Origin of the sequence: Flagellimonas amoyensis (genome assembly GCF_003058265.1) — a bacterium.
GTDB lineage: Bacteria > Bacteroidota > Bacteroidia > Flavobacteriales > Flavobacteriaceae > Flagellimonas > Flagellimonas amoyensis.
Map to the genome: position 1 here is coordinate 1 of NZ_QBUK01000015.1, position 90,025 is coordinate 90,025.

At 45.7% G+C, this 90,025-nt stretch carries 88 protein-coding genes, 2 tRNA genes and 1 pseudogene; 37 read left to right on the forward strand and 54 right to left on the reverse strand.

Going from position 1 to position 90,025, the window contains the following annotated elements:
* Positions 1-695: 695 nt before the first annotated feature.
* The 4 genes from thrS (at position 696) to rplT (ending at position 3,909) form a co-directional block, all read left to right on the forward strand.
* A complete protein-coding gene (gene thrS / locus DB398_RS17280) occupies positions 696-2,636 on the forward strand; it encodes a threonine--tRNA ligase (RefSeq protein ID WP_108425720.1) in 1,941 nt (646 codons plus the stop codon).
* 36 nt (positions 2,637-2,672) lie between these two features.
* Positions 2,673-3,224: a translation initiation factor IF-3 gene (gene infC, locus DB398_RS17285; RefSeq protein ID WP_072879914.1), complete on the forward strand. Its 552-nt coding sequence runs from the start codon at positions 2,673-2,675 to the stop codon at positions 3,222-3,224.
* A 51-nt stretch (positions 3,225-3,275) separates the two neighbouring features.
* Complete coding sequence (rpmI, locus tag DB398_RS17290; protein WP_108425721.1) at positions 3,276-3,473, forward strand: 50S ribosomal protein L35; 198 nt, start codon at positions 3,276-3,278, stop codon at positions 3,471-3,473.
* A 91-nt stretch (positions 3,474-3,564) separates the two neighbouring features.
* Positions 3,565-3,909 carry a 50S ribosomal protein L20 gene (gene rplT / locus DB398_RS17295; RefSeq protein ID WP_072879911.1) on the forward strand — a complete coding sequence of 115 codons (345 nt, stop codon included), beginning with the start codon at positions 3,565-3,567 and terminating at the stop codon, positions 3,907-3,909.
* A 90-nt stretch (positions 3,910-3,999) separates the two neighbouring features.
* Here rplT and DB398_RS17300 read toward each other — a convergent pair whose 3' ends face one another.
* Together DB398_RS17300 and DB398_RS17305 are read right to left on the reverse strand one after the other, a co-directional pair.
* Positions 4,000-5,580: a carboxypeptidase-like regulatory domain-containing protein gene (locus tag DB398_RS17300; RefSeq protein ID WP_108425722.1), complete on the reverse strand. Its 1,581-nt coding sequence runs from the start codon at positions 5,578-5,580 to the stop codon at positions 4,000-4,002.
* A gap of 115 nt (positions 5,581-5,695) precedes the next feature.
* The gene (locus DB398_RS17305) at positions 5,696-6,118 is read right to left on the reverse strand and encodes a secondary thiamine-phosphate synthase enzyme YjbQ (protein ID WP_108425793.1); all 423 of its coding nucleotides are present in this window, start codon (positions 6,116-6,118) and stop codon (positions 5,696-5,698) included.
* Between the two features lie 101 nt (positions 6,119-6,219).
* Between DB398_RS17305 and DB398_RS17310 the strand changes: the two genes are divergently transcribed.
* Both DB398_RS17310 and DB398_RS17315 read left to right on the forward strand, forming a co-directional pair.
* The gene (locus tag DB398_RS17310) at positions 6,220-7,011 is read left to right on the forward strand and encodes an HAD family hydrolase (RefSeq protein ID WP_108425723.1); all 792 of its coding nucleotides are present in this window, start codon (positions 6,220-6,222) and stop codon (positions 7,009-7,011) included.
* An 81-nt stretch (positions 7,012-7,092) separates the two neighbouring features.
* Positions 7,093-7,980, forward strand: a complete 888-nt coding sequence (locus DB398_RS17315) for a dienelactone hydrolase family protein (RefSeq protein WP_108425724.1) — start codon at positions 7,093-7,095, stop codon at positions 7,978-7,980.
* On the opposite strand, the gene DB398_RS17320 is transcribed toward DB398_RS17315, so the two are convergent.
* The 5 genes from DB398_RS17320 to tgt all read right to left on the reverse strand — a co-directional run bounded on the left by DB398_RS17320 (position 7,977) and on the right by tgt (position 14,257).
* A complete protein-coding gene (locus DB398_RS17320) occupies positions 7,977-9,281 on the reverse strand; it encodes an asparagine synthetase B (RefSeq protein ID WP_108425794.1) in 1,305 nt (434 codons plus the stop codon). The two genes, DB398_RS17315 and DB398_RS17320, sit on opposite strands and share 4 nt — an antisense overlap.
* Positions 9,265-10,812, reverse strand: coding sequence for a replicative DNA helicase (gene dnaB / locus DB398_RS17325; RefSeq protein ID WP_108425725.1), 1,548 nt, complete (start codon positions 10,810-10,812; stop codon positions 9,265-9,267). The genes DB398_RS17320 and dnaB overlap by 17 nt, the downstream gene beginning before the upstream one ends.
* A 167-nt stretch (positions 10,813-10,979) precedes the next feature.
* Entirely contained in the window at positions 10,980-11,933 is a 954-nt protein-coding gene (locus DB398_RS17330; RefSeq protein ID WP_108425726.1) for an acetyl-CoA carboxylase carboxyltransferase subunit alpha, read from the reverse strand.
* Positions 11,934-12,044: 111 nt separating this feature from the next.
* The gene (locus tag DB398_RS17335) at positions 12,045-13,127 is read right to left on the reverse strand and encodes an LptF/LptG family permease (RefSeq protein WP_108425795.1); all 1,083 of its coding nucleotides are present in this window, start codon (positions 13,125-13,127) and stop codon (positions 12,045-12,047) included.
* The gene (gene tgt / locus DB398_RS17340; protein WP_108425727.1) at positions 13,127-14,257 is read right to left on the reverse strand and encodes a tRNA guanosine(34) transglycosylase Tgt; all 1,131 of its coding nucleotides are present in this window, start codon (positions 14,255-14,257) and stop codon (positions 13,127-13,129) included. Before tgt ends, DB398_RS17335 begins: the two co-directional genes overlap by 1 nt.
* A gap of 157 nt (positions 14,258-14,414) precedes the next feature.
* Between tgt and DB398_RS17345 the strand changes: the two genes are divergently transcribed.
* From DB398_RS17345 to DB398_RS17355, 3 genes are read left to right on the forward strand one after another with little or no spacing between them, the layout of a single operon-like run.
* The gene (locus DB398_RS17345; protein WP_108425728.1) at positions 14,415-15,260 is read left to right on the forward strand and encodes a transketolase; all 846 of its coding nucleotides are present in this window, start codon (positions 14,415-14,417) and stop codon (positions 15,258-15,260) included.
* A 16-nt stretch (positions 15,261-15,276) separates the two neighbouring features.
* Positions 15,277-16,230 carry a transketolase family protein gene (locus tag DB398_RS17350; protein ID WP_108425729.1) on the forward strand — a complete coding sequence of 318 codons (954 nt, stop codon included), beginning with the start codon at positions 15,277-15,279 and terminating at the stop codon, positions 16,228-16,230.
* A gap of 48 nt (positions 16,231-16,278) precedes the next feature.
* Complete coding sequence (locus DB398_RS17355; protein WP_108425730.1) at positions 16,279-16,878, forward strand: outer membrane beta-barrel protein; 600 nt, start codon at positions 16,279-16,281, stop codon at positions 16,876-16,878.
* Positions 16,879-16,942: 64 nt separating this feature from the next.
* On the opposite strand, the gene DB398_RS17360 is transcribed toward DB398_RS17355, so the two are convergent.
* Positions 16,943-17,881: an FKBP-type peptidyl-prolyl cis-trans isomerase gene (locus DB398_RS17360; RefSeq protein WP_159076485.1), complete on the reverse strand. Its 939-nt coding sequence runs from the start codon at positions 17,879-17,881 to the stop codon at positions 16,943-16,945.
* A 78-nt stretch (positions 17,882-17,959) separates the two neighbouring features.
* Between DB398_RS17360 and DB398_RS17365 the strand changes: the two genes are divergently transcribed.
* Together DB398_RS17365 and DB398_RS17370 are read left to right on the forward strand one after the other, a co-directional pair.
* A complete protein-coding gene (locus DB398_RS17365; protein ID WP_108425732.1) occupies positions 17,960-18,331 on the forward strand; it encodes an RNA-binding S4 domain-containing protein in 372 nt (123 codons plus the stop codon).
* A gap of 34 nt (positions 18,332-18,365) precedes the next feature.
* Positions 18,366-18,863 carry a phosphoribosyltransferase family protein gene (locus tag DB398_RS17370; protein WP_108425733.1) on the forward strand — a complete coding sequence of 166 codons (498 nt, stop codon included), beginning with the start codon at positions 18,366-18,368 and terminating at the stop codon, positions 18,861-18,863.
* Here the strand turns inward: DB398_RS17370 and DB398_RS17375 are convergent.
* Positions 18,855-19,367 carry a shikimate kinase gene (locus DB398_RS17375; RefSeq protein ID WP_108425734.1) on the reverse strand — a complete coding sequence of 171 codons (513 nt, stop codon included), beginning with the start codon at positions 19,365-19,367 and terminating at the stop codon, positions 18,855-18,857. The two genes, DB398_RS17370 and DB398_RS17375, sit on opposite strands and share 9 nt — an antisense overlap.
* 120 nt (positions 19,368-19,487) lie before the next feature.
* Between DB398_RS17375 and DB398_RS17380 the strand changes: the two genes are divergently transcribed.
* From DB398_RS17380 to DB398_RS17390, 3 genes are all read left to right on the forward strand, one after another.
* Positions 19,488-19,560: transfer RNA gene (locus tag DB398_RS17380), tRNA-Lys, on the forward strand.
* Positions 19,561-19,944: 384 nt separating this feature from the next.
* Entirely contained in the window at positions 19,945-21,444 is a 1,500-nt protein-coding gene (locus tag DB398_RS17385; RefSeq protein WP_234416368.1) for a nucleoside hydrolase-like domain-containing protein, read from the forward strand.
* A 49-nt stretch (positions 21,445-21,493) separates the two neighbouring features.
* A complete protein-coding gene (locus tag DB398_RS17390; RefSeq protein ID WP_108425736.1) occupies positions 21,494-22,120 on the forward strand; it encodes a carbonic anhydrase in 627 nt (208 codons plus the stop codon).
* Between the two features lie 90 nt (positions 22,121-22,210).
* Here DB398_RS17390 and DB398_RS17395 read toward each other — a convergent pair whose 3' ends face one another.
* The 11 genes and pseudogenes from DB398_RS17395 to DB398_RS17445 all read right to left on the reverse strand — a co-directional run bounded on the left by DB398_RS17395 (position 22,211) and on the right by DB398_RS17445 (position 36,045).
* Positions 22,211-23,479 carry a mechanosensitive ion channel family protein gene (locus DB398_RS17395; RefSeq protein ID WP_234416369.1) on the reverse strand — a complete coding sequence of 423 codons (1,269 nt, stop codon included), beginning with the start codon at positions 23,477-23,479 and terminating at the stop codon, positions 22,211-22,213.
* A 188-nt stretch (positions 23,480-23,667) separates the two neighbouring features.
* The gene (locus tag DB398_RS17400) at positions 23,668-24,045 is read right to left on the reverse strand and encodes a hypothetical protein (RefSeq protein ID WP_108425737.1); all 378 of its coding nucleotides are present in this window, start codon (positions 24,043-24,045) and stop codon (positions 23,668-23,670) included.
* The gene (locus DB398_RS17405; protein WP_108425797.1) at positions 24,042-24,461 is read right to left on the reverse strand and encodes a GreA/GreB family elongation factor; all 420 of its coding nucleotides are present in this window, start codon (positions 24,459-24,461) and stop codon (positions 24,042-24,044) included. Before DB398_RS17405 ends, DB398_RS17400 begins: the two co-directional genes overlap by 4 nt.
* A gap of 9 nt (positions 24,462-24,470) precedes the next feature.
* A complete protein-coding gene (locus DB398_RS17410; protein WP_108425738.1) occupies positions 24,471-25,763 on the reverse strand; it encodes a Glu/Leu/Phe/Val family dehydrogenase in 1,293 nt (430 codons plus the stop codon).
* Positions 25,764-26,267: 504 nt separating this feature from the next.
* Positions 26,268-26,699: an alkaline phosphatase gene (locus DB398_RS18755; protein WP_417935559.1), complete on the reverse strand. Its 432-nt coding sequence runs from the start codon at positions 26,697-26,699 to the stop codon at positions 26,268-26,270.
* A gap of 186 nt (positions 26,700-26,885) precedes the next feature.
* Positions 26,886-28,043, reverse strand: a pseudogene (locus DB398_RS17420) (alkaline phosphatase); the annotation flags it as partial.
* 1 nt (position 28,044) lies between these two features.
* Positions 28,045-29,175, reverse strand: coding sequence for an alkaline phosphatase (locus tag DB398_RS17425; RefSeq protein ID WP_234416370.1), 1,131 nt, complete (start codon positions 29,173-29,175; stop codon positions 28,045-28,047).
* 77 nt (positions 29,176-29,252) lie between these two features.
* Complete coding sequence (locus DB398_RS17430; RefSeq protein WP_108425741.1) at positions 29,253-30,998, reverse strand: RagB/SusD family nutrient uptake outer membrane protein; 1,746 nt, start codon at positions 30,996-30,998, stop codon at positions 29,253-29,255.
* 19 nt (positions 30,999-31,017) lie between these two features.
* Positions 31,018-34,212, reverse strand: a complete 3,195-nt coding sequence (locus DB398_RS17435) for a SusC/RagA family TonB-linked outer membrane protein (RefSeq protein ID WP_234416371.1) — start codon at positions 34,210-34,212, stop codon at positions 31,018-31,020.
* 196 nt (positions 34,213-34,408) lie between these two features.
* Positions 34,409-35,359, reverse strand: coding sequence for a FecR family protein (locus DB398_RS17440; RefSeq protein ID WP_108425743.1), 951 nt, complete (start codon positions 35,357-35,359; stop codon positions 34,409-34,411).
* Between the two features lie 122 nt (positions 35,360-35,481).
* Positions 35,482-36,045, reverse strand: coding sequence for an RNA polymerase sigma-70 factor (locus tag DB398_RS17445; RefSeq protein ID WP_108425744.1), 564 nt, complete (start codon positions 36,043-36,045; stop codon positions 35,482-35,484).
* A 211-nt stretch (positions 36,046-36,256) separates the two neighbouring features.
* Between DB398_RS17445 and DB398_RS17450 the strand changes: the two genes are divergently transcribed.
* From DB398_RS17450 to DB398_RS17470, 5 genes are all read left to right on the forward strand, one after another.
* Positions 36,257-36,340: transfer RNA gene (locus DB398_RS17450), tRNA-Leu, on the forward strand.
* 174 nt (positions 36,341-36,514) lie between these two features.
* Positions 36,515-37,423, forward strand: a complete 909-nt coding sequence (locus DB398_RS17455) for a MerR family transcriptional regulator (protein ID WP_108425745.1) — start codon at positions 36,515-36,517, stop codon at positions 37,421-37,423.
* The gene (locus tag DB398_RS17460; protein WP_108425746.1) at positions 37,420-38,880 is read left to right on the forward strand and encodes a phytoene desaturase family protein; all 1,461 of its coding nucleotides are present in this window, start codon (positions 37,420-37,422) and stop codon (positions 38,878-38,880) included. Before DB398_RS17455 ends, DB398_RS17460 begins: the two co-directional genes overlap by 4 nt.
* On the forward strand, positions 38,877-39,719 hold the full coding sequence (locus tag DB398_RS17465; protein WP_108425747.1) for a phytoene/squalene synthase family protein: 843 nt from the start codon (positions 38,877-38,879) through the stop codon (positions 39,717-39,719). Before DB398_RS17460 ends, DB398_RS17465 begins: the two co-directional genes overlap by 4 nt.
* Positions 39,716-40,168, forward strand: coding sequence for a sterol desaturase family protein (locus tag DB398_RS17470; protein ID WP_108425748.1), 453 nt, complete (start codon positions 39,716-39,718; stop codon positions 40,166-40,168). Before DB398_RS17465 ends, DB398_RS17470 begins: the two co-directional genes overlap by 4 nt.
* 1 nt (position 40,169) lies before the next feature.
* On the opposite strand, the gene DB398_RS17475 is transcribed toward DB398_RS17470, so the two are convergent.
* The 6 genes from DB398_RS17475 to DB398_RS17500 all read right to left on the reverse strand — a co-directional run bounded on the left by DB398_RS17475 (position 40,170) and on the right by DB398_RS17500 (position 46,978).
* Positions 40,170-40,736 carry a TlpA family protein disulfide reductase gene (locus DB398_RS17475; RefSeq protein WP_108425749.1) on the reverse strand — a complete coding sequence of 189 codons (567 nt, stop codon included), beginning with the start codon at positions 40,734-40,736 and terminating at the stop codon, positions 40,170-40,172.
* Positions 40,737-40,742: 6 nt separating this feature from the next.
* Positions 40,743-41,303 carry a TlpA family protein disulfide reductase gene (locus tag DB398_RS17480; protein ID WP_108425750.1) on the reverse strand — a complete coding sequence of 187 codons (561 nt, stop codon included), beginning with the start codon at positions 41,301-41,303 and terminating at the stop codon, positions 40,743-40,745.
* Between the two features lie 75 nt (positions 41,304-41,378).
* The gene (locus DB398_RS17485; RefSeq protein ID WP_108425751.1) at positions 41,379-43,649 is read right to left on the reverse strand and encodes an aconitate hydratase; all 2,271 of its coding nucleotides are present in this window, start codon (positions 43,647-43,649) and stop codon (positions 41,379-41,381) included.
* A gap of 102 nt (positions 43,650-43,751) precedes the next feature.
* Positions 43,752-44,705 (reverse strand): AAA family ATPase, encoded by a 954-nt coding sequence (locus DB398_RS17490; RefSeq protein ID WP_108425752.1) that lies wholly within the window; start codon positions 44,703-44,705, stop codon positions 43,752-43,754.
* 4 nt (positions 44,706-44,709) lie between these two features.
* Positions 44,710-46,119 carry a peptidylprolyl isomerase gene (locus DB398_RS17495; protein ID WP_108425753.1) on the reverse strand — a complete coding sequence of 470 codons (1,410 nt, stop codon included), beginning with the start codon at positions 46,117-46,119 and terminating at the stop codon, positions 44,710-44,712.
* On the reverse strand, positions 46,106-46,978 hold the full coding sequence (locus DB398_RS17500) for a peptidyl-prolyl cis-trans isomerase (protein WP_234416372.1): 873 nt from the start codon (positions 46,976-46,978) through the stop codon (positions 46,106-46,108). The genes DB398_RS17495 and DB398_RS17500 overlap by 14 nt, the downstream gene beginning before the upstream one ends.
* 121 nt (positions 46,979-47,099) lie before the next feature.
* On the opposite strand from DB398_RS17500, the gene DB398_RS17505 reads away from it, so the two are divergent.
* Genes DB398_RS17505 through DB398_RS17515 form a run of 3 tightly spaced genes read left to right on the forward strand, consistent with a single transcriptional unit; the run spans position 47,100 to position 48,963 of the window.
* On the forward strand, positions 47,100-47,552 hold the full coding sequence (locus DB398_RS17505) for an SRPBCC family protein (protein WP_108425755.1): 453 nt from the start codon (positions 47,100-47,102) through the stop codon (positions 47,550-47,552).
* A gap of 8 nt (positions 47,553-47,560) precedes the next feature.
* The gene (locus DB398_RS17510) at positions 47,561-47,818 is read left to right on the forward strand and encodes a hypothetical protein (protein ID WP_072879938.1); all 258 of its coding nucleotides are present in this window, start codon (positions 47,561-47,563) and stop codon (positions 47,816-47,818) included.
* An 11-nt stretch (positions 47,819-47,829) separates the two neighbouring features.
* Complete coding sequence (locus DB398_RS17515) at positions 47,830-48,963, forward strand: serine hydrolase (RefSeq protein ID WP_108425756.1); 1,134 nt, start codon at positions 47,830-47,832, stop codon at positions 48,961-48,963.
* A gap of 4 nt (positions 48,964-48,967) precedes the next feature.
* Here the strand turns inward: DB398_RS17515 and rimO are convergent, their stop codons facing one another.
* Positions 48,968-50,278: a 30S ribosomal protein S12 methylthiotransferase RimO gene (gene rimO, locus DB398_RS17520; RefSeq protein ID WP_108425757.1), complete on the reverse strand. Its 1,311-nt coding sequence runs from the start codon at positions 50,276-50,278 to the stop codon at positions 48,968-48,970.
* A gap of 127 nt (positions 50,279-50,405) precedes the next feature.
* On the opposite strand from rimO, the gene DB398_RS17525 reads away from it, so the two are divergent.
* The 4 genes from DB398_RS17525 (at position 50,406) to DB398_RS17540 (ending at position 53,178) form a co-directional block, all read left to right on the forward strand.
* The gene (locus DB398_RS17525; RefSeq protein WP_108425758.1) at positions 50,406-51,509 is read left to right on the forward strand and encodes a serine hydrolase domain-containing protein; all 1,104 of its coding nucleotides are present in this window, start codon (positions 50,406-50,408) and stop codon (positions 51,507-51,509) included.
* Between the two features lie 120 nt (positions 51,510-51,629).
* Positions 51,630-52,445, forward strand: coding sequence for a hypothetical protein (locus DB398_RS17530; RefSeq protein WP_108425759.1), 816 nt, complete (start codon positions 51,630-51,632; stop codon positions 52,443-52,445).
* Positions 52,446-52,618: 173 nt separating this feature from the next.
* On the forward strand, positions 52,619-52,864 hold the full coding sequence (locus DB398_RS17535; protein WP_108425760.1) for an AbrB/MazE/SpoVT family DNA-binding domain-containing protein: 246 nt from the start codon (positions 52,619-52,621) through the stop codon (positions 52,862-52,864).
* Positions 52,855-53,178 carry a type II toxin-antitoxin system PemK/MazF family toxin gene (locus DB398_RS17540; protein WP_108425761.1) on the forward strand — a complete coding sequence of 108 codons (324 nt, stop codon included), beginning with the start codon at positions 52,855-52,857 and terminating at the stop codon, positions 53,176-53,178. Before DB398_RS17535 ends, DB398_RS17540 begins: the two co-directional genes overlap by 10 nt.
* A 28-nt stretch (positions 53,179-53,206) precedes the next feature.
* Here DB398_RS17540 and DB398_RS17545 read toward each other — a convergent pair whose 3' ends face one another.
* The 11 genes from DB398_RS17545 to recR all read right to left on the reverse strand — a co-directional run bounded on the left by DB398_RS17545 (position 53,207) and on the right by recR (position 61,845).
* Positions 53,207-54,868 carry an amidase family protein gene (locus DB398_RS17545; protein ID WP_108425762.1) on the reverse strand — a complete coding sequence of 554 codons (1,662 nt, stop codon included), beginning with the start codon at positions 54,866-54,868 and terminating at the stop codon, positions 53,207-53,209.
* A 5-nt stretch (positions 54,869-54,873) separates the two neighbouring features.
* On the reverse strand, positions 54,874-55,830 hold the full coding sequence (ftsY, locus tag DB398_RS17550; protein ID WP_108425763.1) for a signal recognition particle-docking protein FtsY: 957 nt from the start codon (positions 55,828-55,830) through the stop codon (positions 54,874-54,876).
* 157 nt (positions 55,831-55,987) lie between these two features.
* On the reverse strand, positions 55,988-56,140 hold the full coding sequence (locus DB398_RS17555) for a DUF4295 domain-containing protein (protein WP_072879696.1): 153 nt from the start codon (positions 56,138-56,140) through the stop codon (positions 55,988-55,990).
* A 37-nt stretch (positions 56,141-56,177) separates the two neighbouring features.
* A complete protein-coding gene (gene rpmG, locus DB398_RS17560; RefSeq protein ID WP_031444791.1) occupies positions 56,178-56,360 on the reverse strand; it encodes a 50S ribosomal protein L33 in 183 nt (60 codons plus the stop codon).
* A 28-nt stretch (positions 56,361-56,388) separates the two neighbouring features.
* A complete protein-coding gene (rpmB, locus tag DB398_RS17565; protein WP_072879694.1) occupies positions 56,389-56,616 on the reverse strand; it encodes a 50S ribosomal protein L28 in 228 nt (75 codons plus the stop codon).
* A gap of 73 nt (positions 56,617-56,689) precedes the next feature.
* A complete protein-coding gene (locus DB398_RS17570) occupies positions 56,690-57,937 on the reverse strand; it encodes a competence/damage-inducible protein A (protein WP_108425764.1) in 1,248 nt (415 codons plus the stop codon).
* Positions 57,938-58,276 (reverse strand): Hpt domain-containing protein, encoded by a 339-nt coding sequence (locus DB398_RS17575; RefSeq protein ID WP_108425765.1) that lies wholly within the window; start codon positions 58,274-58,276, stop codon positions 57,938-57,940.
* Positions 58,276-58,887, reverse strand: coding sequence for a fumarylacetoacetate hydrolase family protein (locus DB398_RS17580; protein ID WP_108425766.1), 612 nt, complete (start codon positions 58,885-58,887; stop codon positions 58,276-58,278). Before DB398_RS17580 ends, DB398_RS17575 begins: the two co-directional genes overlap by 1 nt.
* A 33-nt stretch (positions 58,888-58,920) precedes the next feature.
* The gene (locus DB398_RS17585) at positions 58,921-59,694 is read right to left on the reverse strand and encodes a 3'-5' exonuclease (RefSeq protein ID WP_108425767.1); all 774 of its coding nucleotides are present in this window, start codon (positions 59,692-59,694) and stop codon (positions 58,921-58,923) included.
* Positions 59,695-59,775: 81 nt separating this feature from the next.
* Positions 59,776-61,131: a dihydrolipoamide acetyltransferase family protein gene (locus DB398_RS17590; protein WP_108425768.1), complete on the reverse strand. Its 1,356-nt coding sequence runs from the start codon at positions 61,129-61,131 to the stop codon at positions 59,776-59,778.
* Positions 61,132-61,224: 93 nt separating this feature from the next.
* Positions 61,225-61,845, reverse strand: coding sequence for a recombination mediator RecR (gene recR, locus DB398_RS17595; RefSeq protein ID WP_108425769.1), 621 nt, complete (start codon positions 61,843-61,845; stop codon positions 61,225-61,227).
* Positions 61,846-61,921: 76 nt separating this feature from the next.
* On the opposite strand from recR, the gene DB398_RS17600 reads away from it, so the two are divergent.
* Positions 61,922-63,400, forward strand: a complete 1,479-nt coding sequence (locus DB398_RS17600) for a sodium:solute symporter (protein ID WP_108425770.1) — start codon at positions 61,922-61,924, stop codon at positions 63,398-63,400.
* On the opposite strand, the gene DB398_RS17605 is transcribed toward DB398_RS17600, so the two are convergent.
* Complete coding sequence (locus DB398_RS17605; RefSeq protein WP_108425771.1) at positions 63,384-63,743, reverse strand: CoA-binding protein; 360 nt, start codon at positions 63,741-63,743, stop codon at positions 63,384-63,386. The genes DB398_RS17600 and DB398_RS17605 overlap by 17 nt on opposite strands.
* 348 nt (positions 63,744-64,091) lie before the next feature.
* Between DB398_RS17605 and DB398_RS17610 the strand changes: the two genes are divergently transcribed.
* Positions 64,092-66,539, forward strand: coding sequence for a TonB-dependent receptor (locus tag DB398_RS17610; protein ID WP_108425772.1), 2,448 nt, complete (start codon positions 64,092-64,094; stop codon positions 66,537-66,539).
* Between the two features lie 289 nt (positions 66,540-66,828).
* Here the strand turns inward: DB398_RS17610 and DB398_RS17615 are convergent, their stop codons facing one another.
* Positions 66,829-67,836: a 3-oxoacyl-ACP synthase III family protein gene (locus DB398_RS17615; RefSeq protein WP_108425773.1), complete on the reverse strand. Its 1,008-nt coding sequence runs from the start codon at positions 67,834-67,836 to the stop codon at positions 66,829-66,831.
* A gap of 146 nt (positions 67,837-67,982) precedes the next feature.
* Between DB398_RS17615 and DB398_RS17620 the strand changes: the two genes are divergently transcribed.
* Positions 67,983-70,433, forward strand: coding sequence for an alpha/beta hydrolase family protein (locus tag DB398_RS17620; protein WP_108425774.1), 2,451 nt, complete (start codon positions 67,983-67,985; stop codon positions 70,431-70,433).
* Between the two features lie 69 nt (positions 70,434-70,502).
* Here DB398_RS17620 and DB398_RS17625 read toward each other — a convergent pair whose 3' ends face one another.
* Positions 70,503-71,813, reverse strand: coding sequence for an ABC1 kinase family protein (locus DB398_RS17625; protein ID WP_108425799.1), 1,311 nt, complete (start codon positions 71,811-71,813; stop codon positions 70,503-70,505).
* A gap of 6 nt (positions 71,814-71,819) precedes the next feature.
* Positions 71,820-72,476, reverse strand: coding sequence for a TetR family transcriptional regulator C-terminal domain-containing protein (locus DB398_RS17630; protein WP_108425800.1), 657 nt, complete (start codon positions 72,474-72,476; stop codon positions 71,820-71,822).
* A 315-nt stretch (positions 72,477-72,791) separates the two neighbouring features.
* On the opposite strand from DB398_RS17630, the gene htpG reads away from it, so the two are divergent.
* The 3 genes from htpG to DB398_RS17645 all read left to right on the forward strand — a co-directional run bounded on the left by htpG (position 72,792) and on the right by DB398_RS17645 (position 76,473).
* Positions 72,792-74,678: a molecular chaperone HtpG gene (gene htpG / locus DB398_RS17635; RefSeq protein ID WP_108425775.1), complete on the forward strand. Its 1,887-nt coding sequence runs from the start codon at positions 72,792-72,794 to the stop codon at positions 74,676-74,678.
* A 100-nt stretch (positions 74,679-74,778) separates the two neighbouring features.
* Entirely contained in the window at positions 74,779-76,116 is a 1,338-nt protein-coding gene (locus DB398_RS17640) for a hypothetical protein (protein WP_108425776.1), read from the forward strand.
* Positions 76,117-76,119: 3 nt separating this feature from the next.
* Positions 76,120-76,473, forward strand: coding sequence for a DoxX family protein (locus tag DB398_RS17645; protein ID WP_108425777.1), 354 nt, complete (start codon positions 76,120-76,122; stop codon positions 76,471-76,473).
* Here the strand turns inward: DB398_RS17645 and DB398_RS17650 are convergent.
* Both DB398_RS17650 and DB398_RS17655 read right to left on the reverse strand, forming a co-directional pair.
* Positions 76,465-76,881 (reverse strand): hypothetical protein, encoded by a 417-nt coding sequence (locus DB398_RS17650; protein WP_108425778.1) that lies wholly within the window; start codon positions 76,879-76,881, stop codon positions 76,465-76,467. The genes DB398_RS17645 and DB398_RS17650 overlap by 9 nt on opposite strands.
* Positions 76,874-77,452 (reverse strand): RNA polymerase sigma factor, encoded by a 579-nt coding sequence (locus tag DB398_RS17655; RefSeq protein ID WP_108425779.1) that lies wholly within the window; start codon positions 77,450-77,452, stop codon positions 76,874-76,876. Before DB398_RS17655 ends, DB398_RS17650 begins: the two co-directional genes overlap by 8 nt.
* A 248-nt stretch (positions 77,453-77,700) precedes the next feature.
* Between DB398_RS17655 and DB398_RS17660 the strand changes: the two genes are divergently transcribed.
* Both DB398_RS17660 and DB398_RS17665 read left to right on the forward strand, forming a co-directional pair.
* Entirely contained in the window at positions 77,701-78,051 is a 351-nt protein-coding gene (locus DB398_RS17660; RefSeq protein ID WP_108425780.1) for a DUF6249 domain-containing protein, read from the forward strand.
* A gap of 69 nt (positions 78,052-78,120) precedes the next feature.
* Complete coding sequence (locus tag DB398_RS17665; RefSeq protein ID WP_108425801.1) at positions 78,121-78,753, forward strand: MOSC domain-containing protein; 633 nt, start codon at positions 78,121-78,123, stop codon at positions 78,751-78,753.
* A gap of 50 nt (positions 78,754-78,803) precedes the next feature.
* Here the strand turns inward: DB398_RS17665 and DB398_RS17670 are convergent, their stop codons facing one another.
* Complete coding sequence (locus DB398_RS17670; protein WP_108425781.1) at positions 78,804-79,184, reverse strand: hypothetical protein; 381 nt, start codon at positions 79,182-79,184, stop codon at positions 78,804-78,806.
* Between the two features lie 211 nt (positions 79,185-79,395).
* Here DB398_RS17670 and DB398_RS17675 point away from each other — a divergent pair, with 211 nt between their 5' ends.
* The gene (locus DB398_RS17675; RefSeq protein ID WP_108425782.1) at positions 79,396-80,265 is read left to right on the forward strand and encodes an AraC family transcriptional regulator; all 870 of its coding nucleotides are present in this window, start codon (positions 79,396-79,398) and stop codon (positions 80,263-80,265) included.
* 9 nt (positions 80,266-80,274) lie between these two features.
* Here the strand turns inward: DB398_RS17675 and DB398_RS17680 are convergent, their stop codons facing one another.
* Together DB398_RS17680 and DB398_RS17685 are read right to left on the reverse strand one after the other, a co-directional pair.
* Positions 80,275-81,045, reverse strand: coding sequence for a S1/P1 nuclease (locus DB398_RS17680; protein ID WP_108425783.1), 771 nt, complete (start codon positions 81,043-81,045; stop codon positions 80,275-80,277).
* Positions 81,046-81,291: 246 nt separating this feature from the next.
* Entirely contained in the window at positions 81,292-81,459 is a 168-nt protein-coding gene (locus DB398_RS17685; RefSeq protein WP_108425784.1) for a lmo0937 family membrane protein, read from the reverse strand.
* A gap of 172 nt (positions 81,460-81,631) precedes the next feature.
* Here DB398_RS17685 and DB398_RS17690 point away from each other — a divergent pair, with 172 nt between their 5' ends.
* Positions 81,632-82,894 carry a DUF819 family protein gene (locus DB398_RS17690; RefSeq protein WP_108425785.1) on the forward strand — a complete coding sequence of 421 codons (1,263 nt, stop codon included), beginning with the start codon at positions 81,632-81,634 and terminating at the stop codon, positions 82,892-82,894.
* A gap of 45 nt (positions 82,895-82,939) precedes the next feature.
* The gene (locus DB398_RS17695; RefSeq protein ID WP_108425786.1) at positions 82,940-83,638 is read left to right on the forward strand and encodes a DUF4369 domain-containing protein; all 699 of its coding nucleotides are present in this window, start codon (positions 82,940-82,942) and stop codon (positions 83,636-83,638) included.
* Here the strand turns inward: DB398_RS17695 and DB398_RS17700 are convergent.
* The 7 genes from DB398_RS17700 to DB398_RS17730 all read right to left on the reverse strand — a co-directional run.
* Complete coding sequence (locus DB398_RS17700; protein WP_108425787.1) at positions 83,635-83,907, reverse strand: hypothetical protein; 273 nt, start codon at positions 83,905-83,907, stop codon at positions 83,635-83,637. The genes DB398_RS17695 and DB398_RS17700 overlap by 4 nt on opposite strands.
* 25 nt (positions 83,908-83,932) lie before the next feature.
* A complete protein-coding gene (locus DB398_RS17705) occupies positions 83,933-84,901 on the reverse strand; it encodes a type I phosphomannose isomerase catalytic subunit (protein ID WP_108425788.1) in 969 nt (322 codons plus the stop codon).
* A 1-nt stretch (position 84,902) separates the two neighbouring features.
* On the reverse strand, positions 84,903-85,310 hold the full coding sequence (locus DB398_RS17710; protein WP_108425789.1) for a 6-pyruvoyl trahydropterin synthase family protein: 408 nt from the start codon (positions 85,308-85,310) through the stop codon (positions 84,903-84,905).
* Positions 85,307-85,840, reverse strand: coding sequence for an isopentenyl-diphosphate Delta-isomerase (gene idi / locus DB398_RS17715; RefSeq protein ID WP_108425790.1), 534 nt, complete (start codon positions 85,838-85,840; stop codon positions 85,307-85,309). Before idi ends, DB398_RS17710 begins: the two co-directional genes overlap by 4 nt.
* A gap of 57 nt (positions 85,841-85,897) precedes the next feature.
* The gene (locus DB398_RS17720; protein WP_417935560.1) at positions 85,898-86,827 is read right to left on the reverse strand and encodes a PorP/SprF family type IX secretion system membrane protein; all 930 of its coding nucleotides are present in this window, start codon (positions 86,825-86,827) and stop codon (positions 85,898-85,900) included.
* A 32-nt stretch (positions 86,828-86,859) separates the two neighbouring features.
* Positions 86,860-88,824, reverse strand: coding sequence for a T9SS type B sorting domain-containing protein (locus DB398_RS17725; protein WP_108425802.1), 1,965 nt, complete (start codon positions 88,822-88,824; stop codon positions 86,860-86,862).
* Positions 88,825-88,900: 76 nt separating this feature from the next.
* A partial coding sequence (locus tag DB398_RS17730; protein WP_108425792.1) for a hypothetical protein occupies positions 88,901-90,025 on the reverse strand: 1,125 nt, incomplete at its 5' end.

Genomic DNA, 90,025 nt, shown 5'->3' on the forward strand with positions numbered 1-90,025 from the left:
CAATTCCCAGTCCTTGACATCAAAATGGTTCTATTCTTTTCTTACGCTGTCTATTGCAATATGTATATGAACTTCTTTGTTCTAAAACCGAGTTTCAATCTCATTAAATCAATCCTCACTCGGCTTTGACCGCACAACCTGTCGGTTAAGCGGCTGCAAATCTACAACTGTTTTTTAAACCGGCAAGCTTTTTTTGAAAAAAAATATCAAAGCTTTTTCTTGGTCTCAAAACAATCATTTTACAAGAACTTTCCCTTAGAACACCTCGGTGTTTTTCGGGCTGCAAATGTAAAATGCTTTTTTTGATTACACAATGCTTTTTTTGATATTTTTTTCTAGCCTTTCCGACTTATCAAAACAGTATGTCAATGAGCTGTTGAACTATCCTAAAAAACAAACCCTTTGTTGTTTTTCGGGCTGCAAATGTAACACCCTTTCGATAATATACAAGTGTTTTTTTTGACTTTACAGCATATTTACATTCAAATCGCTGAAAACAAAGCCTATAAAAATACAACTTTTTTTAAAACTTCAAAACAACCAAACCTTTCTTATTATATCAAGCCATAAAAACCAATTAAATCCACCTTGTTATATGTGGAATATTCATGTATATATAATATGTAGGTATTGTGGCATCTATACAAGATATTATCTTTGTCCTCTCGAAAGTAAAACTTAGAAGTTTAAACCACATGATAAAGATCACACTACCAGATGGTGCTGTAAAAGAAGTAGAGAAGGGAACTACGCCCATGGACGTTGCCAAAGGTATTAGTGAAGGCTTGGCACGGAATGTTATTTCTGCCAAATTCAATGATACGACTGTGGAGACCACAACCCCTCTAACGGAAAATGGCTCCCTTACTTTATATACATGGAATGATGATGAAGGAAAAAAAGCTTTCTGGCATTCCACATCGCATGTGGTGGCTCAAGCCTTGGAGGAAATGTACCCCGGTATTAAGCTGACCATTGGACCAGCTATTGACAACGGCTTTTATTATGATGTAGATTTTGGCGACCAATCCATCTCCGAAAAAGATTTACCCGAAATTGAAAAGAAAGCCTTGGAAATTGCCCGCGGGAAGTTTGATTATAAAATGAGGAGCGTTTCCAAAGCGGATGCCCTTAACTATTACAAGAACCAAGGCAATGAATATAAGGTAGAGCTTATTGAAAACTTGGAGGACGGGACCATTACCTTTTGTGACCATAGCACCTTTACCGACCTTTGTCGCGGTGGGCATATCCCAAACACTGGCATTATAAAAGCCATTAAGTTGTTGAGCGTTGCCGGGGCCTATTGGAGGGGGAACGAGAACAACAAGCAGTTGACCCGTGTTTATGGAATTTCCTTCCCAAAACAGAAGGACCTTACCGAATATCTGGAACTTTTGGAAGAGGCCAAGAAAAGGGACCACAGAAAATTGGGCAAGGAACTGGAACTGTTCACCTTTTCCCAAAAAGTGGGACAAGGTCTTCCTTTATGGTTGCCCAAAGGCGCCGCCCTTCGGGAACGCTTGGAACAGTTTTTAAAGAAGGCCCAAAAGAAAGCGGGCTATGAAATGGTGGTGACCCCACATATTGGCCAAAAGGAACTTTATGTGACTTCCGGGCATTATGCCAAATATGGAGAGGACAGTTTCCAACCGATCCGCACTCCCAAGGAGGACGAAGAGTTTCTACTGAAACCGATGAACTGTCCACACCACTGCGAGATATACAACAGCAGCCCTTTCAGTTATAAGGACCTGCCCAAGCGCTATGCGGAATTTGGCACAGTATATAGGTACGAACAAAGTGGGGAGTTGCATGGTTTGACTCGCGTTAGAGGATTTACTCAAGATGATGCCCACATCTTCTGTACTACGGAACAGTTGAACGATGAGTTCAAAAATGTGATCGACCTTACCTTATATGTATTGAACTCTTTGGGCTTCAATAATTTTACGGCCCAGGTATCCGTACGTGACCTGGACAACCCAGAGAAATATATAGGTAATACGGAAGATTGGGAAAAAGCGGAACAGGCCATCATCAATGCCGCAGAGGAAAAAGGCCTGAACTATGTGGTGGAAAGTGGCGAGGCCGCTTTTTATGGTCCGAAACTGGACTTTATGGTAAAGGATGCCCTCGGCAGGAACTGGCAGCTGGGCACTATCCAAGTGGACTACAACCTCCCCAAGCGATTTGATCTTACCTATAAAGGTAGCGACAATGAACTCCACCGTCCCGTGATGATACACAGGGCGCCCTTTGGAAGCATGGAACGTTTTGTGGCCCTGCTATTGGAACACACTGGGGGCAACTTCCCGTTATGGCTGATTCCGATACAGGCTATTATACTGCCCGTCAGTGAGAAACACGAAAAATATGCTGAAAAAGTTTTGAATTCATTGGAAAATCACGAAATTCGCGCGCTCATTGATAAGAGGAACGAGACCGTAGGAAAAAAAATCCGTGAGACCGAACTCAAGAAAATCCCCTTCATGCTCATCGTTGGTGAACAGGAAGAAGCATCCGGAACCCTTTCAGTAAGAAGGCACGGCGGCGAGGATTTGGGCAGTTTGAGCTTAGATGCATTTTCCGACTTGGTAACTACTGAAATAAATAGTACCTTAAAGTCGTTCTAAAAAATTAAGTTTAACTAAAAAGTACACGTCATAGCAATACGAAGAAGATTTAAGCCCCAACCCAGGAGGGAAAACAAGAACCCTCACAATATCAATGAAAAGATTACCGCTCCAGAAGTGAGGCTTGTTGGAGACAATGTGGAAATCGGGGTATATCCCATTTCCAAAGCAAGGGAAAAGGCCAGTGAACTGGAATTGGATCTGGTGGAGATTTCACCAAACGCCAATCCGCCCGTCTGCAAGATCATAGACTACAAAAAGTTCCTCTATGAGCAAAAGAAACGGGACAAGGTATTGAAGGCGAAGGCAACCAAGGTTGTCATCAAGGAAATACGGTTTGGACCGCAAACGGACGACCACGATTATGAGTTCAAGAAGCGACATGCCGAAAAATTCCTAAAAGACGGCGCCAAACTGAAAGCCTACGTCTTTTTCAAAGGCCGTTCCATCGTCTATAAGGACCAAGGCGAGATATTGTTGTTAAAATTGGCACAGGAGCTGGAAGAATTCGGAAAAGTGGAACAGATGCCAAAGTTGGAGGGTAAACGAATGACCATGTTCCTTGCCCCAAAAACATCGAAAAAATAGAACAAACTGAACTTTGTTCAGCAAAAATAAGCGGAGTTAAATACTAGGAAAATGCCTAAGATGAAAACAAAATCCAGTGCCAAGAAGCGTTTTAAGCTGACAGGTTCTGGTAAAATCAAGAGAAAGCACGCTTTCAAGAGTCACATCCTGACAAAAAAATCGAAGAAGCGTAAGCTAAAGCTGACTCATTCCACATTGGTTCACCCATCGGATGAGAACAGCGTAATGGAACAATTGCGATTAAAATAGTTGTTCCACCGGTACATTTATTTATTAACCCTGGAGTTGGGCCAATCAAGTTCCCGTATTCGGGACGCCTGCTACAAAAAAATGAAACATTATGCCAAGATCAGTAAACTCAGTTGCTTCACGCGCTAGAAGAAAAAAAGTGATGAAGCAAGCCAAAGGTTACTTCGGAAGACGTAAAAACGTTTGGACAGTAGCCAAAAACGCGGTAGAAAAAGCAATGCTTTATGCTTACCGTGACAGAAAGACCAAAAAACGCAATTTCCGTTCCCTATGGATCACCCGTATCAATGCAGGTGCCAGATTGCACGGAATGTCTTACTCTCAATTTATGGGGAAAGTAAAATCCAACGGAATAGAACTGAACAGGAAAGTTCTTGCGGATTTGGCCATGAACCATCCAGATGCCTTCAAGGCCATCGTTGAAAGAGTAAAGTAAAGGTTAAATATAAACTTACCCCGCTTATTGAGATCCCGCCTTGTGCGGGATCTTTTATTTTATATGATTCAAACCATATTAAAAAAGTATTCAATACGACCACCTCACTTCTTTAAGAGGTGTATTCATCCAATACCCCTGAATTGAATCCTTAATTTCAATAGGTGTTGAGCTTTGAAATAATGGTTTATTTTGATCCATATAAAAACCAACAGAATCATTATTTGAACCAAGGATTATTTTTTGGGTAAAGAACTCCCTGAATTGCTCGTATTCTTTTTTATCCGAATAACCCAATATATTGCCATGAACATCCTTTAGTCCTTTTATTTTGAAAACAACCTCTTTAAGATCTGACTTTTGAATTGCATCCTGAGCAGCACCATAAAACAGTTGCTCATCTCTTTCTGATTCAAACAAAGGCCGGAGCAAAACTTTGTTCGCCTCTCCATGGCCTGTCAACACCTTAAAAGGAATATCACGTTCCCTAAAAAACAGTTTATAATGATTGGAATCCTTGGCAGATGCCATATCCAAAGTGTTATTAAATTCCAACCATGCCACCTTGTTGTTTGGGTCAATACGAATATTATCCAACATAAAGACAGGAGGTAATCTTACCGTGAAACCATTGCCAAACGATAGGTAATTCAGATACATTTTACTCTTATATGGCCTATATTCCGAATGAATCTGAAAAATCATATCGGATTCGTTCAAATCAAAATTGCCCGCTTCAGTTTTCAAATCTGGCATCTGATATGCAATATAATCCAACCCGTAAATTGCAAAATCATGCTTTGAAATTACAATTTGACCCTGCACTTTCGTTTTATCCTCAATAGTTTCAAAGTTTATCCGGTACAACCATTCCCCATCTAGATAAGCATCTTTACCCATAGAAAATTGGTGGTTCCTGACAAAATCCCTTTTCATTTTATAAATGAACGAATATGAATCATAGTTGTAGTTCCTTATGGCATCATGTACTCTTAAGATAATCAACTCATTTCCATTGTAGGAAGGAAGATACCCGCTTTTTACAATCTTATTTTGATGCTCATAATCATAGGACATACTAGAAATACTATCCCTTGGAAAGTCTTGATTCTTGACCAAATAATATATTTTAAAATCAGTGGTCTTCTGATCCTTTTTATTAAACCCTTTGTCCTGTATTTCCACAATAGACTCATTAAGGTTAACATACTTCAGACTATCTTGCTGATAATCTCGATAATATCCAACAACCGAAAATGGCTCGGTTGGAAAATTTTCCGGTATACCCCTAATCGCTTTTTTTACTATTCTTTTTGCAAGAGTATTATCCGTGTAGCTTATTACAGTGGCCCCTTCCAATTGGATGGTTTTGGGCATAACATATATGTAGTTAATACGGTCTTCAAATAAAGTGTCCAATGAGATTGCAATAGATTCATAACCAATGGATGAAATCACCAATTCATCATATTGGTTCTTTAATGCTATGGGTATTCTAAAACTACCATCTTCATTGGAGATTACCCCTTGGGTAGATCCTTTTATAATAATACTGGCAAAAACCACGGGATTATTGGAAATCGAATCTAATAAACGTCCGGTTACGAATTGCTGGGAATATAACCCGGATAGGCTTGGAAGTAGAATAAGGAATATAATCAATCCTCTCATGTCTCACTTTTTATAAAACAATGCGTGACCAGGAATGCCCATCAAACATTTTATTCTTTTATCATGTATTGGCAATCTACCAATATTCTTATCCAAAATACTATAAATCTACAGATTAAACGCCTAAAACCGTGACAACCAACTTCCTTCCCGAAGCATGGTTCCGGTGTTCACAAAGATAGATGCCCTGCCAAATGCCCAAGTTCAAACGTCCTCTGGTTATAGGTATCTGTACCGAAGCCCCCATCAGAGATGCTTTGATATGTGCGGGCATATCGTCCGGTCCCTCATAATTGTGTATATAATAAGGTGCATTTTCGGGCACCATTGTATTGATATGGCTCTCAAAATCGGTCCGCACCGTAGGGTCGGCATTCTCATTGATGGTCAAACTGGCCGAAGTATGCTTGATGAACACCTGCAACATTCCCATTTCAACTCTCTTGATTTCGGGAAGGGCATTCAAAATGGTATCCGTGATCAAATGAAACCCCCTGGAATAGGAGCGCAATTGTATTTCTTTCTGGTAAAAGTCCATGGACAAACAATTCTTTCCCAACGAAATTAATATAAAGTTTACCAAAAGTGGTCCTGCCGTTCCCTGAATAAGGAATACCTTTGCAGCTTAATTTCTTGAAAATGGATTTATCGCAGATCAAAATGGTGGTGACCGACATGGATGGTACCTTGTTGAACTCCAAACATGAAGTAAGCCCCAGATTTTTTGAAATTTTTGAAGAACTCAAGAAAAAGGACATCATTTTCGTGGCCGCCAGTGGTAGGCAGTACAATAGTATGGTGGATAAATTGCAACCCATCAAAAATGATATTATTGTAATTGCCGAAAATGGTGCCCTCATCAAACAGCAGGACAAAGTCCTGTTGACCACGCCCATCAACAAGGAAGAAGTGGGTCGTATCCTCGACATTGTAAGGCCGCTCAAGGATGTACACCCGGTGCTCTGCGGACAATACAATGCTTATGCCAACGACGCTTCCGATGCCTTCTTGACCATGCTACGCGAGTACTATTCCGAATTTGACATTGTCAAGGACCAGACTGCAGTGGAGGCCGAAGTGCTCAAAATAGCCATTTATCATTTTGAGGATTCCGAAAAATACATCTATCCTACCGTAAAGCAACTGGAGGACCACCTCAAGGTAAAGGTGTCCGGAGCCAATTGGGTGGATGTTTCGCACAAGAACGCACACAAGGGCTTTGCACTTCAGAAGGTCATGGACCAACACCAGATTGCAGCGAACCAGGTCATGGTCTTCGGGGATTACAACAACGACCTTGAAATGATGCAGCTCTCCAATTATAGTTTTGCGATGGCCAATGCCCATCCCAATGTCAAAAAGGTGGCCAAATACGAAACCGTGAGCAATAACGAGTTCGGGGTGGAGCGGGTGTTGGAAAAACTACTATAAAACTTTTCTATTTACCTAGCTTGCAATAAGTTGCTTTGGTAAAATTTGTATCTTCAAGGACATTCAACCAAAAGCAACGATATGGCACCCTTAAAAAAAGAAGATATCAAACAAGAGGTCTTTGACCTATATGATGATTATGCCCACAACAAGTTGGACCGGAGGGAATTTATGGAAAAACTCTCCGTGTATGCCGTAGGAGGCATCACCATGGGCTCCCTGTTGAGTTTTATGATGCCCAACTATGTGGATACACTGTTGGTTCCACCCAATGACCCTAGGCTCGATTCCGAATTTATCACGTACGATTCTCCAAAGGGTGGCGGCGAGATCCGTGGATTGCTATCCAAACCCAAAGATGCCACGGGCAAACTGGGCGGTATCGTTGTGGTACATGAAAATCGGGGACTCAATCCTTATATAGAAGATGTTGGACGAAGGGCCGCACTGGCCGGGTTCATTTCCTTGGCCCCAGATGCCCTGACACCCCTTGGCGGATATCCCGGCAATGATGACGATGGAAGGACATTGCAACGCCAACGGGACCGCGACGAAATGTTGGAAGACTTCATCGCTGCCTTCAATTACCTCAAAAACCATAAAGATTGTAATGGAAAAGTCGGTGTGGTCGGTTTCTGTTTTGGTGGATGGATTTCCAATATGATGGCCGTAAAGCTTCCAGACCTTGCAGCTGCCGTTCCCTTTTATGGAGGTCAGCCCGCCGAGGATGAAGTAGCCCAGATCAATGCCCCTTTATTGATCCATTATGCCGGATTGGATGAACGTGTGAATGCTGGATGGGAAGCATATGAAACAAAATTGAAGGAACTGGGAAAAGCATATGAGGCCCATTTTTATCCCGAGGTGAACCATGGGTTCCACAACAATACGACCCCTCGCTTTGATCAAGCTGCCGCAGACTTGGCATGGGAGCGGACCATTGCCTTTTTCAAGGAAAAGTTGAGCTAGGTCTTTTGCTTTTTCTTTCGGGCGGCAGGGAAAAGCACATTGTTCAAAATCAAACGGTACCCCGGCGAAGTAGGATGCAGCTCCAATTCCGTTTTGGGGTCCCCTACCCTATGTTGGTAATCTTCTGGGTCGTGTCCCCCATAAAAAGTAAAGAAACCCTTGCCCTTGATGCCATGGATGTATCGGGCCTCCCCATTGATCTTGTTCTCTCCCAGAACCATCACGGTAGGCTTTATCTCGTTTCTCGTGAAAGCTGTGGTCTGTCCCATAAACCCTTTCACCAAACTGGTATGGTTCTGTGTCAGCATGGTGGGCACGGGATCCCATTTGGCCGAAAACTCCATCAAAGAAAAATAATCGGACTCCTTGGGCACATTTCCACGTTTCACGGTCATGTCGATGGATGAAAACTCGTATTTCAGGGGGTTTCGTTCCAAGATAAAATTGGTAAAGGCAAAAGTGTTGCCATAATCCAGCCTCGCCTGATAGTTGGCATCCGAAGGGTCGCCATCGAACATGGGTTCGCAGATGTCCACATTTTCCGCCGCCAAAGCAATATCAAAGCTATCCGTTGCCGAACACATGGCAAACATGAAACCGCCACCGATTACGTAGTTCCGTATTTTGAGGGCCACTGCCAATTTCTCATCGGAAACTTTTGCATAGCCCAATTCCCGCGCCAATTCCTCGGCTTGTTCCTTGGCTTCAATATACCACGGAACCGATCTATACGCCCCATAGAACCTGCCGTATTGCCCGGTAAAATCCTCATGGTGCAAATGCAACCAATCGTACAATGCCAATTTATCGCCCAACACCTCTTCATCATAGATGGTCACATAGGGAATCTCGGCGTAGGTGAGCACCATGGTCACCGCATCGTCCCACGGCTGATTTTCCTTGGGGGAATACACCGCAATTTTGGGCGCCTTTTCCAAAACGACCGCATCTTGGTTCTGGGACGGACTGCTGATCTCGTCCAAGATCTGTTCGGCCTGTCCGTCAGTAAGTATTTCAAAAGAAACCCCACGGATTTGACATTCCTTTCGAATGGCATCCCCATCGGGCAATAAAAAAGAGCCTCCACGGTAGTTGAGCAACCATTGTACCTTTTGCTGTTTGGAAAGCACCCAATAGGTAATCCCGTAAGCCTTCAAATGGTTTTCCTGGCCTTCGGCATCCATGGGGATAAGGATAACTGAAGCAAAAGATTGTAATGAAAATAAAAGAATTAGAAAAAGTAGACCTCTCGACTGCGCTCGAGGTGACAGAAAAGTAGTTTTTTTAAAACGGCACGTCATTGTCATCTGGGTCATCGTCACTGTTCATTGCGCTGCCAAAAGCTTCATCCGCACTTGGGAATTTTGGCGTTGCAAAGGGATTTTCCTCATCCGCGTTCATCTTCGATTGGAATTCGAACGGGGAATCAAAGTCATCCAAGTTATCAAATTTACCCAGAGCACCCACAAATTTTAACCTAATATTATCCAAGCCACCATTACGGTGCTTGGCCACAATAAACTCGGCTTGACCTTGGGTCGGGGTGCGCTCTTCATCGTCCCATTCGTCAATTTTATAGTATTCGGGCCTGTAGATGAACGATACAATATCGGCATCCTGCTCAATGGCTCCAGATTCCCTCAAATCCGAAAGAATGGGCCTTTTGCTGCCCCCACGGGTCTCCACCGCCCTGGAAAGCTGGGAGAGTGCAATGACCGGCACATCCAATTCCTTGGCCAGTGCCTTCAGGTTTCGGGAAATGGTGGATATCTCCTGTTCACGGTTTCCTCCTTTTTGGCTTCCCCCGGCCGTCATCAACTGCAAGTAGTCAATGATGATCAGCTTGATCTTGTGTTGCGATGCCAATCGGCGTGCCTTCGCACGAAGGTCAAAAATGGAAAGTGATGGGGTATCATCAATGAACAAAGGTGCTTTTTCCAAAGCCTTGACCTTAACGTTCAATTGTTCCCACTCGTGTTTTTCCAATTTCCCTGTCCTTAATTTTTCCGAAGAAAGCCCGGTTTCCGAAGAAATCAAACGGGTGATCAACTGCACCGATGACATCTCCAAAGAGAAAAAAGCGACCCCATTCCCTGAATTAACGGCAATGTTTCGGGCCATGGACAAGGTAAGGGCCGTTTTACCCATACCTGGACGTGCTGCCACAATGATCAAATCACTGGGCTGCCAACCAGAGGTAAGTTTGTCAAGTTTATCAAATCCGGATGGGATTCCGCTCAGACCTTCCTTGTTGGAGATTTCCTCAATTTTCTTTTTGGCCTGGATCACCAAGTTCTGGGCCGTTTCCGCAGAGCGTTTCAAGTTTCCTTGGGTAACCTCGTACAATTTGGCCTCCGCATTGTCCAAAAGGTCGAATACATCCGTGGATTCACTATAGGCCTCCTCGATGATCTCACTGGAAATCTTGATGAGGCTCCTTTGGATATACTTTTGAAGGATAATCCTAGCGTGGAATTCAATATGCGCCGAGGAAGCAACTTTTTGGGTGAGTTTGATCAGGTAAAAATCCCCTCCCACGGCCTCCAATCGGCCATCTTTCTTCAATTGTGAGGAAACGGTTAATAAATCCACCGGCTCCGAGGATTCGAACAACTTGAAGATGGCCTCGTAGATGTATTTATGGGCATCCTTGTAGAAAACGTCAGGATGAAGGATATCGATCACCTCATCCACACCCTTCTTGTCAATCATCATAGCACCCAAAACAACTTCCTCTAAATCAACGGATTGAGGGGGTATTTTCCCTCTTTCAAGACTGATTAGGGTTGACTTGTTCACTCTATGTGCTACGATGGGGCTAGGTTTTTCCATGAATGCGAAAGTAGCTAATTAACTTTTAGTTAACTTTAATTCGGATGAATACGATTTTCACAGGTGTTCAACAATACGCTTGTTGATAACTTTGAATACCTGTTGATAACATAAAAAAAAGCGAGGATAAAACCTAATAAAAAAAGTTAACCTCTGAAAAACAAGAATTACTCGCTGAACACGCCCATTGTGGCGTATTTTTCCATGCGGGCCTTCACTAGGTCTTTTGGTGATAACTTTTTGAGTTCTTCGTAATGGGAAGAAATTTTGTTCTTGACCGTTTCGAAGGTTTTTTCCCTATTGGCATGTGCACCGCCAAGAGGCTCCTTCACGATTTCGTCCACCAATTTCTGCTTTTTCATGTCGGCAGCGGTCAGCTTCAATGCTTCGGCGGCCTGTTCCTTGTATTCCCAACTTCTCCATAAAATGGAAGAGCAGGATTCTGGGGAAATCACGGAGTACCATGTGTTCTCCAACATAAGTACCTTGTCCCCTACGCCAATGCCCAGTGCACCTCCAGAGGCGCCTTCACCAATGATGATGACAATGATCGGCACTTTCAGGCGAGTCATTTCCAAAATATTCCGTGCAATGGCCTCTCCCTGTCCACGTTCTTCCGCCTCTATGCCTGGATATGCCCCAGGGGTATCAATAAAGCAGACTACGGGAATGCCAAACTTCTCTGCGGATTTCATCAACCGAAGGGCCTTTCGGTAGCCTTCCGGGTTGGCCATACCAAAGTTTCGGTATTGCCTTGTTTTGGTATTGTATCCTTTTTGCTGGCCGATGAACATATAGCTTTGGTCCCCGATCTTGCCGAGGCCGCCTATCATGGCCTTGTCGTCCTTCACGTTCCTGTCCCCGTGCAGTTCCAGGAAGGTATCCCCACAAATGGCCCTTATGTAATCCATGGTATAAGGCCTGTTGGGGTGCCTTGAAACCTGGACACGTTGCCATGCCGTCAGGTTCTTGTATATCTCCTTGCGGGTTTCTTCCAGTTTTTTCTCGATCTGCGAACAGGTCTCTGTGACATCTACTTCACTTTCTTCCCCTATGATCATACATTTTTGAAGTTGGTCTTCAAGTTCCTTTATGGGAAGTTCAAATTCTAGATATTCCATGGAAAGTTGCTGTTTTCAATAAAAATAATGGGGACAAATATAAAACTTTATAGGTTACCTGTGCCATTGTCCCATGCTTTTAACGCGGGGCACATGAACCATTTTTTACCATCATCGTTTGGCCTTCATCAGCATATAAACGGCGAAGGCCCCAAAAATAAGGTTGGGGATGAGCACCGCCAAAAGTGGTGAAAAGCCAGACTGCTCGGCCAGTGTACCAAACACCTTATCAAAGAAAATATACACAAAGGCCACTCCTATCCCAAAGGCCAAATTGAGGCCCATGCCCCCTCTTCTTTTTACCGAAGATACCGCAACGGCTATCACCGTAAGGATAAAGGCCGCTATGGGAAGTGCCCAACGTTTGTACTTCACCAGCACGTAGGCATTGATGTTGGATGCGCCTTTTCTTCGTTGGTCATCGATAAAATCATTGAGTTCAAAAAGGTTTTTGGTCTCCGCCACATAGGAAACCGGTGTCAGGTCGTCTATCTCAAATGCAAAAATGGTATCCAACCTGCTCTTGGTCTGGATGAGTTCCACCCCGTTCCTCACTTTTCGGTTCACATAATTGGTAAGCCTATAGATACTGTCGGTGTCCACCCATCGGATGTTACTGGCGGAAATCTTATAGTCCAACTGTTGGATGGAATCAAAGTGCTCGTAGGTAAAATTGTACCCAATTTTTCGGTTGGGGTCAAAACTGCTGACATAGATATAATCACTTTCGTTCAACTGGTTGAAGATATTTTCCGTGACCCTGTCGTTCCGTCCCTTTTTGAAATATTTGTATTCAAATTCATTGAAGCCGATACTGGCATGGGGCACAATGAACATCCCCATCATGAAAATAAGGATGGCCACCAAGGTCGCACCTATAAAATAGGGTCTCAAAAAACGTGAATAGGATACCCCAGAACTTAAAATGGCCACAATCTCCGTATTGCTGGCCAATTTTGAGGTAAAGAAAATGATGGACAAAAAAAGAAAAATGGGGAGCAACAGGTTTCCGATCACCAAGGTAAAGTTGCCGTAAAAGACAATGACCTCGGACAAAGGGGCCTCGTTGTCTATGATCTTACCGATCTTCTCCGCCAAGTTTGCCATGATCCCAATGGGCACAAAAAGCATGAGCATGCCCATAAAGGTGATCAAATAGCGCTTTAATATGTACCTATCAAGTATGGTAAGCATTACAGTCTCTTGTCCATTTGTTGAACCATCATGGTTTTCCATTCCTGGAAATCCCCTGCTAAAATACGTTCTCTTGCCGTACGCACCAACCACAGATAAAATCCAAGGTTGTGGATGGTGGCTATCTGTTTGCCCAAATACTCATTGGCAGCGAACAAGTGCCTTAGGTAGGCCTTGGAATATTCAGTGTCCACATAAGTGATCCCCATTTCATCCAAAGGCGAAAAATCGTTTTCCCACTTTTTGTTCTTGATATTGATGGTTCCGTGTGCCGTGAACAACATCCCGTTCCTTGCATTTCGGGTGGGCATCACACAATCGAACATATCCACCCCAAGGGCAATGTTCTCCAATATATTGATGGGCGTTCCCACACCCATGAGGTATCTGGGCTTGTCCTCTGGGAGTATGTCGCATACCAGCTCTGCCATTTCGTACATTTCCTCCGCAGGCTCCCCCACGGACAGTCCGCCAATGGCATTGCCCTCAGCACCCACCGAAGCAATATATTCTGCGGATTGTTTTCTTAAGTCCTTATAAGTGGAACCCTGAACAATGGGGAAAAAAGTTTGGGAATACCCATATTTGAACGGCAACTTTTCCAAGTGCGAGATACAACGGTCCAGCCATCTATGGGTAAGGTGCATGGAACGCTTGGCATATTGATAGTCACACGGATATGGTGTACATTCGTCAAAAGCCATGATGATATCCGCACCTATGGTGCGCTGGATCTCCATCACACTTTCTGGACTGAAAAAGTGGTTGGAACCATCGATGTGGGATTTGAACTTCACCCCTTCCTCCTTGATCTTCCTATTGCCCGAAAGGGAATACACTTGGTAGCCCCCACTATCGGTCAAGATGTTTCGGTCCCACCCCATGAACTTGTGCAGGCCTCCAGCCTCTTCCAAGATTCCAGTTCCAGGTCGCAGGTAAAGGTGATAGGTGTTTCCCAAAATGATGTCCGGGTCAATATCGTCCCGCAGTTCCCGCTGGTGTACCCCCTTTACCGAGGCCACTGTGCCCACCGGCATAAATATAGGGGTCTGTATGGTTCCGTGGTCAGTGGTGATCTCCCCTGCCCTTGCCTTGCTCTTATTGTCCTTCTGTACTAAGGTAAACTTCAATACGGTTGTCTTTAAGACCGCAAATATAGCCAACTCCTTTCCGCAATCCCTTAACAAAAAAATAAAGTTTATGGGACGGCACTTTTTGTGAAATAATTCTTTTACACTTGTTTAGCCGAACGAATGCGGTTATTTTTGATATCCTAAAACAAACACAATGCCGAATACTGAAGAATTGCAAGACCTGGTGGTTCAGGTCAGAAGGGACATTTTGCGAATGGTCCACAAGGTAAATTCCGGGCATCCCGGGGGATCTTTGGGCTGTACCGAATTTTTTGTGGCCCTGTACAACGAGATCATGGATCTAAAGGAAGGATTTGATATGGATGGGAAAGACGAGGACCTTTTCTTTCTCTCCAATGGACACATTTCCCCTGTTTTTTATAGCGTACTGGCCCGAAGGGGTTATTTTCCCGTTGAGGAACTGGACACTTTTAGGTTGATCGATTCCAGATTGCAAGGACACCCCACCACACACGAGGGATTGCCCGGTATTCGGGTTGCCTCCGGGTCTTTGGGACAGGGCATGTCCGTTGCCATCGGTGCGGCATTGGCCAAAAAACTGAACGGCGACGATCATTTGGTGTTCAGCCTCCACGGAGATGGGGAACTACAGGAAGGACAAAATTGGGAAGCCATCATGTATGCCGCAGGTAATAAGGTGGACAACCTCATTGCCACTGTGGACCGAAACGGACAACAAATTGACGGAGCCACGGAAGAAGTACTTCCACTGGGTGACGTGGCCGACAAGTTCAGGGCCTTTGGCTGGGATGTGATGCACATCGAAAACGGGAACGACCTCGATCAGGTCATAGCAGGTTTAAAAGAAGCCAAAAGCAGGACCGGAAAAGGAAAACCCGTTTGTATCGTGATGACCACGGAAATGGGCAACGGAGTGGATTTTATGATGCACACCCATGCTTGGCACGGCAAAGCGCCAAATGACGAGCAATTGGCCAACGCATTGTCACAAAACCCCGAAACCTTAGGCGATTATTAATTCAGAAAAAGATACGATGACCAAATATACAGATCAAGGAAAACAGGATACCCGTAGCGGATATGGTGCGGGAATGACAGAACTGGGCAGGACCAATCCCAATGTAGTGGCCCTTTGTGCCGATTTAGTGGGATCATTGAAGATAGAGACCTTTATTGCGGAAAATCCCGAACGCTTCTTCCAGGTGGGGATTGCCGAAGCCAACATGATGGGCATTGCGGCCGGCCTTACCATCGGGGGAAAAATCCCATTTGCCTCCTCCTTTGCCAATTTTGCCACAGGAAGGGTCTATGATCAAATCCGCCAATCCATTGCCTATTCGGACAAGAACGTGAAAATATGTGCTTCGCATGCCGGACTCACTTTGGGTGAGGATGGGGCCACGCATCAAATCTTGGAAGATATTGGCCTTATGAAAATGTTGCCGGGCATGACCGTCATCAACCCATGCGACTTCAACCAGACCAAAGCTGCCACCATAGCCATTGCCGAGCACCATGGACCGGTCTATCTTCGATTTGGAAGACCAAAAGTGGCCAATTTCACCCCTGTGGACCAAAAGTTCGAGATCGGGAAAGCCGTGATGCTGAACGAGGGAACCGATGTGACCATCATTGCCACCGGGCATTTGGTGTGGGAGGCCCTATTGGCTGCCGAAAGTTTAGAAAACCAAGGCATTTCTGCTGAAGTGATCAATATACATACCATCAAACCGTTGGACGAAAAGGCCATTTTGGACTCTGTGAAGAAGACCGGATGTGTCGTGACCGCCGAGGAACACAACTATCTTGGAGGACTTGGGGAAAGCGTTGCACGGACATTGACCATGCATCATCCAGTACCCCAGGAATTTGTGGCCACTTATGACACTTTTGGTGAAAGTGGGACACCGGAACAACTGATGGAGAAGTATGGACTCAACAATAAAGCCATCGAAAAAGCCGTTTTAAGGGTGTTGAAACGTATATAGTTTCAGATGCCTCCTTTGGAGGTGCTTCAATCTTTTAAAATGACACTTATGAAAAAAACACTTTTGATTGCAGTGTTCGCCCTTTTTGGGACTGCTGCAATGGCACAGAGCGGCTCAGGTTTTGGTATCAAGGCCGGACTATCGTACAACAAGAACGGGGATTTGATCAGTTCCGTAGGTGAAGGCGGACAGGACATTGTGGAAGGTGCCGAAGGCAAAGCGGGTTACCACTTTGGCTTTTGGGGTAAACTGGATTTTCCCAAAATCTATTTGAGGCCCGAATTGGTCTATTCCAAGACCAAGAGTTCTTATGATGTAGAGGGAAGTTCCCAGGACTATGACATCTCCAAGTTGGATTTGCCCGTTCTCTTGGGCTATAAGCTGATAGGCCCCTTGCATGTTTTTGCAGGTCCTGCTTTCCAATATACTTTGAAGAACGATCTTGAAGGTTTGCAAGTAGAGGATGTGAAAAATGACTTTACCGTGGGGCTGAACGCCGGAGTTGGTGTAAACCTTGGCAAACTTGGATTGGATGTACGTTACGAGCGTGGATTCTCTGAGAACGAGGCCGAAATCATCGATATTCCAGATGGTAGGGTAGATTCCAGACCTTCGCAGGTCATCTTTGCCCTCTCCTTGAAACTATAACTTGTTTCTTGTAAAGCATAAAAAAATCCCGCTCAAATGAGCGGGATTTTTTTATGTCCTATTATTATTTGGTATCCGGATCTAAGTAATCTGGCACGCCGTCGTTATCGGCATCAGGGTAGGGAAGTATGATGACCCCATTCTCATCCGTGATTTCCCTGCGGGTAAGAACACCATCACCATCGTCATCAATGTCCCTAAAATTGGGAAGCCCATCCTCATCGCTATCATCATCAAACAAGTAACCATTACCGTTCAAATCTTCCTCTATGGTTGGGACACCATCATTGTCACTATCGGTATCTTCTACATATAGACCCAGCTCAACCATGAACATTAGTATTGAATAAGAAGGAAGGGAAGAGCGTGCAACATTGAAGTACCCTAAACCTGATGGCATGATTATTATACCTATTCCACTGTTTGCAATAGAATAGGTACCATCACCATTTTCCATAATTTGATCTGTTGTTCCTGCATATAATTGTGCCAATCCATCCGCAAAACCCTTTGCTCCTATATTACTTATTTCAAACCAGTTGAAGTCCTGATTTTCATCAAAGAGATTTCCATTCAATAAAGAACCCCTATACCTTACCAATGTTGAATCTGCATAAGTTGGACTTCCACCACCTCCTTTTCTAGCCTCAATATAATACAATTTATGCGGTATATCCTCTTCTCCAGCACTAAGCCCAAAATGACTGGACGATACGTTGATAGTGACCGATTGGGCAAAATCCATCATGGGTGTTTTATCTGCATTCTCCCCTTCAATGGTATCTATCACAATCTTGTAATCAAAACCTTCAGGTTCGTTCTCAAAGTCTTCGTAATTGTAAAAGTGGGTGTTCAAGAATTCCACGATCTCGGCGTCGTCCTCAGGTGCCACATCACTCAACAGACTGGGTGGCACTACGGTTCCGCCAGAGCCATTGTCGTCATTTTTACAAGAAAAAAGTGTTATTGCCAAAACCAAAGAAACAATAGTTCCGTACCTCATCAAGTTTGTCATTTAGCTGCGCAAGATACAATTTTCAATTATTTTTGTTCCGTCCATTAACAAACATTTGCAAAGACCATGCGCATTGACAAGTACCTTTGGTGCACCAGATACTACAAAACCCGAAACCTTGCCTCCACCGCGGTGAAAAAAGGACAGATCAAGGTGAACGGCACTGTGGTGAAGCCTTCCCGTGAGGTGTATCCCATGGACCAAATTGTTCTGAGAAAGGACCAAATCGATTACCAACTCACCGTTCTGGACATTCCGGAGAGCCGTGTAGGGGCAAAATTGGTGGACATCTACCGCAAGGACACCACCCCAAAAGAGGCTTTTGAGCACAATGAACTACTGCAGTTTGCCAAGACCCATTACAGAAAAAAGGGGCTGGGCCGGCCCACCAAAAAGGACCGAAGGGACATGGACGATTATTTGGACGAATCTGAATGATCTGTTTCATATCTTTGGTACAACAATACATACCATGAAAAACCGTATTCTTACCCACGAACAGATCCAACATATTGTCAAGCGTATTGCCTATCAGATCTACGAGACCAATGTGGACGAAAAAATGATCGTGGTAGCCGGGATCAATGGCGGTGGGGTCAATTTTGCCAAGAAAATTGTGGCCATGCTGAAAAAAATCACCGATGCGGAGATTGTATTGTGCAAAATGGACATGGACAAGAAAGACCCCTTGAAAAGTGGAGTGTCCACTTCCATTCCTGAAGAGACCTACACGGACAAGTCGATTGTTTTGGTGGACGATGTGTTGAATTCAGGCACCACCTTGATCTATGGCACGCACCATTTTCTGAAAACTCCGATAAAACAGTTGAAAACTGCGGTCCTGGTCAACAGGAACCACAAAAAATACCCCATCAAGGCCGATTTTAAGGGCATATCCCTCTCCACATCGCTCAATGAGCACATCAAAGTGGTGTTCGAGACCAAAAACGATGCGGTATACCTAGAGTAACCCTCCTATTTCATTTACCACGATCTCCACATCCTTTCCGCTGCAATCCAACACATGGGTCGCTAGGGAATAGTAAGGTATGCGTTCAAAAAGATGCTTTCCTATGAATTCGGGCAGATCAGCATCGGCGATGTTCCGTACCAAGGGCCTTTGTTCTTTTTCCTTGGAGATTCTGTCCACCAGTTCGGGTATGGGCAATTGGAGGTAGATGGAATGGTCGGCTTTTTCCAAGATGGTCTGCATGTTGTTCCCATAGCAAGGGGTTCCCCCACCGGTCGAAAGCACCATGGATGGGTTTTCATCCAAGACCTTGGAAAGCATTTCATGCTCCAATTTTCTAAAATAGATCTCCCCCTTCTCCAAAAAAATGGTTTTGATGGATTTTTTTTCGTGTGCTTCGATATAGTCATCCAAATCGATGAAACCAGCCCCTAATTGTCTGGCCAACAACTTCCCAACGGTTGACTTTCCACTTGCCATATATCCCATCAAAACTATTTTCATTTGCTGTAATCGTTTGTTGTTTCAAAAAAACACAAATTTATCATTAATTCACCTTTGTAAAATAGATTATTGATGTTATATTTGCACCCGCTTAGCGAAACAGCTAGGCGTTTTTAAAATGACCTGGTAGCTCAGTTGGTAGAGCATTTCACTTTTAATGAAAGGGTCCCGGGTTCGAGCCCCGGCCAGGTCACAAAAAAAACAGAAAACCTTGATAATCGAAGATTGATCAAGGTTTTTTCTTTTTAGCCCATTTGGGTTGCCCAACTCTCTTTTTAGTAACACAAACAACGTCCAACCCCATGTCTTGGTCCAATAAAATCCCTATATTTATTATAGTCCAAAATATAGGAACCATCTTTAAATTTCAATATTGAATATAAAACCAGAAAAACTTTTGCCAGCTTTCAAACATACTAATCTCTATTATTGCCATAGTTCTTGCTTTAAACTTTGAATAAATTAATTTGCTTGCGCTCATATAAACTCTTTCGAAAGACATGGACAAAGAACATTGTTGGCGAAAATACGATTGAATATGAAGCAGGAACCATTCGTCATTATTTTAAAATCAAGAATGCAACGATTCATGCTTACGGGTCTGGCCCTTATTTTAGGAATCTCCTTATTCGGGCAACAAATGCAAAAGGATACCAAACGGACCATTGTTACTACCGATGGAGAAATCGATGATGTGGACACCTTTATCCGGTTCTTGTTGTACACCAATGAATTTGATACGGAAGGATTGATCTATTCCAGCTCCATGTGGCATTGGAAAGGAGATGGAAAGGGCACTACCATCATATCCGAAATGGAAATGACCAAGAACATCTATGGGGAACGTAGTGAATTAAGATGGCCTGGGACCTCTTGGATCCAAGAGCTCCTGTCCGAATACGAAAAAGTACATCCCAACCTTTTGCTCCATGACAAAAACTATCCCTCGGCAGCAGCTTTATTGGAATTGGTGAAAGTAGGAAACATTGACTTTGAGGGGGAAATGGACAAACGAACAGAAGGCTCTGAATGGATTGCCCAAAAACTGTTGGATAACGACCCAAGGGAGATTTTCCTCCAAGCTTGGGGTGGCACCAACACCATTGCCCGCGCCCTAAAATCCATCGAGGAAGACTACTCCAAACGAAAAGATTGGAAGCTCATCAAGGACAAAGTATCCAAGAAGGCCATCATCTATACCATTATGGATCAAGATGCCACTTTTAGGAAATACATTGGCCCCAACTGGCCTGAAATTCGTGTTTTTTACAATGCCAATCAGTTTTGGTGTTTTGCCTACCCCTGGAAAATGATCGTTCCCAAAAGTCAGCAACCTTATATGGAGGGTAGTTTTATGGGGCCGAACATCATCAACGGTCACGGTCCTTTGCTCCAAAAGTACTATTCCTATGGAGATGGGCAAAAACAGGAAGGGGATCCCAACCATTTTGAAGGTGATGGTTCAAAAATTGTAAACACCGAACGTGGCAGCTTTTCCAAATATGATTTTATCTCCGAAGGGGATTCCCCTGCATTTCTACATTTGGTAAATGTAGGTTTGGCCAATTATGAAGATCCTTCCCGAGGTGGCTGGAGCGGGAGGTTTAGACAATCCAATGAAAATCCATTTCGGTTTGAGGATGGTGATTCGGTTACCGATTTAAATCCAGAGACAGGGGAAATGGACAAAAGCTATCCACAGACCCGCTGGATAAAACCCATGCAACTCGATTTCGCCGCACGGGCCGATTGGTGTGTCACATCTTTTGATGTGGCCAATCATCCACCCAAAGTCAACGTGGCCCAAGGCAATGCCATCAGCGCAGAAGTAGGCGAAACCATAAGCTTGAACTTAACCAGTGAGGATGTGGACGGCGACGCTGTATATTTTAACGTATGGTCCTATGCCGAAGCCGGAGACGGACCTGCTTCCATTGAATTAAAAAAAGATATTGCCTTGGTCCAAATTCCAAAGTCGGCCCAATCCGGAAATGAATACCATATCATTGTGGAAGCTACCGATACCGGGTTTCCGGCCCTTACCCGATATCAAAGAGTCATCATCACAGTACCATGACCCAACAATGTCCATAGCTTATGGCACAATACCTAATTCCAAATAAAGAATGAATATCAAACGAATTTTCAAGAACAATCAAAAATGGGTTCAAAACAAACTGAACATAGATCCCAACTATTTCAAGAACCTATCGGAAGGACAAAACCCCGATATACTTTACATTGGTTGTTCCGATAGCCGGGTAACTGCCGAAGAAATCATGGGAGTTTCACCAGGTGAGGCTTTTGTGCACCGAAACATTGCCAATATGGTGCCCAATACGGATCTCAGTGCAATGTCCGTCATCGATTATGCGGTTCTTCATTTGAAAGTGAACCATGTGGTGGTCTGTGGCCATTATTATTGTGGTGGCATAAAAGCCGCAATGCAGTCAAAAGATCTGGGGATCCTAAATCCCTGGCTCAGAAACGTTAGAGACGTATACCGTACCCATAGAGTGGAACTGAACTCCATCGAAGATGAAGAGCTAAAGTACAAACGGCTTGTTGAGCTCAATGTCCAGGAGCAATGTATAAATGTCATCAAAACGGCAGAAGTACAACGAGCCAACAGGGAAAGGGGGATCACGGTCCACGGTTGGGTTTTTGACATACACTCAGGCAAACTCATCGATCTGGAAATCGATTTTGACAAGATCCTGAAAAATGTGATGGAAATCTACCATCTTGATTAGTGAAAGATACAGGCGATACAACAATGATGCATGAGAAAATAATTAGAATTAGGTTCAGATAAACAATAGCCAAATCGGCATAGAACCCTGCTATTTTTTCCCGCCCACATACATGGGCAGTTCAAATATTTCCAGAGAGAAATAGGGCAAGGCCGCCAAAAGGTGATCAAAGATGTCCGCCATCACATATTCATAGTTTTCCCAACGCTTATCGGCACTGAAGACATAAATTTCCAAAGGAATACCCTGAGCTGTGGGTTCCAACTGTCGAACCATCAAAGTCATTTTCTTGTTAATCGCCGAATGCTTCTCCAGATAGTTGGTCACATATTTTCGGAACACCCCAAAGTTGGTCAGGTTCCTGCCATTGATCAACAGTTCCTTGTCCGCCCCATTGTCCCGATTATGTGCATTTATCTGTTCGCTCCTTTGGGCTATGTAATCGGCTACCAATTGGATCTTTTTCAAGGCTTCCACATCTTCCTGGGTCAAAAACCGGATGCTTTTCTGACTGATGATCAAGGCCCGTTTGATACGCCTTCCGCCTGAAACCTGCATGCCCCTCCAGTTCTTGAAGGAATCGGATATCAGGGCATAGGTGGGAATGGTGGTTATGGTCTTGTCAAAATTCTGGACCTTGACAGTGGCCAATGTGATCTCGATCACATCCCCATCGGCCCCATATTTATCAAACGTGATCCAATCCCCAATGCGGACCATATCGTTTATGGTGACCTGAATGCTCGCCACAAAGCCCAAAATGGAATCCTTGAATATGAGCAGGACCACGGCCGAAGCGGCACCCAATGTGGCAAAGAATTTCCAGATGGAGGTCTCCGTGACAATGACAAAAATGGTGAGCATCCCCACGATCCAGGCAAATATCATGAACACTTGTGTGTAGCTGGCGATGGGCTTATCCTTGAACCGGGGCAATATCTTCAAATAGTCCTTTGTGCTCTTGAAAAACCTTCTGAACACGGCAAGCGTCTGCAACACGAAGAGTATCTTGACAATCTTCAATGCAATGTTCCCGGCATATTCAAAATCCACAAAAACAACAGGTAGAAACTCAAAAAGGAACAACAACGGAAATATATGCGCCACGGAACGGGGCACCTTGTGGGCCACCAAAAAGTTGTCGTAATTGTTCTTGGTCCTACGTGCCAAACGAATGGATACGGCGCGCAACACTTTCCACACCACCAAATCCAACAGAAATGCCAAGACCAAGACAATCACCAACAAGAAAAGCAGGTTCAGGTCGGAGGCCAGACCTTCCCCCATCCCCGTCTTCAAGAGGTAATCATACAGCAATCGTCCCAAATTTTTGTCCACGGAGTCCATACTAAATTCCATATTGACAAAATTACATTTAAACCCCACCATTTTGAGAATGAAGCCCTATTTTATTTGATGTTGAAAAAAAGCCAAGCTTGTTCAACACAAGCTTGGCCCACCCATTCCATTTTAAAAAAAGTCCCTCTGCACCGATCCTCTGCACAATTTAAATTCATAATCCAATAAAAAGGAACGGGCTATTCGATTCAGTCCAACAACCGGGAGAACACCTTGGACTTTAGTTTCCTGTAGCTCTTTAAATGCTCCATATACAGCTCCCGATGCTTCTCATGATTGTCCAGATGATAGGTGTCGCAGGCCACATCGTCGCACTCCCAAGCGTTCCGCATGGCATTTTCGTACCGATGGAGCATTCCAGACTTCAAGGTATTCTCCCTTTGTAGGGCCAATAGTTCCACATGCAGGGCGGAATCGTTCAGAAAACGGTCTTCCAAGGCCAGCAGTAGCCCAAGTTCCTCATGGATGTACTCAAGGCTCTTTGTCCAATGGCCCAACTCCACTTTGTCCTTTTTCAGCATGATACGGTCATCGGCATCGTGTCCGTTAAACAGTCTTGAGGTCATACAATTACATCTACGTTGATCGGGTTTTCCTCCTGTTCCACCTTCAAAATGGTCAGTTGTTGCTCGCCGGCCGGAAAATCCCAGATTACGGTATCTCCCTCCGCATATCCCATTACGGCCGCTCCCATGGGTGCCAGCACGGATATTTTATCGGTGGCCACATCACTGTTCTTCGGCAACACCAATTTGAATTTCTTGTGCCATCCGTTATTGGCACCGATGGTTATCCAAGTATTGAAACGGATCACGTCCCTTGGCATGTCCTCTTGGTCCTTTACTTGGGCGTGTTCCAATTCCCCTGCCAATTTGAAAATGGATTTTTGCTGGGTTTGGTCACTATAGTAGGCCGATAGGTTCACCAATCGCTTGAGTAGGACATATTCCCCTTTTTCAATAATGAGGTTTCCGTGTTTCATGACAGTCATTTATGGGAATATACCCCGTTGTACATAGGCATCTTCAAGGCGTTCTATGGCAATGATGAAAGCTGCCGCACGCTTGTCCACCCCTCTTTTTTGAGAAGTTTCCATGACCTTGTTGAACGATTCCCTCAGTTTCTTTTCCAGCTTGGTCATCACTTCTTCCAATTGCCAAATTTCCCCGCTGCGGTTTTGTAGCCATTCAAAGTAACTACCTATCACCCCGCCGGAATTACACAGAATATCGGGTAGGATCTCCACGCCCCGTTGCAGCAATACCTCCTCAGCTTCCACATCGGTGGGACCATTGGCACCTTCAGCAATGAGTACTGCCTTGATCTTGGAGGCATTTTCTATGGTGATCTGGTTCCCCAAAGCGGCAGGGACACAGATGTCACAATCCAATGCAAAAAACTCCTTATTGTCTATGGATTGGGCCCCGGCAAAACCAAGGATACTGCCCTTGTTGGCCTTTGCATATTCCAGCAGTTTTTCCACAGGTATCCCTTGATTATTGTGGAGGGTGCCATAAGCATCTTGCACCGCAACCATAATGGCCCCTTCATTTTCCAAGAAATGGGCTGTCCAATAGCCCACATTTCCAAACCCCTGCACAATAAACTTTTTGCCCTTTAGGTCAACCCCTTTATGTTCCGCCCAAAACTTGATGGTAAGGAAGACACCATAGCCCGTGGCCCTGTCGCGTCCTTCCGAACCTCCGGCCCCAATCGGTTTTCCAGTCACCACATGGGTATTGGTCGATCGTTCAGCCGGGGATTTGGTGGACATATAGGTATCCAAGATCCAGGCCATGGTCTGTGAGTTGGTGTTCACATCGGGTGCCGGAATATCCAGTTCGGGACCAATATTATCGCCCAAGGCATAGGTAAACCTTCGGGTGATCCTTTCCAGTTCGGCTTGGGAATATTTGGACGGGTCCAATTGTATCCCACCTTTTGCCCCACCGTAGGGAAGCCCGGCCAATGAGGTCTTCCAGGTCATCCACATGGCCAATGCCCTAGCTGCATCGATATCGACCGTCGGGTGATAGCGCAGTCCTCCTTTGTAGGGACCCAAGGCATTGTTGTGCTGTACCCGGTATCCGGTAAAGATTTCCACTTCGCCATTGTCCATCCGCACGGGAAAGTGGACCAATATCTCATTGTTCGTCACTTCCAATATTTTTCGGATGTTGGAATTGAGGCCTATAATGGCCGCTGCATTGCTGAACTGTCTCATAACGTTGTCCAACATGCCCTGCTTCAACTGTACTTTTTGTTTCGGTGCTTCTGTTACCATAATTGTAGTTTAAAACCAATTGTTGAATTCTTTCTTTGCCCGGGGCACCTTGTTTTGCGACCTTTCAAACAAAGACATTTTCGTATGTCCGTCCATATAGTGTATGTATTCACTGCACGAACTGATGTTACTTTTGTCCTTCGTCAATTCACAAAAGGACAAAAACGTACAGGTGGAACAGATGCTCCACTTGTATTTTTTCCTGACCTGTTCCATTTTCTTTACTGCTATCGATTTTCACCGACCCAACCTGATGGGTGATCTATCGATATTTTACCAATCCTCTTTGGGCAAAAGCTGTGCCCAAGGGCATGCCAAAATTCAAGAATGCATGCAACCAATTGATAATCAGAATAAAAACAGTCATTCTTAAAAAAGAAGAAGGATTGAATGTGGGGTGTTTTTACCCAGTTGGGGCATTATTCCCAGACTCGCTGCCCGTTATAAAAAAATGCCCGCACTGCACTGGGCAGATCGGGCATCAAAAAGATAAAATTGAATGTGTTACCGAATTCCCAATGCCTTGAGAATTTTGTGGAAGACCTCTGTATTTTCATAGACCCCGTTGAAGCTTTCAGCTTGGGGGCCATAGGCAAAAAGGGGCACCATGATCCCAGTGTGGTCCACCGTCAAAAAATCGCCTTGTACCACACCTTCTTGCATACTTCCGCCCACAATGCCAAAACCAGAGGTTTCATGATCCGCCGTAATGACCACTAGGGTATTTTTATGTGCATCCGCAAAGCGAAGGGCCTCCGCAATGGCTTGGTCAAAATCCAACATTTCCTGTACAATGTCACGGGTACTGTTGGAATGGCCTCCATTGTCTATCTGGGCACCTTCCACCATCAAGAAAAAGGGCGCTTTGTCCTTCCCTAGCACTTCCAAGGCCTTTTTTACGCTTTTTGGCAGGGCATCTCCCCTTCCATTTTCCATCGATGGCGCCTTGTTCTCCCCTACATATATGGCTTTCGGGGTTTTAAATTCTTGAAAAGTTTCAAACTGTTGTGCGGTAAAGGTTTCCTTGATTTGATTTTCTTCATTTTTGCCCCCTGCCATGAAAAAATCCAATGGGCTTTGTTTGAGATCGGCAACAAGGCCCGGTGTGTCATCCCTTTCAATGCGGTGCGCATAAAAAGAGGAAGGGGTCGCACCATATATGGCATCCGTGGAAACAATTGCGGTATTAAAACCTTTCCCGGTCACCACATCCACGAGATTGGTCAGTGGCTTCGCATCGGGCCCAACCCCAATGGCCCTGTTGTTGGTTTTTTGACCCGTGGCCATGGCCGTAGCCCCTGCAGCGGAATCCGTGATCAGGTCATCCTGGGAAGCGGTCCTCACGAGTCCGATGTTTTTTATTTCTGTCATGGTGAGGTTTCCCCTGTTGGCGATCATGGCCGAAGTGATCTGTGCCAATCCGTTGCCGTCCCCTATCATCAGGATGATATTTTGGGGTTTGGAATCTGCATCATATTCAAATACTGGTTGGTATACCTCCTGTGTCCGTTGCAACTTGAAGGTATTTTTTTCGAGTTGGTCCAAATAAGGTTTGGCCAAGGCCGGCTTGTCCGTATTAATGAAATCCACCCCTAGGTCCGCCAAGCGGGCCCATGCGGTCTTGGTGTCGGGCGTGGCCCAAAAGCGAAAAGGTTTTCCGGCTGCTTTTGCCTTTTGTATGGCTGCCTGTACCGCTTCCTGCTCCGAGGCCACCATTCTTCCGTATCCGTTCCAAACCGAAAATTGCTTGAAACTTACACTGACCAAAGCCACTTTATCCAAATCGATTTTGTCCAACTCGTCCAAGTTTTGATGATCGAACCAGATAAAATCCGGGTAATTTTTATACGCATCGGGCTGTGGTCGATTCCCCGAGATCACAAATTTCACTTTGTCCGCTTTCAATAAAAGTGGATAGCTTTCCAGGACCTCAATGAGTTTGTCCAAGGTAGCGTATGCCTCCGATTTCAAATCGATGAGCAATTGCACTTCCTTCAATTCCTTGGATTTTTCCAAGCTGTTGAGCTTGTCCAAGTACAATTTTTCAAAAGTTTTTCCCAGCTCTATTTCCTTCTCGGCATGGGTCACGTAAAGGGTGTCATTTTTGAGGAACAGATCGGCCTCAATGGATTCGGCCCCATTGCTATAGGCATACCAAAAGGGCAGTTCCTGCACGTAATCGTTATGGGAATGGACTTTGTAGTTGGCTTGGGCGTTGACGACCACTTGTGCACACAAAAGCCCTATGATGAGCATTGCGGCCTGTACTGTTCCTTTCATGTTATTGCTTTTTTTGATCTATCGCTTGACGGATCTTATGGTAAATTTCGTTGTTTTCATAAATGCCCTGAAAAATTTCGGCCCCATGGCCCGCAGCAAAGACAGGGATCAGTTCGCCACTATGCTGATCGGTATTGAAATTGACCGAGACCTTATCGGGGACTTCCTGTTTGTTTCCCGTACTTTCATCCACTTCATAGAACTTTCCAATGCTGGCACCTCCCGTCTCATGATCGGCGGTGACCACCAACAGGGTATTGGGATGAGCCTTTACATAATCCAACACGGTACCCAAGGTCTTGTCAAAGTCCAGCACTTCGGAAACCATCATCTCGGCATCTTCGGCATGTCCTCCCCAATCAATATAGGAACCTTCCACCATCAGAAAAAATGGTTTTCCATTTTGTCCAAAATAATCGAGGGCCAGAGCGGTGGCATCACCCAAAAACTCTCCCCTTCCTTCTGTTTTTGAGGGGACACCTTCTTCGGCAAGAAGATATGCATTTCTTTTCCCTGCATCGGGCTTGGAAAGCTCCAAGGTATCCAAGTGATAATTTTCGTCTTCCAAGACTTTAAAAAGATCTTTGCCGTCCGTCCTTTTATTGAAGAACTTTTTTCCGCCACCTGCCAAAAAATCGACCTTGGCCGTGGCCAATTGCAAAGCGATTTCCTCATGCATGTCCCTATCTTTTACATGGGCATAAAAACTGGCCGGCGTGGCATGGGTAATGGTCGTCAGACTGACAAGACCGGTTTGATAGCCCTCTTTTTGAAGCCGTTCCAAAAGGGTTTCTTGAGGTATGGTATCCACCGAAACACCTATGGCCCTTTTATAGGTTTTTTGGCCAATGGCAAAGGCGGTCGCGCCTGCTGCCGAATCGGTGATCCTATGGCTTTTGTCGGACGTCTTGTGCAATCCGATATGCTTGAAGCGTGAAAAATTGGGTGTTCCGTTACCAAAATAGTAGGCAGTGGATACTTGGGGAACGCCCATACCATCCCCTATCATCAAAATGATGTTCAAGGGTTCCTCTGTGGTGGTTTCTGTATCCTTTTCCTCTTTCGTACCTGTAGTACAACCCACAGTCCCCATTAACAGGGCCATGGCCATAAATTTCCAATGTGTGTTCATATTGGTTTGTTGATTAAAAAAATATGCGGCAAGCGGAAAACTCCTCCTGCCGCATATGCTATATTAGTATTGAAGCATCAATATCCTTCGTTCTGTTCCAAATAACCTGGTGCATTGGATGCCCCGTCAATGGCATTCTGTGGAATGGGGAACAGCCTATGGTGCACATCTGCATCGGTTTTTTCTGTCCAAGTGTCTTCGTAATGGCCAAAACGGATTTGGTCGCTACGCCTAAAACCTTCCCAGTAAAGTTCGAACCCACGCTCCCGGAAAAGGATGTCCAGATCCATGGACCCCAAAGCTGCCGGGGTCTGATCGGGACGGGCTGTCCTTGATGCCCTCACAAAGTTCACATCGGCCAAGGCCCCTGCATTGTCCCCGGTTCTCAACTTGGCCTCTGCACGCATCAAATAGATCTCTGCCAAACGCATCAACACAAGATCCACGCTGCTGTAGTTGTTCCCATTGGGAGAGGTACGGCTAAACTGGTACTTGGAAACCCTGTACCCATTTCGGTGCAATCTTCCTTGGTTGGTAAAATCCACCTGCAGGGTATGGTCCACATAATCCACATCCTTGTCCGGGCCATTTCCTTTGGTCTGGATCACAGGATAGATACGAAAACCTCCATCGCAGGTCATAAAATTTCCATTTTCGTCTTTTCTAGGTCCCCAAATGACACCTCTGATGATTCCCCTATTGATCTCAAAATCTTCAGCGGACATGCAATAGTAATGGTCTTCGTCATTTTCGGGGGTCACTCCTGTCAAGTCTTGCAGTTCCGCTGGGATGAGCTGGTTCTCCATAAAAAATCGGGCATCGGCCTCTGCTGGATCTTCACTGCCATTGGCATCGACCCAAGTTTGGTAAAAATCAGAAGTGATGGCCGGCCCATCGGTACCGTCCGCACTTGGGTGCTCTGGCCTTGGAAACCAAGAACCTGCCAGGGACCAATAGGCCCATCGGCTATGCTCGTTGTTCATGACACCGCGTTGGTCGGCGGCAAAGATCAGTTCGGGATTGGAATTGTTGTCATCGTTGAAGAGGTCAAAATATTCCGGGGATAGGGAGAATGCCCCTGAATTGATGATGTTGTCCGTATACTCGATCACATTGTCCATTTCCTCTGCTGAAAAATTCGGGGTTCCATAAGGGTCGCGATATACCGCTGCATTGAGGTTCAATCGTGCCAAAAAGCCCCAAACCGCTGCTTGCGTGATCCTACCCGGCCCTTTGCTGGAATTGATCACATCCACCACGGAAAGGAATTCACTTTCGATATAGTCAACGGCCTCTTGACCTCTCAAGATTTCTGAAATTTCATTGGAAACCTCTTTTTTAAAGACCAGTCCCCAGCTGTCCAACATCAACATGTTCATGTAGGCCCTCAATGCTATCATTTCGTAGAGTGCCCCTTCGGCCTGGGTGTCGCCAGCTTCTGCCAAAGGTCTCAATACTTCAATGGCCGACAACGCCCTCGAGATGTTCCTGGTGACCTCGTTCCATGAACTTCCCACCAAATCGTTTCCTGGGGCAATGGTATGCGAATGGGTCTCCAGAAACCGCCCACCATCATACCAGTCGGTTCCCCCACGGTAAGGCAAAATGGCCTCATCGGCAGCGATCAGTTGCAGCCCATAATAATTGGTGTGCCTCCATACCCATGCCACTTGGCCATAGGCCGGGGCTATGGCACCACTCACGGCTTCTGCCTGCCCACTTCCCTCCAGGGATTCGTCTATCACATCTTCTTCCAAATCGGTGCAGCTGAAATTTGCCAACAGTCCAATACCGAAAAGTGCTATTATGATTTTATTTTTCATCTTATGAATCTTTTTTAGATTAGAATGATACGTTTAAGCCAAATACAATGGTCCTGGTCTTGGGATAGTTGAAGTAATCGATCCCGAAGGTCTGGATGCCATCGATGGTCAGGTTGGAATTGATCTCTGGGTCATAACCACTGTAATCGGTGATCACGAAGAGGTTCTGACCGGTGACGGACAAACGGATGCCATTGACCAAACCATCCAATCCGATGTACGCTGGATCCAAACTATAGCCCAAAGTGGCATTGTTCAGGCGAAGGAAATCCCCATCTTCCAAGTAGCGGGTGGATACGGTATTTGAATTGGTGATGTCCTCATTGGGAAACTGGGTGGCCAGTGAAGTGGTGTTGAAATTAGAGGCCAACAGTCCCTTGGTGAACTGGCTCATGGCGGTGTGGTTATACACCTTGTTGCCCGAAACGCCATTGAAGTTCATGCCCAAGTCAAAGCTCTTGTAACGGAAATTGAGGTAGAAGGCATAGATCAGATCGGGCAGGGCCGATCCCACGACACTTCTTTCATCGGAATGGATGCTCAACCCATCTTCACCAATGCCCAAAAATTCGAGCATGTAAAAAGACCCGATGGGCTCCCCGTTGATGTTTCCATTGATCGTCGCACCTGTTTGGCCCGCTCCTTGGGCCGCACCCGTGGTCAATACCTTATAGGGGGAATTGGCCACTTCGTTTTTGGTGTAGGCCAAGTTTCCACCGATGTTATAGGAAAAGTCCTTGTCATAACCACTGTGGTAATCCAAAGCGAACTCGATACCGTTGTTCTTGATTTCCATGCCGGGAATATTGGTCCAATATTTGGCCGTAGGCTGAATAGGATCCGCCGGTGTCACTTCCAACAAAATGTTCTCGGACACCTTGTTGAAATAATCCAAGGTACCGGACAAACGATTGTTGAACAGTCCAAAATCCAGACCTATGTTGGTCTGTTGGGAGACCTCCCACTGAATGTCGGGATTGGCCAAACGGGTAAAGATAGTACCGTAGGGATAGTCCTCGATGGAGCTTTCATCCCCATTGATCGGGTACGAATCGTTGTTGTCCTTGCTATCGGTATAGCTAAGTTTGGTGATCTTGGATGGGATTTCCTGGTTTCCTGTCTTACCCCAACTGGCCCTTAGTTTCAAATTGTTGATGGTGGTGTTGGAGCTCAGGAAATCTTCGTTCATGATGTTCCAACCCAAGGCCACAGAAGGGAAATAGCCATATTTGTTGTTGCCCCCGAACTTGGAGGAACCATCTGCCCTCATGGTCGCGGTCAGTAGGTATTTGTTATCAAACCCATAGTTGACCCGCCCAAAGAAGGACTGCAATTCGTTCTCGGTGGCGAAGGTGTTCATATAGGTCTGGTTGCTCTCCCCACTGATCTGATCTTGGTATTTGGGATCTATCCCATTGTTGGAAAAACCTTCCAGTTCAAAAACCCGTTGGTGCACATAGGTGTCTTGGTAGGTATGTCCTGCCAAAAAGGTAAGGTGGTGCCTATCGGTACTGTAATCGTAGGTAAGGGTGTTCTCGATAAGGCTGTTCCTATTGGTGGTGAACGCACTGGACAGGGTTCCCAAAAGGTAGCCTTCCAATTGGGAGAAGGGCATAAACTGCACATCTCTATTGGTGGTGGAATAATCCACGCCCAAGTTCAATTTATAGGTCAATCCTTTGACAATCTCAATGGATGGGGACAGGTTGGCCAAGATTCTGTGGTTCAACGCATCGTCACTATAAATTTGTTCACGGATCAGTGGGTTTAGCCTATTGTCCAAAGGACTTGGCATCCCGTCCACATATAGTGGCAAAGTAGGGTTCATCTGTAGCATGTCACCCACAATGGATCTCGCATCGGCCCTTTTGTTCTCCGTCCTACTGGCGGTCATATTGAATTCTACCTTGAAACGATCATTGAGTGCTTTTTGGGTCAAGTTCAAACGACCGGAATAGCGCTTCAGATCATTGGACCTTAAAATACCTTGTTGATCGTTCACACCCAAGGAGGCATGATAAGTGAACTTATCACTGGCCCCGCTCATGGAAAAGTTCACATTTTTTGAAAATCCGGTTCGGGTCAAGGCGTCCTGCCAATCGGTGTTCGCCCCTCCATCTTCCAAATTGCCGCCTGCGGCCACAACTTCTCTTCGGAACTCATCTGCATTGAAAATATCCACCTTGTTGGCCAACGTTGAAAATCCTGTGGAAACAGTCAGGTCCATCTGCGTCCTTCCCACCTTGCCTTTTTTGGTGGTGATGACGATGACCCCATTGGCGGCCCTAGACCCATAAATGGCGGCTGCGGAAGCATCTTTCAGCACATCAATGCTCTCTATGTCTTGTGGGTTGATGAAGTTCAATGGGTTGGTGGGCACTCCCGTGCTGGAATTGTCCAACGCAAAACCATCGATAACGTACAAGGGAGTTGTGCCGGAACGCATACTGCCCACACCACGGATGATCACATCCTGCGCAGCTCCTGGCTCTCCACTTACATTGGAGATATTGACCCCGGCCACTTTTCCTTGGAGCAATTGTCCGGGGTTCATCACGATCCCTTTGTTGAAGTCCTCGCTATCCACCGAGGCAATGGAACCGGTAACATCTGTCTTTCTTTGGGTACCGTAACCAACTACCACCACATCTTCCAAAAGGGTGGCATCGGCTTCCAATTGCACATTGATGGAAGTCCTACCCCCTACGGATACCTCTTGGGACTTGTATCCCAAATAGGAAAATTGGAGAACGGCATCGCTTTCGACATCAATGGAAAAATTACCGTCAAAATCGGTGATGGTGCCATTTCCTGTGCCTTTTTCCAAAACGGAAGCTCCTGCCAAAGGCACGCCATTTTCATCCGTGATCTGGCCAGTCACGGTGATGAAAGCCACCTCAACCACCACTACTGGGGCCTTTGGTTTCACATCGATGGAGATGGTGTGGTTGATCCTCCTGAAAGTGAGGTCGGCATCTTTCGCCATCAGCTCCAAAATGGAACGTAGGGATACATTCCGAAAGGCAATGTCGTAGGTATTGTGCAATCTTCCCACCTTCCTGTCATACACAAACTTGAAGCTGGTCTGTTCCTCTATCTGTTTCAAGACCTCTACCACCGTGGCATCTGTCACGGAAAGGTCCACCTTGTAGTTTTCCAGTTTCTGTCCCCGGACATCAGCGGCCAGTACTGGATTCAGTAGCGCCAAGATCATGAGGTAGCAAAATGTTTGGAATGTCAACTTGATTAATTGTTTAATAGTTAGTGAATTCATAATTTCACATCATGATTAAATGGTTATAAGTATTTGTAATCATCGGACTGACAGCCTATATCCGCTCGCCAAAGTGTTATGGGCTGTTTTTTTTGTCTGGTCGTTCTATCTCATAGGCTGGTTTGTTGGTTCAGTTTTAGTCTGTGCATCTTCCTTTTATCAAGATGGTATTGTTCTCCAGAAATTCATAGTGCAATCCTTTTTTCGCATAGGCAATGCTTTCCAGAACTGCCGACAACAATTCATTGCTGTAGGTGGCCGTGACATGGCAGTCCCCCACATTTCCATTTTCAAAGACAAAGGTGACACCGTACCACCGCTCAAGGGATTCTGCCACGTTGGCCAGGCGGGTATCCTCAAAATGTATGATCCCATCCTTCCAGTTCAAGAAAGTGGTGATGTCCGTTACCTTTTTGGAAATGGTCTTGGTCTTTTTGTCAAAAACACCCTGTTCGTTGGGACCAAGGTGTATCTCGTTCTCTTGGGAGGCCACTTTCACCTTTCCTGTGGCCACGGTCACGGCTATTTGTTCGCTATCCGCATAGGTGTTGATGTTGAATGAGGTCCCCAAGACGGTGGTGAGCACTTCGCCCGATTTGATGACAAATGGTTTGTTGGGATTTTTGGCCACATCGAAAAAAGCCTCTCCTTCCAATACCACTTCCCGAACAGTACCTTCAAACCTGTCCGGATAGGTTATGGTACTGCCCGAGTTCAATCGGATCCGGGTACCATCGGCCAAGGTGATATTTAGTTTCTGCCCCCATTTCGTGGTCTTTGTGAGTTCCACAATGGGCTCGATTTTCTCCTCAACCCTTGTATTGACATGTACGGTATAGGCAACACCGATCAATACGGCAATGGATGCAGCGACCTTGGCCCATTTGTAAATCGGCCTTTCCTGACGATTGGTCCTCTGTGCCAATTTTTGGGCCACTCTTTTCTTATGGGCTGGACCATGGGCTATTTTGCCATGGTTTTTGGACAACAGATCGATATCGAACAATTCCAAAAGGGATTCTTCCTTTTTGGTGATCGTTCCATTGAGGTATTTCTCCATCAATCCCTTGATCTCTTTTTCAGTCATTGTGTGCTCGTTTCAATAAGAAGTACCAAAAACGAAGTGGTACGCACATTGGAATGTTCGAGTTTAATAATTGCTTAATGTTGGGGAGGACCTGTTAACCTTTAGATAAAAAAAGAGGTGGTTCAAAAGAACAATGCCTTAACAGTGGATATCTCTTTGCGAAGTCTCCGAAGGGCAAAGGACAACTGGTTTTCCACCGAACGTTGGGAAATGTTCAACTTTTCCGCAATTTCTTTGTTGCTGACGTGGTTGATCCTGCTCAGCCGAAATACTTCCTGACATCTGTTGGGAAGTTCGGCAATGGCACTGTTGATGCGTCTGTGGAGTTCCGTCACATCTTCCTCGAGTTCCACATCGGATGTCACGGACACCGCATTGGCCGCTTCTATCTGGGTCTGGTTGAACTTTGTATCCCTCAGCGTATTGTAACACTTGAAGCGGATGGCCTTGTACAGGTAGGACTTGATGTTATGGATCTCGACTTCTTCCCTCCGTTGCCAATAGTCGATCCAAACCTCTTGGACCAGGTCCTTGGCAATGGAGTCGTTCATGACCAAAGAAGCGGCATGGGTGTACATGGGTTCCCACAACATTCCGAACAGGGTATTGAATGCATTACTGTTCGAATCGTTGATACGTTTGGCGAGCCCATCGGGGGTTATTGTATCGTTCTGACGCTCTATCATCAGCGACAAATTTCATAAAAATAAGGGTCGGCCCGTATTATGATATTGTAAACTTTACGCGTCTTTCCGTGAAAAATGGACCACATTCAAAACAAGTTTCTCAGTTGCTTTGGTACGATTCCATTCACCTTCGACCCAAAAATGCAAAAACATGGATCATGCCTATCTTTATTGATCAAAACGATTATATTTGCAAACCAAAATTTCAACCGCCCACGTGGTGAAATTGGTAGACACGCCATCTTGAGGGGGTGGTGTTCGTAAGGACGTGCTGGTTCGAATCCAGTCGTGGGCACAAAAAAACCGCAATCTCTTGCGGTTTTTTCTTTTTTGGCCCCCAACTACCCACAGATTCCCGATCTCTTTTCCAGAATATTGACCATTGTCATGAAAGAATCCAAAATTTATGATAAAATAATAGGTTGACATTGTTTTAATTGTAAATTTGTTTAACGTTTACTTTAAAAGTATGAACAGTGTAAAAAACTCTTTCAGTATTCGGGATATGGAAAACCTTTCTGGTATAAAGGCCCATACCATCCGTATCTGGGAAAAGAGGTACAATCTTTTTGACCCTGAAAGGACTGATACCAATATCAGGACCTACAGTCTTGCCAGTTTGCAAAAACTATTGAACGTTACCTTGCTCTACAACAACGGCTACAAAATTTCGAAGATCGCCAAACTGGAAGACTCCAAGATACCTGCACTGGTCAAGGAAATTGTGGCCAAGAACAGTGAAAAGAGCCATGCGCTCAATTCCCTCAAACTGGCCATGCTCAACTTTGACCAATCCCTTTTCCTGAAGACCTACAACAACTTGATGGAAGACAGGACCTTTACCGACATCTTCAATAAGGTGTTTATCCCTCTTCTGAACGAATTGGGACTTCTGTGGCAAACGAATACCATCAGCCCGGCACATGAGCACTTCATTTCCAACCTGATAAAGCAGAAAATCTATATCCACACCGAGCAGCTCCAAATTGAGGAGCCCACAAGAAAGGACAAGGTGTATGTTCTGTTCCTGCCCGAAAATGAAATCCATGAAATAGGATTGTTGTACATCAACTATCAGATTGCATTACGGGGCTACAAAACGATTTATCTGGGCCAGACCATGCCCATTGAAAACTTGGTGGACCTGCTCAAGTATTACAACAACATCCGTTTTATATCCTATTTCACTGTTGCTCCCACCCAGCACGACCTGAACGATTACCTAAAAAGGTTCAACGAAGTCCTGGAAATGTCCCCGGACTCCAAACTTTATGCGTTGGGGCATCAGATACAACATATCAACAAAGAGGGGCTTCCCGATACCGTAAAACTGTTCAACTCCATTGAACACCTCGTAGAATTTCTGGAACCTGTATGAGAAAAGCAATTGTCATAGGCTCCGGTTTTTCTTCACTGTCCGCTTCCTGTTATTTGGCCAAGGCCGGATTTGAGGTGGAAGTCTTTGAAAAAAACGACACCGTTGGAGGAAGGGCCAGACAGTTGGTGAAAGATGGCTTCACTTTTGACATCGGTCCCAGTTGGTATTGGATGCCCGATATTTTTGACAAGTTCTTCGCCGATTTCGGAAAGACCACTGCCGATTATTACCAGTTGGACAAATTGAACCCGGCCTACAAGATATTTTTTGAGGACGACACCCTCACCATTGGTGACTGCATGGAAACCATTTGTGAGGAATTTGAACGCATTGAGCCCGGAAGCAGTGGCCCCCTACGGCAATTTATCGGTCAGGCACAGGAAAATTATGACATCGCCATCAACAAGGTGGTGCTCAGGCCCGGCCTCTCGCCTTTGGAGCTGGTCACCAAGGAAACGGTGCTCCGGGTAGACCAGTTTTTCAAGACCATCAGCCAAGAGGTCCGCAAAAGGTTCAAAAACCAGAAGCTCGTTTCCACGTTGGAGTTTCCGGTCCTTTTTTTGGGGGCAAAACCGAGCAATACCCCCTCCTTTTACAATTTTATGAACTTTGCCGATTTTGGTTTGGGCACATGGCATCCCAAAGGGGGCATGTACGAAATCATCAAGGCCATGAAAAGTTTGGCGGAAGAACTTGGGGTCAAAATCCATACCAGCAGTCCGGTCAGTCATATTTTGGTGTCCGATGGGCAGGTCATCGGTATCCGTAGCCTGGGAAAAAACCATTTGGCAGACGATGTGGTCAGCGGTGCGGACTACCATCATTCCGAAACCTTGTTGGACAAAAAATACAGACAATACTCCGAGGAATATTGGGCAAAAAAGACCTACGCGCCTTCCTCCCTGTTGTTTTACATCGGTTTCGACCAAAGGTTGAAGCACATAGAGCACCACAATCTTTTCTTTGACACCGATTTTGAAAAGCATGCGCAGGAAATTTATGATGACCCACAATGGCCAAGCAATCCCTTGTTCTATGCCAATTTCCCCTCCGTGACCGATGCAACAATGGCCCCCGAAGGTTGTGAAACCGGATTTTTCTTGGTTCCGATCGCGCCCGGATTGGAGGACACACCCGAGTTGAGGGAACAATATTTTGATATTGTGATGGACCGTTTTGAACGATTGACCCATCAACAGATAAAAAATACCATTATCTTTAAGGAGAGCTTCTGTGTAAATGATTTTGTGGAGCAGTACAATTCCTATAAAGGAAATGCCTATGGCTTGGCAAATACATTGAAACAGACCGCATTTTTACGACCTAACCTCAAAAGTAGTAAGGTAAAGAACCTGTTCTTTACCGGTCAGCTTACCGTGCCGGGACCGGGGGTGCCACCATCCCTGATCTCTGGAAAATTGGTGGCCGATCTAATCACTAAAGATGTAAAAAAATGAAAACTATTTTTGATGACGTCTCGTACCACTGTAGCAAAATTGTGACCAAGTCCTACAGCACCTCCTTTGCACTTGCCACCAAAATGTTGGCACCCTCCATCCGTACCGACATTTACAACATTTATGGTTTTGTGCGGTTTGCGGACGAAATCGTGGACACTTTCCATGACTACGACAAGGAGAAACTGTTCAATGCCTTTGAAAAGGATATGGTAGAAGCTATCCAGAACAAGATCAGCCTCAACCCTATCCTGAACTCCTTTCAGCACACCTATCACAAATATGACATTCCCCATCACTTGGTGGAATCCTTTATGAAGAGTATGCGCATGGACCTTACCAAAAAAGCCTATGAAACCTTTGATGAGTACCGGGACTACATCTACGGTTCTGCCGATGTCGTGGGGCTCATGTGCCTTTGTGTGTTCGTGAACGGGGACAAGGAGAAATATGAAGAGCTAAAGGAATCGGCTATGGCCTTGGGGTCCGCTTTCCAAAAAGTGAACTTTCTGCGGGACCTCAAAGCCGACTATGAAGACCTGAACCGCACCTATTTTCCCAACACCAACTTGTTGGAACTGGATGAGCAGTCCAAAAAACGCATCGTGAACGAGATCAAGGCGGATTTCGCCCTTGGCTATTCCGGTATTACCAAATTGCCGGAACAGGCCAAGTTTGGGGTCTATACAGCCTATCGATACTACAAAAAACTGCTCCAAAAACTACAGGGCACTCCCCCTCTGGAAATCAAGAACTCTCGCATCCGAGTGCCCAACTATCAAAAATTTGGCCTGTTGGCGCATTCATACCTCAATTATAAACTGCAAATGGTACAATGAAGATAGCGCTCTGGATACTCATCTTTTTGGCCACCTTCAGTTTTATGGAGTTCATGGCGTGGTTCACCCATAAATATGTGATGCACGGTTTTCTATGGAGCCTGCACAAAGACCATCACAAGAAGGACCACGATTCCTGGTTCGAGCGAAACGATGCCTTTTTTCTTTTCTATGCCGCCGTGAGCATGACCTTGTTCTACTTGGGCAGTGCCACTTCGTTCTGGTATGGCTGGCCATTGGGATTTGGCATCTTGGCCTACGGTATTGCCTATTTTATGGTACACGATATCTTTATCCATCAACGGTTCAAATTCCTCAGGAATGCCAACAATTGGTACGCGAGGGGAGTGAGAAGGGCGCACAAAATGCATCATAAGCATCTGGGCAAGGAAGATGGGGAATGTTTTGGGATGCTGGTGGTACCCTTCAAATATTTTAAGAAACAATAGATCACTCGGCGATAAGCTCGTCCAGCAGTGTACGGGTCCGTTCGGAATTCCAGTTGGCCGCTCCCTCTTCGTCCACCACGATTTTTCCTGATTTACTGATGATGTAGGTAACGGGAATGGTACCGTTGGTCAATTCTTGTGGTGCTTCGGATACCTGAAAATACACGGGCAGTGCATATCCTTTTTTCTCCAGAAACGCTTCCACCTTGGCCTTTTTGTCATTGGCCACAAAGGCAAAGACCACCTTGTCCTTATAATCGCCGTACAGCTTCACAAAACTTGGCAACTCGGCCACGCATGGAGGGCACCAGGTCGCCCAAACGTTCACCACTACCACTTTCCCTTTCGTGGATTGAAAATCGGTCCGCTTGCCTTGGAGATCCACCAAGTTCCAATGGTAATCTTCGAGCGTGACCTGCTCATCATCCTCCAGCACATCCGCACTTAGGGTGGCCGCGATCACCTTATTGACCCATACACGAAGATGAAACCCAACCGGAGTAAACAGGATGAGCAGAAGGACCAATATCCATATGACATTCCTAATCTGCTCCTTGGAAAGTTTCATTGTAGATTATTCAGAGATCAATTCATCCAGTAGTCCATACACCTTGTTGGTGCTCCAATCCGAGATCCCCTTTTTATGAATCACGATGTTCCCTGACTTGTCAATCAAATAAGAAGAAGGTACCTCACTGGGATCTATGGGCATCTTGTCCCCAATGATCAAGTAGGTCACTGGAAAGGTAAACCCGTGCTTTTCCATAAACTCTTCCACGGGAGGTCTGTTCTCGTTGGTGATGATGTAGAAATCCATCTTGCCCTTGTACTTGTCATAAAGTTCCTGGACACTGGCAAGCTCTGCTTCCGAAGGAAGTTTCCATGAAGCCCATAAATTGATGAAGACCACTTTTCCCTTGGACCTTTCAAAATTGAAAAAATTCCAATCGGCATCCTTCAACCTCCAATCATAATCGGTAATCTGCTTTCTTTCCACTTTTTCGATCACTGGTGGGGAAAAGGAAAACATCCGGTTGAGTAAAATTTTGCCATAATGTCCCATTGGGGTAACAAAAAAAGAGAGCACAACAAGAATCAATATAATGTTGAGGACGGTCTTTTTACTGATCTTCATTTAGTTAGGATATAAAATTAAAACTCCTGATATTTTGGCAATATCAGGAGTTTTCTTGAATTATCTCAAAAAGAATTAAGCATTCTCTTTTTTGATCAAATTAAGTGCAGAACCTTCATTGAACCACTTGATCTGTGCATCATTGTAGGAATGGTTGGCAATAATGGTGTCCTTACTGCCATCGGCATGGACCACTTCAATGGTCAACGGTTTGTCCGGAGCAAATTGGTCAATGTCCAAGAAATTGAAGGTATCGTCCTCCTGGATCAGATCATAATCACTTTCCTTGGCAAAGGTCAAGGCCAACATACCTTGCTTTTTCAGGTTGGTTTCGTGGATCCTGGCGAAGGATTTCACCAATACGGCTGCAACACCCAAGTGTCTTGGCTGCATCGCCGCGTGCTCCCTTGAAGAACCTTCCCCGTAGTTGTGGTCTCCCACGACCAAGGTCTTGATACCTGCCTTTTTGTAGGCACGCTGGGTATCTGGAACCCCTCCGTATTCACCTGTCAATTGGTTCTTGACAAAATTGGTCTTTTTGTTGAATGCGTTCACCGCACCGATAAGCGTATTGTTGGCAATGTTGTCCAAATGCCCCCTGAAACGCAACCATGGTCCCGCCATGGAAATGTGGTCGGTGGTACATTTGCCAAAGGCCTTGATCAACAGTTTCATTCCCTTCAGACTTGCAGGGGTAATGGGCTCAAAAGGATCCAAAAGCTGCAAACGCTCTGAATCTGGGGCCACAATGACTTCCACACTGCTTCCATCTTCCTTAGGGGAAATATAACCTGCATCTTCCACGGCAAAGCCTTCTGGAGGAAGCTCGTATCCTCTTGGTTCGTCCAACATCACCTCTTCCCCATCCTCATTGATCAACTTGTCGGTCACTGGGTTGAAGTCCAACCTACCGGCAATGGCAATGGCCGTTACCAGTTCGGGTGAGCCCACAAAGGCCAAGGTATTGGGGTTTCCATCCGCTCTTTTCGCAAAGTTCCTGTTGAAAGAGTGTACAATGGTATTTCGGGGTCCATCAGAAGCTTTATCGCCATAACGGTCCCACATCCCGATACAGGGTCCACAGGCATTGGCAAATACAGTGGCGCCAATATTATTGAACGTATCGATGAAACCATCACGCTCAATGGTGAAACGTACCTGTTCGGAACCAGGGGTAATGGTGAACTGGGACTTGGTCTTCAAATTCTTATCGGCCACTTGCTTGGCCAAAGAGGCCGCTCTTGAAATGTCCTCGTAGGAAGAGTTGGTACAAGACCCTATCAATCCAACCTCAACGTTCAATGGCCAGTCGTTTTTCTTGGCAGCTTCGCCCATTTTGGAAATGGGAGTGGCCAAATCTGGCGTAAAAGGACCGTTCAAGTGGGGTTCCAACGTGTTCAGATCAATCTCGATCACTTGGTCAAAATAGCTTTCTGGGTTGGCATACACCTCTGGATCTGCGGTCAAATGCTGTTTTACCGCCAAAGCGGCATCGGCAACATCAGCACGGTTTGTGGCCCTTAGGTAACGGTCCATGGATTCATCATAACCGAAGGTGGAAGTAGTGGCACCCACTTCGGCCCCCATGTTACAGATGGTCCCTTTCCCTGTACATGACATGGAAGTGGCCCCTTCGCCAAAATATTCGATGATGGCCCCTGTTCCTCCCTTAACGGTAAGGATATCGGCCACTTTCAAGATCACATCCTTAGGTGCGGTCCAACCGGAAAGTTTACCGGTCAACTTCACCCCTATAAGTTTGGGGAATTTCAATTCCCACGCCATACCTGACATTACATCCACGGCATCTGCCCCACCTACTCCGATGGCCACCATACCAAGACCGCCAGCGTTCACGGTATGGGAATCGGTCCCGATCATCATCCCTCCTGGGAATGCATAGTTTTCCAAGACCACTTGGTGAATGATACCGGCACCGGGCTTCCAGAATCCGATCCCATATTTGTTCGATACGGACTCCAAGAAATCAAAAACCTCGTTGCTGGTCTGGTTGGCCCTTTTCAAATCCGCCTCGGCACCAACTTTAGCTTGGATTAAGTGATCGCAATGTACGGTGGTCGGAACGGCTACTTTGGGCTTCCCAGCATGCATGAACTGCAACAATGCCATTTGAGCGGTCGCATCCTGACAGGCTACCCTGTCCGGTGCAAAATCAACATAATCCTTTCCTCTGGTAAATTCTTTGGTGGGTGTGCCGTCCCATAAGTGTGAGTATAATATTTTCTCCGATAAGGTCAACGGTTTCCCAACCAATTCACGGGCCTTTTCCACGCGTTCCCCCATGGAAGCATAGACGCCCTTAATCATGTCAATATCAAATGCCATTCTACAATCGATTTTTAAGATTTTAGTAATTTGGTAAATTTACTAAAATACAGGGTATTTCGGAATTAGAATCGACCTAAATAAATGGTGAAGATTTGATATCTATAACAATTCCGAGATTATTTTCTCCTCAGAAATGCCTTCGGCCTCCGCCTTGTAGTTTTTTAGGATCCTATGACGAAGGATTCCTGTGGAAACGGCCTTGATATCCTCAATGTCCGGAGAAAACTTCCCATGGATGGCCGCATGGGCCTTTGCCGCCAACACCAAGTTCTGGGACGCTCTTGGTCCAGCTCCCCAATCCACATAATTGTTGACAAAATCCAATGAACCTTCCTGACCTGGCCGGGTCCTGTTGACCAGCCGCACGGCATAGTCGACCACATTATCGGGGATGGGAATGCGCCTGATCAAATGCTGTACGGCAATGATCTCGTCCGCATCAAAAAGGGTGTTCAGTTTCACTTCTTCGTCCGATGTGGTGGATTTCACCACCTGGATCTCTTCTTCAATGGAGGGATATTTCAACTCGATGGCGAACATGAACCGGTCCAATTGTGCCTCCGGCAAGGGATAGGTTCCTTCCTGTTCAATCGGGTTTTGGGTGGCCAATACAAAGTATGGCCTATTGAGTTTGTATTGTTTTCCTGCGATGGTAACGGCCCTTTCCTGCATTGCCTCCAAAAGTGCGGCCTGGGTCTTGGGTGGGGTCCTGTTGATCTCATCCGCCAAGATGATGTTCCCAAAAACAGGTCCCATGATGAACTTGAAGTTACGGTTCTGATCCAATACCTCGCTTCCCAATATATCACTGGGCATAAGGTCCGGGGTAAACTGTATCCGCTTGAAATCCAGTCCCAAGGTCTGGGCAATGGTGTTGACCATCAAGGTCTTTGCCAGGCCCGGAACACCGATCAACAGGGAATGCCCCCCGGTGTAAATGGACAATAATATCTGTTCAATCACCTTATCCTGGCCCACAATGACCTTGGCAATCTCTTTTTTTAGGGCTTGGTGCTTCTTTACGAGATTTTCAACCGCAACTACGTCCGACATGCACCTACTCTTTTACCCAGTTGTTTGTAAAATCGCAGCCCTTGTTGTCAACGTTGACATGGATGTAGGTATCTTCAATATGCTCGTCCATCCATTTTTTGATGGCCTTCAATTGTTTTTCCCTTAGGGCCAGTTCCTGTATCTTGATGTAATCTTTCGCAAAATCTGCCTTGTGCTCATCATATCGGTTGGAGATCTTCATGATCTTGAACTTGGGTGCCCCTCCCCTTGGGTCATCTTCCCGAACGGGTCTGGAAAGCTCTCCATCCTTTAGGTTACGGACTTGGTTATAGAGCGTGGGGTCCATCTTGGTAAGTTCAAAACGGGAATCAAAATTGATGGGGTTGCGCAGCAGTCCTCCGTCAAACTTGGTCTCTTTTTCGTCCGAAAAGTTCAGTGCGGCATCGGCAAAGGAATACTTGCCGTCCAAAATATGTTTTCTAATGGAATCCAATTCCTGAACTGCTTTGTCCACAGAGGCTTTTGGAATTTCCGGAATCATGAGGATGTGTCGAATGTCCCTTTCCTGTCCCCTTACTTTTTCCACAAAAATGATATGGTACCCAAATGTACTCTCAAAAGGTTCGGAAATCTCACCTTCGCGAAGACTGAAGGCCACATCCTTGAACTCCTTGACAAATTGGGTCTCTTTGGTCATCGTGTACAATCCTCCTCTGGATTTGGAACCCGGATCTTGTGAATATAGAATTGCCTTTACATTAAAACTGGCACCATTGTCCAACACATCCTGCCTGATCTCCTTCAATTGGTTGATGACTTTTTGTTTCTCTTCCTCTGGCGCTACAGGTTGCTTCACAATTTGGGCAATTTCCAACTCAGCCCCAAAAACTGGTCTCTCATCTTCCGGAATCTTGTTGAAAAACTGGCGTACCTCTTCAGGGGTCACCTCTATTTTTTCCACAATACTACTCTGCATCTTTTCGGAAAGCATACGAAGCTTGTTGATCTCGAAGAGTTCGGCACGGAAACTTTCCACATCTGTTTTCTTGTAGAACTTCAAGACCTTTTCCATGGATCCCACTTGGGCCACCAATTGCTGGATCTGTCTATCGCTCTGGGCATTCACCTGCTCATCAGAGACGAGCAAACTGTCCTGTACGGCTTGGTGGGCATAGAGCCTATCCTCCATGAGCTTGCCCAAAAGGCCACAACGGGTAATGTCTTCAACCGAGGCGCCTTGACTTTGAAGATCGATCAGTGTTTTGTCGATATCCGATTCCAAGATCACATAATCGCCGATCACGGCGGCAATCCCGTCCAGTTTTATCTTGTTGACGGAAGTGGTCGTGTCCACGTCCACCCTAAGGGCCTCATCATTTTCTTCCTGAGCGTTCGAAAAACCGAACATCGCAAGGAACGCTAGGGCGAAAAGTGCTTTGTTATTCTTTGTCATAAACCTCAAATTCTTTCTTCTTAATGGCTTCATCTATAATCTCGGTTTCCAGTTTTTTCACATAATTCAAACGTCTGCGGTTCAGGATCAGTTGTCTGATGTCCGGCTCCACATACTCAAACGGTGCTGTATCATTGACTTCCAGCATGTTATTGATCACGCCCAAATATACCCCTAATGAATCTTGCAACTCAAAAAATTGTGATTTTTTTAAGTGCGAGGCCTCGTTCATGGGCGTAAGTGGTGGTATTTCCTCTATGACCCTGGAAGCGCTTACCCAAACAGAATCGTTGAAATGTATTTTTTTGAACTGTACCGCAATGGAATCCAAGTACCTTTTGTCCTCGTCCTTCCACGATCGGATCCTGGACTTGACCCCGTCCTTGTCCATAAACTGGGACGGCATGCCCACAAAGCGTAATTGTACCAGCTTTTCGTTCAGTTTGAAGTTTTCCTTTTCCTGTTCGTAGTACTGCTGCAATTGGCCTTTGGTCACGGCCGTGTCCTGGGCCTGTAGCACCAAGGCTTCAATGTAGGCCCTGGTATAGAGGTCGGCGCGGTAATCGGACACCAGTCGGTCAAATTCGGCCAGTTTCCCTTCGGGCAGGTTGATCTTGGACTTGGTCAGGAGCAATTGTTTGGAGGCCCAATTGTTGATGTAATTGGTCACGAACAAGGTGCTGTCCTGTTTGGACATGTCATCTGGAATGAGTGTGGCAATGTCCTCTTTATATAGGTAGGTATCGCCCACCCTTGCCAAGGGCTCTTTCTCCTCCTCATCATTGAAGAAGGAATCGCAGGAAGTGAAAAGCAGTGCAAAAGCTGCACATAGCAAGAACAGGTCGTTTTTTTGGAGCATAAGCATTTCGCAAAAATAACAATTACACGATCCCTTACAAGTAGGTTCCTTTCTCATTAACAGATTTTTAGTAGGCAGTGCCAACCCAGAAATTGTTACATTAGTGCAAAACCAAACAAAAATGAAGTACAGCAACGAAATTGTCGTTGACCTTCCCCGGGCCGAATTCATCCAAAAAATGGACAATCCCGAGAACATGAAACATTGGCAACGGGGCCTTGTGGCCTACGAACTGCTGTCCAAAAACCCAGGGCAGGAAGGTTCCCGGATGAGCCTGAGCTACCAAATGGGCAAACGCAAGATGGAAATGGTTGAGACCATCATCAAACGGAACCTTCCCGAAGAAATGCACACCACCTACGACGCCAAGGGCGTACACAACATCCAAAAAAATTATTTCAGGGACGAAGATGGAAAAACCCGATGGATCTCGGAATCCGAGTTCCAATTTTCAGGTCTTGGCATGAAACTCATGGGATTGCTGATGCCGGGCGCTTTCAAAAAACAATCCTTGAAATATATGCAGGACTTTAAGAACTTTGCAGAAAATGGAATATCCGTACTAGACCAATAACCGAGGAAATGGAAAAAATTTTGGACCGAAAAATCAAGATGATCTGGGACTTTAGGGGACCCGGCGCAGCAAGGACTGCAGAACACTACAGAAAACACCTGGAAGAATTCGTCACCGTGGAGGAGCTGAAATACGACCTCAGCGGCGTGGAACATTTTGGACCCACCCACAGCATTGCCTTTTTGGTAGTGGCCGAATTTGAACTGAAGGAGGTGAAGGATATCCTGAAACCCCATCGGGGCCAGATCTACTCGGGCGAACTGTAAAACAAGACACCATGTGGACCAGATGTATGCTTTTGGGGTTGATGGCCCTTGGAACTTCCTGCTCGGAAACCAAGCCGATCAAACCACTGGAAAAAGCGCTTGCCTCGGAGCATCCGTACATCAGGCAGGTAATGGAAAATCTTGACGCACACGAGGTCCAGATCCGTTTCACGCAAATCGACCGAAGGAACGATAGTATTTTCTTCACGGACCATGATTTTCAGGTAAACGCTGAAAATTATTTCTATCCGGCCAGCACGGTCAAGTTTCCTGCTGCCGTAGCCACTCTGGAAAAGCTCAACGAGGTGGATTCGCTGGACATGTACACCCGGTTCTATATCGAGGGGGATTCGGTGGAAACCACCTTTGCCAAGGCCATTTCCGAAATATTTGCCGTATCGGACAATGCCGCGAACAATAGGCTGATCGAGTTTTTGGGACAGGACGACCTCAACCAACGCATGCGCAAGAGGGGCGTGGAACCCATCCGTATAGCACACAGACTCTCTGCCCCCAATGCGGACGATATCACCACCACACCTTTGGTGATCTACCTGAACGATTCCACAACCGCTGTGAGTAAGCCCATCATCAACACCTCTGCCAAACCTTTAACGCTGAACGGTATAAAAAAGGGAAAGGGGTTTTATGCCGATGATGAACTGCGGACGGAACCTTTTGATTTTTCGCTGAAAAACCACTATCCCATACCCGCACAGCATGCCCTGCTCCAACGGGTCATTTTTCCCGAGGCATTTCCCGAAGCCCAACGTTTCAATCTGAGCAAGGAGCAGCATGATTTTTTATTGGAGGCCATGCACACCCTTCCTCCAAAATTGGGGTACAATTCGGAGGAGTTTTATGACAGTTATGTCAAATTCTTCCTGTTTGGCGATTCCACGGACCCTATGCCGGAACACATCAAAATTTACAATAAAGTGGGATATGCCTATGGCACACTGACGGATTGCGCCTATATCCAAGACACCTTGAACAACGTGGATTTTATGGTCACGGCGACCATTCTGGTGAACAGCGATGGTATTTTCAATGACGATGCCTACGACTATGACGAGGTGGGCATTCCTTTTTTGGCCCAATTGGGCAGGGAATTGTATGACTATGAGCTACAACGGAAACGTTGAAATTCTAGGACAGTTGTACCGGAACCCCATATAGATCAAAATCCGAAGCATCGGTGATCTCGATGGTAGTAAAGTCCCCAATTTTCACGTAATGCTTGGTAGCATCGATAAGCACCTCGTTGTCCACATCAGGGGAATCAAATTCCGTGCGGCCCACAAAATGATTGCCTTCCTTCCTATCGATGATGCACCGGAAGGTCTTTCCGATCTTCTCTTGGTTCAGCTCCCATGAAATCTGTGATTGGATTTCCATGATCTCATTAGCACGTTCCTGCTTCACTTCTTCGGGCACATCATCCTCCAACGAATAGGCATGGGTGTTCTCTTCATGGCTGTAGGTGAAGCACCCCAAACGCTCAAAACGCATTTCCTTGACCCAATCCCTTAAGATTGCGAAATCTTCCTCGGTCTCCCCGGGGTAGCCAACGATCAACGTGGTCCTGATGGCCATATCGGGGACGGCTGCCCTGAAATCCTGCAACAATTTGGTGGTCTTGGCCTGGGTAGTGCCCCGCCTCATACTTTTAAGTATGGCATCCGAAATATGTTGCAATGGGATATCGATATAATTGCAGATCTTGGGTTCTTCGCGCATCACCTCCAACACATCCATGGGAAAGCCTGTTGGGAAGGCGTAGTGCAAACGGATCCATTCGATTCCCTCTACTTTGACCAAAGCTTGGAGCAGTTCGGCCAAGTTCCGTTTTTTGTACAGGTCCAGACCGTAATAGGTTAGATCCTGGGCAATCAAAATGAGTTCCTTCACGCCCTTTGATGCCAATTTTTCCGACTCGGCCACCAATTCCTCTATGGGTTTGCTCTTGTGCTTGCCCCGCATAAGGGGAATGGCACAGAACGAACAGGGACGATCGCAACCCTCTGCAATCTTCAGGTAGGCATAGTTCTTGGGTGTGGTGGTCAAACGCTCACCGATCAGCTCATGTTTGTAGTCCGCCCCAAGTGCTTTGAGGAGGTTGGGCAGGTCGCTCGTACCAAAATATTCGTCCACATTGGGAATTTCCCGTTGCAGATCCGGCTTGTAGCGCTCACTGAGACAACCGGTCACAAAAACCTTGTCCACGAGGCCCTCTTCCTTTTTCTGCACGTATTCCAAAATGGTGTTCACGCTCTCCTCCTTCGCATTGGCAATGAAACCACAGGTGTTGATCACCACCACGTTGCCTTCCTCTTCATGGGCGACCTCTTTGTTGTTGGCACGTAGCTGTCCCATCAACACTTCGGAGTCATAGACATTCTTGCTACAACCCAGTGTCACCACATTGATTTTGTTCTTCTTGAGCGATTTTGTCCGCATAGTTGCTATAAATGGAGTGCAAAAATACAACAACACAGCGCATTACATCGATTTGCCTGCATAATTTTCCTGTTGAGGCGTTAAACTATTGGCCCCAACGGGGGTCTAAGGTCCAAATTCCAAGGTCATGAAACGATTTGCACATCCCTTCCTTCTGCTTTGTCTCGTCTTGATTTTCAGTTGCTCTTCGGACGATGGTCCGGGAGATGACGACAACATCCCCAATCCCGAAACAGGTGAACTGTATTTCCCGCCTGTGGGTTCCGCGGAATGGGAAACCATCTCCCCCACCGATCTGGCATGGAACACAGAGGCCGAACAGGCCCTCTACGATCTATTGGAGGAAAAGGGCACCGATGGGTTCATCATCCTGAAAGATGGCAAAATCGTAGTGGAATGGTATTTTGGGGACTTCACCGCAGGGGATAACCATTCGTGGAACTCCGCCGGCAAAACTTTGACGGCCATGACGGTCGGCATTGCCCAAGAAGAAGGATTTTTGTCCATCGGCGATTCTTCCATGGACTATTTGGGTGAAGGATGGTCCATGCTCACCCCGGAACAGGAGGCCAATATCACCGTGCGACACCACTTGACCATGACCACAGGGCTGGACTACACCGTGGACGAACCTTTCTGCTATGACAAGGAATGTCTGCTCTACAAAAATGAACCGGGCACCTATTGGTACTATCACAATGCCGCCTATACGATACTCGACCAAATCGTGACCAACGCGACCAGCACGGATTTCAAAACCTATTCCTATCAAAAGATACGGGACAGAATCGGCATGCAGGGCAATTGGATCACGGCGGGCTACAACAACCTTTTCTTCAGCAATACGCGGAGTATGGCCCGGTTTGGACTACTTTGTTTGAACCAAGGCACATGGGACGGCACCGAGATCTTATCGGACAAGACCTATTTTACGGAAATGACGACCACCTCCCAAAACCTGAACCCTTCGTATGGGTATCTATGGTGGTTGAACGGAAAAAGCCAGCACAAGGCCCCGGGTTCGGAAACCACTTTTGAGGGGGAACTGTTCCCCGATGCCCCTGACGACCTTATTGCGGGACTGGGTGCCTTTGACCAAAAACTCTACCTAGTGCCCAGTGAAAACTTGGTGATCGTGCGATTGGGGGACGATGCCGGGGAAAGCCAATTGGGCCCCTCCAGTTTTGACAATCTGCTCTGGGAAAGGCTGAATGCCTATATCGGGGAATAACTGCGCTTGTATGGTTCCTTAAGGCTTGGTTTTCCTTAAAAAACCGTTTCTGTATTGATTTTATGCTTATTTTGGGACGTAGCAATCTGTTTTACAGATATTTATGCAATTTGGCAAAATATGAAATACCAAAATCAGAAATACAACCCCATTGACTTCCTTGTTGATAAGTTAGTGGATACTTTTGCCAAAGTAAAGGACTTTGACAAACTTCAAGAATCGGAGGAAGGAAAAAAATTATTTGACTTGATAATCAAGTCAATAACGGAAATGGAAAACTTTCAAATCTTATTTCTGAATTATTATATTCCTTCTGCAAATAAATCAATTGCGGACAGTTGGAATCAACTTAAAACATCTAAATACAAACACTTTCTGAATATTTCAAAAGAGGATTTAAAAGAAAATCTCTACGAGACTATAAGACTTGGGTACGTTGGACTTTTTCATAAATATGAATCATATCTAAAGGCTCTAGTAGATGCAACTGATTTCCTATTCAGGGATTTAAGAGAAGAAAATGGATTTTTAACAATTCAAGACTATTGCAAAAAAGAATTTGGAATCAATAAAATAACTAATTCACATCATCATTTTAATATTACTAAGCGTGTAAATTACATATCTAATGCTATTAAACACAATGATGGTTTTCATCGTGAAGAAATCCATCCTGATTTTATAAATCCAGACATAAAGAAAAGAATTGAGGTCAATAAAGAGACATTTAAAATAGATATTGAAAGAATGAAAATTCATTGCCAAAATCTGCAAGCTCAAATGGCAACGATTTATTTAAAGCAATTTTTGGATTTAGATTATGAAATAATCAAAGAGAGTATTAAGCCCGAACTAAAAGAAAGCATCAAAACAAAAGAAAAACTGATGGCTGAAAAGAAAAATATGGAGTCTATACTATCTGATTTCAGACGATAAATATTTTGCCATATAACGTTTAGCACATTACTATCTTTCTACTGTAGCGAAAAATCCTTGAGGGTTTTCCACAATGAGCCACATACAAGTCCGTTTGAATCAATAAGCAAAAAAGTAACGGATTTTGACATTCCAATCAAATGTATTTACTTTGTAATTACAAATAAGAATCCATGGAAACAGCCATCATCAAAATTGGGAATTCAAAAGGCCTGCGTCTGAGCAAGACCATTTTGGAACAATATAACATCAAGGATAAAGTAGAACTGATTCTTGAAAAAGAACAGATCATCCTCAAACCAATTGCTTCTCCCCGACAAAACTGGGAAAAGGAATTTAGAAAAATGAACGAGAACGGCGACGATAAGTTGCTGATGAACGACATGTTTGAGGACGAAAATCTTGAGGAATGGATCTAAAACAATATTCCATTGTCCTTGTCAACCTAGACCCAACGATAGGAAGCGAGATAAAGAAAACGAGACCTTGTATCATCATCTCCCCGAACGAGATGAACAAATATCTGAACACCATCGTACTTGCTCCCATGACAACCAACTTAAAAAAATATCCCACAAGGGTTCCGGTCAATCATAATGGAAAGAAAGGAATGGTTGCCATAGACCAAATCAGAACAGTGGACAAGACTAGGATAATTCGCGTGTTTGAAAGCCTGACACCATCAGAAATCGAAAAATGTAAAGAAGTCATCAAGGAAACCTTTGTTGACTGAAAAAACACTCAAATCAAACAAATCCCACCTACTTCTGGTAAGCCACTGGTATTTTCCGGGAATGGGTCAAATCTTCAAAAGCTTTTCCGATCCGCAGCAAATGTGCCTCTGAAAAAGGTTTCCCGATAAAGGTCAAACTTTCGGGTTCGCCATTGGGCTTGTACCCCATAGGGATAGTAAGGGCGGGATATTCGGCCACCGCGGCATACCCTGCATGGTAATTGTTGATGCTCAAAATGGCATCCAACTTTAGTCCTTCCATCACATCAAAGAAAGATTTCCCTGCATTTTTCAGTTCGCTCTTGATCTTTTCAAAATCTTCTTGGGACGTGGAATCGGCCAAGATCCCATCAAAACGGGCCTGCCCATAAGGTATGCGCACCAAGGAATCGGCACTGTTGAAACGGACCACATCCTCAATCTTTTCAACCTTTACCACATCCTTGTTCTTGACCATGGCCTCCAAGTAGTCCTGAAGGTCTTTTTTCATGTCCAGATTCAACAAGGTGAGGAAATGATCCAATTGGACATCCTTCGGTTCAAACTCGACGATTTCGGCACCCGCTTCCCTAAGCTTTTCAACACTAAGGGCATATAGGGAATCCCGCTCCATCAAATTTTTCATCACACCCAAACGAACAGTTTTCAGGGGTTCGGGTTGCGTCCATGCAGATAAAACCCCTGGTTCAGGTTCCACCGACTTGGCATCTGCACCGTCCCTCCCCAGCATGGCGTCCAACAAAATGGCATTGTCGGTCACATTTCTGGTCATGGGACCCGGCGTGTCCAACGTGCTGGAAATGGGCACAATACCTGTTCGGCTCAGCAACCCAATGGTAGGTTTCAGACCCACGACCGAGTTTTGGCTGGAGGGTGAAAGGATGGAGCCCGATGTTTCGGTCCCCACTGCACCGACCGCATAATTGGCGGCCATCGATGTGCCACTACCGGCACTGGATCCACCTGTATCAAATTGTTGTCGTCCGTAGGGATTCATGGTCTGTCCGCCCACGGCACTCTGTCCGTTGGGGCACACATCGCAGATGAAATTGGCCCATTCGCTCAAATTCACTTTGCCTAGGATGAGCGCTCCCTTTTCCTTCAATCGTTGTACAATAAAGGCATCCTCCGTTTGGTTGTCCTTCAATGCAACAGCCCCGGCAGTCGTTTTCATTTCCGAAGTGCCGATGTTGTCCTTCAACAAAATGGGCATCCCATAAATGGGATGATGGATTTCCAGACTCTCATCCAAATTCCGGGCCTCTTCCAACACGTTTGGGTTCAATGCAATGATGGTGTTCAGCGTAGTGCTGTTCGGAAGTTCGTAGGTATAGATTCGGTGCAGGTAGAACAGGACCAAATCTTCATAGGTGAACGTTCCCGCATCGATATGTTTCTGGATGGTGGGAATGTCCTGTTCCAAGACCAAAGGTTTCATCTTCTCGTATTGGGCCGATGGAAATCGGGACACTTCCCCGTACAAGGGCATAAACACCTCGTTTTTGTCCAACACCTTGCTCTGGATGAATCGGTAGCGCATCCGTTCGCTTTCGTTGTCGGCACTGGCCGCCACCTCTGTGGAATCGTTATAAGGGGTCCAAAGGACAACTTCCTCCTTCGGTTCCACATTTTTCTGCTTGCAAGCAGAAAGAACAATGATCAAAAAGCCGAGGATGAGTTGTCTGTACATATATTTTACATTTTGAAGAACGAATCCACAAATTCGTATTTGTTAAAAACTTGTAGGTCCTCGATGCCCTCTCCCACTCCAATGTATTTCACGGGAATCTTGAACTGGTCCGATATACCGATGACCACACCGCCCTTAGCAGTACCGTCCAACTTGGTCACTGCCAAACTGGTCACCTCGGTGGCCTTGGTAAATTGTTTGGCCTGCTCAAAGGCATTCTGCCCTGTGGACCCGTCCAGCACCAAAAGTACTTCGTGTGGCGCATCGGGAACTACTTTTTGCATCACACGCTTCACTTTGGAAAGCTCGTTCATCAGATTGACCTTGTTGTGCAACCTACCGGCAGTGTCCACCAATACCACATCGGCTTGGTCCGCCACGGCAGAGTTGAGGGTATCGAATGCCACGGAAGCGGGATCGCTCCCCATTTTTTGTTTGATGATGGGCACCTGCACCCTGTCCGCCCATACCTGCAATTGGTCAATGGCGGCCGCCCGGAAGGTATCGCCCGCTCCCAACAACACTTTCAGTCCCTTGTTCTTGAACTGGTGTGCCAATTTCCCAATAGTGGTGGTCTTACCCACGCCGTTCACGCCAACGACCATGATCACATACGGTTTTTTATCGGTGGGTATAGAGATTTCGGTACTTTCGCCCACATGGGTCTCGGAAAGGAGCCCTGCTATTTCTTCGCGAAGGATGGTATTGAGTTCATCCGTCCCCATGTATTTGTCACGGGAGACCCGCTCTTCGATGCGTTCAATGATCTTGAGGGTAGTGTTCACCCCTACGTCCGAGGAGACCAAAACCTCCTCAAGGTTGTCCAGTACCTCATCGTCCACCTTGGACTTTCCGGCCACGGCCTTGCCCAATTTACCAAAGAAACTGGATTTTGATTTTTCCAGGCCCTTGTCCAAAGTCTCTTTCTTGTCCTTTGAAAATATATTCTTGAATAAGCTCATCTCGTGTTCAATAGATAATCCCCAAAGATAGCAAAGTAAGGGGAGTTATGTTAAATCAATGTTCCTTTGCCGTGAAATGTCTTGGCCCGGTGGCCTATGGACATAAAAAAAGCCGCTCTATGTGAGCGGCTCCGTATTTCCTATGGGGAAATTTGTCTTATTGCTTGTTCAACCAATCGTTGACCATTTCAGGAGCCATTACAGACTCTACGAAAGTATAGGCACCTGTTTTAGGAGACTTTACCATTTTGATGGCCTTGGTCAATCTTTTGGATGATGATTGAAGCGTTGCTACTGTTTTCTTTGCCATGGCTTATGTTTGTTTGCCTTTTCGTGATGAAAAGGGATTACTTGATTTCTTTATGGACGGTCATGCGCTTAAGGATAGGGTTGAATTTTTTGATCTCCATCCTATCTGGCGTATTCTTCTTGTTCTTGGTGGTAATGTACCTGGACGTACCTGGCATACCAGATTCCTTGTGCTCTGTGCACTCCAAAATTACCTGAATCCTATTTCCTTTCTTGGCCATTGTATCGTACTTAAAACGCTTATACTACTTACTTTTGGGCATTCATCTCCTTCAATACGGCAGAGATACCCTTCTTGTTGATGATTTTCAATCCTTTGGAAGATACGTTCAAGGTTACCCAACGGTCTTCTTCAGGAATGTAAAACTTCTTCTTGGAAACGTTCACATCGAACCTTCTCTTTGTCTTATTGATAGAAAAGGATACGTTGTTTCCAAACATCACCTTTTTTCCTGTAACTTCACAAACTTTAGACATCTCCCTAACTTTTGAGTGATTTTATTGAGGCTGCAAATTTATACCATTTTAACGGGACGTACAAAATTCTTTTTCAGAAATTTAAAATTTCTTTATAAAGCAGCTCAAAAGCCTTGCTTACAGACTTCTTCACCACCCGTTCCCGATGGTTTCCCATGGCAAATTTATGGGCCGTTGTCCCTCTTGGGGTACTGATCCCGATATAGACCGTTCCCACATCGGCATCCGAGTCACCTTTGGTGGGACCTGCATTGCCCGTGGTGGACACGGCAAAATCGGTTCCCAGTAGGCTCCTGACGTTCTCCGCCATGGCCATGGCAACTTCTTCACTGACCACCGAATATTGTTGGACCAAGGCTTCCGGGACACCCAGCACCTTGATCTTGGTCTCTGTGGCATAACTGACCACACTGCCCTTAAAATAGTTGGAAGCCCCGGGCACCGACGTGATCTGTTCCGCAATCCTTCCCCCGGTAAAGCTCTCGGCCGTGGCCAAGGTCATTTGCTTTTGGGTCAGGAACTTGCCTATTTGGCTTTCGATGGTCCCATCTTCTTCCTCTCCATAGATAATGTCCCCAATGATCGGGTACAATTTTTGGGCCTCGGCCTCAACGGAAGCCAAGAGTGCTTCCCTGTCCACCCCCTTGGAGGAAAGACGGAGCCTCACCCTACCCAGATTGGGCAAATAGGCCAATTTGATATGGGAAGGCAGATTGTTCTCCCACGACTCAATTTTCTCCGCGATGGCACTTTCTCCCATACCGTAGGTCAATAGGGTCTTGTGGACGATATAGGGCCGTTCGTAGGTTTCCATGATACTGGGCAAAACCGAACTGGTGATCAGGTTTTTCATCTCATAGGGCACCCCTGGCAGAAAAAAATAGGACACCTCTCCCTTTTTCATCCAGAGTCCCGGTGCCGTTCCGAACGCATTGTGGAGTACTGTTGCCTTGGAGGGTACCAATGCCTGTCTGCGGTTCAGGTCGGAAATGGGCGTGGTGATGTATTTTCTGAAAAGCTCTTCTATGTGTTCCAAGACCGATGCGTCCTCCACGAGGGTATCCCCGAAGAAGTTACAGAGCGTTTCCTTGGTAACATCGTCCTTGGTGGGGCCCAGGCCTCCCGTGACAATAATCACGGACGAGCGTTCACCGGCCTCTTGCAATGTGGTCGTGATATGCTCCCTATCGTCCTGCACCGAAGTGATCTGATATACAGAAACACCAATTTGGTTGAGCTCTTTGGCGATGAACGCGGAATTGGAATCGACTATTTGTCCAATAAGGATCTCATCCCCAATGGTGATGATCTCTGCCTGCATCTATAGATCAAAATCTTTTTTGAGTTCTGCCACGACCTGAAGGACATCTTTCTTGAGCATCGGGAACTTGTCCGCTATCTCTTCCATGCTTGCCTCATTTTTTCCCAAGGTCTCTATTTCCAACGCCCTGTCCCTGGTCTGCTCCATGCCCAAAATATCCACATTGGGCTTTATTTTATGGGCCAGTTTATAAACGTTTTCGTGATCTTTATTTCCAATGGCATTTTCCAATCCTTCCAAGTCTTCCGGAACTTCTTCCAGAAAAACGGAAATCACAGAGACAATGAAATCTTCATCGCCTTCGGCCATTTCATTAATTTTATCGAGGTTGTAAATCATTATCTTACGTTGATTTCAAATAGTGTTTCTCCTTCAAGCATTCCTGAAAGGTAGTCATTTGGGCTTACTTTACCAACCCCAGACGGGGTACCCGTAAATAGGATATCTCCTTTTTTCAGCATAAAATAAGTCGACACATGGGCAATGATTTCATCTATCTTCCACAACATCAGAGCGGTATTTCCTTTCTGGACCGTTTCCTCGTTTTTTGACAGGGAAAAATCGAGATGGTCCACATTTTCGAACCTGCTCTTGGGCAACCAGTTGCCAACCACCGCAGACCCATCAAATCCCTTGGCCTTTTCCCAAGGCAGTCCCTTCGCCTTCAGTTTGGCCTGCACGTCCCTGGCCGTAAAATCTATGCCTAGGCCAATTTCATCATAATAGTTATGGGCAAATTCCCTGGCGATATGTTTTCCCACTTTCTTGATCTTGACCAAGACCTCCACTTCATGGTGGACGTCGTTGGAAAACTCGGGAATGTAAAAATCCTGTTCTTTGGGGAGTATGGCCGAATCGGGTTTGATGAAGACGACCGGTTCTTCCGGACGCTCATTGTTCAGTTCTTCAATGTGGTCCACATAATTGCGACCAATACATATCAGTTTCATATTGTTGTTTATTGGGGGTGTTTTGTGTGTTTCTCAAAGTTTGTTGTTGAGCTTGCTCAACTTAATCTGGGTAAGTACTTTCTTGGTGTAGAGCGGGAAATCTGCGTTCAAGATCCAACCAAAATAGCCGGGTTCGGCCTCAAGGACTTCATCCACGGTCCTTCCCTTATGCTTACCGAACGAGAAAACGGCCCGTTCTTCTTCGTCCAAGACTATGAAACCTGCAAAATCCAGCGATTGTTTCCGTGTCGTAAACTCGGACAGTTTTTTTACGTTGTTCTCCAGTTCGGGATATCTTTCCAGTTGGGCCAACAGCACTTCATAAGTGGCCATGGTATCGGCCTCCGCACTGTGGGCATCTTCCAAATTCTTATCACAATAGAACTTGTAAGCAGCCTCCAAGGTGCGCTTTTCCATTTTATGGAAAATGGTCTGCACATCCACGGACACCATATTCTTCATATCAAAATCCACATCGGCCCGCAACATTTCCTCGGCCAAAAGTGGAATATCAAAACGATCGGAATTGAAACCGCCCAAATCACTGTCCCTGATCATTTTATAAATTTCCTTGGACAATTGTTTGAAGGTAGGCTCGTTGGCCACTTTCTCGTTGGATATGCCATGAACGGCCTCCGATTCGGGAGAAATGGGCATTTCTGGGTTCACCAACCATGTTCGGCTTTCTTTGTTTCCGTTGGGATATACCTTTAGGATGGAAATCTCCACGATCCTGTCCTTGGCCACATTGGTCCCGGTGGTCTCCAAATCAAAAAAACATATAGGCTTGGTCAATTGTAACTGCATCTGGGGTCTTTGAATGTTTATGTAAGGCTTTTGCTCCCTAAATTTACGTATAGTGAAAGGAACATGGACCGTTTTTCCCGGTTATATTTCCCTGTTCACGTCCCAGGCTTCCAGATAATCGGCCACGGCCTTGACGAACATTCCGCCCAAAGCACCGTTCACCACCCTGTGGTCATAACTGTGCGAAAGGAACATTTTGCTTCGGATACCTATATATTCTCCCTGATCAGTCTCGATGACAGAAGGCAGTTTCCGAATGGCCCCCAACGCGAGGATACCTACTTGTGGCTGGTTGATGATGGGCGTACCGAACACACTGCCAAATGTGCCCACATTGGTCACGGTATAGGTCCCGTCCTTAACCTCATCGGGCTTCAACTGGTTGTTACGGGCCCTATTGGCGAGATCGTTCACCGTTTTTGCCATACCGACGAGGTTCAACTGGTCTGCATTTTTGATAACAGGCACGATCAGGTTGCCATCGGGCAGGGCCGCTGCCATTCCCAAATTGATATTTTTCTTTTTGATAACCTTGTCTCCGTCCAGTGAAATGTTCATCATCGGGAATTTCTTCAATGCCACGGCCACAGCTTCCATAAATATGGGTGTGAAGGTCAATTTTTCGCCTTCCCGTTGCTCAAAGGCCTTCTTCATCTTTTCCCGCCAGTTCACCACATTGGTCACGTCCACTTCCACAAAACTCTGTACGTGGGCAGAGGTGGAAACGCTATCGATCATATGCTGGGCGATGAGTTTTCCCATTCGGGTCAATGGAATGACCTCGTCACCATGTCCCACGGCAATGGGTGCATGTTTGGGTTTCTCCTCGGTCGCTTTCTGTGGTTTTGGTGCTTCCTCAACCGGTTTTTGTTCTTTAGGTGCCGGGGTCGGTGCAAGTTTTGCATTTCCGTTGGAACGGTCTTGCAGATAGGCCATGATGTCGGTCTTGGTCACCCTGCCTTCTTTACCTGTGCCTATGATGGCTTCCAGTTCTTCCATGGAGACCCCTTCTTCCTTGGCTATATTTTTCACCAAAGGTGAATAGAATCGCTCTGAGCTAGAAAAAACGGGTTTTGCGATGGTTACGGATTCCTTCACATGGGCCATTTGGTTTTCCAAGACCTCAACGTGCTCCGCTACAGGCTCTTCCTCTACATCAGCGCTGCCACTATCCCCTGAAACATCATCCACATCGCCATCCACTTGGATCACGGCTACCACTTCACCCACTTTTATGACATCGTCCACATCGAACCGCTTTTCCAACAGCACACCTTCCACCTCACTGGGAACCTCGGAATCCACTTTATCGGTCGCGATCTCAAAGACAGCTTCATCCAATTCCACGGTATCGCCCACTTCTTTTAACCAAGTGGTCAACGTGGCCTCGGCGACACTTTCTCCCATTTGCGGTAATTTCAATTCAAATTTTGCCATATTCCTATTTATCAAAGTGATTTTGGATAGTATTTTGCAAAAATACTAAAGAAATTCACTTATTATTGGTTTGTGTGCATTTTTTAATCATTCTCAATTTGCCTTTATGGAATTCTCGAAGGGCACCCGGTTCACGATGCTCCTTCCCAAGGTGACCTCATCGGCAAACTCCAGCTCGTCCCCAACGGAAATACCTCTGGCGATGGCCGAGGTAACGACCTCCAACCCTTCCAATTGCCTATAGATGTAAAAATTGGTGGTATCCCCTTCCATGGTCGAGCTCAAGGCAAAAATAAGTTCCTTGACCGTACCTTCCCTGACCTTTTGGATCAAAGAAGCGATATTGAGGTCTTGGGGACCCACCCCTTCCATAGGGGATATCTTGCCGCCGAGCACATGGTAAAGACCCTTGTATTGGGAAGTGTTCTCTATGGCCATCACATCCCTGATGTCTTCCACCACGCAGACCAAGCTCTCATCCCGCTTGGGGTTGGCGCATATCTCGCAGAGTTCGGTATCGGAAATGTTATGGCAGCTGCTGCAGAAATTCACCTCGCTTTTGAGCTTCATCAGGGCATCTGTGAGCAGCTCCGTCCGCTCTTGGGGCTGTTTGAGCAGGTGGAGGACCAAACGCAACGCCGTACGCTTGCCTATGCCGGGCAACTGTGACATTTCCTGGACCGCATTTTCCAATAGTTTGGACGAAAATTCCATAGGCTCTAATCTCCCACAAAATTACGATTTTAGCTTTACCAATTTACTTTCGTACTTTGCAAATCAAAATTCATCTATGTCCGCCACACAAATTCTACTTCTGATAGGCGCCTATTTCTTGGTACTTATATTGATTTCATACCTTACTGGAAAGAACGATTCCAACGCCGATTTTTTCAAAGCGGGAAAACAATCACCTTGGTTTGTGGTGGCCTTCGGAATGGTGGGCGCATCGCTATCGGGGGTAACGTTCATATCGGTCCCAGGATGGGTGGAGGACAGCCAATTCACCTATATGCAGGTGGTATTGGGGTATCTGTTCGGTTATTTTGTGGTGGCCTTTGTGCTGCTGCCCTTATACTACAGGCTCAACCTTACTTCGATCTACGAATACCTACTGGAACGTTTTGGAAAGGTAAGCCACAAGACAGGGGCGTTTTTCTTCTTCATTTCCAGGGTATTGGGCGCATCGTTCAGACTATACCTAGTGGCCATTGTGCTGCAACAGTTTGTTTTCGACGATCTTGGGATACGCTTTGAGTTCACTGTGGTGATCTCCATTCTACTCATCTGGCTCTACACCAACAAAGGGGGCATCAAAACGATTGTTTGGACGGACACACTACAAACGCTCTTTATGATCGTGGCCGTGGTGCTTTCCATTGTGTTCATCAACCAAGAATTGGGTTGGAGCTTTGGCGAGTTGTTGGCTTCGGATGAATTGAAGGGCTACAATGATTGGTTGGTGACGGACAGTTTTCTGGATAGGAGCCATTTTGTAAAGTCGTTTGTGGGCGGCATGTTCATCACCATCTGTATGACAGGCCTGGACCAAGACATGATGCAGAAGAACCTCACCTGCAAATCCTTGAAGGATGCCAAAAAAAACATGGTCTCCTTCAGCTTTGTCCTCGTAGGCGTCAATTTTCTCTTTTTGCTCTTGGGTGCACTGCTGTTCATTTTCTCAAAACGCAACGGTGTTGGCATACCACTTATGGACGGCACGCCAAAGACAGACCTTCTTTTTCCTGAAATTGCCATGAACGGAGACCTTGGTCTGGCCCTATCGATCACTTTTATGTTGGGACTGATCGCTGCGGCATATAGCAGTGCGGACAGTGCCCTGACTTCACTGACCACCTCGTTCTGTGTGGATTTCTTGAACGTGCAGCAAAAGGACGATGCCGAACAGAAAAAAATACGTAAGCGCACCCACGTGGTCATGAGCCTGATGCTCATCTTGGTCATCATTGCCTTCAAATACATCCTGAGCAGCAATGTGATAGATAGTTTATTGACGGTCGCCGGATATACCTATGGTCCCTTATTGGGTCTTTTTGCCTTTGGCATTCTGACCAAGCACAAGATCCATGATGGATATGTATGGGTGGTGGCCCTGCTCTCGGTAAGCATCATAGTTTTGATTGCCAATATTCCTTCATCCTATTTGGGGGGTTATCAATTGGGCTATGAATTGTTACCGTTGAACGGACTGCTGACCTTCTTTGGGTTATGGCTCATCAAAAAAAGGGAAAAAATTAATACTGACCAGTAGCCAACAGCACCAAAGTGCAGGCCACTTCCACCTGAATCCCAGCTTTTTCAAGGATTTGATAAAATTCGGGGTTCTCGGTTCCGGGGTTAAAAATTACTCTTTTGGGGTTCAGATCCACTATTTTTTGATAGTATTCCTTCTGTTTGATGGGATTTAAATACAAGGTTATGGTGTCAATATTTTGAAAATCATCAAGTTTGTCTTTAATTTGTACCCCTGATACAGTTCCCCCACGTATCCCAAATGCGGTTGTTTCAATATTGTTCTCAACCAACCTACGTATTGCCATGTTACTGTATCTTCCCGGGTCTGATGATGCCCCAAAAACAAGTGCTTTTGCCATTTGTTAATTATTGTGTTAAACTAATATATAGACTGTAACGATTTCAAAATTAATCCGTCTATTGGTATATAAGATATTTTCATTGGTAAGACTGTATTTTTTATAGTTAATGGTTAGTGTTTAGTATAGCTTATCAATGTACAACCCCGGCATTCAATTGTCGGGGTTTCTTCTTTTTATACACTTTCCTTTGTCCTTCAAGAGGTTCCATCCTTACAATGGAATACCTACTTCCTTTTTTGTTTGTTAAAGAATGTTAAAAAAAAAATTTGCTGTAACATTCCCTCTTAGCTGGCGTCTTAGAAATATCATCAATCATTCAATCATCAATCAAAAAACGAACAACTCATGAAAAAGTTGACCTTACTTTTTGCACTTTTCCTGTGCGGTCTAAACTCATCTTTCGCTTTCAACGATCCATCGGACGCACTGGGCTCCATTTCCGGAACTGTACTCGACAATACCTTGAACCAGCCTGTGGCCTATGCTGCTGTGGTGGTGAAATCCGAGGATGGCTCCGAGACCGTTACCGGCGGGATCACTGCCGAGGACGGAACATTTGAGATCAAAAAATTACCGGATGGAACCTTTCTGTTCGAGGTACAATTCATCGGGTACAAGACCCATTCCCAAAAACTGGTCATTGACAAAGATAACCGCAACGTCAACATTGGCACCATCACCTTGATGGAACAGACCCAGGAACTCAACGAAGTGGAACTGGTAGGCGAGCGCACCACCATTGAGCAACGGGTGGACCGAAAGGTGATCAATGTTGGGAAGGACCTCACCACTTCCGGTGCCACGGCCTCCGACATCATGAACAACATTCCTTCCGTGAACGTGGATTCCCAAACGGGCGACATTACCCTCAGGGGCAACTCCAACGTAAGGGTCATGGTGGATGGAAAACTCTCCAACGTGCCCGTAGCGCAATTGCTGAAACAGATTCCATCAACATCCATCAAATCCATAGAACTTATCACCAATCCTTCGGCCAAGTACAATCCCGAAGGCATGAGCGGTATCATCAACATTGTGCTGCACAAAAATGCCAATATCGGTTTCAACGGAAATGTGAGCATGGGGCTCACCAAGGGCATCGAGGCCAAGTTCAACAGCTCCATCGACCTGAATTACAGGAACGGAAAGTTCAACTTTTATGGAAACTATGGCAACAACATCGGCAAATGGGTGAACGATGGCAGTATTCTTCGGGTCGATGAAAACTCGCGCCAAGAGTTTGACTTTCTCAACAACAACAAATCCCACCTCTACAAACTGGGGGTCGATTTTTACCTGAACGACAAGAACACCATTTCACTGTTCACCAACCAGAACATCTATGACGGTCTAGGCAATGGGGCCACACAGGTCTCCTATTACAACGATCCCGCCAGAAATGTGACCCAATTGTTCACCGATGACTCCGACAACAGGAGCGAACAGTACAATTTTGACTATAAACTGGATTTCAACAAGGAAGGACACAATATAGAACTGGAAGTGGATCACAACCGTTTTGAAAGTGGCCAAGATGCCGATTTTAGGTCTACCGGTGCATCGCTCTACCCCAATTATATGGATTTTGTGGACACCGAGCGCACCCAGACCACGGCCAACTTGGACTATGTGAACCCTTTGGACAGCATTTCCAAATTGGAAATCGGCTTGGAGTCCAGAAACTTTGAGACCATAGTGGATTACTCCTCTACCGGACAATCTTTCAACTCCAACGGGGAACTGGCCCCTACCCCATCCACCAAGTTCATCTATGACATGGACATCTATTCTGCCTACGCCACTTTTGGCCAGACCTATAAAAAATGGTCCTATCAGATGGGTGTGCGCATCGAGGATGTCCAGGTACAGGCGGACACCAATGCCGTACGTGCGTTCACGGACAATTACACACAGATCTATCCATCGGCCTTTGTGACCTATAGCATCAATGAAGGAGATCAAGTGCAGGTGAGCTACAGCAGGCGTGTGGACCGTCCCGGATTGCAGCAGGTGAACCCCATTAGGGAATTTGCCACGCCATTGATCTCCGCATTTGGAAACCCGAACTTGGTGCCACAGTTCACCAGTTCCTACGAGGCCAACTATACCAAACGCTTGAAGAGCGGCAGCATAACGGCCGGTGTATTTTACAGAAGCATCTCCGATGAGATCAACAGGGCCATCTATATTGACCGATTGGACCTGAACAAGACTATCTTGACCTTTGATAATTTTGACAAGACCTCTGCCTATGGCATGGAACTGTCCACGAACTACAGACCCACAAAATGGTGGAACATCAACGGTAGTTTTGACCTGTTCTCCCAAACGCAACGTGGGATTACGGAAACCCTGAACACCACGGACCCTGATCCATCGGAAGAAGATATCGTTGCAGAAAGAGTACAAGTGGACAACACGGCGTGGAACCTTCGCATGAACAACAGTTTTACGGTGACCAAGAAACTGACCCTTCAGGCATTTGGGTTCTACAGGGGCAGGAACAAGAGCATCCAGTTCAATGCAGACCCCATGTACTTTGTCAATTTGGGAGCACGCTACAGCTTCGATGAGGGCAAGGGCACCATCAGCCTGAACTATAACGACATATTCAATACCATGCGTTTTGCCTTTGAAGGTGATTACCCCTATGCACAGGAAGGTGCCTTCAACTGGGAGAGCAACAATGTTTACGTTGGGCTGTCCTATCGCTTCGGAAGTGGAAAGAACCGTGCGAAGCAACGTAAGAACAGGGACGACAACACCAAACAAGGTGGCGGCGGCATCCTTTAACTTTTATTGACGGTCCTTGCCAGAGTGTTGGTTGGTTAGTCTTTCAAGGGCATCAATAAAGAACCCCGGTCTCCAAAAGAGATCGGGGTTTGTTATTTTAATGTTTTTTACATTTTTAAGGTTTTTATGCCAAAACCGTCAATTCGAGTGAAATTCTGAAGGAATTTTGTATCGAGAATCGCTTTTGGGTCTGAAATCCTGGTTCTCGATACAATTTTTCTTTCGAAAAATTACTCGAACTGACAAATTTCATTCCAAATGCACAACAAGCTATTTATATCACTTTTTGCTACCACCTGATGATGGCGCTGCCCCAAGTAAAGCCACTTCCAAAGGCGGCCAATACCACCAAATCGCCCTCCTTGACCTTTCCGGCCTCCCAGGCCTCGGTCAAAGCGATGGGAATGGATGCGGCCGTGGTGTTCCCATATTTCATGATGTTGTTGAACACTTGGTCGTCCGACAATCCAAACTTCTTCTGGATGAACTGGGATATCCTCAAATTGGCCTGATGGGGAATCAATATATCGATATCCGTTGGGGTCAAATTGTTGGTATGCAAACCTTCCATGATTACCTCACTAAAACGCACTACGGCATTTTTGAAGACAAACTGCCCGTTCATATAAGGAAAATAGGACGTATCCTCTGGGTCTGCATCGCCAATGATGTCCGTGACCCATCGTTTTCCCATGCCGGGAGCGATGAGGGAAAGTTCTTCGGCATGTTCGCCCTCCGAGTGCAAGTGGGTGGACAGAACTCCTTTTTTCGGATCTTCTTCGCGCGTCATCACGGCCGCACCTGCACCATCACCAAAGATTACCGATACCCCCCTGCCCCTAGTGGTCATGTCCAGACCATGGGAGTGCAGTTCGGAACCGATGACCAGAACATTCTTGTACATCCCACTTTTGATGTATTGATCGGCCACCGAAATGCCGTACACAAATCCGGAGCACTGGTTTCGGATATCAAGGGCACCCACTGTTTTGAGTCCAAGATCCCGTTGGACCAAGACCCCAGGACCTGGAAAATAATAATCTGGGCTCAAGGTGGCAAAAACAATGAAATCAATGTCGTTCTTATCTATCCCGGCCCGTTCTATCGCCTTTTGGGCCGCCTTTACCCCCATGGATGTTGTGGTGTCCTCACCTTTGACCACATGGCGCCGTTCTTTGATCCCGGTACGTTCCTGTATCCATTCGTCATTGGTGTCCATTAACTTGGAGAGGTCATCATTGGTGACCACGTTTTCAGGTACATAGAAACCCAATCCTGCAATCTTGGAATTATACATGTGAAAAAATTTAAGTCAAAAAGATAGTTACAAATTGAAAATTAGCAAATATTCATGCCAATTGTTTAAAAGTCAGCCAAAATAATACTTTTAAAAAATTGTACATTTAAAGATTCGTCAAATTCTAAACCTTTAAAAAAATCATCATGAGAAAACACTACCTGATTTTTCTGGCGTTGCTCACTTTCTGCTGGGGGCAATCGCAGGAGAAACTGACCTATCAACAACCACCTGAAGAAATACTGGAACTGGTGAATGCCCCTACGGCACCCAGCGTGCTGATTGCCGACGATGGCAAACATATGTTGCTGCTCTATAGCGATTACTACAAGACCATAGCGGAACTTTCGGAGACGGAACTCCGCCTGGCCGGTCTGCGGATCAACCCGAAGACCAACATTGGCAGCCGCACCAATTATTACAACAACATTATCGTGAAAAAAATTGGGGAGAAAGACGGCGTCCAAGCGGAAGGACTGCCCCAAAATCCTAGGCTTTCCAATTTCAACTGGTCTCCCGATCAATCCAAAATGGCCTTTACCAACACCACTTCCGAAGGTGTAGAGGTGATGGTGCTGGATGTGGAGACCGCCAAAGCGACCAAACTCACCGATGCCCAAGTGAATGCCAATATGGGGGATGTGATCAATTGGTTCAAGGACGGAGAATCCATTTTAGTCAAAATGTTGCCAGGTGACCGGAAACCATTGGTAGATGTGAGCGAAGCTGTTCCGGACGGTCCCACCATTTCTGCCAACGATGGCAAAAAAGCCCAGAACAGGACCTATCAGGATCTATTGAAGAACCCCAATGACGAATTCAACTTTGAGCAATTGGCGCGGTCCGAACTTTACAAAGTAAAATTGGACGGAAGCAAGACCAAATGGAAAGAAACGGACATGTACACCAGCATCAGTTTTTCACCAGATGGCAATTATGTGATGACAGTGACCCTGGACAAGCCTTTTTCCTATTTGGTGCCCTACTACAGGTTTCCGAACACCACAGCTGTTTTTGACAAGGATGGCAAGTTGGTGAAGAAAATGCTGGAAATACCCCTTATTGAGGACCTGCCCCAAGGTTTTATGGCCGAAAGGACGGGCATGCGCGACCTTAGCTGGAGGAACGACAAACCCTCGACCTTGGTCTATGTGGAGGCCTTGGATGGCGGAGACCCCCAAAATGAGGCGCCTTATCGTGATGAAATCTTTGAACTGGAAGCACCTTTCAACGGGCAGGCCAAATCATTGTTGAAAACCAAGAACAGGTTCGCCTGGATCCAATGGGGCAACGATGATATTGCCATTGCCCATGACCGTTGGTGGAACGATAGGAATACCAAAACCTATCTTTTTGACCCTTCCAACCCCAAAAAAGAACCCAAGATCATTTCGGACAGGAACTATCAGGATGTGTATAGCAACCCCGGGAACTTTATCACCGAAAGGAATGAAAACGGAAGTTGGGTACTCTCCCTCGACAAGAACAACAACGCTTATCTTTTGGGCGATGGGTATACAGAGGAAGGCCAATTCCCCTTTTTGGAAAAAATGGACCTGAACACCTTGAAAAAGACCCGTTTGTACACGTCCAAATTGGAAGGTAAATTGGAGCGCCTCATCGAGTACAACCCCGAAAAGGACCAATTATTGGTCCGCATCGAATCGCCCAGCGAATACCCCAATTATTATTACAAAAGTGTCATCAAAAGAAAAGGGCCCATGCAGCTCACTGCTTTTGAGAATCCCTACCAGAGCATCCAAAATGTGCACAAGGAAGTCATTACCTACAAAAGGGACGATGGTCTGGAACTGACCGGGACACTTTATCTTCCTGTAGGTTATGACATGCAGAAAAAGGAAAAAATGCCCATGATCCTCTGGGCCTACCCCAGGGAATTCAAGGACAAGAACAGTGCCTCGCAGAACACACAGAACCCGAATGAATTTACCTATCCTTACTGGGGCTCGCCCATTTATTGGGTGACCCGTGGCTATGTGGTCTTGGATGATGCCTCCTTCCCCATCATCGGTGAAGGCGAAGAGCAGCCCAACGATACGTTTAGAAGCCAATTGGTGGCCAATGCCAAAGCTGCGATAAATGCAGTGGACGCCATGGGATATATTGATACGGAACGTGTTGCCGTTGGCGGACACAGCTATGGGGCCTTCATGGTGGCCAACCTACTCTCCCATTCCGATCTTTTTGCCGCGGGGATTGCACGAAGCGGTGCCTATAACAGGACCTTGACCCCGTTTGGGTTCCAAAGCGAGGAACGGAATTATTGGGAAGCTCCAGAAGTGTACTATACCATGTCCCCTTTTATGCATTCCGAAAAAATGAAGACACCCTTACTTCTGGTGCATGGTGAGGCGGACAACAATTCTGGCACCTACCCCATGCAGAGCGAACGTTATTTCAATGCCCTGAAAGGACTGGGCGCCACGGTCCGTTTGGTGATGCTGCCCAAGGAAAGCCATGGCTACAGGGCCAAGGAAAGCATTCTGCACCTATTGTGGGAACAGGACCAATGGCTGGAAAAATATGTGAAACAAAAAGAGGAAGTGAACAGCAGCAACGTTTCTGGGTCAAATTAATCCGGACCCGTTCCATTTAGAAGCATCCTAAGCCAATAGGTCTAGGATGCTTTTTTATGCTATTTTGAATCAATTCGGCTGTGGGGCAAAATTGCCCACACGCACCTTGGCCTTCAAATCATGAAGGAGATTGTACAGCCCAAAAAAGGTCCGGTTGATGTACAAAAAGTGCTTGGACCCTCGGTTTCCGTTCATTTTCCGAATCTGTTCATCCTTGGAGTAGCGTTCGCTCAAATCGGCAATCCTGGACCAAAAAACATCATCCCCAAAATCAAATTCCGCTTTGTGAAAAGGAGAGGTGAATATACTGAGCATCTCCTTGAACAATGCGGTAAAAAAGGTAAGCTCCTCCTCCGTATCGGTAGGGGTCAGTATTTCCAGTTCGTACAACTTCTGCATGAAGACCTTATCATCATTGATGTTCTCTTCTTTGGCCAATTCAAAATATGGAACGTAAAACTCTTCGGGTATTTCCTTTATGCAGCCAAAATCTATGGCAATGAGTTTTCCCTTGGGACTGACCAGAAAGTTCCCGGGATGGGGGTCTGCGTGTACTTTTCTGAGTCGATGGATCTGGAACATGTAAAAATCCCACAATGCCTGCCCCAATTGGTTGCCCAGTTCAGCACCAAATTGCGTTTGGACAAACTCTCCCAGATGGATGCCCTTCATCCAGTCCATGGTCAATATCCGCTCGCTGGAAAGTTCGGGATAATACCTCGGAAATTCCATGCCCTGGATTACCCCGCAGGCTTTGGTGATTTCCGTACTCTGACGGAGTTCCAAAATATAATCGGTCTCTTCAAGCAATTTGTGCTCCACTTCCTTGAAGTATTTTTCGGAGTCCTTCCCTTTCAAATTGAACATTTTGATGGCCACGGGCTTTACCAATGCCAAATCGCTGCTGATGCTTTCCGCCACGCCGGGATATTGGATCTTCACCGCCAACTGCTTGCCATCTTTGGTGGCCCTATGCACTTGGCCAATGCTTGCCGCATTGATGGAATCCTTTTCAAAAGTGTCAAAAATCTCCTCAGGGTATTTCCCCAGATATTTCTTGAAGGTCTTCCGCACCAATGGCGCAGAAAGTGGGGGCACGGAAAATTGCGAAAGGGAAAACTTTTCCACATAGGCACGGGGCAACAGGTTCTTCTCCATGCTCAGCATTTGGGCAACCTTGAGAGCGCTTCCCTTCAGGCTTTTGAGCCCATCATAAATATCCTCCGCATTTTCCCTGTCCAATTCTTCTTTGGAAACTTCTGGATCAACTAGTTTTTTGCCGTAATATTTGACGTAGTTCCCCCCGATCTTGACCCCAGTGGTCACCAATTTTCCGGCGCGTTCTATCTTTCCCGTAGGTATTCTGTCCAAAGTTTTCATGGGCAACTACACAAACTTTTCCTTGTAAAGGAACTTTCCAAGGTCTATTATTTTCTCCAATGAGCTGTTTTCAAAAATTTGGAAAATGGTGGTCACCGATTTTTCGATGGCGATATCCGTTTTCTCAAATCCGGGAGAACCGTCCTCTATCCAGAATTTCAATAAAAACAAAAATTGCAACCAAGCTCCTTCCGAGAAAAGTGGCGCATTGTGCTGTAAGATTTTCACGTTCTTTTCACTGTTTTTCTCCTCGATGAGTCCTGAAGCGAAGTTTTTGAACTGCTTCCGAAGCCCCCGAAGTTGTGAAAGATGTTCAATAGGGTTCCCTTGTGTCTTTAGAACTAGCAACACGTAGCTTCTGTTCAACCCCAAGTTTTCAAAAAAGGTGAAGAAAAAAGTAAGCATCTTTTCTTCATTGGACATTGCGTTGAACTGGTTGTTCTTTTGCAGAAGCCCCATGGTGTTTTCAAAAAAGCGGTCCCAAATGGATACTTGGAGTGCCTCAAATGAGCCAAAAAAAGTATAAAACTCCTCTTCCTTGATCTTATGGTCCTTACAAAACTTATAAACTGACCCTGGAACTTTTTCATTTTCCAAGATATGATCCATGTAGAGGGCAATCAGCTTGTCCCCCGTGATTACCGTTTTTGTCGTCTTTGCCATATTGCTGAAAATTAAATTCTGTGTGTTGGGCTGTCTGGTGGACCCACGTAAAGAAAATGCACTTTCAGGCGAAAGTGCATTTTCCACAACCTAACCAATAAATAAACAAATTGTTATAGTGTACTATCTCATAGCAATTTTCCCTATAACAATATAAATATATAAAAATGTTTAATCATTCTAAAAAAAGAATAAACAAAGTTTTGTTAAAATTGCGAATTGACACCTTGGTCATCCATCCAATGCCAGTTTGTCAGATTTGCCATTCTGGTATTTTTTTTGTCCAAATGGGATTAAAGAAAAATAAAGACAACAATGGCAACAGGTAAAATCAATGTTTCAGTAGAGAACATTTTTCCCTTGATCAAAAAGTTTCTGTACAGTGATCATGAAATCTTTTTAAGGGAATTGATATCCAACGCTACGGATGCAACCTTAAAACTAAAACACTTGACCTCCATTGGGGAAGCCAAGGTGGAATATGGCAACCCGATCATAGAGGTGAAAGTGGACAAGGACCAAAAACGCATCCATATCATTGACCAAGGTATCGGGATGACCGAGGAAGAGGTGAAAAAATACATCAACGAGGTCGCCTTCTCCGGTGCCGAGGAATTCTTGGACAAATACAAGGACGCCGGCAAGGAAGCGGGCATCATAGGGCATTTTGGCCTTGGTTTCTATTCCGCCTTCATGGTGGCCGAAAAGGTGGAGATCATCACCAAGAGTTTCAAGGACGAACCGGCCGTGCATTGGATCTGTGACGGATCGCCAGAATTTACACTGGAAAGTGTCGATAAAAAGGAACGAGGAACTGAGATCATTCTCCACGTGGCCGAGGATTCCACAGAATTTTTGGAAGAGGGCAAAATCCGTGAACTTTTGGTGAAATACAACAAGTTCATGCCCATCCCGATCAAATTCGGCACCAAAAAAGAGACCCTGCCCAAACCGGAAGGGGCCAAAGAGGACGAACCGGCGCCAACCCAAGAGGTGGACAACATCATCAACAATCCGGAACCGGCCTGGACCAAACAGCCTACCGACCTGAAGGACGAGGATTATAAGAGTTTCTACAGGGAACTTTACCCCATGCAGTTCGAGGAGCCGCTTTTCCACATCCATCTGAATGTGGACTATCCCTTCAACCTGACAGGTATTCTGTACTTTCCCAAATTGAGCAATGACCTCAACATTCAAAAGGACAGGATACAATTGTATCAAAACCAAGTGTTCGTAACGGACAATGTGGAAGGCATAGTCCCTGAGTTCCTGACCATGCTCCGTGGTGTCATCGATTCGCCCGATATTCCATTGAACGTGTCCAGGTCCTATCTTCAGGCAGATGGCGCGGTGAAGAAAATTTCATCCTATATCACCCGAAAGGTTGCGGACAAGTTGGGCTCCCTTTTCAAGAACAACCGGGAGGATTTTGAGCAAAAGTGGAACGACATCAAAGTGGTGATCGAATACGGAATGCTCACCGAAGAAAAATTCTTTGAGAAAGCCGAAAAATTTGCCCTGTTCCCCACCGTGGAAGGATCCTTCCACACCTTTGAGGAACTGGAGGCCAAGATCAAGGATACCCAAACCGATAAGGACGGTACGCTGGTGGTGCTCTATGCTTCGGACAAAGAGGCGCAGCACAGCTACATCGAAGCGGCCAAGACCAAGGGCTATGAGGTACTTTTGATGGATTCGCCCATTGTTCCGCACCTATTGCAAAAATTGGAGACTTCCAAAGAGAAGGTTTCTTTTGTACGGGTAGATGCCGACCATATCGACAACCTGATCAAAAAAGAGGAAACGACCATTTCCAAACTTTCCGATGAGGAAAAGGACCAGTTGAAGGCAAGTCTGGAAAGTGCCGTTGCCGACAAGGGCTACACCATTCAATTGGAGGCCATGGACAGTACCGCATCCCCTTTCATCATCACGGAGCCCGAATTTATGCGACGGATGAAGGAAATGCAACGCAGCGGTGGCGGTGGCATGTTCGGTATGGGCAATATGCCGGATATGTACAACCTCATCGTGAACACCAACCATGAGCTGGTGGGCGAGATCTTGAACACAAAGACCGATAAAAAGCGGGAACGCTTGATCAACCAATCCTTGGATTTGGCCCGATTGTCCAAGGGATTGCTAAAAGGCGAGGAACTGACCAAGTTCATTGCCCGCAGCTATGAGATGATCAAGTAACCTAAATTCACATTGGTCCATCAGACACACAAAACCGCTCAAAATGAGCGGTTTTTGTTTTTAATGCCTATATTGGTTGTAGCAATCAATCGACCAAACCGTGGACCATAACGATTACAAAAGCCCGTCCTTCAAAAAACTGTTGGACTCCCTTCAGCAGCAAAGCTGGGAACTGGAACTCATCATTTCGGGTTTTGCCATTTTTGGATTGTTCACGGCCTACGAACCCCTTCGGATAGAGATGGTGAATGCCGAGAACGAGGAACACATCTATCGGTTTGTCGCCTATTTCATCCTGCACATTGCAAGCTCCATATTGCTTTTCAACCTATTGCTGCACGTCATCCTCAGGGGATTGTGGATCGGCGCCCTCGGGCTTCGTTATGTGTCGGGGGACATTGAGTTTGAAAAACTCAGGTATTCCGAGCTGTTCACCAACTATTTGAAGAAAAGGATCATTTCCTTTGACCGGTACATCGCCAATCTGGAGAACTATTGCAGTGTACTGTTTGCCATTTCGTTTTTGCTGATCTTTTATGTGCTGGCCATGACCATGGTCATCATTTCCATAGTATTGGTGGCCAGTTTCATCATTCAGGGCGAATGGTTACCGGAACAGTTGGGGAGCATTTTGGGTTCCATCCTTATCATATTCATCATAATAGGAATGTTCCTGACCTTTATCGACTTTTTGACCCAAGGACTGCTCAAACGGAACAAATGGGTGTCCAAAATCTATTTTCCCATCTATTGGGTGTTCAGTTTTTTGACCCTCTCATTTCTCTACAGACCTTTGGTCTATAATTTTCTGGACCATCGTTTTGGAAAGCGGTTGACCCTTTTCTTGGCACCGATCTATCTTGTGATATTGATCATCACCAGTTTGGAGTACCGCCATTCCAACTATCTGGAAAAAGACCTGAATTCCTCCAGTATTATCGCCAATAAGGAAAACTACAAGGATATGCTGATCAAGGATGGTGATTTCCCCGGTGAGATGGTCATTTCCTCCAAGGTGATCACCAAACCCTATCTGAACATTTTTGTGCCGTTCTCGGAACACATCGAGGAGCGTATCTTTATTTTCAATGATTCGCTCAAACCCAAAAAAGACAGAAGGGGGCTTACTTCGGGCATCAACATGACCACCAACTGGAGCGACGAAATCACCAGTGCCCAGCAAAAGGACAGCATTCGAAAGATATACCTGAAAACTTTCAATGACATCTATTCCTTTGAGATAGATACCCTGAAAATGGATGGGGATTTTATTTTGACCACAGGCTTCAACAACAAACTTGGTTTTGAGACTTTCCTCAAAATATCGGATCTGGAAGAGGGCAAACACACGCTCAAACTCAAACGGAAACGAAAAGAAAAGGGAGAAATCGTCACCTTGACCGAGTCTGTGGTGCCTTTTTGGAAATTCAACGATTGATCTATGGCACCATGGCACCTCTATCTAATGGCCGGCCTCTACATTGCAGCGGGCATCATGCACTTCGTAAAACCGAAGATGTACTTGCGCATTATGCCAAGGTATCTCCCCTATCATACCATTTTGGTGTTCCTGAGCGGAGTGGCGGAAATTGTTCTGGGAATCGGTCTGTGCTTTGCGGCCACGCAAAAACTCAGCGCTTATGGCATCATTTTGATGCTTGTCGTCTTTCTACCTGTCCACTTTTACATGCTTTCCAATGAAAAGGCCGCTGCGGGCCTGCCCAAATGGGTATTGGTCCTTAGGGTTCCGTTACAGTTTGCATTGATGTACTGGGCCTACTCCTACTCACTCTAGCATGATATTACGCTCCAATTGTTTCTTTATTAAGGGCACCTGCACAAAAAACAACAGCCCAAAGAGCAACACAGCGTAAATTAAGATTTTTGAAGAGGTATAATTTTCCAACCAGCCCCACATATTGTCAAAAACAGGTTCCACGGATACATTTCCGAACCATCCACCATCACTTTCCAGGCCGTATTGCGCAATAAGATAGAGCGTTAGGCTGACCAAACCCACAAAAATGAGAACAAGCACCTGCTTGGGCACAATGGGTCTATATTGGTACACTTCTTTGTGCTGCACCGCCTCGATGTGCTGCATCAGGTTTTTGGTAAAGTCCGCAGAGGGCGACTCCAAAGGAGCGTCTGCCATGATCTTGTCCACAAATGCTTCCAGTTCTTTTTCTTCCTGCTTATCCATTATTTCCCACTGTTTCTTTATCAAATTTTCTTTCCATGATAGCGGCCAGTTTTTTTCTGGCCCTGAACAACCTCACCTTAATGGTGTTCGCGGAAAGGTCCAATACCTTTTCCATCTCCAAGAGGTTCTTTTCCTCAAAATAAAAAAGCGTCAGGATGCTTGCATCCTCGGCCGGCAATGCCGCCAAACAGGAATTGATCAATACCGACCTCTCCTCCTGCACCATCCTGTCCAAAGCATTGTCCATCACGGAAAATGCCGAACCCTTCAAATGGTCCACTTCCACACGCATGCGTTCCTTTTTGGTCCTTTTCAAGCGGTCCAAACAAGCATTATAGGCTATCCTATAGATCCACGTGGACAGTTTGGAATCTCCCTTAAAGTTACGCAAAGCCGTGAACACTTTAATAAAAACATCCTGCGATACTTCTTCTGCGTCTTCCCGGTTGCCCAACATCCGTATACATAAGGTATAGACCAAATCCTTGTGACCATCCACCAAATCAGAGAACGCCACGGTATTGCCGTTGCGTATTTTATTGATCAGCTCCTTTTCGTTAGTGGTCAGCATTGCTCATTGGACGACAGAACACGGATTTGGGTTACATAACTTTTTCCTTTTTATTATACTATACTTAGACAAAGGATCTCAGTTCGATTTTTTTCCAAAGGTAAAAGTACCTGCCTGCCGGCAGGTCGAGAACTAACATTTAAAGTCCAAAACCTACTTTCTTTTATAAAATTATGTAACCTGCATCTAAAACCTGTCGTCATACCCAATGAAAAACAAATAATTTTAATCATTAAAAACGAACTGTTATGGGATCTGAAGTAATTGTCATACCTATTATTTTTGGGGTCATTTTTGCCATTGCCTACCTCTATTTTTCAACCAGGAACAAAGAACGCCTTGCCTTGATAGAAAAAGGAGCGGACGCCAGTATTTTTGTCAAGGGCAGACGCGAGGGTGCAGCACCTTTCTGGAAAATCATCATCCTCAACATTTCCTTGTTGCTCATTGGTATTGGATTGGCCATTTTTGTGGCTTCCATCTTGGTGTACAATCTTGGAATGGATGATGAAGTAGCGTACCCCGGTACCATCTTCACCTTGGCGGGCGTGGGACTTTTGGTAGGTTTCACCATGACCAAGCGCTTGGAAAAAGAATAAGAAGCGTTCCATTAAAAACAAATGAAAGGACCACTGCCCAAAAGCAGTGGTTTTTTTTATCTTGGTAAGATGAAAATCATATCTACCAACATAGGCCGCCCAACCAAAATAAACTGGAACGGCAAGGAAACCACTACGGGCATTTACAAATTTCCGGTTCAGGAGCCCTTGTTTTTGGACGTGGAGGAGGTTGAAGGCGACACTGTTGCCGATAGAAAGGTACATGGGGGGACATACAAGGCTTGCTACCTGTTCTCTTCCGACCACTATCCCTACTGGCGGGAAAAATACCCCAATTTGGAGTGGGATTGGGGCATGTTCGGCGAAAACCTGACCGTGGAGGGACTGGACGAGTCCAAAATCAGGATAGGAAATAGCTACAGACTGGGATCGGCACTGGTACAGATCAGCCAACCCAGGGAACCTTGTTATAAACTGGGCATCCGGTTTGGCGACCAGAATATCTTAAAAGCTTTTATAGACCACGGTTGGCCGGGCACCTATCTGCGTATCCTGGAAACCGGGAAAGTGGCCGTGGGCGATACCATGGAACTGGTGGAAGAATCCAAAAACCTATTGACCACACAACAATTTTACCAACTGCTCTTTGCCAAGGAAAAGGACCAGACCCTATTGCAGTGGGCCATTGACAATGAGGCCTTGCCTCCTGGAAAACGGGAACGATTAAAAAAATGGGTATAAAAAAAGGGGGCCTCCCGGCCCCCCATGCACATAAAAATTAACTAAACAAACTATCTTACTTCCATAGTCTCTTTGTACGTACCGTTTTTATCGGAGACTACGATGGTATATTTATCTTCAAATGCTTTCTCAAAGTTGAACGCCTTTTCCACAACAAGTTTTCCACTGATGGACTCGTTGTAAACAAGTCTGTCTTGGCTGTCATAGACCTTTAGGGTCACTTTGTCCTGAGAAACGTTCAAAAGGTTCATCATCACTTTCTGACCTTTCTTCACGAACACGGGGTCCAACTCTATATTGATAAGTGTTTTCTCTACTTCGTTCTTGGCAGTTACTTTCTTACCAAAATCGGCTGCTGTTCCATTAGCCAATCCCATGGCAGACACCAAAAGGATCGCTACTACTGTTAGGTTCTTAATTACTGCTTTCATAACAATTTCGTTTTTAAGATTATGATACAAATGTATGGCGCAATAGAGGACAGGAACACCACCATGTTTTCCAGTTTATGTGCAATTTTAACATGGTGTAGATATTAACCTTTTATTAATGGCAAAATAGCATACATTTGTGGTAATTTTACAGACAAGCGTTCGACCAACATCGATATACCTTATTAGTAGCGAACAAAATTTGGCACACATGACCCAAAAACCTGCTTTTGAATCCATTGCACCCAGTTTTGGCCACTCGTTTGCTTTTCAGAAGTTCAATGAAAATAATGAGAACAAGAACAATGGCTGGCATTACCACCCTGAACTGGAGCTGGTATATGTGAACGGAGGGTCCGGCAAACGGCAGATTGGCAGCCATGTTTCCTATTTCAGGAACGGGGACCTTATTCTTATAGGTTCCAATTTGCCCCATTGTGGGTTCACCGATAAGCTTACTGGTAACAAAAGTGAGACCTTGGTACAGATGAAGGTCGATTTTCTGGGCAGTGATTTTTTCAACATTCCAGAAATGAAGAATATCCAAAAACTGTTCGAGGTCGCCAAAGGGGGCATTGCCTTTTCTGGCAAGACCAAAATGAAGGTGGGGGAAAAAATGGAGATCTTGGAATACCAGACCGATTTCCAAAGGTTATTGTCCATTCTCAACATTTTGAACATCTTGGCCACCTCCAACGAAATGAACGTTTTGAACGCCGAAGGCTTTTCACTGGAAACCGAGGTGAAGGACAACGACCGTATCAATATCGTGTTCAACCACGTGAAGGCCCATTTCAAAGAGGACATCAGTCTAGATGAAATTGCGGATATGGTGAGCATGACGGTCCCCTCTTTCTGTAGATACTTCAAAAAGATCACCAACAAGACCTTTACCCAATTCGTGAACGAGTACCGATTGGTGCACGCTTCCAAGTTATTGGCCGAACAGCCTATCAGCATCACCCAAGTGTGTTATGATAGCGGGTTCAATAACTTTTCGCACTTCAACAAATCGTTCAAGGCATTCACAGGGCAGAACCCTTCCGAGTATCGGAACCAGTTGAAAACTGTTCTTTACTAAAGTAACGTATCAACCAAACAGATCGTTCAGCACCTTTGCCAATCGCAATCCCCCCTTTTGGAGCTGTTGGAACAATAGGTCATTATATGTATAGGAATACTGGTAACCCAGTTTGTCGCCCACTTTGACAGAATCGTAGAGTTCCGCGCAGATGTCGTGGGATTCGTCCACCCAATCGTAAATGGTTCCCTCCTGTATCTTTTTCTTTTCCTTTTTGGAAACATTGTCCAGTTCATCGGCCAGCTCCGTGAAGGTCATCCCATAGGATTCAATGAGGTTCTTGTCCCAGATACTGTGCAAATTGGTCCCTTGCCCGAACCATTGCACCTGGATATCATTGCCCCCTTTATCCTCTGCCCTGCTGGCATGCATGGGTTGGTGCAGATCGCCTATGAAGTGGACCAACAGCTTCAGATAGAACACACGGTCCTCCCTGCTGCTCGCTTCATTTTTGATAATGGCCGTACATTCCTCAATAGCTGTGATGATATCGCCTTCGTCACTCTTTTCAGCATCCATGTAACCTATTCCCAAAGGATAGTTGACATAGTGCCACGGCGAAAACTTGTTATAGGAACGGTCTGCCTTGATATCATCGCCAAAAGTGGAGACAAAAGCTAGGCTATGCCCATCCAATAGATCGGCCAATGCCCTTTTTGCCTTTCCGGTCAAATGGTTTTGGGCAATCTGGCCTGTGACACGGTGTCCTGTTTTCCCCCAAATGGTGTTCCCAAAACAAAAAATGGGCAACAAAAGCAATACGAATATGGTTTTTTTCATTTCCAGTTTCTCTAATATAATAAGGTATGATACCGATAACTATAGATGTAGCTAAATTTCAGAATGTTTTAGCGATGGGCAATCGAATTTACAATTTTGGCTTTTTTTTAACTATGGCCAAAATGTTTCGCAATGGGAATCGGACCCAACGCAAATAAAAAAACAGCTGCCCTATGTGGACAACTGTTCTTCATACTGTGTCTTTTCCTCCCGGAAAAGAATCTAGATTTACAGTCCTTGAAACAATTACAAGGGCTTACGTCCAGATATAATATTGTATAGGATGGCAATCACGGCGATCACCAACAGGATGTGGATCAAACTTCCGGTTGCCATGCCGGCGACCACGCCAAAGAATCCCAATACCCAAATTATTATACAGATAACGGCAACTAACCAAAGTAAACTTCTCATGATTTCTAGGTTTTTAGTGTTATATCCTAAAATTATTCAAAAAGCGGTCACGTTGTTGTTTCAAACGGTGGAATTGTTAACTCAATTTGATTTTAGTATTCCTTATTATATGTAGCAATAGGGTGAACACCCCCTCCAAATTCCATATATTTGGGCAACTAGCTTAAAATCCATGGACCAACTACCCTTTACCGACGACACCGTCATCTTTGGCCTTCTCTGTCTTTGCCTCGGCTTTGTTTTTTACACCTCATCCATCGGCTCGGGGTTCTGGAGCAAGTTTTACACCATTGTGCCCACCGTGCTCATGTGCTACCTGTTGCCCGCCATTTTGGCCAGTGTGGGCATTGTGGACGAATCCTCGTCCCAAACCTATTTTGTGGCCAGCCGTTACCTGCTGCCCGCTGCTTTGATCTTGATGACCCTGAGCATAGACCTCAAGGCCATAATGAATTTGGGGTCAAAAGCACTCATCATGTTTTTGACGGGAACCGCCGGTATCATCATTGGGGGGCCCATCGCCATATTGATCGTATCCATTTTTTCTCCCGAAACCGTGGGCGGAAATGATTTTGATGCCGTTTGGAGAGGTCTGGCCACCATTGCCGGTAGCTGGATCGGGGGCGGTGCCAACCAGGCCGCCATGTTGGAAGTGTTCCAATACAATCAAGAAAATTATGGAGGAATGGTACTCATCGACATTGTAGTGGCCAATCTCTGGATGGCCATTATCCTATTGGGCGTAGGGAAGACGAAACAGATAGACCGATGGCTCAAAGCGGACACATCGTCCATTGAAGAATTGAAACAAAAAGTATCCGCCCATACCGAAAAAATTGCAAGGGTCACCTCCCTCAAGGATCTCATCATGATGCTTTTTTATGCATTTACCGGAGTGGGCATTGCCCATTTGTTGGGCTTTCATTTTGCCGATTTTTTGCAAAACAATTTTGAAGTGGTCCGGAATCCACAGAAAATATTGTCCTCATTGGGTTCAGATTTCCTTTGGATGGTGGTCTTTGCCACCGCCATTGGCATTGGCCTATCCTTTACCAAGGCCAAAAATTATGAGGGAGCCGGGGCCAGTAAGATCGGGGGCATGTTCATCTATATCCTCGTGGCCACCATCGGCATGAAGATGGATCTGGGCAAAGTACTCGATAACCCGGGGTTGATCGCCATTGGCCTTATTTGGATCACCATCCATGCCGCACTGTTGATCTTGGTGGCCAAGCTCATCAAGGCACCGTTCTTTTTCTTGGCGGTGGGCAGCCAGGCCAATGTGGGTGGGGCGGCATCCGCTCCGGTCGTAGCGGCAGAGTTTCACCCATCCCTGACCTCCGTGGGCATCCTTTTGGCCGTTTTTGGCTATGTGGTGGGCACGGCAGGAGCCTATTTGTGTGCTTTGTTGATGGAAGTGGCCTCCAATGTTTAGATTATTTCAGAAGTTTATGCATATTTGCCCTGCAAAAAATTTACAATGAAGCGGATATTCTTCGTATTGCTATTGGGAGCAATAATGGTTTCGTGCGAAAAGAACACGGAAAACACCATGATGGTCAACGGAAACATCAAAGGTCTGAAAAAAGGGGTCCTATACCTGCAACAGTTCCAAGATTCAACCTTGGTTACTTTGGATTCCTTGGAAATCCAAGGGGATGGAAAATTCTCTTTTGAAGAGGAAGTGGGAACTCCGGACATCTTTTACCTCTATCTGAAGAAAGAGGACAACAACGACATCAACGATAGGATCACGTTCTTTGGCGAAGCGGGGACCATTACCATCAATACTTCTTGGAACACTTTTGACACCAATTCAAAGATCAGCGGTTCCAAGTCGCATGAAAAATTGGTGGAGTTCTACGAAATGGTCTCCAAATTCAACATCAAGGAACTATCCTTGGCCCAACAGGCTTCGCTTCCCAAATACCAAGAGGATTCATTGGCCCTGGATTCCCTCCAAAGATTGGTAGACCTGAATACCATTAGCAGGTACAGATATGCCCTCAACTTTGGACTGAACAATGGGAATTCCTTTGCCACTCCGTACATTATGATGACAGAGGCCAGTGAGGCCAATCCAAAATATTTGGATTCCATCTACAGAAACCTTTCCCCCGAAGTGGCATCATCCAAACACGGAAAGGCGTTCAAGGAGTTTTTGGGCAAAAAGGACTAACTCGCCAGACTGTTGAACTGTTCCACCAATTCGGTGGCCTTTTCTTCCAGTTCCTTGCGTATTTGGTTAAAGTGGGCCTTTCGGTTTTCCACGTTCTTCTGGTTCACCTTGTCCATTAACTCATCAAATACGGCAATGGCCTTGTCTATAATGACCGTTCCTTCTTCGGATTCTTTGTTGCCGGAACCGGCTTCCCAAATGTAAACCGCCTCAATGATGTCCCCAAGGACAAAATTGATGTCTTTCTTAAGATCGCGAATGCTTGGCATACTAGTGTTTTTTCAAATGTACTACTTAAATGGTAACTTCTAAAAGTTTGGCCCCTTTGGCTTCAATTTTCACAAAGGTGCTGGATGCTGGAAGAAGGATCGTTTCACCTTTCTGAATGTTGGCACTGCCCCAATCATTGGAGATGGTGGCCTTGCCTCCCACACACATATAAATGGTAAAGGAGTCCCTTTGGGAAAGGTCCTGCTCCATATTTTTCGTCAGTTCCAGAAAATTGGTCTTGAAATAGGGACAGTCCACCATATCGTTCACGGTATCCTTGGCGTTGGGATATCCCACTTTAAAATCATCCTTCATTTCGTAATCGATGGCGTCCACGGCCAGACCGGTGTGCAGTTCCCTTAGGTTCCCGTCCTTGTCCTTCCGGTTGAAATCGAATACCCTGTAGGTAACGTCCGAGGTCTGTTGGATCTCCGCCAACAACACTCCGGCCCCAATGGCATGTATCTTTCCGGTATTGATAAAGAACGTATCGCCCTCTTCCACCTCTTCATAGTTCATCAGATCCAGCAGCGTCCCTTGCTCTAGGCTTTCTACATATTCTGTCTTCTCCAGATCCTTATTGAAGCCCACAATGAGTTTGGCTCCGGGATCGGCATCCATGATGTACCACATTTCCGTTTTCCCGAAGGAGTTGTGCCGTTCCTTGGCCAATTTATCATTCGGATGCAACTGTATGGACAAGTCCTGTTTGGCATCGATAAACTTGATGAGGATGGGAAAATCGTTCCCGAACCGCTCCACTACACTTTTTCCCAGTACAGCTTCGGGTTGTTTCGCAATCAGGTCCTCGAGTGAGGTTCCCGCCAAAGGCCCGTTGGCCACTTCGGAAATATCCCCTTTCACTCCGGAAAGCTCCCAGCTTTCACCTGTGATGTCACTTTCTATAGGTTTTCCTAGTACTTCTTTCAGTTTAGTTCCTCCCCAAAGGCGTTCTTTGAGAATGGGATGGAACTTTAAAGGGTATAGATTCATGTTATCCGGTATAGGTTACAAAATTGCGAGGGGTCTCATACAACACCACCTCCAATTCTTTCTCTTGTGCAATGTGTGGTCTCAATTTGTTCCAAATGACCACGGCTATGTTTTCTGCAGTAGGATTCAGGTCTTTGAACTCAGTCACATCCAGATTCAGGTTCTTGTGGTCCAAAGCATCTTCCACATGTTCTTTGATCAAATCTTTGAGCACTTTCAGGTCCATCACAAATCCAGTGGCTTGGTCTATCTCCCCGGTCACACTTACGATCAGATCGTAATTATGCCCATGGTACCTGGGATTGTTGCACTTGCCAAAAACGGCTTTGTTCTTCTCCTCGTCCCAATCCGGTCTGTGCAATCGATGGGCTGCATTGAAACTGGCCTTTCTGCTTACTTTCACTTTCATTGTGCTGGGATGTTCTTCATTAAATGGTCATAGAACCTTGCAAAGATGATCTTGAACCATTCGGTGTATTGTTCCGGGTTGTGGGCCATATCCTTTTTGATAGCACTGGGCTGCATCCATTTCCAGTCGGCCACCTCCTTGGGATTGATATTGGGGTCATCATTGTAAAAACCCAGCATCACATGGTCAAATTCATGCTCTGTCAGGCCATTGTCGAACGGAGCCTTGTACACAAAGGAAAAGAGTTCCTCTAGCTCGGCGGTGAAACCCATTTCTTCCATGAGCCTGCGCTTTCCCGCTTCAATATTGTTCTCGCCTTCCCTTTGGTGGCTACAGCAGGTATTGGTCCACAACAATGGAGAGTGGTATTTGTCCTTTGCACGCTGTTGCAGCATGGTCTCCCCTTTGTCGTTCATGATAAAAACCGAAAATGCCCTGTGTAAAAGGGCTTTCTCATGGGCTTCCATCTTGGGCATCAACCCAATGGGTTCATCATTTTCATTGACCAGTATCACGTTTTCCTCTGCCATACGGTAAAAATATGACCTTTAGGGGAAAAACATCCGATAGCGGCATTTAAATTCTTGCTAAAAGAAACGTGGGGATTTCAGGTTTCCGATGTTCCTGATGAAATCGTAACGGATGATGACCTCAAAGGAACCGTCGTTGAAGGTTGCGGCACCGAGTTCCGTAATTTCGCGGTCATAGGCAAGGCCCAGCATCAACTGGTCGGACAGCATAAACCCAAAAAGTCCACTGAATGCAGCATCCCATCTGTAGGCTACCCCACCGATGAATTTTTCGTTCAGCATGAAATTGGCCGAAAGATCTACCTGCAAAGGGGCCCCTTGCACAGCCTTGGTCAAAAGGGTGGGCTTGAATTTTAAAAATGGATTGAGGTCCCAAACGTACCCCGTGATGAGGTACATATTGATCTGCTCCTTGGCCGTGGATACGGAGGATTCATCAAAATGGGTAGTCTCCAATATTCTGGGAGCTGACAGGCCCACATAGAATCTGTCCGTATGGTAATAGACGCCTGCCCCTATGTTAGGGGAAAACTTGTTTTGGATATCCTGCTGGGACTGCAACTGCGGATCTACCTCAAATTCATCCAGTTCGGAATATCGGATGTCCAACATGTGCGCACTGGCCTTTAGGCCAAAGCTCAACCGTCCTTCCCAAGAGGTTTGTATGGTATAGGAAAAATCCACATCAAAATAGGTTTCCGATGTGGGCCCTATCTTGTCGTTCACAATGGAGACTCCCAACCCCACCCCACGATAACCTATTGGGCTATGGATATTGAGTGTCTGGGTCTCCGGGGCACCGTCCAGTCCCAACCATTGGTTCCTGTAGAGGGCCGCTATGCTCAAATGCCCACGGGAACCTGCATAGGCAGGGTTCACGCTTACGGTATTGTACATGTATTGGGTGTACTGGGCATCTTGCTGTGCGTGGAGTGATGACATGGTACAGATCATTAAAACCACAAATAGCCATCCCGTTTTTCCCATAAAGATATTCTTGTCCGCCGTACCCATTTTCTTTATCTGTTTATGTATATGTAGCCCGAAAGCTGTTTTGTGTTTCCTCCTTGGTCTTCATAGTCTATTACGTAGAAGTAGGTACCCACAGGAAGTTTATTGTCACTATCCACGGTAACTCTTCCTTCCGATGTGCCGTCGAACACATTTCCTCTGGTATTGTAGGCCTTGGTCTGATAGACCATAACGCCCCATCTGTTATAGATCCTTACCGTATTGTTCGGATAGTTTTCAATTCCCTTGATATTGAGCACATCATGTATTCCATCCCCATTGGGCGTTATCACATTGATCACATCAATTTCTTCGATGGTTGTCTCACCTAGATCGGGATCTAAGTAATTTGGAATACCATTTTCATTGGAATCGTCGTTGGCATAATTTCCATCTCCGTTCAAGTCTTCGTCAATGGTCTCTATACCATCGCCATCATCGTCCGAATCCCTGAAATCAGGAATACCATCTGAATCGGTATCAGGCAAGGCCGTGCTTGGATCGTCCATTTCGTCGTTCACATCGATATCGATCATGGTCTCTCCTTCATAGCCGTCGTCCAGCCCATCGTTGTCCTTATCCGAACCTATGAACTCCACATCAGGAATACCGTCATGGTCATGGTCGTGTCCTTCTATGGCATCGGGCACGTTGTCATCATCACTATCAAGGTCAACATAATCAGGAATACCGTCATTATCGGAATCCACGGGAATCAAGCCCATGTTTCCATCTACCTCATAGGCATCGTCCAGACCATTTCCATTGGCATCCACCAAACTTGGTGGTATATAGGATGAGACGGACTGGGCTTCCACATTGTCCGGAATACCATCATTGTCACTGTCTATATCCAAGTAATCAGGGATACCATCACCGTCAGTATCCGTAGGATTGGTGGATGGATCGTTGTCATTGTCCGCATTGAGGTCTTCGAAACTATCCAAAATACCATCCCCATCACTGTCCAAAATCTGTTGTGAAGTGACCACCACTGTGATTGTGGCCGTACCACAATTTCCATTGGTATCACAAACGGTATATTCAAAGGAATCCGTACCTGAATACCCTGGGTTGGGCACATAGGTGATATTGTCATCGGACGGATTGTTTGCAGTACCATTATCGTTCAAGACAATGGTTCCATTGGAAGGGTTGGTGGCCGAAATGGAGCCCGAAGTGGGAATATCATTGTCATTGGCCCGCCAAGAAATGGTCACATCCACCCCTTGTTCTGTGGAGGTCACATCATCATTGACATCCAAAATTGGAAGTACATCAACAATCACTGTTGCCGTACTACAATCCCCAAAATTGTTGCAAATGGTGTAATCGAAGCTATCACTGCCATTGTAATCCGCATTTGGTGAATAGGTAACCACATCGTCCGCTGGATCGTTAGGGGTTCCATTGTCATAAACATTCACAGTTCCATTGGTTGGGTCTGTGATGGTCAAGGTACCGGAAGTCGGCAAATCGGTATCATTGTCGAAGATGGGTACCACCACGGATTCGTCCTCGTTCACCACTACCATGTCATCCAACACATTGGCAGCTTGGCTCATGCACACCACAGTAAATCGGGGCAGCTCGCTGCTATTCCCAACTTTTGTAATGGTGGCCGTGTAACGGGTCACACTTTGTGTGCTGATGACCGTGGGTCGGGTTTGATCGCCACTTAGGACAGGACTCCAACTCACTGTGGCCCCAACAGGTACACTTGCGGAAATATCCAAGGTTACCTCATTGTTCGGGGCTTCACAATCCGTCAAAATAAAATACCCCGTTGCGTTGGAACCGCAAAGGGTTCCATCATAGGTTGCAAAATAAACCCCTGTTTGAGTAGCTTCATAAAATGAATTTGTCCCCAAGACGGTAGCGGGGTCAGATGCCTCATACCATCGGTAATTGTTCTCATCCCCCGTATTGGGTGCCTGGAGCAAAAACTGGGCATTTGCAAAGTTGATCCCCATGAACAGGATGAACAATCCAATGAATAAAGACGTATATGAGGTTTTTGGTTTCAAATCTGTGCGTCCGTATTGATTATTATTTTACGACAAAAACCACGTTGATCAATGCATTGTAATCCGATGGCTGTGCATCAATCTTATAAGTAAGGTTACCATTTGCATCAATCGCCATGGCACTTATGTCAAATACCGTTGGATCAGCATAAGTAACATAATAATACAATTCGGAACGACTATAGGTAGGAATCGTTGCTGGAGCACCGGTGCTACCCACTGTTGGAGAACCATATTGATCAATATATTCTTGGTAAAGGTCAAGATTGAAAGTACCGTTTGTTGAAGCATCAATAGCAATGGAAGGTGGATAGAAAATTCGTGCGGCTTTTGCCGTGATCGGAGCAATGGCTTGAATCACTTCTTCTACCGTATCCTCTGCTGTTCCATCGCCATTCACATCCACTGGGTTGTCCGAATCTACTTCAGAAGCTGTTTGATCTATATTGATGTTTGCCAATGGCACCTGAAGTGTACCGTTGCTGTCCTCTATCTCAAGATTTGCTCCATTGACTTCAAAACGAGTATTGATTTCGTTCGTGACACTGGCATCGGCATCGTCCACGTTGTCCACATTGTCCGCAAAGTCGGCTGGAACTCCCGTTAGGCTGCTCCACTGTCCGTCAAAATCGTCGGTGGAATCCAAGTCCAGATTGGTAGGAACATTGGCCAAATCGCCAAAATCACCACTGAAACCGGATAGGTCGAAGTCGTTGCCGTTCGGTGTCACGGTAACCGTTCCGTCGGTAGAGGTAATGGTCTGCAATTCGTTCGCAGGGTCGTTGTCCGCATCGTCCACGTTGTCCACATTGTCCGCAAAGTCCGCTGGAACTCCCGTTAGGCTGCTCCACTGTCCGTCGAAATCATCCGTGCTATCGGTGTCCAAGTTCGGGAACTCGTTGTTCACCGCAGTGGCCACTTGGGCATCGGTCAATTGGGTATCGTTGTCGATATTGTCCGCAAAACCTGCAGGAACTCCCGTTAGGCTGCTCCACTGTCCGTCAAAATCGTCGGTGGAATCCAAATCCAAATTGGTAGGAACATTGGTCAAGTCATTGAAGTCTCCACTAAAACCGGATAGGTCGAAGTCGTTGCCGTTCGGTGTCACGGTAACCGTTCCGTCGGTAGAGGTAATGGTCTGTAATTC

Coding starts and splice junctions, on each gene's coding strand:
- DB398_RS17445 (WP_108425744.1), bottom strand. CDS start 36,045: ATGATAGAGCGTCAGAACGATACAATAACCCCCGATGGGCTCGCCAAA.
- DB398_RS17425 (WP_234416370.1), bottom strand. CDS start 29,175: ATGAACACACATTGGAAATTTATGGCCATGGCCCTGTTAATGGGGACT.
- DB398_RS17665 (WP_108425801.1), top strand. CDS start 78,121: ATGAAAATCATATCTACCAACATAGGCCGCCCAACCAAAATAAACTGG.
- DB398_RS17435 (WP_234416371.1), bottom strand. CDS start 34,212: ATGATCTTGGCGCTACTGAATCCAGTACTGGCCGCTGATGTCCGGGGA.
- rimO (WP_108425757.1), bottom strand. CDS start 50,278: ATGCGGACAAAATCGCTCAAGAAGAACAAAATCAATGTGGTGACACTG.
- rplT (WP_072879911.1), top strand. CDS start 3,565: ATGCCAAGATCAGTAAACTCAGTTGCTTCACGCGCTAGAAGAAAAAAA.
- DB398_RS17370 (WP_108425733.1), top strand. CDS start 18,366: ATGAAAAACCGTATTCTTACCCACGAACAGATCCAACATATTGTCAAG.
- DB398_RS17580 (WP_108425766.1), bottom strand. CDS start 58,887: ATGAAACTGATATGTATTGGTCGCAATTATGTGGACCACATTGAAGAA.
- DB398_RS17315 (WP_108425724.1), top strand. CDS start 7,093: ATGGCACCCTTAAAAAAAGAAGATATCAAACAAGAGGTCTTTGACCTA.
- DB398_RS17515 (WP_108425756.1), top strand. CDS start 47,830: ATGTGGACCAGATGTATGCTTTTGGGGTTGATGGCCCTTGGAACTTCC.
- DB398_RS17525 (WP_108425758.1), top strand. CDS start 50,406: ATGAAACGATTTGCACATCCCTTCCTTCTGCTTTGTCTCGTCTTGATT.
- DB398_RS17485 (WP_108425751.1), bottom strand. CDS start 43,649: ATGGCATTTGATATTGACATGATTAAGGGCGTCTATGCTTCCATGGGG.
- DB398_RS17385 (WP_234416368.1), top strand. CDS start 19,945: ATGCAACGATTCATGCTTACGGGTCTGGCCCTTATTTTAGGAATCTCC.
- DB398_RS17605 (WP_108425771.1), bottom strand. CDS start 63,743: ATGGCAAAAGCACTTGTTTTTGGGGCATCATCAGACCCGGGAAGATAC.
- DB398_RS17600 (WP_108425770.1), top strand. CDS start 61,922: ATGTCCGCCACACAAATTCTACTTCTGATAGGCGCCTATTTCTTGGTA.
- DB398_RS17490 (WP_108425752.1), bottom strand. CDS start 44,705: ATGTCGGACGTAGTTGCGGTTGAAAATCTCGTAAAGAAGCACCAAGCC.
- DB398_RS17320 (WP_108425794.1), bottom strand. CDS start 9,281: ATGACGTGCCGTTTTAAAAAAACTACTTTTCTGTCACCTCGAGCGCAG.
- DB398_RS17555 (WP_072879696.1), bottom strand. CDS start 56,140: ATGGCAAAGAAAACAGTAGCAACGCTTCAATCATCATCCAAAAGATTG.
- DB398_RS17720 (WP_417935560.1), bottom strand. CDS start 86,827: ATGGGAAAAACGGGATGGCTATTTGTGGTTTTAATGATCTGTACCATG.
- DB398_RS17725 (WP_108425802.1), bottom strand. CDS start 88,824: ATGGGGATCAACTTTGCAAATGCCCAGTTTTTGCTCCAGGCACCCAAT.
- DB398_RS17680 (WP_108425783.1), bottom strand. CDS start 81,045: ATGAAAAAAACCATATTCGTATTGCTTTTGTTGCCCATTTTTTGTTTT.
- DB398_RS17540 (WP_108425761.1), top strand. CDS start 52,855: ATGGATCTAAAACAATATTCCATTGTCCTTGTCAACCTAGACCCAACG.
- DB398_RS17675 (WP_108425782.1), top strand. CDS start 79,396: ATGACCCAAAAACCTGCTTTTGAATCCATTGCACCCAGTTTTGGCCAC.
- ftsY (WP_108425763.1), bottom strand. CDS start 55,830: ATGAGCTTATTCAAGAATATATTTTCAAAGGACAAGAAAGAGACTTTG.
- DB398_RS17355 (WP_108425730.1), top strand. CDS start 16,279: ATGAAAAAAACACTTTTGATTGCAGTGTTCGCCCTTTTTGGGACTGCT.
- DB398_RS17455 (WP_108425745.1), top strand. CDS start 36,515: ATGAACAGTGTAAAAAACTCTTTCAGTATTCGGGATATGGAAAACCTT.
- DB398_RS17395 (WP_234416369.1), bottom strand. CDS start 23,479: ATGGAATTTAGTATGGACTCCGTGGACAAAAATTTGGGACGATTGCTG.
- DB398_RS17305 (WP_108425793.1), bottom strand. CDS start 6,118: ATGGACTTTTACCAGAAAGAAATACAATTGCGCTCCTATTCCAGGGGG.
- DB398_RS17330 (WP_108425726.1), bottom strand. CDS start 11,933: ATGGAATATCTAGAATTTGAACTTCCCATAAAGGAACTTGAAGACCAA.
- DB398_RS17310 (WP_108425723.1), top strand. CDS start 6,220: ATGGATTTATCGCAGATCAAAATGGTGGTGACCGACATGGATGGTACC.
- DB398_RS17710 (WP_108425789.1), bottom strand. CDS start 85,310: ATGAAAGTGAAAGTAAGCAGAAAGGCCAGTTTCAATGCAGCCCATCGA.
- rpmI (WP_108425721.1), top strand. CDS start 3,276: ATGCCTAAGATGAAAACAAAATCCAGTGCCAAGAAGCGTTTTAAGCTG.
- DB398_RS17685 (WP_108425784.1), bottom strand. CDS start 81,459: ATGAGAAGTTTACTTTGGTTAGTTGCCGTTATCTGTATAATAATTTGG.
- DB398_RS17620 (WP_108425774.1), top strand. CDS start 67,983: ATGAGAAAACACTACCTGATTTTTCTGGCGTTGCTCACTTTCTGCTGG.
- DB398_RS17615 (WP_108425773.1), bottom strand. CDS start 67,836: ATGTATAATTCCAAGATTGCAGGATTGGGTTTCTATGTACCTGAAAAC.
- DB398_RS17440 (WP_108425743.1), bottom strand. CDS start 35,359: ATGACTGAAAAAGAGATCAAGGGATTGATGGAGAAATACCTCAATGGA.
- DB398_RS17405 (WP_108425797.1), bottom strand. CDS start 24,461: ATGAAACACGGAAACCTCATTATTGAAAAAGGGGAATATGTCCTACTC.
- DB398_RS17360 (WP_159076485.1), bottom strand. CDS start 17,881: ATGAGGTACGGAACTATTGTTTCTTTGGTTTTGGCAATAACACTTTTT.
- DB398_RS17660 (WP_108425780.1), top strand. CDS start 77,701: ATGGGATCTGAAGTAATTGTCATACCTATTATTTTTGGGGTCATTTTT.
- DB398_RS17410 (WP_108425738.1), bottom strand. CDS start 25,763: ATGGTAACAGAAGCACCGAAACAAAAAGTACAGTTGAAGCAGGGCATG.
- DB398_RS17480 (WP_108425750.1), bottom strand. CDS start 41,303: ATGAAGATCAGTAAAAAGACCGTCCTCAACATTATATTGATTCTTGTT.
- rpmG (WP_031444791.1), bottom strand. CDS start 56,360: ATGGCCAAGAAAGGAAATAGGATTCAGGTAATTTTGGAGTGCACAGAG.
- DB398_RS17545 (WP_108425762.1), bottom strand. CDS start 54,868: ATGTACAGACAACTCATCCTCGGCTTTTTGATCATTGTTCTTTCTGCT.
- DB398_RS17500 (WP_234416372.1), bottom strand. CDS start 46,978: ATGCTCCAAAAAAACGACCTGTTCTTGCTATGTGCAGCTTTTGCACTG.
- DB398_RS17470 (WP_108425748.1), top strand. CDS start 39,716: ATGAAGATAGCGCTCTGGATACTCATCTTTTTGGCCACCTTCAGTTTT.
- recR (WP_108425769.1), bottom strand. CDS start 61,845: ATGGAATTTTCGTCCAAACTATTGGAAAATGCGGTCCAGGAAATGTCA.
- DB398_RS17625 (WP_108425799.1), bottom strand. CDS start 71,813: ATGAAAACTTTGGACAGAATACCTACGGGAAAGATAGAACGCGCCGGA.
- DB398_RS17530 (WP_108425759.1), top strand. CDS start 51,630: ATGAAATACCAAAATCAGAAATACAACCCCATTGACTTCCTTGTTGAT.
- rpmB (WP_072879694.1), bottom strand. CDS start 56,616: ATGTCTAAAGTTTGTGAAGTTACAGGAAAAAAGGTGATGTTTGGAAAC.
- DB398_RS17700 (WP_108425787.1), bottom strand. CDS start 83,907: ATGCCAAGCATTCGCGATCTTAAGAAAGACATCAATTTTGTCCTTGGG.
- DB398_RS17430 (WP_108425741.1), bottom strand. CDS start 30,998: ATGAAAAATAAAATCATAATAGCACTTTTCGGTATTGGACTGTTGGCA.
- DB398_RS17690 (WP_108425785.1), top strand. CDS start 81,632: ATGGACCAACTACCCTTTACCGACGACACCGTCATCTTTGGCCTTCTC.
- DB398_RS17495 (WP_108425753.1), bottom strand. CDS start 46,119: ATGACAAAGAATAACAAAGCACTTTTCGCCCTAGCGTTCCTTGCGATG.
- thrS (WP_108425720.1), top strand. CDS start 696: ATGATAAAGATCACACTACCAGATGGTGCTGTAAAAGAAGTAGAGAAG.
- htpG (WP_108425775.1), top strand. CDS start 72,792: ATGGCAACAGGTAAAATCAATGTTTCAGTAGAGAACATTTTTCCCTTG.
- DB398_RS17575 (WP_108425765.1), bottom strand. CDS start 58,276: ATGATTTACAACCTCGATAAAATTAATGAAATGGCCGAAGGCGATGAA.
- DB398_RS17475 (WP_108425749.1), bottom strand. CDS start 40,736: ATGAAACTTTCCAAGGAGCAGATTAGGAATGTCATATGGATATTGGTC.
- DB398_RS17585 (WP_108425767.1), bottom strand. CDS start 59,694: ATGCAGTTACAATTGACCAAGCCTATATGTTTTTTTGATTTGGAGACC.
- DB398_RS18755 (WP_417935559.1), bottom strand. CDS start 26,699: ATGGAAAATGGAAGGGGAGATGCCCTGCCAAAAAGCGTAAAAAAGGCC.
- DB398_RS17570 (WP_108425764.1), bottom strand. CDS start 57,937: ATGCAGGCAGAGATCATCACCATTGGGGATGAGATCCTTATTGGACAA.
- DB398_RS17350 (WP_108425729.1), top strand. CDS start 15,277: ATGACCAAATATACAGATCAAGGAAAACAGGATACCCGTAGCGGATAT.
- DB398_RS17365 (WP_108425732.1), top strand. CDS start 17,960: ATGCGCATTGACAAGTACCTTTGGTGCACCAGATACTACAAAACCCGA.
- DB398_RS17655 (WP_108425779.1), bottom strand. CDS start 77,452: ATGCTGACCACTAACGAAAAGGAGCTGATCAATAAAATACGCAACGGC.
- DB398_RS17465 (WP_108425747.1), top strand. CDS start 38,877: ATGAAAACTATTTTTGATGACGTCTCGTACCACTGTAGCAAAATTGTG.
- DB398_RS17590 (WP_108425768.1), bottom strand. CDS start 61,131: ATGGCAAAATTTGAATTGAAATTACCGCAAATGGGAGAAAGTGTCGCC.
- DB398_RS17375 (WP_108425734.1), bottom strand. CDS start 19,367: ATGAAAATAGTTTTGATGGGATATATGGCAAGTGGAAAGTCAACCGTT.
- DB398_RS17400 (WP_108425737.1), bottom strand. CDS start 24,045: ATGACCTCAAGACTGTTTAACGGACACGATGCCGATGACCGTATCATG.
- DB398_RS17510 (WP_072879938.1), top strand. CDS start 47,561: ATGGAAAAAATTTTGGACCGAAAAATCAAGATGATCTGGGACTTTAGG.
- DB398_RS17650 (WP_108425778.1), bottom strand. CDS start 76,881: ATGGATAAGCAGGAAGAAAAAGAACTGGAAGCATTTGTGGACAAGATC.
- dnaB (WP_108425725.1), bottom strand. CDS start 10,812: ATGGAAAAACCTAGCCCCATCGTAGCACATAGAGTGAACAAGTCAACC.
- idi (WP_108425790.1), bottom strand. CDS start 85,840: ATGGCAGAGGAAAACGTGATACTGGTCAATGAAAATGATGAACCCATT.
- DB398_RS17670 (WP_108425781.1), bottom strand. CDS start 79,184: ATGAAAGCAGTAATTAAGAACCTAACAGTAGTAGCGATCCTTTTGGTG.
- DB398_RS17610 (WP_108425772.1), top strand. CDS start 64,092: ATGAAAAAGTTGACCTTACTTTTTGCACTTTTCCTGTGCGGTCTAAAC.
- DB398_RS17695 (WP_108425786.1), top strand. CDS start 82,940: ATGAAGCGGATATTCTTCGTATTGCTATTGGGAGCAATAATGGTTTCG.
- DB398_RS17300 (WP_108425722.1), bottom strand. CDS start 5,580: ATGAGAGGATTGATTATATTCCTTATTCTACTTCCAAGCCTATCCGGG.
- DB398_RS17535 (WP_108425760.1), top strand. CDS start 52,619: ATGGAAACAGCCATCATCAAAATTGGGAATTCAAAAGGCCTGCGTCTG.
- DB398_RS17335 (WP_108425795.1), bottom strand. CDS start 13,127: ATGCTTACCATACTTGATAGGTACATATTAAAGCGCTATTTGATCACC.
- DB398_RS17460 (WP_108425746.1), top strand. CDS start 37,420: ATGAGAAAAGCAATTGTCATAGGCTCCGGTTTTTCTTCACTGTCCGCT.
- DB398_RS17390 (WP_108425736.1), top strand. CDS start 21,494: ATGAATATCAAACGAATTTTCAAGAACAATCAAAAATGGGTTCAAAAC.
- DB398_RS17705 (WP_108425788.1), bottom strand. CDS start 84,901: ATGAATCTATACCCTTTAAAGTTCCATCCCATTCTCAAAGAACGCCTT.
- DB398_RS17345 (WP_108425728.1), top strand. CDS start 14,415: ATGCCGAATACTGAAGAATTGCAAGACCTGGTGGTTCAGGTCAGAAGG.
- DB398_RS17630 (WP_108425800.1), bottom strand. CDS start 72,476: ATGGCAAAGACGACAAAAACGGTAATCACGGGGGACAAGCTGATTGCC.
- DB398_RS17645 (WP_108425777.1), top strand. CDS start 76,120: ATGGCACCATGGCACCTCTATCTAATGGCCGGCCTCTACATTGCAGCG.
- DB398_RS17505 (WP_108425755.1), top strand. CDS start 47,100: ATGAAGTACAGCAACGAAATTGTCGTTGACCTTCCCCGGGCCGAATTC.